This window comes from Streptomyces albidoflavus, from assembly GCF_000719955.1.
Taxonomy (GTDB): domain Bacteria; phylum Actinomycetota; class Actinomycetes; order Streptomycetales; family Streptomycetaceae; genus Streptomyces; species Streptomyces albidoflavus.
The window spans coordinates 1-89,753 of the sequence record NZ_JOII01000024.1; the positions used below are offsets into that span (position 1 = coordinate 1).

63 protein-coding genes, 1 tRNA gene and 1 pseudogene are annotated in these 89,753 nt (G+C 73.3%); 29 read left to right on the forward strand and 36 right to left on the reverse strand.

The window, feature by feature from the left end; genetic code table 11:
- Positions 1-458 precede the first annotated feature (458 nt).
- The 4 genes from IF45_RS0122130 to IF45_RS0122145 all read right to left on the reverse strand — a co-directional run bounded on the left by IF45_RS0122130 (position 459) and on the right by IF45_RS0122145 (position 5,077).
- Entirely contained in the window at positions 459-1,619 is a 1,161-nt protein-coding gene (locus IF45_RS0122130) for an acyl-CoA dehydrogenase family protein (protein ID WP_030309107.1), read from the reverse strand.
- Positions 1,620-1,705: 86 nt separating this feature from the next.
- Entirely contained in the window at positions 1,706-3,226 is a 1,521-nt protein-coding gene (locus IF45_RS0122135; RefSeq protein ID WP_030309109.1) for a 3-hydroxyacyl-CoA dehydrogenase NAD-binding domain-containing protein, read from the reverse strand.
- A 59-nt stretch (positions 3,227-3,285) separates the two neighbouring features.
- Entirely contained in the window at positions 3,286-4,098 is an 813-nt protein-coding gene (locus IF45_RS0122140; protein ID WP_030309110.1) for a CoA-transferase subunit beta, read from the reverse strand.
- Positions 4,099-4,165: 67 nt separating this feature from the next.
- Positions 4,166-5,077 carry a CoA transferase subunit A gene (locus IF45_RS0122145; RefSeq protein WP_174905223.1) on the reverse strand — a complete coding sequence of 304 codons (912 nt, stop codon included), beginning with the start codon at positions 5,075-5,077 and terminating at the stop codon, positions 4,166-4,168.
- Positions 5,078-5,286: 209 nt separating this feature from the next.
- Here IF45_RS0122145 and IF45_RS0122150 point away from each other — a divergent pair, with 209 nt between their 5' ends.
- The 4 genes from IF45_RS0122150 (at position 5,287) to IF45_RS0122165 (ending at position 9,608) form a co-directional block, all read left to right on the forward strand.
- Positions 5,287-6,192 (forward strand): LysR family transcriptional regulator, encoded by a 906-nt coding sequence (locus IF45_RS0122150; RefSeq protein WP_003952131.1) that lies wholly within the window; start codon positions 5,287-5,289, stop codon positions 6,190-6,192.
- A 137-nt stretch (positions 6,193-6,329) separates the two neighbouring features.
- Entirely contained in the window at positions 6,330-7,568 is a 1,239-nt protein-coding gene (locus IF45_RS0122155; RefSeq protein ID WP_030309111.1) for an acetyl-CoA C-acetyltransferase, read from the forward strand.
- Positions 7,569-7,774: 206 nt separating this feature from the next.
- On the forward strand, positions 7,775-9,109 hold the full coding sequence (locus IF45_RS0122160) for an MFS transporter (RefSeq protein WP_008409303.1): 1,335 nt from the start codon (positions 7,775-7,777) through the stop codon (positions 9,107-9,109).
- Positions 9,110-9,149: 40 nt separating this feature from the next.
- Positions 9,150-9,608: a MaoC family dehydratase gene (locus IF45_RS0122165; protein WP_003952134.1), complete on the forward strand. Its 459-nt coding sequence runs from the start codon at positions 9,150-9,152 to the stop codon at positions 9,606-9,608.
- Positions 9,609-9,704: 96 nt separating this feature from the next.
- Here the strand turns inward: IF45_RS0122165 and IF45_RS0122170 are convergent, their stop codons facing one another.
- Positions 9,705-11,789 (reverse strand): MDR family MFS transporter, encoded by a 2,085-nt coding sequence (locus tag IF45_RS0122170; RefSeq protein WP_018893364.1) that lies wholly within the window; start codon positions 11,787-11,789, stop codon positions 9,705-9,707.
- Between the two features lie 70 nt (positions 11,790-11,859).
- Positions 11,860-12,405: a DUF309 domain-containing protein gene (locus IF45_RS0122175; RefSeq protein ID WP_030309112.1), complete on the reverse strand. Its 546-nt coding sequence runs from the start codon at positions 12,403-12,405 to the stop codon at positions 11,860-11,862.
- A gap of 166 nt (positions 12,406-12,571) precedes the next feature.
- On the opposite strand from IF45_RS0122175, the gene IF45_RS0122180 reads away from it, so the two are divergent.
- From IF45_RS0122180 to IF45_RS0122195, 4 genes are all read left to right on the forward strand, one after another.
- Entirely contained in the window at positions 12,572-15,199 is a 2,628-nt protein-coding gene (locus tag IF45_RS0122180) for an AAA family ATPase (RefSeq protein WP_030309113.1), read from the forward strand.
- 85 nt (positions 15,200-15,284) lie between these two features.
- Positions 15,285-15,358 (forward strand) — tRNA-Pro (locus IF45_RS0122185).
- A gap of 333 nt (positions 15,359-15,691) precedes the next feature.
- Complete coding sequence (locus IF45_RS0122190; protein ID WP_030309115.1) at positions 15,692-16,582, forward strand: S1 family peptidase; 891 nt, start codon at positions 15,692-15,694, stop codon at positions 16,580-16,582.
- 173 nt (positions 16,583-16,755) lie between these two features.
- A complete protein-coding gene (locus tag IF45_RS0122195) occupies positions 16,756-19,227 on the forward strand; it encodes an SCO7613 C-terminal domain-containing membrane protein (RefSeq protein ID WP_030309116.1) in 2,472 nt (823 codons plus the stop codon).
- 67 nt (positions 19,228-19,294) lie between these two features.
- Here the strand turns inward: IF45_RS0122195 and IF45_RS0122200 are convergent, their stop codons facing one another.
- From IF45_RS0122200 to IF45_RS0122210, 3 genes are all read right to left on the reverse strand, one after another.
- A complete protein-coding gene (locus IF45_RS0122200) occupies positions 19,295-20,179 on the reverse strand; it encodes a lysozyme (RefSeq protein WP_003952140.1) in 885 nt (294 codons plus the stop codon).
- Positions 20,180-20,480: 301 nt separating this feature from the next.
- Positions 20,481-22,769 (reverse strand): FdhF/YdeP family oxidoreductase, encoded by a 2,289-nt coding sequence (locus tag IF45_RS0122205; RefSeq protein WP_030309119.1) that lies wholly within the window; start codon positions 22,767-22,769, stop codon positions 20,481-20,483.
- 37 nt (positions 22,770-22,806) lie between these two features.
- Positions 22,807-23,325: an SRPBCC family protein gene (locus IF45_RS0122210; protein WP_003952142.1), complete on the reverse strand. Its 519-nt coding sequence runs from the start codon at positions 23,323-23,325 to the stop codon at positions 22,807-22,809.
- Positions 23,326-23,974: 649 nt separating this feature from the next.
- Between IF45_RS0122210 and IF45_RS0122215 the strand changes: the two genes are divergently transcribed.
- From IF45_RS0122215 to IF45_RS0122240, 6 genes are all read left to right on the forward strand, one after another.
- Positions 23,975-24,820: a sterol desaturase family protein gene (locus IF45_RS0122215; protein ID WP_018468865.1), complete on the forward strand. Its 846-nt coding sequence runs from the start codon at positions 23,975-23,977 to the stop codon at positions 24,818-24,820.
- Between the two features lie 71 nt (positions 24,821-24,891).
- Positions 24,892-34,302 carry a non-ribosomal peptide synthetase/type I polyketide synthase gene (locus tag IF45_RS0122220; RefSeq protein WP_030309121.1) on the forward strand — a complete coding sequence of 3,137 codons (9,411 nt, stop codon included), beginning with the start codon at positions 24,892-24,894 and terminating at the stop codon, positions 34,300-34,302.
- On the forward strand, positions 34,292-35,974 hold the full coding sequence (locus IF45_RS0122225) for a phytoene desaturase family protein (RefSeq protein WP_003952145.1): 1,683 nt from the start codon (positions 34,292-34,294) through the stop codon (positions 35,972-35,974). The genes IF45_RS0122220 and IF45_RS0122225 overlap by 11 nt, the downstream gene beginning before the upstream one ends.
- Positions 35,975-36,027: 53 nt before the next feature.
- Positions 36,028-37,701, forward strand: a complete 1,674-nt coding sequence (locus IF45_RS0122230; protein WP_003952146.1) for a phytoene desaturase family protein — start codon at positions 36,028-36,030, stop codon at positions 37,699-37,701.
- The gene (locus IF45_RS0122235) at positions 37,698-38,753 is read left to right on the forward strand and encodes an MDR family NADP-dependent oxidoreductase (protein ID WP_008409969.1); all 1,056 of its coding nucleotides are present in this window, start codon (positions 37,698-37,700) and stop codon (positions 38,751-38,753) included. The genes IF45_RS0122230 and IF45_RS0122235 overlap by 4 nt, the downstream gene beginning before the upstream one ends.
- A gap of 40 nt (positions 38,754-38,793) precedes the next feature.
- Positions 38,794-39,993, forward strand: coding sequence for a cytochrome P450 (locus IF45_RS0122240; RefSeq protein ID WP_030309122.1), 1,200 nt, complete (start codon positions 38,794-38,796; stop codon positions 39,991-39,993).
- 54 nt (positions 39,994-40,047) lie between these two features.
- On the opposite strand, the gene IF45_RS0122245 is transcribed toward IF45_RS0122240, so the two are convergent.
- Both IF45_RS0122245 and xylB read right to left on the reverse strand, forming a co-directional pair.
- Complete coding sequence (locus tag IF45_RS0122245; RefSeq protein WP_003952149.1) at positions 40,048-40,650, reverse strand: N-acetylmuramoyl-L-alanine amidase; 603 nt, start codon at positions 40,648-40,650, stop codon at positions 40,048-40,050.
- A gap of 232 nt (positions 40,651-40,882) precedes the next feature.
- Positions 40,883-42,313, reverse strand: coding sequence for a xylulokinase (xylB, locus tag IF45_RS0122250; protein WP_030309124.1), 1,431 nt, complete (start codon positions 42,311-42,313; stop codon positions 40,883-40,885).
- Positions 42,314-42,499: 186 nt separating this feature from the next.
- Here xylB and xylA point away from each other — a divergent pair, with 186 nt between their 5' ends.
- Complete coding sequence (gene xylA / locus IF45_RS0122255; protein WP_003952153.1) at positions 42,500-43,666, forward strand: xylose isomerase; 1,167 nt, start codon at positions 42,500-42,502, stop codon at positions 43,664-43,666.
- A 132-nt stretch (positions 43,667-43,798) separates the two neighbouring features.
- Positions 43,799-44,329 carry a hypothetical protein gene (locus IF45_RS34290; RefSeq protein WP_030309126.1) on the forward strand — a complete coding sequence of 177 codons (531 nt, stop codon included), beginning with the start codon at positions 43,799-43,801 and terminating at the stop codon, positions 44,327-44,329.
- Between the two features lie 79 nt (positions 44,330-44,408).
- Here IF45_RS34290 and IF45_RS0122265 read toward each other — a convergent pair whose 3' ends face one another.
- The 3 genes from IF45_RS0122265 to IF45_RS0122275 form a co-directional block, all read right to left on the reverse strand.
- Complete coding sequence (locus IF45_RS0122265) at positions 44,409-44,756, reverse strand: hypothetical protein (RefSeq protein WP_008410310.1); 348 nt, start codon at positions 44,754-44,756, stop codon at positions 44,409-44,411.
- Between the two features lie 274 nt (positions 44,757-45,030).
- Positions 45,031-46,314: an SWIM zinc finger family protein gene (locus IF45_RS0122270; protein WP_030309128.1), complete on the reverse strand. Its 1,284-nt coding sequence runs from the start codon at positions 46,312-46,314 to the stop codon at positions 45,031-45,033.
- A gap of 56 nt (positions 46,315-46,370) precedes the next feature.
- Positions 46,371-49,247, reverse strand: coding sequence for an SCO1167/SCO6262 family helicase (locus tag IF45_RS0122275; protein WP_030309130.1), 2,877 nt, complete (start codon positions 49,245-49,247; stop codon positions 46,371-46,373).
- A gap of 356 nt (positions 49,248-49,603) precedes the next feature.
- Between IF45_RS0122275 and IF45_RS0122280 the strand changes: the two genes are divergently transcribed.
- Both IF45_RS0122280 and IF45_RS0122285 read left to right on the forward strand, forming a co-directional pair.
- Positions 49,604-50,659 (forward strand): acyl-CoA desaturase, encoded by a 1,056-nt coding sequence (locus IF45_RS0122280; RefSeq protein WP_030309132.1) that lies wholly within the window; start codon positions 49,604-49,606, stop codon positions 50,657-50,659.
- A gap of 104 nt (positions 50,660-50,763) precedes the next feature.
- Positions 50,764-50,946 carry a tail-anchor membrane protein gene (locus IF45_RS0122285; RefSeq protein WP_030309135.1) on the forward strand — a complete coding sequence of 61 codons (183 nt, stop codon included), beginning with the start codon at positions 50,764-50,766 and terminating at the stop codon, positions 50,944-50,946.
- 13 nt (positions 50,947-50,959) lie between these two features.
- Here the strand turns inward: IF45_RS0122285 and IF45_RS0122290 are convergent, their stop codons facing one another.
- Both IF45_RS0122290 and IF45_RS0122295 read right to left on the reverse strand, forming a co-directional pair.
- Entirely contained in the window at positions 50,960-52,372 is a 1,413-nt protein-coding gene (locus IF45_RS0122290) for a tannase/feruloyl esterase family alpha/beta hydrolase (RefSeq protein WP_030309137.1), read from the reverse strand.
- A 142-nt stretch (positions 52,373-52,514) separates the two neighbouring features.
- On the reverse strand, positions 52,515-53,336 hold the full coding sequence (locus tag IF45_RS0122295; protein ID WP_030309139.1) for a hypothetical protein: 822 nt from the start codon (positions 53,334-53,336) through the stop codon (positions 52,515-52,517).
- A 216-nt stretch (positions 53,337-53,552) separates the two neighbouring features.
- Here IF45_RS0122295 and IF45_RS0122300 point away from each other — a divergent pair, with 216 nt between their 5' ends.
- Positions 53,553-54,476 carry an oxygenase MpaB family protein gene (locus IF45_RS0122300; protein WP_030309141.1) on the forward strand — a complete coding sequence of 308 codons (924 nt, stop codon included), beginning with the start codon at positions 53,553-53,555 and terminating at the stop codon, positions 54,474-54,476.
- A gap of 6 nt (positions 54,477-54,482) precedes the next feature.
- Here IF45_RS0122300 and IF45_RS0122305 read toward each other — a convergent pair whose 3' ends face one another.
- On the reverse strand, positions 54,483-55,082 hold the full coding sequence (locus tag IF45_RS0122305) for a class I SAM-dependent methyltransferase (protein ID WP_030309143.1): 600 nt from the start codon (positions 55,080-55,082) through the stop codon (positions 54,483-54,485).
- Between the two features lie 187 nt (positions 55,083-55,269).
- Here IF45_RS0122305 and IF45_RS0122310 point away from each other — a divergent pair, with 187 nt between their 5' ends.
- On the forward strand, positions 55,270-55,848 hold the full coding sequence (locus IF45_RS0122310) for a GTP-binding protein (RefSeq protein WP_026235090.1): 579 nt from the start codon (positions 55,270-55,272) through the stop codon (positions 55,846-55,848).
- A gap of 27 nt (positions 55,849-55,875) precedes the next feature.
- On the opposite strand, the gene IF45_RS0122315 is transcribed toward IF45_RS0122310, so the two are convergent.
- Positions 55,876-56,304 carry a PPOX class F420-dependent oxidoreductase gene (locus tag IF45_RS0122315; protein ID WP_003952165.1) on the reverse strand — a complete coding sequence of 143 codons (429 nt, stop codon included), beginning with the start codon at positions 56,302-56,304 and terminating at the stop codon, positions 55,876-55,878.
- Between the two features lie 93 nt (positions 56,305-56,397).
- Between IF45_RS0122315 and IF45_RS0122320 the strand changes: the two genes are divergently transcribed.
- The gene (locus tag IF45_RS0122320) at positions 56,398-56,817 is read left to right on the forward strand and encodes a roadblock/LC7 domain-containing protein (RefSeq protein ID WP_003952166.1); all 420 of its coding nucleotides are present in this window, start codon (positions 56,398-56,400) and stop codon (positions 56,815-56,817) included.
- A gap of 247 nt (positions 56,818-57,064) precedes the next feature.
- Entirely contained in the window at positions 57,065-57,931 is an 867-nt protein-coding gene (locus tag IF45_RS0122325; protein ID WP_242536781.1) for a DUF6397 family protein, read from the forward strand.
- Here IF45_RS0122325 and IF45_RS0122330 read toward each other — a convergent pair.
- From IF45_RS0122330 to IF45_RS0122340, 3 genes are read right to left on the reverse strand one after another with little or no spacing between them, the layout of a single operon-like run.
- On the reverse strand, positions 57,901-58,434 hold the full coding sequence (locus IF45_RS0122330) for a tetratricopeptide repeat protein (RefSeq protein WP_008416730.1): 534 nt from the start codon (positions 58,432-58,434) through the stop codon (positions 57,901-57,903). The two genes, IF45_RS0122325 and IF45_RS0122330, sit on opposite strands and share 31 nt — an antisense overlap.
- Positions 58,431-59,303: an acyl-CoA thioesterase gene (locus IF45_RS0122335; protein ID WP_003952169.1), complete on the reverse strand. Its 873-nt coding sequence runs from the start codon at positions 59,301-59,303 to the stop codon at positions 58,431-58,433. Before IF45_RS0122335 ends, IF45_RS0122330 begins: the two co-directional genes overlap by 4 nt.
- A 43-nt stretch (positions 59,304-59,346) precedes the next feature.
- On the reverse strand, positions 59,347-61,920 hold the full coding sequence (locus tag IF45_RS0122340; RefSeq protein ID WP_075985852.1) for a DEAD/DEAH box helicase: 2,574 nt from the start codon (positions 61,918-61,920) through the stop codon (positions 59,347-59,349).
- Between the two features lie 108 nt (positions 61,921-62,028).
- Here IF45_RS0122340 and IF45_RS0122345 point away from each other — a divergent pair, with 108 nt between their 5' ends.
- Entirely contained in the window at positions 62,029-62,820 is a 792-nt protein-coding gene (locus tag IF45_RS0122345; RefSeq protein ID WP_008409054.1) for a metal-dependent hydrolase, read from the forward strand.
- Between the two features lie 59 nt (positions 62,821-62,879).
- On the opposite strand, the gene IF45_RS0122350 is transcribed toward IF45_RS0122345, so the two are convergent.
- Positions 62,880-64,661 carry an ABC transporter ATP-binding protein gene (locus IF45_RS0122350; protein ID WP_008409055.1) on the reverse strand — a complete coding sequence of 594 codons (1,782 nt, stop codon included), beginning with the start codon at positions 64,659-64,661 and terminating at the stop codon, positions 62,880-62,882.
- On the reverse strand, positions 64,658-66,469 hold the full coding sequence (locus IF45_RS0122355; RefSeq protein ID WP_008409057.1) for an ABC transporter transmembrane domain-containing protein: 1,812 nt from the start codon (positions 66,467-66,469) through the stop codon (positions 64,658-64,660). Before IF45_RS0122355 ends, IF45_RS0122350 begins: the two co-directional genes overlap by 4 nt.
- 201 nt (positions 66,470-66,670) lie before the next feature.
- Between IF45_RS0122355 and IF45_RS0122365 the strand changes: the two genes are divergently transcribed.
- Entirely contained in the window at positions 66,671-67,408 is a 738-nt protein-coding gene (locus tag IF45_RS0122365; protein WP_015506718.1) for a L,D-transpeptidase family protein, read from the forward strand.
- 14 nt (positions 67,409-67,422) lie between these two features.
- Here IF45_RS0122365 and IF45_RS0122370 read toward each other — a convergent pair whose 3' ends face one another.
- Both IF45_RS0122370 and IF45_RS0122375 read right to left on the reverse strand, forming a co-directional pair.
- Positions 67,423-70,359 carry an FAD-binding and (Fe-S)-binding domain-containing protein gene (locus IF45_RS0122370; protein ID WP_030309149.1) on the reverse strand — a complete coding sequence of 979 codons (2,937 nt, stop codon included), beginning with the start codon at positions 70,357-70,359 and terminating at the stop codon, positions 67,423-67,425.
- 66 nt (positions 70,360-70,425) lie between these two features.
- Positions 70,426-70,896, reverse strand: coding sequence for a MarR family winged helix-turn-helix transcriptional regulator (locus IF45_RS0122375; protein ID WP_003952176.1), 471 nt, complete (start codon positions 70,894-70,896; stop codon positions 70,426-70,428).
- A gap of 128 nt (positions 70,897-71,024) precedes the next feature.
- Between IF45_RS0122375 and IF45_RS0122380 the strand changes: the two genes are divergently transcribed.
- Both IF45_RS0122380 and mltG read left to right on the forward strand, forming a co-directional pair.
- Positions 71,025-72,878 carry an ABC transporter ATP-binding protein gene (locus IF45_RS0122380; RefSeq protein ID WP_030309151.1) on the forward strand — a complete coding sequence of 618 codons (1,854 nt, stop codon included), beginning with the start codon at positions 71,025-71,027 and terminating at the stop codon, positions 72,876-72,878.
- 10 nt (positions 72,879-72,888) lie between these two features.
- Positions 72,889-73,728 (forward strand): endolytic transglycosylase MltG, encoded by an 840-nt coding sequence (gene mltG, locus IF45_RS0122385; RefSeq protein ID WP_030309153.1) that lies wholly within the window; start codon positions 72,889-72,891, stop codon positions 73,726-73,728.
- A 27-nt stretch (positions 73,729-73,755) separates the two neighbouring features.
- On the opposite strand, the gene IF45_RS0122390 is transcribed toward mltG, so the two are convergent.
- From IF45_RS0122390 to IF45_RS34445, 6 genes are all read right to left on the reverse strand, one after another.
- Positions 73,756-74,865 carry an NAD(P)-binding domain-containing protein gene (locus IF45_RS0122390; protein ID WP_030309155.1) on the reverse strand — a complete coding sequence of 370 codons (1,110 nt, stop codon included), beginning with the start codon at positions 74,863-74,865 and terminating at the stop codon, positions 73,756-73,758.
- A gap of 63 nt (positions 74,866-74,928) precedes the next feature.
- Complete coding sequence (locus IF45_RS0122395; RefSeq protein WP_030309157.1) at positions 74,929-76,095, reverse strand: LLM class flavin-dependent oxidoreductase; 1,167 nt, start codon at positions 76,093-76,095, stop codon at positions 74,929-74,931.
- Positions 76,095-77,141, reverse strand: a complete 1,047-nt coding sequence (locus IF45_RS0122400; RefSeq protein WP_030309159.1) for an ABC transporter substrate-binding protein — start codon at positions 77,139-77,141, stop codon at positions 76,095-76,097. The genes IF45_RS0122395 and IF45_RS0122400 overlap by 1 nt, the downstream gene beginning before the upstream one ends.
- Before the next feature lie 61 nt (positions 77,142-77,202).
- Positions 77,203-78,018 (reverse strand): ABC transporter ATP-binding protein, encoded by an 816-nt coding sequence (locus tag IF45_RS0122405; protein ID WP_010640472.1) that lies wholly within the window; start codon positions 78,016-78,018, stop codon positions 77,203-77,205.
- Positions 77,991-78,872 (reverse strand): ABC transporter permease, encoded by an 882-nt coding sequence (locus IF45_RS0122410; protein ID WP_008409067.1) that lies wholly within the window; start codon positions 78,870-78,872, stop codon positions 77,991-77,993. The genes IF45_RS0122405 and IF45_RS0122410 overlap by 28 nt, the downstream gene beginning before the upstream one ends.
- 212 nt (positions 78,873-79,084) lie before the next feature.
- Positions 79,085-79,168 carry a putative leader peptide gene (locus IF45_RS34445; RefSeq protein WP_350495123.1) on the reverse strand — a complete coding sequence of 28 codons (84 nt, stop codon included), beginning with the start codon at positions 79,166-79,168 and terminating at the stop codon, positions 79,085-79,087.
- A 171-nt stretch (positions 79,169-79,339) separates the two neighbouring features.
- Between IF45_RS34445 and IF45_RS0122415 the strand changes: the two genes are divergently transcribed.
- Complete coding sequence (locus tag IF45_RS0122415; protein ID WP_030309162.1) at positions 79,340-79,750, forward strand: secondary thiamine-phosphate synthase enzyme YjbQ; 411 nt, start codon at positions 79,340-79,342, stop codon at positions 79,748-79,750.
- Between the two features lie 228 nt (positions 79,751-79,978).
- Here IF45_RS0122415 and IF45_RS0122420 read toward each other — a convergent pair whose 3' ends face one another.
- The 4 genes from IF45_RS0122420 to IF45_RS31525 form a co-directional block, all read right to left on the reverse strand.
- Positions 79,979-83,521 (reverse strand): hypothetical protein, encoded by a 3,543-nt coding sequence (locus IF45_RS0122420; protein WP_129805289.1) that lies wholly within the window; start codon positions 83,519-83,521, stop codon positions 79,979-79,981.
- Between the two features lie 810 nt (positions 83,522-84,331).
- Positions 84,332-85,267 carry a hypothetical protein gene (locus tag IF45_RS33150; RefSeq protein WP_129805288.1) on the reverse strand — a complete coding sequence of 312 codons (936 nt, stop codon included), beginning with the start codon at positions 85,265-85,267 and terminating at the stop codon, positions 84,332-84,334.
- Between the two features lie 259 nt (positions 85,268-85,526).
- Complete coding sequence (locus tag IF45_RS0122440) at positions 85,527-85,928, reverse strand: hypothetical protein (protein WP_030309171.1); 402 nt, start codon at positions 85,926-85,928, stop codon at positions 85,527-85,529.
- A 7-nt stretch (positions 85,929-85,935) separates the two neighbouring features.
- The gene (locus IF45_RS31525; protein WP_242534234.1) at positions 85,936-87,099 is read right to left on the reverse strand and encodes a hypothetical protein; all 1,164 of its coding nucleotides are present in this window, start codon (positions 87,097-87,099) and stop codon (positions 85,936-85,938) included.
- Between the two features lie 145 nt (positions 87,100-87,244).
- Between IF45_RS31525 and IF45_RS0122450 the strand changes: the two genes are divergently transcribed.
- Entirely contained in the window at positions 87,245-87,436 is a 192-nt protein-coding gene (locus IF45_RS0122450) for a hypothetical protein (RefSeq protein ID WP_030309172.1), read from the forward strand.
- A 1,167-nt stretch (positions 87,437-88,603) separates the two neighbouring features.
- On the opposite strand, the gene IF45_RS0122455 is transcribed toward IF45_RS0122450, so the two are convergent.
- Positions 88,604-89,287: a hypothetical protein gene (locus IF45_RS0122455; RefSeq protein ID WP_157846486.1), complete on the reverse strand. Its 684-nt coding sequence runs from the start codon at positions 89,285-89,287 to the stop codon at positions 88,604-88,606.
- Between the two features lie 31 nt (positions 89,288-89,318).
- Between IF45_RS0122455 and IF45_RS0122460 the strand changes: the two are divergent.
- Positions 89,319-89,704: pseudogene (locus IF45_RS0122460) on the forward strand (transposase); the annotation flags it as partial.
- Between the last annotated feature and the right edge of the window lie 49 nt (positions 89,705-89,753).

Consider the following 89,753-nt stretch of genomic DNA (forward strand, 5'->3'; position numbering starts at 1 on the left):
GGCGGGCACCGAGGTGGGGGAGGGGGAGATCAGGGCGGCGCGGGGCGGCGCCCCGGCGGGGGGAGCGGTGGTCACAGCGGTACTCCGGGGAGAGGCGGGGAGGCCGGACGGCACGGGCGGTCGGACACCCTGGGGGAGTGGGTGCGCGGGGGCGTCAGCTGCGACAGAGCGCGTCGTCCACGCTCCACGGCGTGGCCGCGAAGAGGGCGAGCGCCAGACGGCGTGCGGGTCCGAACATGTGCGCCACTGTAAGGACGGTGCGGCCGATCAGAGGAATGCGTCTCGCATCGCGAGAAGAAAAGTGAGACGGGGTGGCGGGGGAGGACGCGAAACTCCAGGTGGCGAAGGGTGGCCGCGCCGCGTCAGGAGGCCCCGGGACCGCCCAAGCCCACGACGCGGCCGGGCGCCCGCACCCCCTGTCCAGGATGCGGACGCCCGGCCGGACGGAGCCGTGCGGCTCAGTTCATCGCGTCCACGCCGGTCAGGGCGCGGCCGATGATCAGCTTCTGGACCTGGCTGGTGCCCTCGTAGAGGGTGAGGACGCGGGCGTCGCGGAGGTACTTGCCGACCGGGTACTCGTCGATGTAGCCGTAGCCGCCGAAGACCTGGAGGCAGTTGTTGCTGACGCGGACGGCGGCCTCGCTCGCGTGGTACTTGGCGACCGAGGCGTCCGTCGCGTACTCCTTCGGGCTCGCCCCTGCGTCCGCCATGCGGGCCACCTGGTGGGTGAGCAGCCGGGCCGTGCGCACGTCGACCTCGGAGTCGGCCAGCAACTCCTGGACCAGCTGGAACGAGGCGATCGGCTTGCCGAACTGGGTGCGCTCCTTCGCGTACCGGACGGCGGCGTCGACGGCGCCCTGGGCGAGGCCGACGGCGCCGGCCGCGACCGAGATGCGGCCGCGCGAGAGGGTGCCCAGCGCGATGCCCAGGCCCCGGCCCTCCTCGCCGAGCCGCGCCGTGTCGGGGACGCGGACGCCCTCCAGGGTCAGCTCGGCGGTGGCCTGGCCGCGCAGGCCCAGCTTGCCGTGGATCTCGGTGGCGGTGAAACCGGGGGAGTCGGTGGGGACCAGGAAGGCCGTCAGGCCCTTCTCGCCGGTCCGGGCGAAGACCAGCGCCACATCGGCGACCGTGCCGTTGGTGATGAAGATCTTGGCGCCGTCGATGACCCAGTCACCGCCGTCGCGCCGTGCCCGGGTCGACACCGAGCCGGCGTCCGACCCGGTCCCCGGCTCGGTCAGCGCGAAGCAGCCCAGCGCCTCACCGGCCGCCAGCCGCGGCAGCCACTCCGCCTTCTGCTCGTCGGTGCCGTGCGTGGCGATCGTCTTCGACACCAGCCCGAGCGAGACGGAGACGATCCCGCGCACCGAGGAGTCACCGCGCCCCAGCTCCTCGGTGACCAGCGCGTACGAGAGCATGTCGGCCTCGACGCCGCCGTACTCCTCGGGCAGCATCAGCCCGAGGATGCCCAGCTCGCCCAGGCGCTTGACGATGCCCGGGTCGACGCGCTCGGCCCGGTCCCAGTCGCGCACGTACGGCACGATCTCGTTGTCGACGAACTCCGCGGCCAGGGACCGGAAGTCACGCTGGGTCTCGGTGAGGCCGAAATCCCTTGTCAGCACGGTGTGTTCTCCTTCAGCGCGCCGGCACGCCTGGCGTGCCGGTCGGACGGGTGGATGCGGGTGCGGGGCGGGCGTCGCCCGGCCACTCAGACGTACGCCGCCTCGGGGCCGGTGCCCGGATCGGTGAGGGCCATGCCCAGCCGGGCGCGTTCGGCGAGCCAGCGGGTCGGCCGGTGGCGCGGGTCGCCCGTCGCGGCGAGCAGCGCCGACTGGAGCTCCAGCAGGCGGTCCGCGCCGACCAGGTCGCCCCAGGCGAGCGGCCCGTGCGGGTAGCCGAGCCCGGCGGTGACGGCGGTGTCGATGTCGACGGGCCGGGCCAGTCCGCGTTCGGCGACCGAGGCGGCGACCGAGACGATCGAGGAGAGCAGCCGCTGCGCCACCGAACCCGCCGTGTCGCGCACCGCCGTGACGGTGTGCCCGCCCGCCGCCAGCACCGCCCGGGCGTCCCGGGCCGCCACCGGGTCGGCGGCCGGGGTCACCGACAGCACCCGGCGCGGCCGGCCCACCGAGAGCGGGTCGACGCCGAAGCTCCGCCCGCGCGGCAGGCCCAGCTCGGCCACGGCCCGCGCGACACTGTCGCCCCAGACGGGGACCAGCACCAGCGCGTCCGGCGCGTCCTGCCCCTCGGGCAGCAGCGCGGCCCCGTCCGCGGCGAGCGCCTCGCGCAGCGCCCGGGCGTGCGGCCCGGTTCCGGCGACGCGCACCGCGCGCCGGGCGTCACCGGTGACCGGCGGCTCCGGGGCGGGCTCCGGCGCGTCGGGACCGTACCGGTAGAAGCCCTCGCCGGTCTTGCGGCCGTGCAGTCCGGCGGCGACCCGGTTGGGGGTGAGGAAGGACGGGCGGAGCCGCTCGGAGTACCGGAACCCCTCCCAGATCGTGTCGATCACCTTCGAGGTGACGTCGAGACCGGTGAGGTCCATCAGCTCGAACGGGCCCATCCGCAGGCCCAGCACGTCCCGCGCGATCCGGTCCACCGCCTCCACCGGCGCGGCCCGCTCCTCCAGCAGCGCCAGCGCCTCGGTGACCAGGCCCCGGCCCGCGTGGTTGATGAGGAAGCCCGGCGTGTCGGCGACGGTGACGGCGGCGTGGCCGCTCGCCCGGACCGTCTTCGCCAGCTCCTCGGCGAGCCCCGGCCGGGTGCGGGCACCGGGGATCACCTCGGCCACCTTCATCAGCGGCACCGGGTTGAAGAAGTGCAGCCCGATCAGCCGCTCCGGCTCGCGGAGCCCGGCGGCGATCCGGGTGACCGGCAGCGAGGAGGTGTTGGTGGCGAGGACGGCGGTGGCCGGCAGCACCTCCTCCAGGCGGCGGAACAGCTCCGTCTTGACGGCCAGGTCCTCCAGGACCGCCTCGATCACCAGCTCCACACCGTCCCCGGGCGCGTCCGGCGCGTCCAGGGGGACGAGCCGCCGGGCCGCGTCGTCCGCCTCGGCCCGGCCGAGCCGGCCCTTCCCGGCCGCCCGGTCGAGCATCTGCCGGACGAAGGCGACGGCCTCGTCCACCGACTCCCGGCGGGCGTCGCCCAGCTCCACGGTGTGCCCGGCGGTCACCGCCCACTGGGCGATGCCCCGGCCCATGACTCCGGCGCCGACGACTCTGATGCGCATGACGGGGTGCTCCTCGGTAGGGGGTGACGGTGAGGGGAAGGGTGAGAGGGGGCGCCCGCTCAGCGGAGGTAGACCCGGCCCGGGTCGACGTCCTCGCGCAGCAGCCGCAGTTCGGCGGCGGAGGGCGGCTCGATCACCGCGACCTCGTCGGCGACGGCCAGCTCCCAGCCGGTCGCCTCCCGCACCTGGTCGACGGTGACCCCGGGGTGGACGGCGGTCAGCCGCAGCTCCTCGCCGGCCCCGGCCCGCTCCAGGAGCCCGAGGTCCGTGACGACCCGCGTGACCCCCGAGCCCAGCGGCCGGATGCCGTCGGCCAGCGCCCGGTCCGGCCCCGGCGAGGTGCAGAAGTCCAGCTCGGCGGTGAAGGAGCGCGGCGTGTGACGGCGCATCACCACGAAGATCTCCCGCGCGTTGGCCATCACCTCCATCGCCCCGCCCGCCCCCGGCAGCCGTACCTGGGGGCGCTCCCACTCGCCGATCACCGAGGAGTTGAGGTTGCCCCAGCGGTCGATCTGGGCGGCGCCGAGGAACCCGACGTCGATGTGGCCGCCCTGGAGGACCGCGCCGAAGAGCGTCGCCATCGGCAGCACCGCCTCCGCGCCGGTGATGAGCACCGCGTCGGCGATGGTCTCGGGCAGCTGGGCGGGGTGCGCCCCGCAGACCCCGGACTCGTAGACGATCTCCAGGCCGGGGGCGACCGTCAGGTGGGCCAGGGAGGCGGCCAGGGTCGGCAGGCCGATCCCGGCGAAGACGGTGCGGCGCCCGGCCAGCGCGCGGGAGGCGACGACGGCGAGCAGTTCGGAGGAGGTCGCGCCGGCCGCCGGGGCGTCGGCGGCACCGGGGGCGGCGGCGGGCGGGGGAGCGGTGGTCATCGGCGGGACTCCTTCGGCGGCGCGGGGGAGGGCGGGGCGGGGGCGGCGACGGTCGCGGGCACGGCGCTCACAGCCGCCGCCCGTAGTCGACCTGCCCGCTCAGCGCCTCGCCCACGGCGAGGTGGTCGCGGAAGTGATCGGCGAGCTTGGCGGCGTACTCGGCGTGGTCGCGGGTGCCGTACACCCACTCGTCCAGCCAGGCGCGCAGCCGCTCGGCATCCTTGCTGATGTGGGACCAGGAGCGGTAGAAGGCGTTGTCCCGGTCGTAGTAGCCCTGGGCGAAGGAGGGGTGGGCGCCGCGCGGGCAGTGCACCACCGCGTCCACCGCGTGGGCCGGCACCACGGTGCGGTTGGGGTCGGCGCGGATCACCTCGTCGTCGACGATCTCCTCGACCACCACCACGGCGCGCTTCGCCGCGTACACCGCCTCCGCCTGGACGCCGGTCAGCCCCCAGATCTGGGTGTTGCCGAGCCGGTCGGCGCGCTGGGCGTGGATGAAGGTGACGTCCGGGTTGACCGGCGGGACCACGTAGATCTGCTCGGGCTCGCCGTCCGGGCCCGGGTAGGGGGAGGTGACCTTGCGCAGCGCCGGGTTGACGCCGGGCAGGTCGCTGCCGGCGTAGGAGCGCAGCGGGAGGAAGGGGAGGCGCTGGGCGCCGGCCTGGTAGCGGCAGACCATGCCGTGGTGGCTGTACTCCTCGAACTCCAGCGGCTCGGGGTCGGCCCGCTCGATCCGGCGGCGCAGCTCACCGAGGGAACCGGCGGAGGAGTTGCCGACGAACGAGGAGACGAGGCGCTTGACGCAGCCGCCCGCCAGCATCTGGTCGACCACGATGTCGGCGGTCATCCGCACCACCGTCAGGTCGCGGCGGCGCTGCCGGATGATCTCGTGCCCGGCGGCCGTCGGGATGAGGTGGGTGAAGCCCTCCAGGCAGACCGTGTCCCCGTCGTGCACGAACGCCGCCACGGCGTCCCTCATCGACAGGGTCTTGTCCGGCGGGGCCACGGATCGTTCCACGGCAGGCAGCTCCTCGGCGCGTACGAATCGGAAACGGCGCGCGACCGGGGCGTCCTCGACGTCCCGCACGGCGGCCGGGTCTCACGGTGCCAGCGACTATTGATTGCCGTCCAATACCGAATTAAGGTCACATCAAGACGCCCAGCTGAACAATCCCCCCGAGGAACACCGTGGAACTGCGCTATCTCACCGCCTTCGTGGCCGTCGCCGAGGAGCTGCACTTCGGACGCGCCGCCAAGCGGCTCCAGATGGCACAGCCCCCGCTGAGCCAGCAGATCCGCCAGCTGGAGAAGGAGCTGGGTGCCCAGCTCTTCGAGCGCAACACCCGCTCGGTCCGGCTCACCAGCGCCGGCGAGTCCTTCCTCGGCCCGGTCCGCACCGTCCTGGACGACCTCGACCTCGCCGTCCGCGCCGTCAAGGCCGCCGGGCGCGGCGAGTACGGCCGGGTCACCGTCGGCTTCGCCGGGGCCTCCAGCCACGAGGCGCTGCCGCTGCTCACCGGCGCCGTCCGCGCCGCCCACCCCGGCATCGAGCTGATCCTCACCGGCCAGACCTACGCCGACACCGCGCTCGCCCGCGTCGCCGAGGGCAGCCTCGACCTCGGCTTCGTCCGCCTGCCCGCCTCCCGCCCGGGGGTGCGCACCCGGGTCATCGGCGAGGAGGAGCTGATCTGCGCCCTGCCCGGCGACCACCCGCTGGCCGCCCGCGAGCGCATCGCCCTGACCGACCTCGCCGACCAGCCGTTCGTCAGCTTCCCGGCCAACGCGGGCTCCAGCCTCCGCGACGCCATGGTCCGCGCCTGCGAGAGCGCCGGGTTCACCCCGCGCGTCGTCCAGGAGGCCCCCGACTCCCACACCATCCTCGCCCTGGTCGCCGCCGGGGTCGGGGTCACCCTCACCCTCACCTCGGTCCAGCACGTCCAGTCCACCGGCCTCGTCTACCGCCCCCTGGACGCCGAGCCGGTCCGCCTCCACGCGGCGCTGGCCTGGCGCGCCGACAATCCCTCGGCCGCCCTGCGCAGCGTCCTCGCCGTGGCCGAACAGGCGCTGCCCACGCCGCCCGGCGCCGCCGATTGAGACGTACGCCGTCTCAGTCAGCGAGTAACTGAGTATTGGAAGTCGTGGGCCCGCCAGTGCGAGGGTCGACGCGGGCCGCCCCCGCCCCGAACGGGGGCGGCCCGCCCACCCGTACGCACCCTCAGGAGGCACCGCCCATGTCCGCAGCCCCGACCCCCGCCGCGTCCCCCGACGACATCGTCGTCTGCTCGCCGCTGCGCACCCCCATCGGCCGGTTCGGCGGGGCGCTGGCCGGGCAGCGCCCCGCCGTGCTCGCCGCGCACGTCATCTCCGCCGTCGTCGAGCGGAGCGGGGTCGACCCCGAACGGATAGACGAGGTGATCCTCGGTCACGCCTACCCGACCAGCGACGCCCCGGCCATCGGCCGCGTCGCCGCCCTCGACGCGGGGCTGCCCGACCGGGTGACGGGCGTGCAGATCGACCGGCGCTGCGGCTCCGGGCTCCAGGCCGTCATCGACGCCGCGCTCCAGATCGGCGGCGGCTTCAGCGAGGTCGTGATCGCCGGCGGCGTCGACGTGATGAGCGCCGCCCCCTACTACACCCACGAGGGCCGCTGGGGCATCCGCGGCCCCGGCCTCCAGCTCCACGACTCGCTGGCACGCGGCCGTACCGAGGCGGGCGGCGTTCACCACCCGATACCCGGCGGCATGATCGAGACCGCCGAGAACCTGCGCCGCGCCTACGAGGTGAGCCGCGAGGACCAGGACGCGCTGGCCCTCAGCTCCCAGCGCCGTGCCGCCGACGCCCTGGCCGCCGGCCGGTTCGCCGACGAGACGGTGCCCGTACCGGTCCGCACCCGCAAGGGCGAGACCCTCGTCGACACCGACGAGCACCCCCGCCCCGACACCACCGCCGGACAGCTCGCCGCGCTCAAGCCCATCCTGCGCGCCACCGACCCGGAGGCGACCGTCACCGCCGGCAACGCCAGCGGCCAGAACGACGCCGCCGCGGCCTGCCTGGTCACCAGCCGGGCCACCGCCGAACGGCTCGGCCTGACCCCCCTCGTCCACCTCGTCTCCTTCGCCCGCACCGGGGTGCCCGCCGAGACGATGGGGCTCGGCCCGGTCGCCGCCACCGCCACCGCCCTGGAGAAGGCCGGGCTGACCCTCGCCGACCTCGACCTGATCGAGCTGAACGAGGCGTTCGCCGCCCAGACCCTCGCCTGCACCCGCCTGATGGGGCTCACCGCCGACGACCACGAGCGGATCAACGTCAACGGCTCCGGCATCTCGCTCGGCCACCCCGTCGGCGCCACCGGCGCCCGCATCCTCGCCACCCTCGCCCACGAGCTGCGCCGCCGCGAGGCCCGCTGGGGCCTGGAGACCATGTGCATCGGCGGCGGCCAGGGCCTCGCCGCGGTCTTCGCCCGCGCCTGACCTTCCCCTCCCGGTGATACCGGGACCGTCTCACTGCATCAGCTATTTGGTATTGGACCGCTCTCGGTGCCGCCTGGCACCGTAGCGGCCATCACACCGGAGGCCACCGGGGCGGGACGCCCCCGAAACTCCGCGTACCGAGGCCACCCCCAAGGCCCGCCCCCACCCCACCCTTCCGCTGATCAACGCTGCCCATGGGAGCCGTCATGAGCACCACCGCCGACCAGGCGCGGAGCAAAACCGCCCGCCGAGCGGGAATCGGAGCCTTCATCGGCTCCACCATCGAGTGGTTCGACTTCTACATCTACGGAACCGCCGCCGCCCTCGTCTTCGACAAGGTGTTCTTCCCCGAACTCGAAGGCGCCCTCGGCACCCTCGTCGCCTTCGCCACCTTCTGGGTCGGCTTCCTTGCCCGCCCGCTCGGCGGCATCATCTTCGGCCACTTCGGCGACAAGCTCGGCCGCAAGACCACTCTGGTCATCACCCTGCTCCTGATGGGCATCTCGACCACCGCGATCGGCCTGCTGCCCAGCTACGAGAGCATCGGCATCGCCGCCCCGATCCTGCTGGTCTGCATCCGCATGATCCAGGGCATCGGCCTCGGCGGCGAGTGGGGCGGCTCCGTCCTCATCGCCTCCGAGCACGCCCCCAAGGGCAAGTCGATCCTCTACGGCGCCTTCGCCCAGCAGGGCTCCCCGGTCGGCAACACCCTCTCCACCCTCAGCTTCCTCGCCATCAGCCAGCTCCCCGACGATGCCTTCGTCGCCTGGGGCTGGCGGGTGCCCTTCCTCGCCTCGGCGCTGCTGGTCGTCGTCGGCCTCTTCGTCCGGCTCAAGGTCACCGAGTCGCCCGCGATGGCCCGCGTCATCGAGAAGCGCGAGACCGCCAAGGTGCCGCTCTCCGAGGTGCTGCGCAGCCACCCCATGCTGATCGTCCTCGGCATCGGCGCCTGCACCATCGGCCTCTCCGCCACCTACTTCAAGTCGACCTTCGCGCTCTCCTGGGCCACCACCGAGCTGAGCTTCGACCGCAGCTCCTTCCTGACGATCATCCTGGTCGCCAACATCACCCAGATCATCGCCCAGCCCTTCGGCGCGGTCCTCGCCACCCGGATGCGCAGCTGGTCCCGGGCGGTCACCTTCATGCTCGTGCCCGAACTGGTCCTGATGCCGCTGATGTTCCTCCTCATCGGCACCGAGAACTACGGCCTGGCCATGCTCGGCGTCGCCGTCGCCACCATCCCGCACTGCCTCTACTACGCCGCCCTCGCCGGCATGCTCGCCAGCCGCTTCCCCGCCCACCTGCGGTACACCGGCATCTCGCTCTGCTACCAGCTCTGCGGCACCCTGCTCGGCGGCACCACCCCGATCATCGGCCAGTTCCTCCTCAACCAGACCGGCTCCATCACGGCCGTCATCGCCTACGCCGTCTTCCAGGTCGCCCTGACCCTCGGCTGCATGCTCCTGCTCCTCAAGCGCCGCAACTACGAGGAGGAGGACGAGGCGCCCCGCGCCGCCGCCCCCGCCGTCGCCACGGCCTGACCCGGCCCCGCCCCACCCCGCTCGCAGAAAGGCGGCCCCCGTGCCCCGCACCGCCCACGGCATCGAGGAGATCACCGCCCTCGCCGGCCAGGACCTCGGCCACTCCCGCTGGTGGGAGGTGAGCCAGGAGACCATCGACACCTTCGCCGCGGTCTCCGGCGACCACCAGTGGATCCACACCGACACCGCCCGCGCCGCCGAAGGCCCCTACGGGCGCACCATCGCCCACGGCTACCTGGTGCTGAGCTGGGGCATCCCGATGTTCGCCGAACTGCTCCAGGTCACCGGCGTCGGCATGGCCCTCAACTACGGCGTCAACAAGGTCCGCTTCCCGGCCCCCATCCCCGTCGGCAGCCGCGTCCGCCTCCACGCCCGGGTGGCCTCGGTCGAACCCGTCAAACGCGGCGGCGTCCAGATGACCCGTGCCTTCACCTTCGCACGCGAAGGCACCGACAAGCCGGTCTGCGTGGCGGAGTCGCTGACGCACTTCTACCCGTGACAGATCTCCCCGTGACAGCCTGACCGGCCCCGACGCGACGGCCTCCGCCCCTCACCGGGCGGAGGCCGTCTCCGTACGGAAGACGGACACCCGGCGTCACAGCACCGCCTTGGCCGAAGTCGACCCCACCGGCCCCCGCTGCTCCGTCAGCCCCAGTGCCAGGTCCTCCGCCAGCAGCCGCTTGGCGATGGCGTCCACCGCGCGGCGCAGCTCCCGGTCGGCGGGGACGCCCCGGTCCTCGTCCAGGCGGGAGCGGAGCCAGCGGGCCCAGGCCTCGGTGATGACCCGTGCCTCCCGGGCCCCGGCGGGGGTGTGGTCGAGGAGGGTGCCGTGGCGGGTCAGGTAGCCCTCGTCCACCATCCGGTCGAAGACCGGGACCAGGACCTCCGGGGGCATCTGGCGGCGGGCGGCGATCAGGCCGAGCCCGGCGTGGCCCACGAGCCGGGTGAACAGCTCCACTTGCATCACCGCCCAGGCTCCGGCCGCGTCCAGCCGGGTGTCCGAATCGGCCACGATCCGGCGCGCCGTACGGGAGTCCGCCGACCGCAGGACGCCTGCCACCTCCCACTCCAGCAGCCGTTCCGAGTCGCCCGTGCCCGGGGTCGCGAACCCCTCGCCCATGTCGGTCGAGCCGTGCCGCGCGCTGTCCCGCAGCCGGACCTCCTTCAGGAAGAGCGCCACCACGAACCCGAGCAGCGCCACCGGCACCGTCCACAGGAACACCGTGTGCAGCGTCTCCGCGTACGCCTCCACCACCGGCCCCCGTGCCGTCCCGGGCAGCCCGTGCACCCCCTGCGGACTCCGCGCCGCCTGTGCCAGGGCCGCCGGGTCCACCCCGCCGGCGGCGGCCGCCGACCGGACGCCCTCGTCGAGGTTGGGGCCGAGCGCCGAGGCGTAGATGGTGCCGAAGACCGCCGTGCCGAAGGCGCTGCCCAGGGTGCGGAAGAAGGTGACGCCGGAGGTGGCGGTGCCCAGGTCCGCGTAGTCCACGGTGTTCTGGACGACGATCGTCAGCACCTGCATCGACAGGCCGATCCCGGCGCCGAGCACCACCATGTACAGCGATTCCAGCCAGTCGCTGGTGTCCGCGTCCATCCGGGACAGGAGGAACAGCCCGAGCGCCATCACCAGTGACCCCACGACGGGGAAGATCCGGTACCGCCCGGTCCGCCCCACCACGGTGCCGCTCAGCACCGACGCCGCCAGCAGCGCCACCACCATGGGCAGCGTCCGCACCCCGGAGAAGGTCGCCGAGTCCCCGTCGACGTACTGGAGATAGGTCGGCAGGAAGGTCAGGGCGCCCAGCATCGCGAAACCCACGATGAAGCTGAGCACCGCGCAGACGCTGAAGACCGGGTTGCGGAAGAGCCGCATCGGCAGCATCGGCTCCCGGGCCCTGGTCTCCACCAGGCAGAAGAACGCCAGCGCCACCAGGCCGCCTGCGAACAGTCCGATGATCACCGGCGAGCCCCAGGCGTACTCGTTGCCGCCCCAGGCCGTCGCCAGGATCAGGGCGCTCGCGCCCACCGCGACCAGCGCGATCCCCAGATAGTCGATCTTCGGTTTGTGCGCCGCGCGCACCGCCGGGATGGTCCGGGCGGCGGCGATCACCACGACGATGGCGATCGGGACGTTGACGTAGAACGCCCACCGCCAGGTCAGATGGTCGGTGAAGAGCCCGCCGAGCAGCGGGCCGACCACCGTGGACACACCGAAGACCGCGCCCATCGCACCCTGGTACTTGCCGCGCTCCCGCAGCGGGATGACGTCGGCGATCAGCGCCATCGCCGTCACCATCAGCCCGCCCGCGCCGACGCCCTGCACCGCCCGCCAGGTGATCAGCAGCAGCATGTCGGTGGCGAGGCCGCACAGGAACGAGCCGGTGATGAAGACGACCGCCGAGATCTGGAAGACCACCTTGCGGCCGAACAGGTCGCCGAACTTGCCGACCAGGACCGTCGCCACCGTCTCGGCCAGCAGGTACGAGGTGACCACCCACGACATGTGGGAGGCCCCGCCCAGCTCCGCGACGATCGTCGGCAGCGCCGTCCCCACGATCGTCTGGTCCAGCGCCGCCAGCAGCACCCCCAGCGTGACCGTGACGAAGACGATGTTGCGCCGCCGCCGGTCCAGTACCGGCGGAGCGGCGGCCTGCGGCACGGTCTCATCGGTGAGCGTCACATCCGCCAGCCTCACACCGCCCCACCACCGACGCACCCGGACCCGGTCCGCACCGGTGACGCCGGCCCGCTCAGTGCCGGGCGCGCAACTCGGGCGCCTGTGCCGCCGCGTCCGTCACCTGCCCCTCGGCGTCCACCCGGTCCGCCAGCGCCCGCGCCCACGCCACCACCCCGCCGGTGTCCAGCCCGCCCGGCGCCGGCGGCATGGCCGAGGCCGCCCACCGCTCCACCTCGTCGGCACCGCGCCGCAGCAGCCGGGCCCCGCCGGTGGTGTTCCCCCGTGCCGCGTGGGTGAGCCCCACCGCCGTCTGCGCCAGCCCGCGCCACAGGGCGCGCTGCTCTGCGGGACCCGACTTCCACGCGTCCTCGAACACCTCGTGCGCGTGGAAGGGCCGGCCCGCCCGCAACAGCTCCTGCGCCTCGTCCACCGACGCCCCCGCCGTCCGGACCACCCCCTCCGGCGCCCTCGGCACCCCCGGCGCGCCGTACGGCAGGGGCCGGCCCAGGCCGTCCCGGGGGCGGGCGTTGCGCGCCTTGCCCTCGGCGTCCCGGTCCCGTCCCCGGTCCGGCCGCGCCACCGCGCCGGACTCCGCGCTCCTGTCATCCCTGGGTTCCATGACTCCATCCTGCCCGCCACCCCCGAGCAGGGGCGCGCCACCGCGCACGCTCCTCGCGCCCGAGTGCGCCGGGCGTCCGGAACCGGCCGAAGTGTGTCGTCCGTACCACCGTGGCCACTAGGCTCGTCGGAGTAATCGCCCCCCGTACGAGCCCCCTTGGACAGGCATGACGACCACGCCGCCCCCGTGGCCCGGTGATCCGCTGCCCGAACGCGAGCTGGAACTCGCGGCGGCGGACCGCGCGGTCGACGCCCTGTGCCGCACCCGCCCCGAAGGCGGCCTGCTCGTCTACAGCGGCGCGGCCGGCATCGGCAAGACCTCCGTCCTCGCCCGCGTCCGCGCCCGGGCCGCCGAACGCTGCACCGTCCGCACCACCCGCGCCGACCCCGGCACCACCGCCGTCCCCTTCCACACCGCCCGCGCCCTGTTCGCCCCCGACCTCGCCGACACCGACGGCCTCGCCGCCCTGCTCGGCCCGCACCGCGCCCTGGCCGGCCCCGCCCTCGGCCTCACCACGCCGGGCGACGAACCCGCCGACCCGCAGGGCGTCCAGGACGCGCTGGTCGCACTGACCGCCCGCGCCGCCCGCCGCCACCGCGCCCGCCCGCTCGTCCTCGTCCTGGACGACGCCCACTGGGCCGACGGCGAGTCGCTCGGCTGGCTCGCCGCCCTCGGTCCGCGCCTGGCCCGCCTCCCGCTCCTCCTGGTCGTCGCCCACCGGCCCACCGAGCACGCCGCCGAGGAGAGCCGCCCGCACCTCGACGCGCTGGGCACCGCCGCCCGCCTGCGCGTCACCCTGCGCGCCCTCAGCCCCGAGGCCGCCGCCGGCCTCACCCGCCGCGCCCTGGGCACCGGCGCCGACGCCGCCCTCGGACGCGCGCTGTGGGACGCCACCGGCGGCAGCCCCTACGAACTGGCCGAACTCCTCGCCCGCCTGCGCGAGCACCCCCTCGACCCCGGAGCCGACCAGGCCAGCGCCGTCCGGGAACTCGCCGCCACCGTCCGCGGCCACCGGCTCGCCGACCGCCTCGGCGGCCTCGGCCCCGACGCCGCCCGCCTCGCCTGGGCCGCCGCCGTCCTCGGCGCGGGCATCCCGCTGCGGCTCGCCGCCAGCCTCGCCGGACTCTCCCCCGGCCGGCAGGCCACCGCCACCGGGGAACTGCGCGCCGCCCGCGTGCTGAACCCCGGCGACACCATCGACTTCACCCACCCGCTGGTCGCCGGAGCCGTCTACGACGCGGTGCCCCGCTCCCTGCGCACCACCTTCCACGGCCGCGCCGCCTGGCTGCTGACCGCCGAGGGACACAGCCCGGCCGCCGCCGCCCGCCACCTCCTGGAGGTCCACCCCGACCAGGACCCGGCCCTGGTCGAGCAGTTACGCCGGGCGGCCCGCGAACACCTCGCCGTCGGCGCGCCCGACGCCGCCCGCCGCTGCCTCGAACGCGCCCTGCGCGAACCGCCCGAACACCACCTGCGCGCCCACGTCCACCACGAACTGGGCTGCGCCGCCCTGCTCACCTCACCCGCCGACACCGTCCGCCACCTGCGCACCGCCCTCGAACTCCCCGGCCTCGACGACACCTTGCGCGCCGACGCCACCTTCCGCCTGGCCCAGGCACTCGCCCACAACCAGCAGATGCGCGAAGCCTCCCTCAGCGTCGCCTTCGCCGCCGCCACCACCGAACCGGGCCCCGAACGCCTCCGCCTCCAGGCCGCCCACTTCATGTACGACGCGTTCCGCGCCACCGAGGACGACGGCCCCGGCCGCTCCCGCCGCCTGGCCCAGCTCGCCGACCCGCTGGCCGGCGAGACCAACGCCGAACGCGCCCTGCTCACCCTGCGCGCCTTCGACGGCATGCTGCGGGGCGAGAACCACACCGTCGTCGCCGAGTTCTGCGAACGGGCCCTCACCGACGGCCACCCGGCGCCGGGCCTCGGCTGGACCGACACCGCGTGGGGCTTCGAGTACCCGTGCCTCGCCGGGATCACCTACGCCTGGATCGACGAACTCGACCGCGCCGAGGAGCTCTTCGGCGAGGCGGTGCGCGCGTACGAGATCTCCGGCTGGAGCGGCGGCCACCTCGCCTTCGCCCACATGCTGACCGGTGCCGTCCTGCGCCGGCGCGGGCGTCTGGCCGAGGCCGAGACCCGGCTGCGGGAGTCCCTGCGGCTCGCCGACCGGATAGGCACCGGGCTCCCCGTCCACTGGGACGCCGTCTGCCTCCTCGTCGACACCCTCCTCGCCCGGGGCCGTACCGCCGACGCCCAGCGCCTCGCGGAGGCCCGCGGCTTCGGCCCGCCCTACCCGGACGCGATGATCCTGCCCGACGCCCCCAGCGTCCACGGCCGGCTGCTGCTCGCGCTGGGCCGCACCGACGAGGCCGTCGCCGCACTGGAGGCCGCCTCCGCAGTGGCCGAACGAGGCCGCCACAACCCGGTCTGGGCCCCCTGGCGCCGCGACCTGGCCGGCGCCCTCGCCACGCGCGACCCGGAGCGGGCCCGCGCCCTCACCCGCCGCCTGCGCGTGGACGCCGAACGCTTCGGCACGCCGACCGCGCTCGGCATGGCCCTGGGGTGCGAGGCCGCCCTCGCCCCGGCCGGCGCCGCCCCGGCGCTGCACGCCCGCGCCGTCGCCCACCTCGAGGAGTCCCCGGCCCGGGACGAACTGGCCCACGCCCGCGTCGCCCTGGGCCTGGCCACCGGCGACCGCGACCAGCTCCACCGCGGCCTGCTCCTGGCCCGTACCTGCGGCGCCGACGCCCTCGCGGAACAGGCCCGCTCGGCCCTCGCCTGAGCCCCCGCCCCACGGGTGCGGACCACCCCCGGACGTGGGGTAAAGTTCTTCTCGCGCGGTCGGCGAAACACCGCAGAACGCGCATCGGGACGTGGCGCAGCTTGGTAGCGCACTTGACTGGGGGTCAAGGGGTCGCAGGTTCAAATCCTGTCGTCCCGACTCGTGAGAGTCGTGCATCAGGGCCGGTTCGGAGCAATCCGAACCGGCCCTGATCGTTTTCGTGGCCCGGTCCTCGTCACCTCGCCGCTCGTTTTCCGTCATTCCCCGTTCTCCCGGCCGTTCTCCGATCCACCGGTTTGGTGGTGTCTGGATCTCGCTGGGGAGCTGCTTATCGGCCAGGGCCGTACCGGGGGGCTTGTGTGGGCCCCCCGGGCTGTACAGCATTGAACAAAGTTGTCAGGGACGCGTCGGCTGGATCGCGCCGCTCCTGACGGCACGTCATGGGCGTCCACCCAACGCCCCGAGTTCCCCCCACGATCTGGAGGACTTGCAGTGCGACTCTCTCTCCCCCACAGCCTGTCGAGACGAGCACGACTCATCACCGGGGCCACCGCCCTGGCCGCTTCCGCGGCGCTGGTCGTTCCCGCCGCCACCGCGACCGCCGCCCCGGCCCCGAAGACGTTCAGCGCCACCCAGCTGAGCCAGACCGCCGACTCCGTGCGGACCGCGGACGTCGCCGGCACCGCCTGGTACGTCGACGCCGAGTCGGGCAAGGTCGTCGTCACGGTCGACAGCACGGTCAGCAAGGCCGAGATCGCCGAGATCAAGGACGAGGCCGGCGCCAACGCCGCGGCTCTCGAGGTCAAGCACACCACCGGCAAGTTCTCCAAGCTCATCGCGGGCGGCGAGGCCATCACGACCGGCGGCGCCCGGTGCTCCCTCGGCTTCAACGTGCAGGACAGCGCGGGCACCAAGTTCGCGCTGACCGCCGGCCACTGCACCAACATCGGCAGCTCGTGGTCGATCGGCACCACCACCGGCTCCAGCTTCCCGGGCAACGACTACGGCATCATCCGGCACTCCAACCCGAGCGCCGCCGACGGCCGTGTCTACCTCTACAACGGCAGCTACCAGGAGATCACCGGCGCCGGCAACGCCTCGGTCGGCCAGTCCGTCCAGCGCAGCGGCAGCACCACCGGCCTGCACGGCGGCTCGGTCACCGGCCTCAACGCCACCGTCAACTACGGTGCCGACGGCATCGTCTCCGGTCTGATCCAGACCAACGTCTGCGCCGAGCCCGGCGACAGCGGCGGCGCGCTCTTCGCCGGCAGCACCGCGCTCGGCCTCACCTCGGGCGGCAGCGGCAACTGCTCCTCCGGCGGCACCACGTTCTTCCAGCCCGTCACCGAGGCGCTCAGCGCCTACGGTGTCAGCATCATCTGAGTCCCGCACCGCACAGGGTCCCTCTCCTCCGGGCCTGAACACTGCCCCCGCCGGTCCGCCGGCGGGGGCAGTGCGCGTCGTGCGGCGACGTCGCGCCGGGTGGGTTACTCAGCTCCCGAAGTGAGTACGGGAACGCATGTCCGGGCCGCCCCGCGCTCGGCACACTCCGGTGCATGACACCTCTGCCGTCGTCCCCCGCCGAGGAGCTGGCGCTCCTCGAACGTGAGCTGATCTGGCTGGACACCCGCCGGGTGCAGCTGCTGCGCCGCCGCTCCTGGCTGAAGGCCGCGCTGCGCGCGCAGTCGGCGGGAGGGTGGCAGCCGCCGCACGGCGGGCAGCCGCCGCACGGCGCCCCCGGTGGCTGGGCGCACGCTCCGGCGGCGCACCCCGCCCCGGCGGTCCCGGCGGGCTCCGCCACCGGCGGTCCCGGCGCGCAGCACGTGCTGCTGATCCTCGGCGGACTGCTGCTCGCCGTCGCGGCCATCGCGTTCACCCTGTTCAGCTGGGGTGAGCTGGGGATCGCCGGGCGGTCCGTCGTGCTGGCCGGGGTGACGGCGGGAGCGCTGGGGGCGCCCGTGCTGCTGCTGCGCCGGGGGCTCGGCGCGACGGCGGAGTCGGTGGGCGCGGTGGCGCTGCTGCTGACGGTGCTCGACGCGTACGCGCTCCACGCGGCGGTGCTGCCCGAGGCGGACGGCGCGGGGTACGCGGCCTTCGCCTCCGGGGTGCTCGCGGCGGGGTGGGCGGCGTACGGCGTCGGGGTGGGGCGGCTGCGGCTGCCGTTGCCCGCCGCCGTGGTCGCGGGGCAGTTCCCGCTGGTACTGGGGGCCTGGGCGACCGGGGGCTCCGCGCTGGTGATCGGCTGGGCGCTGCTGGTGACGGCTGCCGGGAGTGTCGTGGTGGCGGCGCGCGTGCCGGTGCTCGCGGTGCGGGCCACCGCCTGGTCGGGGGCCGGGGTCACCTGGGCGGGCGGGCTGCTGATCGGCCTCGGGGAGTCGGTGTCGGCGAGCGGTCCCCTCGACGCGGCGGCGCCGGGGGTGCTGCTGCTCGGTGCCGCGGCGGTGGCCCTGAGGGCCGTGTGGCGGGCTCCGCAGGAGATGGCGGTGACCGGGGGAGTGGTGGCCGGGCTGGCGGCCGTGGCCGGAGTCGGCGGGGTGCTGCGTACCGAGGTGCCGTGGAGCTGGGCGGTCGTGGTGTATCTGGTGTGCGGGGCGGCGCTGGCGCCGGTGGCGCGGATCGCCGTGGTGCCGCGACCGGTGCGCGGCGGGGTGCTGGGCGCGGCGGCGGGGGTGACGGGGGTCGCGGTGCTGGCGGTGCTCCCCTCGGCGGCGGCGACGCTGCTCGGGCCGGCGGCCGTGCTGACCGGGCTGTGGGCCGGGGCGCCGGACGGGACGCGGGAGCTGGCCGCCGGGGCCGGGGCGTGGCCGGACGCCCTGTCCGTACCGGTGGTGCTGTTGGTGGCGGCCGTGCTCCTCGGGGCGGTGTATGCCTCCCTGGTCCACGAGGGCCGGGAGCCGGCGGGGTGGACGGGGGCGGCCGGGGCCGGGGCGGTCGGTCTGGTCTCGGCGGCCGTGCCGGTGCTGCTGGTGTCGGCGGACGTGGCGTACGCGGCGGCCCTGGTGGTGGACCTGCTGCTGGTGGCGGGGCTGCTGGCGGCGGCTGTCGCGGTGCGCCGGGTGCCGGCGGCGGCCGATGGGACCGCGCTGTGGTGCGCGGTGGCCGTGGCGGCCCACGCGGGGCTGCTCGCGCTGGCCGTCGAACCGGCCACGTACGCGGTCTTCGGTCTTCTCCTGGTGCTCTTCGCGGCCTCGGCGGCCCGCTCGGAGGAGGCCGTGGCCCGCTCGCTCGCCCTGGTGCTCTCGGTGGTGTGCGCGCTGGTGGTGGCGTCGGCGGCGGGGGCCTCGCTGGAGCTGGGTGCCCCGCGCACCGCCGTGCTGGTCCTCGCGGTCCCGGCGGCCGTGGTGGTGCTGGGGCTGTGGGTGCGGACGCCCGCCGTGGTGGTGCCGCTGGAGGCCGGGGCCGGGTTCGCCGCGCTGGTCGCGCTCGGGCTGGCGGTGACCGACGGGGCGTACCTCTCCCTGGTGCTGGCGCTCTGCGGGGTGCTGGCGGCCGCCACCGCGGTCCGTCCGGAGCGCAGGCCCGGTGCCGGGTACCTGGCGGCGGGGCTCTTCGCGACGGCGACCTGGGTCCGGCTCGTCTCCGCCGGTGTCACGCACCCGGAGGCGTACACCCTGCCGGTCTCGGTGATCGCCTGCGCCGTCGGACTCCTGCGCCGGCGCACGGACCCGGAGGCGTCCTCGTGGACGGCGTACGGTCCGGGGCTGGGCGTGACCCTGGGGCCGAGTCTGCTGGCGCTCTGGTCCGACCCGCACTGGCAGCGTCCGCTGCTGCTGGGCGCGGCGGCGCTGGCGGTCACGGTGACCGGGGCGGTGCGCCGGCTCCAGGCCCCGCTCCTGCTGGGCGGCGGCACGCTGGCCCTGGTCGCCCTGCACGAACTGGCGCCGCACGTCGCGCAGGTCTTCGACGCCCTGCCGCGCTGGTCGGTCCCGGCCCTCGCCGGGCTGCTGCTCCTGGCGCTCGGTGCCACCTACGAGCAGCGGCTGCGCGACGCGCGCCGGCTGCGCGAGCACCTCGGGCGGATGCGGTAGCCGCGCCGGGCGCGGGGGAGGGCCGGGGGCAGGGCGTGCGTGCCGTGCCCCCGGCCCTCCGGCCGTCTCACGCCGTGTTGTTGGCCAGGGCCAGCAGACGGGCGGCGGAGCCGTTGAACTTGTTGCGGTCGACGTCCCCGCTGACGCCGCCGACCCGGCCGGTCGCCGAGTACTGCCAGAACGTCCAGGTCGGGAAGCCGCTCGGCACCGTCGGGGCGCTCACGCCCCAGTGGGCCACCCAGAACGGGGACTTGGCCGCCATGCCGTTCCAGCTGCCGGTGCAGGTGTTCCACCAGCTCGCCGTGGTGTAGATGACGACGTCGCGGGTGGTGCGCGCCTTGTACCGGGCGTGGAAGTCGTTGATCCAGGTGCGCATCTGCGTGGTGGAGAGCCCGTAGCACATGGCGCCGGAGGGGTTGTGCTCGATGTCCAGGACGCCCGGCAGGGTCCGGTTGTCGCGGGACCAGCCGCCGCCGTTGCTGGCGAAGTAGTCGGCCTGCGCCGTGCCGCTGGAGGCGTTCGGGCGGGCGAAGTGGTAGGCGCCCCGGATGATCCCCGCGTTGTACGCGTTGGTGTAGTTCGCGCTGAACCGGTCGTCCTTGTAGTTGGTGCCCTCGGTCGCCTTGATGTAGGCGAAGGACATCCCGGCCGACTTCACCGAGCTCCAGTTGATGGAGCCCTGCCAGTGCGACACGTCGATCCCCTGGACACCGCTGGTGTCGGCCGGGCCGATGGTGCGCTCGTCGGGGCCGGCGCCGAGCCCCTGCTCGATGCGGGTGCCGACACCCATGTACGCCTCGCCGGGCCCGACGTCCTTGCCGGGCGGGGGCGCGAGGGGCGCGGCGGCGGCGGTGGGCGCCAGGGTGAGCGCCAGGGAGGCGCTGACGAGACCGCCGAGGAGGACGACCGCGGGTCTGCGGCCGCGGCGTGCGAGAGAGCTGTACGCGGGCATGACTGCCTCCAGGCACGAGTGGGGGATGTAGCCGTGGAACGCGCGAATGACCGGTGCTTGCCCCGGCGAAGGGGCCCGGAAAGGCCGGTCGCCATGAGCACGACACAAGTAATGCACGCGCGTAGACCCCCGTAAAGACCCATCTGTCGGCTCCGCCGGTCTAGAGCAATGGCGGCGCGTCTGACCTGCCGGTCCGCACCCCGGGACGGCGAAAGTTTCCGCCGTGGAGGCCCTGGGGCCCCACGGAGCAGGCCCCCGTGACGTGGTGTCACAGGGGCCTGCGGAGGCGGGCGCGGAAGGGTCAGCCGGTGGGCTCCAGCCGGACCAGGATGCCCTTGGAGGTGGGCTGGTTGCTGATGTCCGCCACACTGTCCAGCGGCACCAGGACCTGCGTCTCCGGGTAGTACGCGGCGGCCGAGCCGCGCGAGGCCGGGTAGGGCACCACCTGGAAGCCCTCGGCCCGGCGCTCGACGCCGCCGTCCCAGACGCTCACCAGGTCGACGCGGTCCCCCTCGGCGAGGCCGAGGGCGGTCAGGTCGGCCGGGTTGACCAGCACCACCTGGCGGCTGCCGTGGATGCCCCGGTAACGGTCGTTGAGCGTGTACGGGATGGTGTTCCACTGGTCGTGGGAGCGCAGCGTCTGCAGGAGCAGGTGGCCCTCGGGCACCTGGGGCATCTCCCAGGAGTTGCGGGTGAACATCGCCTTGCCGGTCGCGGTCGGGTAGACGCCCTCGTTGACCGGGTTGGGCAGCCTGATCCCGCCGGGCCGGGTCACCCGCCGGTTGAAGTCGTGCAGTCCGGGCACGACGCGGGAGATCCGGTCGCGGATCGCGCCGTAGTCGGCCTCGAACTCCTCCCAGGGCAGGTCCGGAGTGGTCCCGAGGGTGTGACGGGCGAGCCGGGAGAGGATGGCCACCTCGCTGAGCAGGAGCGGCGAGGCCGGCTTCAGCTTGCCGTGCGAGGTGTGCACCTCACTCATCGAGTTCTCGACGGTGACGAACTGCTCCCCACCCGCCTGGAGGTCCTTCTCGGTCCTGCCGAGGGTCGGCAGGATCAGCGCCGTCCCCCCGCAGACCGTGTGCGACCGGTTGAGTTTGGTCGAGACGTGCGCGGTCAGGTGGCAGCGTCGCATCGCCGCCTCGGTGAAGTCGCTGTCCGGGGCAGCCCGGACGAAGTTGCCCGCCACCCCCAGGAAGACCTTGACGCGGCCTTCGTGCATCGCCTTGACCGTGTTCACCGAGTCCAGGCCGTGCGGACGCGGCGGCTCGAATCCGAACTCGTCCCGCAGCGCGTCCAGGAAGTGGTCCGGCATCTGCTCCCAGATGCCCACGGTGCGGTCGCCCTGCACGTTGCTGTGGCCGCGCACCGGACACGCACCCGCCCCCGCCCGGCCGAGATTGCCGCGCAGCAGGAGGAAGTTGACGATCTCCCGAATGGTGGGCACAGCGTGCTTGTGCTGGGTGACGCCCATCGCCCAGCAGACGATGACCCGTTCGCTGCGCAGCACGTCGTCCCGGACCGCCTCGATCTCCGCGCGGGTCAGTCCGGTCGCGGCGAGCAGGTCGTCCCACCCGACCTGCCGGGCGTGCTCGGCGAACTCCTCGAAGCCACTGGTGTCGCTCTCGATGAACTCGCGGGCGAGCACCTCACCGGGCCGTGCGTCCTCGGCCTCCAGGAGAAGCCGGTTGAGCCCCTGGAAGAGGGCGAGGTCGCCACCAGGGCGGATGTGCAGGAACCGGTCGGCGATCTGGACTCCCTGGCCGACGATCCCGCGCGGCTTCTGCGGGTTCTTGAATCGCCTGAGCCCCGCCTCGGGCAGGGTGTTCACCGCGACGATGCGGGCCCCGTTCAGCTTCGCCTCCTCCAGCGCCGAGAGCTGGCGAGGGTGGTTGGTGCCCGGGTTCTGGCCCACTAGGAAGATCAGATCGGCGTGGTGCAGATCTTCCAGGCTGACCGTGCCCTTGCCGGTGCCCAGCGTCTCGTGGAGCGCGAAGCCGCTCGATTCGTGGCACATGTTGGAGCAGTCCGGCAGGTTGTTGGTCCCGAAGGCCCGCGCGAAGAGCTGGAGGACGAAGGCGGCCTCGTTGCTGACCCGGCCGGAGGTGTAGAACGCGGCCTCGTCCGGGGAGGCGAGCGCCTTCAGCTCTCCGGCGAGCAGTTGCAGGGCGTCGCGCCAGCTGATCGGCTCGTAGTGGTCGGAGCCGGGGCGCTTGACCATCGGCTCGGTGAGCCGGCCCTGCTGGTTGAGCCAGAGGTCGGAGCGGCGCGCCAGCTCGGAGACCGGGTGCTCGCGGAAGAACTCCCGGGTGATCCGGCGGGTGGTCGCCTCGTCGTTGATGTGCTTGGCGCCGTTCTCGCAGTACTCGTTGCGGTGCCGGTGGCCGGGGGCGGGGTCCGCCCACGCGCATCCGGGGCAGTCGATGCCGCCCACCTGGTTCATGGTCAGCAAATCGACCGCGGTCTCCCGGGGCGAGGTCTGCTCCAGGGAGTACTCCAGCGCGTGCACCACCGCCGGGACGCCGGCGGCCCAGGTCTTGGGCGGGGTGACGGTCAGGTCTTCCTTCGGCTCTTCGCGGGGCGGCTTCTTCACCGGTTCGCCTCTCGTCGTGTCTGGTGGCGCGCGGGGGTCAGCCCATGGGCCAGGTGGGCGTGGGGCTCTTGGCCTCCTCGGGCATGCCGGGCTGGACGTGCCCGCCGCGGATGGTGCCGCGCCAGCCCGCGGTGGCCTCGCCGAGCCCCTCGGCGAAATACTTGAAACGGGTCAGATCGCGACCAAGGACGCGTTCGGCGACGCCGGGTACGGCCCCGAGGGCGCCCGCCAGGTTCCGGCCTCCGAGTTCGACGAGCAGGCCGACCTCCGTACTGTCCTCGGCCAGAGCCCGGAACCGGACCTCACCGCGGGGGAGATCGCCGCGGCCGAGGGTCCGCCAGACGACGTGGGAATCGGGTGCCTGCTCCAGGATCTCCACCGTGAACTCCTGGCGCAGCGGCCCGGCGCCGACGACCCAGACGCTCACCGAGCACGTCTGCTGACGCACCCGCTTCACCCCGGACATGAAGCGGGGGAAGGTCTCGAACTGGGTCCACTGGTCGTACGCGGTACGCAGCGGTACCGACACCGCGACGGTGTTCTCGATCGTCTTCATCGCCTTCTCCTCCTGAGCCGCCCCGGTCAGTCTCACCGCAGGGCGGGGGCGCCGCCACGCGGCGGGGCGAAGGGGGGCGCCCGGGACCCGCCTGCCCGCGCTCACTCGGGCCACACGACGGAGCGACCAGGGCGAGGTCGCCGCCCGGCCGCGAGGGTGACCAGACAATCGTATTAAGTAACTCACATCGGCGACGGGGGTCGCATTCTTCCTCGGCCTCCTCTCCCGTCCGGTTCAATGTGCGTGAAGTGAATTAGGTCGGCTCCGGCCCGGGTGAACCACTCTTTGGTGGAGGGTTGAAGCCGCCGGAAAAGGAAAAGAATCACTCGGGCTCGCTCCGGGTGAAGAATCGGATGCGTTCCGGGCGAGGTCGGGTTCCTCGTCCGTCTCCCGAAAGCACAGCGTAGTGCTGGGTTCTTGTCGGTTTCCCCTGGTCTCTTCCTGAGGTGCCGCGACATTACTCGCGGCTTCCCCGATGTGCGCGGGCTCTTTTCGCGTGTCCGTTTACTGGCCCTTCCGTCGACGACTGCATTTCCTGGGGGTGTTCTGCATGTCCCATAGCGATCCGGATTCCGAAGGCATTGTCCCGGACGGATTCCTTTCCGAAGGAATTCCCGTTGTCGGATCACTGGCCGGGCGGGTCCGGGCGGTGCTGCGCGTCGCCGCGTACCCGCTGCTCCTGGCCGCGACCGTCGCGGTGGCCGGCGCCGCGCTGAGCCTGGAGTGGGACCCCGCGCGGGTGAGCCCGCTCTTCCTGGTGGGCGTTCTGCTCTACCTGACCCTGCTGGAACGGCTGATCCCGCACCAGCGCGACTGGCATCCCAGCACCGCCGAATGGCGCTGGTACGGCGTGTACTTCCTGCTGACCATGGTGGGCAGCGCGCTGGCCCAGCTGCTGGTGGCCACCGCCGTCGGCGTGGTGGCCCCGGCCGACCCGGCGCTCCCGCTGGGGGCCGAGATCCCGGCCGCCCTGCTGAGCGGTTCCCTCGCCGGCTACCTCGCGCACCGCCTCGGCCACACCAACCGGTGGCTGTGGCGGCTGCACGGGGTCCACCACGTCCCGCAGAAGGTCAACGTCGCCAACAACGGCGTCAACCACGTGGCGGACATCGTCGTCGCCCAGGGGGCCGTCCAGCTCACCCTGGCCCTCGTCGGCTTCTCGCAGGAGTCGGTCCTCGCGGCCGGCCTGTTCACCGCCGCCCAGGGCTACTTCGTCCACGCCAACATCGACGTCCGCATCGGCCGGCTCAACCACGTCCTGGCCAGCCCGGAACAGCACCGCCTGCACCACAGCACCGACCTGGCCGAGGCGGGCCACTACGGCTCCGACCTCTCCCTGTGGGACCACCTCTTCGGCAGCTTCACCTGGTACCCCGGCCGCGAGCCGGCCGCCGTCGGACTCCACGACCCCACGACGTTCCCCGCGACCGGCGAGATCCTCGCCAGTCTGCTCCATCCCCTCCACCGCGCGAAGCGGCGCCGGCCCCGCGCCTGACCCGCCCCCGCCGCCGTACCGCCGACCGTGCCGCACCCAAGGCGGCGCGACCACCTGAGGAGTGTGCGAACTTGGCTGACGCGATCAACGACGCCTCGACGGGCAAGGTAGCGATCATCGGCATCGGCTGCCGGCTGCCCGGCGGCGCCGGCGACCACCGCGCCTTCTGGCGGAACCTGCTCAGCGGCAAGGACTGCCTCACCCCCACCCCGCCCGACCGCTACGACGCCGCCACCCTGGCCACCCGGCACCGGGACAAACCCGGAAAGCTGGCGGCGGGCCGGGGCGGGTACATCGACGGCTTCGACGAGTTCGAACCGGCCTTCTTCGGCATCAGCCCCCGCGAGGCCGACCACATGGACCCGCAGCAGCGCAAACTGCTGGAGGTGGCCTGGGAGGCGCTGGAGGACGCCGGGCAGCGCCCGGCCGACCTGGCGGGCAGCAACACCGGCGTCTACGTGGGCGCGTTCACCCTCGACTACAAGATCCTCCAGTTCGCCGACCTGAGCTTCGAGACCCTCGCGGCGCACACCGCGACCGGCACGATGATGACGATGGTGTCGAACCGGATCTCGCACTGCCTCGACCTGAGGGGTCCGAGCCTCACCGTCGACACGGCGTGCAGCTCCTCCCTGGTCACCGTCCATCTGGCCTGCCAGAGCCTGCTGCGGGGCGAGAGCGACCTGGCGCTCGCGGGGGGCGTCCTGCTGCACTCGGCACCGCAGTACACGATCGCCGAGACCAAGGGCGGCTTCCTCTCGCCCAGCGGCCGCTCCCGGGCCTTCGACGCCTCGGCCGAGGGGTACGTACGCGCCGAGGGCGTCGGCCTGGTCGCCCTCAAGCGGCTGGAGGAGGCGCTGGCCGACGGGGACCCGGTGCACGCCGTCATCCTCGGCAGCGGCGTCAACCAGGACGGCCGCACCAACGGCATCACCGTGCCCAGCGCCGACGCCCAGATCTCCCTGGTCCGGCGGGTCTGCGCCGAGGCCGGCGTCACCCCGGGCGACCTCCAGTACGTGGAGGCCCACGGCACCTCCACGCCCGTCGGCGACCCCATCGAGGCCAACGCCCTGGCCCAGGTCCTCGCCGAGGGCCGCGCCCCCGGCGCCGCCTGCCACGTCGGGTCGGTCAAGACCAACATCGGGCACACCGAGTCGGCGGCGGGCATCGCCGGGCTCATCAAGACCGCGCTGGCCCTCAAACACCGGGTGATCCCGCCCCACATCAACCTCGACACCGTCAACCCGGCCATCGCGTACGAGAGTTCACCCTTCACCATCCCGACCGAGGCTGTCTCCTGGCCGGCCCACGAGGGGCCCGCGCGGGCCGGGGTCAACTCCTTCGGCTTCGGCGGCACCAACGCCCACATCGTCCTGGAGGAACCACCGGTCCGCCCGGCCGCCCCCGGACGCCGCACCGCGCGGGAGATGGCCGAGGAGACCGCCCGCCCCGAGGGCCCGGGCTGGAGCATCCTGCCGCTCACCGCCCGCCACCCCGACGCCCTCGCCGAGGTGGCCGCGGGCATCCGCCGCGAACTCGACGGCGGGAACGGCGCCCGGCCCGCCCTCGCCGACCTGGGCCACACCCTCGCCCACCGCCGCCAGCACCTCGAAACGCGGCTCTCCGTCGTCCACTCCTCCCGCGCCTCCCTCGCCGAGGCACTCGACGCCCACCTGCGCGGCGAGCCACACCCCCGGGTGGTCCAGGGGCGGCGGCTGGAGCCCGAGGACCGGCGCCTGGTCTGGGTCTTCACCGGCATGGGGCCGCAGTGGTGGGGGATGGGCCGGGGGCTCCTGGAGAGCGAACCGGTCTTCCGCGAGGTCGTCACCGCCTGCGACCGGGAGATCCGGCGCCTGGCCGGCTGGTCGCTCCTCGACGAGATGGCGGCCGGCGCCGAGACCTCCCGGATGGCGGAGACCTGGCTCGCCCAGCCCGCCAACTTCGCCGTCCAGGCCGGACTGGCCGCCCTCTGGCGCTCGTACGGCGTCACCCCCGACGCCGTCGTCGGCCACAGCACCGGGGAGATCGCCGCCTTCCACGAGGCCGGCGTCTACTCCCTGGAGGAGGCGGTGGGCATCGCCGTCCACCGCAGCCGGCTGCAGCACACCCTCGCCGGCACCGGAGGCATGCTCGCCGTCAGCCTCTCCGAGGAGGAGGCCGAGCACCGGGTACGGCCCTACGCCGACCGGGTCTGCGTCGCCGCCGTGAACAGCCCCACCGGAGTCACCCTGGCCGGGGACCGCGACACCCTCGTCCGGCTCTCCGGGGAACTCCGTGACGAGCAGATCTTCGCCAAGCTCCTGACCGTCCAAGTCCCCTACCACAGCCCGCAGATGGACCGGATCAAGGACGAGCTGCTCGCCTCCCTGGCGGGGCTCGCACCGCGCCCCGCCCAGGTGCCCGTCCACCTCACCGGGATCGAGGGGCCGGCCGACGGGGTGGTGCTGGACGCCGCGTACTGGTGGCGGAACGTCCGCGACCGGGTCGCCTTCCGGGCCGCCGTGGACCGGCTCGCCGACGAAGGGCACCGGCTCTTCCTGGAGATCGGGCCCCATCCGGCCCTCGCCCACTCCCTGCGCGAATGCCTGGAGGCCACCGGGCGGACCGCCGTCACCGTGCCCTCGATCCGCCGCGAGGAGGACGAGCCCGAGCGGTTCGCGGCCTCGCTGGCCACCCTGCACAACCTCGGTGTCGACGTCGACTGGGACGTGCTCCAGCCCACCGGCAGGGCCGTGCCGCTGCCGCGCTACCCCTGGCGGCGCGACCGCCACTGGACCGAGCCGCGCAACGTCGCCCAGGTCCGCCTCGGCCACCTCGACCACCCGCTGCTGGGCCGCCGCACCGACCACCCGGGCCCCGCCTGGCAGAGCGCCCTGGACACCGAGCGGCTGCCCTACCTCGCCGACCACCGCATCCAGGACTCCGTGGTCTTCCCCGCCGCCGGTTACCTGGAGATGGCCACCCAGGCCGTCCTGGCGCTCACCGGCGGAGCCTCGGCCGTCCTCGCCGACGTCGACCTGCGCAAGGCCCTCTTCCTCGCCGAGGACCAGACCACGACCGTCCACCTGACGGTCGACCCGGAGAGCGCCGACTTCGCCATCGCCTCCGCACCGCCCGGACCCGGCGGCGAACGCGCCGTCCACGCCACCGGCACCGTCCGCACCGCCCAGCACCCCGCGGCCGGACCCCCGCTGGACCCGGCGGCCGTCCAGGCCCGCAGCGGCCAGTGGCTCACCGGCTCCGCCTGCTACACCGGACTCGCCGCCCTCGGCTACCACTACGGGCCGGCCTTCCAGGCGCTCGACGAGGTCTGGATCGGCGACGGCGAGGTGCTGGCCCGGATCAGCCCGCCCGAGGTCCTCGGCGACGACCCCGCCCGCCACCACCTCCATCCGGTCCTCCTCGACGCCTGCTTCCAGTCGCTGCTGACCCGCCAGATCCCCGCCGACGGCGACCCCGCCCCCGGCACCGGCATCCGCCTGCCCCTGTCGATCGCCGAACTGAGCCTCACCCCGGTCGGCGACCGGACCCTGTGGGCCCACGGCGTGATCACCCGCGACGACGGGGACGAACTCGTCGCCGACCTCGCCCTGTACGCCGAGGACGGCACCCCCCTCGGCCGCCTCACCGGCTTCCGCGCCGCCGACGTCGAGAAGGCCTCCGCCACCGTCTCCCGGGCCACCGTCGACTCCTGGCTGGCCGTCCCCGTCTGGACCGATCTGCCGCTGCCCGAGGACGCCGGGGCGCCGGCCGAACCCGGCGGCGACTGGCTGCTGTTCACCGACGGCGACCCCGGTGGCGTCGGTGCCGCCCTCGCCGCCCTGGTCACCGGCCTCGGCCACCGCTGCCGCACGGTGACACCCGCCGCCGCGTACACCAGGAACGCCGAGGGCACCGCCTTCACCCTCGCCCCCGACTCCGCCGACGACCTGGCCCGCCTCTTCGCCGACCTCGACGCGGACACCGGGCCCTTCCGCGGCACCGTCGTCCACCTCGGCGGCCTCGGACTCCCGCCGTACGAGGGCTGCCCGCGCGAGACGCTGCGGCAGGCGGCCGGGGGCGGCGCCTGGGGGCTCGTCGCCCTCGCCAAGGTCCTCCAGAACCGGCCCGCACCCGGCGCCCTGCACGTCGTCACCCGAGGGGCGCAGCCCGTCACCCCCGGCGAGGCCGTCGAACCGCTCGGCGCGCCCGCCTGGGGCGTCACCCGCGTCCTGCGCCACCAGGAACTCACCGCGCACCGGGGCAAGCTGATCGACCTCGACCCCGCGCACGACCGGAGCCCCGCCGGGGCCCGGGCCGAGGCCGAGGCGCTGCTGCGCGAGTTCCGCACCGGGGACGAGGAGGAGATCGGGCTGCGCGGCACCCGCCGCGCCACCAGCCGGCTGCGCCCCGCCGACGACCTCACCCGCCCCCTGCCGCCGAGGCTGCGCGCCGACGGAAGCTACCTCGTCACCGGCGCCTTCGGCGCGCTGGGCCGCCTGCTCTGCCGCACCCTGGTCAAGCGCGGCGCCCGGCACCTCGTGCTGATGGGCCGCACCCCGCTGCCGCCCCGCCGCGAATGGCGGCGCACCGACCCGGCCACCGCCCAGGGCCGCGCCGTCGCCCTCCTCAAGGAGCTGGAGGCGCTCGGGGCGCACCCGGTGGCCGCCCCGGTCGACGTCACCGACGAGGCCGCGCTGACCGCCTGGCTGGAGGAGTACCGGCAGGGCGACCCGCCGCCCCTGCGGGGCGTCTTCCACCTGGCCGGGCAGGTCCGCGACACCCGGATCGCCGACCTGGACCGGGCCGCCTTCGACGCGGTCCACGACCCGAAGACCGTCGGCGCGTACCTGCTCGACAAGCACCTGAGGGACGAACCGCTCGACCACTTCGTGCTGTTCGCCTCGGTCGCCTCCCTGCTGACCACCGCCGGGCAGACCAACTACGCGGCCGGCAACGCCTTCCTCGACGCGCTCGCCCACCGTCGCCGCGCCGAGGGCCGGCCCGCCCTCAGCCTCGACTGGGGCCCCTGGGCCACCGGCATGATCGAGGAACTCGGCCTCGTCGAGCACTACCTGCACAGCCGGGGCATGAGCAGCCTCACCCCGGGCGCCGGCATGAGCGTGCTGGAACGCGTCCTGGGCCAGGACCGGGCCCAGCTCGTCGTCGCCACCGTCGTCGACTGGCGGACCTTCCTCGCCTGGTACGACACCCCGCCCGCCCTCGTCGCCGACCTCGCCGCGGCGGCCCTCGACTCCGCCGCCGACAGCGGCGGCGGCTTCCTCGACACCTTCCGTGCCGCCGACGGCGCCGGACGCCGCGCCTTGGTCGCCGAACGCTTCACCCACCTCGTCGCCACCGTGCTGCGCACCCCCGTCCAGGACGTCGACCCGGCGGGCGGCCTCGGCGCGCTCGGTCTCGACTCGCTGCTCGCCATGGAGGTACGGGCCAAGGCCCAGGCCGAGTTCGGCGTCGCGCTGCCCGTCGTCGCCCTGCTCAGCGGCACCTCCGTCGGCGAACTCGCCGACCGCCTCCACGACGGGCTCGCCGAGCGGATCGCTGCCGACCAGGACGGCGGCGACCGGGCGGCGGCCGTGGAGCTGTTCAGCGACGAGGGCGACCACCCGCTGACCCAGAACCAGAAGGCCCTCTGGTTCCTCAAGCAGCTCAACCCGGACGGCTACGCCTACAACATCGGCGGCGCCGTCGAGGTGCGGGCCCCCCTCGACCCGGAGCTGATGTTCGAGGCGGTCCGCCGCCTGATCGCCCGCCACCCCGCCCTGCGCACCACCTTCCACCTCAGCGACGGCCGCCCCGTGCAGCGCGTCGCCGCCGAGGCCGTGCCCGACCTCGCCCTCTTCGACGTCGAGGGCCAGGAGTGGGAGGAGATCCGGCGGACCATCATCCGCGAGTACCGCGAGAGCTACGACCTGGAACGGGACGCGCTGGTCCGCTTCCGGCTCTTCCGGCGCGGCGACGACCGCTGGATCATCATGAAGGCCGTCCACCACATCGTCTCGGACGCCATCTCCACCTTCACCTTCATCGAGGAACTCCTCGCCGTCTACGAGGCGTTGAAGCGGGGCCAGGAACCGTCCCTGCCGCCGGTGACCGCCCGCTACGTCGACTTCCTCAACCAGCAGAACCGCTTCCTGGCGAGCCCCGAGGCCGGCGCCATGCTCGACCACTGGCGCGCCCACCTCCCCGCCGAGGTCCCGCTGCTGGACCTGCCGACCGACCGGCCCCGCCCGGCCGTGCAGACCCACAACGGCGCCTCCGAGTTCTTCGTCCTCGACGAGGAGCTGACCGCCCGCGTCCACACCCTCGCCCAGCGCCACGGGGTCACCCCCTTCATGGTGCTGATCTCCGCCTACCACCTGCTCCTGCACCGCTACTCCGGCCAGGACCACGTCATCGTCGGCTCCCCGGTGACCGGTCGCACCCAGCAGGAGTTCGCCTCGGTCTACGGCTACTTCGTCAACCCGCTGCCGCTCCACGCCGACCTCTCCGGCGCCCCCTCCGTCGCCGAACTGCTCGACCAGGTCCGCGCCACCGTCCTGGGCGGCCTGGACAACCAGGAGTACCCCTTCGTCCTGCTCGTCGAGGAGCTGGGTCTGACCCACGACCCCAGCCGCTCGGCCGTCTTCCAGGCGATGTTCATCCTGCTCACCCACAAGGTCGCCACCGAGCAGTACGGGTACCGGCTGGAGTACATCGAACTCCCCGAGGAGGAAGGCCAGTTCGACCTCACCCTCTCGGTCTACGAGGACGAGTCCGAAGGGCGGTTCCACTCCGTCCTGAAGTACAACACCGACCTCTTCGACCCCGAGACCGTCCGCCGGATGGCCGGCCACTACGTCCACCTCCTCGACAGCATGACGCGCGCCCGGCCCGAGACCCCCACCCCCGAACTGGAGATGCTCGGCGCCGAGGAACACGAACGGCTCGTGGAGGAGTGGAGCGGCGCCCGGCAGGCCGCCGCGGCCCGGCCTGCGGGCGGCGCCCACCGGCCCGTCCACCGGCTCTTCGCCGAGGCCGCCGCCGCCCGGCCCGGGGCCACCGCCGTCACCGTCCCCGCCCCGTACGGCGCCTCCACCCACCTCACCTACGGCGAACTCGACCGGCGGGCCGATGCCAGGGCGCGACGGCTGCGCGCGCTCGGCGCCGGGCCCGGCACGGTGGTCGGCGTCCAGCTGGAGAAGTCGCCGGAGCTGATCGTCACCCTGCTCGCCGTCCTCAAGGCCGGCGGCGCCTACCTCCCCCTCGACCCCGCCCTCCCGGCCGACCGCACCGCCCAGGTCCTCGCGGGGGCGGGCGCCGCCCTCCTCGTCACCGGCCCGGGCTCGGGCCCGGCGCCCACCGGGCTCTCCTGCCCGGCCGTCACCCCGGACCAGCTCCGCGCCGCCGAGAGCGACGGGCCCGCCCCCGAGACCCCCGACGACCCGGACGCCCCCGCGTACGTCATCCACACCTCCGGCTCCACCGGCGTCCCCAAGGCCGTCCGGGTCAGCCACCGCAACCTCGCCGCCGCCTACGCCTCCTGGCGCACCGCCTACGGCCTGGAGCGGGACGTGAGGGTCCACCTCCAGACCGCCCAGCCCTCCTTCGACGTCTTCACCGGCGACCTGGTGCGCGCCCTCTGCTCGGGCGGCACCCTGGTCCTCGCCGACCGCGACCTGGTCTTCGACACCGCGCGCCTGTACCGCACCCTGCGCGCCGAACGCGTCGACTGCGCCGAACTGGTCCCCGCCCTGGTGCGCGGCCTGATGGACCACTGCGCCCGCGAGGGCGAGCGGCTCGACTTCCTCCGGCTCCTGATCGTCGGCTCCGACACCTGGAAGACCGCCGAGTACCGGCGGCTGCGCGAACTCTGCGGCCCCGGCACCCGCGTCCTCAACTCCTACGGCGTCACCGAGGCCACCATCGACAGCGCCTGCTTCGAAGGCCCCGCCGAGGAGCTGGACCCGGGCCTGACCGTGCCGATCGGACGCCCGCTGCCGCACGCCACCCTCTACATCCTCGACCCGTACGGCGCCCCCGTGCCCCCCGGCGTCACCGGTGAGCTGTGGATCGGCGGCGAGGGCGTCTCCCTCGGCTACGCGGGCGACCCGGAGCTGACCGGGCAGCGCTTCACCACCCGCACCCTCGGCCGCGGACCCGGCGCCCGGCCGGTACGCCTCTACCGGACCGGCGACCTCGCCCGCTGGGACGCCGAGGGCCGCGTCCACCTCCTCGGCCGCCAGGACGGCCAGGTCAAACTGCGCGGCCACCGGATCGAGACCGGCGAGATCGAGGCCCACCTCACCGCCCGCCCCGGGGTCGCCCGCGCGGTGGCCGCCGTCCGCACCGACGCCGGCGGCGAGGCCGTCCTGTGCGCCTACTGCGTCCCCGAACCCGGCGTCACCCTGGACATCCGCGCGCTCCGCCGCCACCTCGCCGCGGCCCTGCCCTCGCACATGGTCCCCGCCCACCTCGCCGAGGTCTCCGCGCTGCCGCTGACCGCGCACGGCAAGGTCGACCTCCGTGCCCTGCCCCAGCCGCAGGGCGAGCGGCACCGGGCCTACGAGGCGCCCGTGACCCTCTACGAGGTGAGCATGGCCCGGCACTGGGAGGCCCTGCTGGGCCTGGACCGGGCGGGGCTCGGCGACGACTTCTTCGAGTCCGGAGGCAGCTCCATCAAACTCATCGAACTCCTCCACCACCTGCGGACCGAGTTCGGCGTCGCCGTCCCCGTCAGCCGCCTCTACCAGGTGACGACCCTGCACGGCATGGCCGCCGCCGTCGAGGAACGTGTCACCGGCACCACCGCCGACGAACTGCCCCACCTCACCTTCAACGAGGCCGCCCCCGACCCCGTCTTCTGCTTCCCGCCCGCCGGCGGCCACGGCCTCGTCTACCGCGGCCTCGCCGCCCAGCTCCCCGAGTACCGCGTCGTCGCCTTCAACTACCTGCCGGGCGACGACAAGGTGGCCCGCTACGCCGACCTCGTCGAGGCGGCCCGGCCCGAGGGCGCCTGCCGGCTGCTCGGCTACTCCCTCGGCGGCAACCTCGCCTTCGAGGTCGCCCGCGAACTGGAGGCCCGCGGCCGGGACGTCGGCCACGTGGTCATCCTCGACTCCCGGCGCGTCACCGAGGCGTTCGCGCCCGGCGCCGACGGGCTGAAGACCTTCGAGGCGGAACTCGGCGGCCACCTCTACAAGCACACCGGCTCCGAGACCGTCACCAGCACCCTGCTGGAACACGCCGCCGAATACCTCAGCTTCTGCGGCCGGAACCCCAACACCGGCACCGTCGGCGCGCCGGTCACCGTCGTCTCCGACGAGGAGAAGACCGAGCTGTACGCGGCCGGCGTCCCCGGCACCTGGTACGGCAGCTCCGCCACCGGCACCCGGGTCCTGCGCGGCTCCGGCAAGCACGCCGACATGCTCGACGCCGACCACCTCCCGCGCAACGCCGGCCTGGTCCGCGCCCTCCTCACGGGGGAGGCCGGCCGTGCGGCGTGAGGAGGACACCGAGTGGACCCGGCGCGAGCCCGCGCCGGGCAGCCCGCCGCGCGTCATCGTCGTCGGCGCCGGGATGGCCGGCCTCTCCACCGGCTGCTACGCGCAGATGAGCGGGATGCGCACCCGCATCTTCGAGAAGCACGTCCTCCCCGGCGGCTGCTGCACCGCCTGGTCCCGGGACGGCTACCTCTTCGACTACTGCATCGAGTGGCTGATCGGCACCGCCGAGGGCAACGACGCCCACCAGGTCTGGCGGGAGCTGGGCGCGCTCGACGGCAAGACCGTCACCAACTTCGAGCTGTTCAACAAGGTCACCGACGAGAGCGGCCGGTCGGTGGTCTTCTACAACGACCCCGGCCGGCTGGAGGCCCACCTGCTGGAGGTCTCCCCGGCCGACGCCCGGCTGATCCGCTCCTTCTGCCGTGACCTGCGGCGGTTCACCGAGATCGAGCTGTACCCCTTCCTCACCGCCCCCGCCCTGCGCACGGTCCGCGAGAAGGCGGCCACCCTGCGCACCGTCCTGCCGGCCTTCCGCCTCTTCTGGCGCACCGCCGCCACGCCGATGCACCGCTTCGCCGACCGGTTCGAGGACCCGCTGCTGCGCAAGGCGTTCCGCAACATCTTCTTCCAGGACCCCGAAGGGTTCCCCCTCCTGCCCTATCTCTTCAACATGGCCGCCGCCCACCACGGCAACGCGGGCTTCCCGCAAGGCGGTTCACTGGGCCTGGCCCGCTCGGTCGAGGAGCGGTACACCTCGCTCGGCGGCACGGTCAGCTACCGCGCCCGCACCGAGAAGATCCTGGTGGAGAACGACCGGGCGATCGGCGTCGAACTCCGCGGCGGCCGCCGCTACTACGCCGAACACGTCGTCTCCGCCTGCGACGGCCACACCACCATCCGCGGCCTGCTGGACGGCAAGTACACCGGCCCGCGCGTCGACAAGCTCTACGACGAACTGCTGGAGAGCCCGGGCACCCTCTTCCCCGCCGTGGTCTCCGCCTTCGTCGGCGTCGAGGGCCCCCTGCCCGAGGCGGACGCGCACAGCACCACGTACCTGCTCGGCGCCGAGGAGGCCGCCGCCCTGCCGGGCGCCCTCCAGGACAGCCTCGTCGTCCAGCTGCGCTCGCGCTACTCCGACGGTTTCGCCCCGCCGGGCAAGTCGGTGGTCCACTGCACCTACTTCAGCGACTACACCCACTGGGCCGACCTGCGCCGCACCGACCGCCGACGCTACCGCGAGGAGAAACGCCAGGTCGCCGACTTCGTCCGGACCTTCCTCGGCCGCCGCTGGCCCGAGGTGGCCGGGCGGATCGAGCTGGTGGACGTCGCCACCCCGGCGACCACCCGGCGCTACACCGGCAACCACAACGGCTCGATCCTCGCCTGGAAGGCGTTCTCCGACGCCGACGACCTCGCCGCCGGCCTGGTCGGCAAGGACCGGATGCGGCTGCCCGGTCTGGCCGGGTTCTCCATGGCCGGGCAGTGGGTGGGGATGGGCGGCCTGATCCGGGCCGCCTCCACCGGCCGCTTCGCCGTCCAGTACCTCTGCGCGGAACTGGGCCTGCCGTTCCGCGCCCACGAGAGCACCGGCACCGAGCCCTGGCATCCGGGCCGCCTCGGCCGGCTGCCCCAGCTCGACCGCTGGTACGCCAAGGAAAGGCGCGACTCATGACGACAGCGGGGGAGCGGACCACCCGGCCGGGGACGGGCCGCCGCAGGGAGACCATGCTCATCATCGGGGCGGGGCTCGGCGGCCTCTCCACCGGCTGCTACGCCCAGATGAACGGCTACCGCACCAAGGTCCTGGAGATGCACGAGCTGCCCGGCGGCTGCTGCACCTCCTGGGAACGCGGCGACTACACCCTGGACGCCTGCGTCAGCTGGATGCTGGGGAGCGGCCCGGGCAACGAGATGCACCAGATCTGGCTGGAGCTGGGCGCCCTCCAGGGCAAGGAGGTCCGCCACTTCGACGTCTTCAACGTCGTGCGCGGACAGGACGGCCGGGCCGTCTACTTCTACTCCGACCCCGACCGCCTACAGGCCCACCTGACCGCCCTCTCACCCGCCGACGCGCGGCAGATCAAGGAGTTCTGCAGCCACCTGCGCGCCTTCCGCAAGGCCCTCGCGGTCTACCCCTTCCTCAAACCCGTCGGGCTGATGGGCCGCGTCGAGCGGCTGCGCATGCTCGCCTCCTTCGTCCCGTACGCCAATGCCGTCCGGAAGACGATCTCGGTGCTGATGGCCCAGTACTCGGGCCGGTTCAAGGACCCGCTGCTGCGCCACGCGTTCAACTTCGTCCTCTACGAGAAGCACCCCAACTTCCCCGTCCTGCCCACCCACTTCCAGCTCGCCTCGCACGCCAACCTCTCCGCCGGCGTCCCCGAGGGCGGCTCGCTCGGTGTCGCCCGGTCGATCGAGCGCCGCTATCTCGGGCTCGGCGGCGAGGTCGCGTACAACACCAAGGTCGAGGAGGTGATCGTCGAGAACGACCGGGCCGCGGGCGTACGCCTCAGTGACGGGCGCGAACTGCGGGCCGACATCGTGGTGTCGGCGGCCGACGGGCCCACCACCATCAACAAGTTCCTCGGCGGCCGCTACCTCGACGACGCCTACCGGAAGCTCTACACCGAGACCCTGCACCAGCCCGGCATGGTCTTCCCCGGCTACTTCACCCTCTTCCTCGGCCTCAAGCGGAGCTTCCCCGAGGCCGAACCCTGCACCACCTACCTCCTGACCGACGAGCAGGCCGCCGAACTGACCGGCATCCGCCACCCCAGCATCAACGTCCAGTTCCGCAACCGCCACTACCCGGAACTCTCCCCGCCGGGCACCAGCGTCGTCTACGCCACCTACTTCTGCGACATCGCCCCCTGGCGCGCCCTGGACGAGGGGCCCGAGCAGGCCACCCGCCGCCGGGGCGGGCAGGAGCTGCACACGCTCCCCGTCCGTCACGGCCGGGGCTACTACGCGGCCAAACGCCGGGCCAGGACCGCGCTGGTGAGCTTCCTGGAGGAGCGCTTCCCGGGCCTCACGGAGTCGATCGCCGTCCGCGACGTCTCCAGCCCCCTGACGCAGGTCCGCTACACCGGCAACCACGACGGGACGGTGCTCGGCTGGCAGCCGTTCGTGGAGAGCGGCGAGACGCTGGAGGAGCTGGTGAAGAAGCACGGTCCCGGGCTGCCCGGCCTCGCCGACTTCTACCAGTCTGGTGTCTGGGCGACCACCGGCGGCCTGATCCGCGCCGCCGCCGCCGGCCGCCACGTCATGCAGTTCGTCTGCCGCGACGACGGCGTGCCCTTCACCGCCTCCGTCGACACCTCCGCCCCGCCCCCCACCCACCTCGTCATCCCCGTCGGGCCGCAGGACGGCCCCGCCCAGGCCCCTAAGGAGCCGCAGTGAAGATCAGCAAGTGGGTGGTCCGCGAACACGTCGAGGGCGCCCCCGACGTCGGCCGGGTCTACGAGAAGGTGACCGAGGAGGTCCCCGTCGACCTCGCCGAGAACGAGATGCTGCTCAAGACCCTCTACGTCTCGGTCGACCCCTACCTCCAGGGCATCGCCCTCGACACCCCGGTCGGCGACGCCATGGGCGCCGACTCGATCATGGAGGTGCTGGCGGCAGGCCCCCGCGCCGCCCACCGCCCCGGAGACCTCGTCCAGGGCTTCGGCGGCTGGCAGTCCCACGTGATCAGCGACGGCGCCCCCAGGCTCTGGCAGACCGGCACCTTCCCGATGGTCTTCCCCGCCTACCGCCGCCTGCAGCGCCACTGGTACGACGAGGCGCTGCCCCTGCAGACCGCGCTCAGCGCCATGGGCGGCCCGGGCATGACCGCCTGGGGCACCCTCACCACCTTCCTGGACCCCCGACCGGGCGAGACCCTCGTGGTCAGCGGCGCCTCCGGAGCCGTCGGCACCCTGGTCGGCCAGCTCGCCCGGCTGGCCGGCGCCCGCGTCGTCGGCACCACCTCCAGCCCCGCGAAGGCGGCCTACCTGCGGGAACTCGGCTTCGACGAGGTCGTCCGCTACCGGCACGGCGACAGCGCCGAGCAGGTGGGCGAGGCGCTGGACCGGGCCGCGCCCGACGGCGTCGACCACTACTTCGACAACCTCGGCGGCGCCGTCACCGACGCGGTCTTCGCCCGGCTCACCGTCGGCAGCAAGGTCGCCGTCTGCTGGCAGTGGGCCACCCAGGTGGGCCGCGAGGCGGTCGGGCCGCGACTGCTGCCGTACATCATGTTCCCCCGCACCACCGTGCGCGGGATCTTCTCCCTGGAGTGGTTCACCGAGGCCAACTGGCAGGCGCTCCACGCCGATCTCGGCGACCGCCTGCGGCGCGACGAGGTGGTCTGCGACCACACGCTGCACCAGGGGTTCGACGCCATCCCGGACGCCTACGCCAGCCTCTACCACGACCGCACCGCCAACTTCGGCAAAGTCCTGGTCGCCCTCTGACCCGGTGCCCACGCCCGCACGCCCACTGCCCGGAGGTACCTTGTCCGCCGCAACACCCGCCCCCGCCGGAGCCGTTCCGCCGCTCGCCCCGCTCCACCGCCGGGCGCCCGCCGAGCCGGGACCGCCTCGGCCGTGCACCCTGCCCGACGGTTCCCCCGGCTGGCTGGTCGACCGCTACGCCGACGTACGGCAGGTGCTCAGCGACAGCCGGTTCGGCCGCGCCGGGCTCTACCTCCAGGACGGCCCCTCCCGTTCCCAGGCGGCCGGACTGGTGGACGACCCGGAGCTGATGTTCAACCAGGACGGCGTCGAGCACCTGCGGCTGCGCCGCACCCTGCGCCGGGCCTTCACCCCGAGGGCCGTCGCCCGGTGGCGCCCCTGGATCGCCTCGATCGTCGACCAGCTCCTGGACGACCTGTCGGCGCGGCGCGGACCGGTGGACGCCGTCGCCGAGTTCACCCTGCCGCTGCCGGTCGCCGTGATCAGCCGCCTGATGGGCCTCGACGCCTCGGTGCGCGGCCGGATGCGCCACTGGAGCGAACACGCCTTCTCCGACGGCACCCGGCCCAAGGACGAGGTGGACGCGGCGCTCGCGGAGTTCACCGCCTTCGGCGCCCGACTGCTCGCCCAGCGGCGCCGGGCCCCCGGCGACGACCTGGTCAGCAGCCTGGTGCGGGCCGCCGACGCCGAGGGCGGCATCCCCGAGGACCGTCTCGTCAGCCTGGTCTGCGGCCTGGTGGCCGGCGGCCACGACAGCACCATGACGATGCTCGGCAACTCCCTGCTCTACCTGCTCGCGGAACGGCCCGAGGAGTGGCCCCGGCTGGCCGACGAACCCTCGGCGGAGCTGGCCGCCGCCCGCCTGATCCACCTGATCCCGCTCGGCGACGACCCGGGCAGCACCCGCTGCGCCACCGAGGACGCCGAGGTCGGGGGCGTCCTCATCCCGGCCGGCGCGGTGGTCCTCGCCGACTCCACCACCGCCAACCGCGACCCGTCGGTCTTCCCGGCCGCGCAGACCGAGGCCCTCTTCACCCCGCTGCCGGCGCCCACCCTCGCCTTCGGCGCCGGGCCCCACTACTGCCTGGGCGCCTGGCTCGCCCGGCTCGAACTCCACCTGGCCCTGCACCGGCTGGCGGTCCGCTTCCCCGGGCTGCGGCTCGCGGAACCGGAGAAGCCGGTCCGCTGGCGCCCGGCCGGCACCTCACGCAGCCCCGAACGGCTCCCGGTCACCTGGTGATCCGGAGCCCCGTGCGGGGTGCGCGCCGCCGCGCGCACCCCGCACGGCGACCGCTCAGGCGGCCTTGACGAGCTTGATGTACCGGTCCCAGTCCCACAGCGGACCAGGGTCGGTGTGGGTGGCGCCGGGCACCTCGTGGTGGCCGATGATGTGCGCCCGCGTCTTCGGGACGGCGTACGAGTCGCAGATCGCGGCGGTGAGCGCGGCCGAGGCGGAGTACATCGCGTCGGTGAAGTACTCCGGCTTGTCGACCCACCCCTCGTGCTCGATGCCGACGCTGCGGGTGTTGTAGTCCCAGTTGCCCGCGTGCCAGGCGACGTCCGCCTCGCGCACGCACTGGGCGACTCGGCCGTCGGCCGAGCGCACCACGTAATGGGCCGAGACCTTCTTGGCCGGGTTCTGGAAGATGCCGAGGGTGTCGGCGTAGGTCTCCTGCGTCACGTGGATGACGACGAAGTCCACCGGGTACTGGCGCGGCCGGTTGGCGACCGTGTAGTTGCCGGGCGCGGCCGGCACCCAGTCGGCGTCCGGGCGCTGCTGGGCCTCCACCCGGCCGGCGAAGGCGGGCCCGGCCGAGCCGGCGAGCAGCACGGCCGGCAGGGCGGCCGCGCCCTTCAGCAGTCTTCTGCGGGCGACGGAGCTTCGGGGACGTTCCACGGCGGTCCTGCCTCTCGGTGGGGGGTACCGGGCCGCCGCCACGGCAGCCCGCTGAACCGCCCCGCCCCGGGCATGGGGCACCGAGGCGGGGGTGGCGCGCGTACAGAGGGTGCGGGTCGCACCGCGGGCCGGGCGTGCGCACCGGCGCGGTGACGACAGCACGGTACGCGCGTAGATGACCGGGCGGTAGGGGTACGGGGGAGCGGGCCGACGCCGCGTCAGCCCGGCCCGTTCACTCCTCGGCCCAGAGCGTCCCGGCCCCCTCCACCACACCCGCGATCCGCTCCGCCGTCGCCTCGTCGCGGGGCAGCGGGTCCAGCAGCGGGCCGTCGGTGGTGCCCCAGCGGCGGGCCACGGCGGCCGGGTCCTCTCCGGTCAGCAGCCCCGCGGCCTGCGCGGCGGCGCCGAGTGCGACCAGTTCGCCGGCGCGCGGCACCCGCACCGGACGCCCCGTCAGCCGCCGCACCGTCTCCTGCCAGGCGGTGCCCCGCGCGCCGCCGCCGATGAGCAGCACCGGCTCCGCCGGGTCGGCGTCGGCGTCCAGGACCAGGCCGAGGGCGTCGAGCAGCGAGTGCACCGCGCCGTCGTAGGCGGCCTGGAGGATCTGGCCCGGGGTGGTGTCGTGCCGCAGGCCCGTCAGCAGGCCCGAGGCGTGCGGGAGGTTCGGGGTGCGTTCTCCGTCGAGGTACGGCAGGAAGGTGGCGGAGCCGCCGGGCTCGACCGCCTCGCGGTCCAGGCCGAAGAGGGCGGCGACGCGGTCCACGGCCTGGGTGCAGTTGAGGGTGCAGGCCAGCGGCAGCCAGTCGCCCCGGGCGTCGGCGAAGCCCGCGACGGTCCCGGTCGGGTCGGCGGGCCGGCGCGTGGAGACCGCGTAGGCCGTGCCGGAGGTGCCCAGGCTCAGCACCGGGGTGCCGGGGCGCAGCCCGAGGCCGAGCGCGGCCGCCGCGTTGTCCCCGGTCCCGGCGGCGACCAGGGTGCCCCGGGCGAAGGGCAGTTCACCCTCGCGGACGGTGCCCGCGACCTCCCCGGGCGCCACCACCTCGGGGAGCAACCCCCGGTCCAGGCCGATCAGTTCCAGCACCGTGTCGTCGTACGCCTCCGTCGGCCCCGCCCACCAGCCGGTGCCCGAGGCGTCGCCGCGGTCGGTGGTGCCGCGTCCGGTGAGCCGTTCGGTGAGGTAGTCGTGGGGGAGGCGGACGGCGGCGGTGGCACGGGCGGACTCGGGCTCGTGCTCGGCCAGCCAGGCCCACTTGGCGGCGGTGAAGGAGGCGCCGGGGACGCTGCCGATCCGGTCGGCCCAGACCTGCGGACCGCCGAGTTCCGCCACCAGGCGGCGCGCCTGCGGGGCCGAGCGCACGTCGTTCCAGAGCAGCGCCGGGCGGACGGGGGAGCCCTCGGCGTCCAGCGTGACCAGGCCGTGCTGCTGGCCCCCGACCGAGACGGCGGCGGCCTGGTGGGCGGCGGGGCCGCAGGCGCGCACCGCCTCGGTCAGCGCCGACCACCAGTCGCGCGGGTCGCTCTCGCGGCCGGCTCCGGTGGTGACGCGGTGCGGTGCCTGGCCGGTCGCCACGATCCGGCCGGTCCCCACGTCGACCACGAGGGCCTTGGCGGACTGGGTGGAACTGTCGATTCCGACGACGAGCGGGCCCTCGGCGGTTGACATCGGCCTCTCCGTCTCTGCTGGTGGGCCGTCGCGCGCCGGGGGTGCGTGGACGGCGGTGTCCTGGGTGGTGGGCCGAGCCTGCCACGCCCGGCCTCCCCGGGTCGACCGTCCCGGCCCCTTCCCATCCCGCCCTGGCGCCAGTAATTTGTCAACGCCGCGAACGAATACCTTTCAGGGAGCCGCTCCATGACGTACCAGCCCACCCCCGCGGACAAGTTCACCTTCGGCCTGTGGACCGTCGGCTGGCAGGGCCGCGACCCGTTCGGCGACGCGTCCCGGCCCGCCCTGGACCCGGTCACCTCGGTGCACCGGCTGGCCGAACTCGGCGCCCACGGCGTCACCTTCCACGACGACGACCTCATCCCCTTCGGCGCTTCGCACACCGAGCGCGAGGCGGTCGTGAAGCGGTTCCGGCAGGCCCTGGACGCCACCGGGATGAAGGTCCCGATGGCCACCACCAACCTCTTCACCCACCCGGTCTTCAAGGACGGCGGCTTCACCGCCAACGACCGCGACGTCCGCCGCTACGCCCTGCGCAAGACGCTGCGCAACATCGACCTCGCCGCCGAACTCGGCGCCACCACCTATGTGGCCTGGGGCGGTCGCGAGGGTGCCGAGTCGGGCGGCGCCAAGGACGTCCGCCTCGCCCTCGACCGGATGAAGGAAGCCTTCGACCTGCTCGGCGAGTACGTCCTCGACCAGGGCTACGACCTGCGCTTCGCCATCGAGCCGAAGCCCAACGAGCCGCGCGGCGACATCCTCCTCCCCACCATCGGCCACGCCCTCGCCTTCATCGAGCGCCTCGAACGCCCCCACCTGTACGGCGTCAACCCGGAGGTCGGCCACGAGCAGATGGCCGGACTCAACTTCCCGCACGGCATCGCCCAGGCCCTGTGGTCCGGCAAGCTCTTCCACCTGGACCTCAACGGCCAGTCCGGCATCAAGTACGACCAGGACCTCCGGTTCGGCGCGGGCGACCTCAGGTCGGCGTTCTGGCTGGTCGACCTGTTGGAGACCGCCGGGTACGACGGGCCGAGGCACTTCGACTTCAAGCCGCCGCGCACCGAGGACCTGGAGGGCGTCTGGGAGTCGGCCGCCGGCTGCATGCGCAACTACCTGATCCTCAAGGAGCGGGCCGCCGCCTTCCGCGCCGACCCCGAGGTCCAGGAGGCGCTGCGCGCCGCCCGCCTGCCCGAACTGGCCCTGCCCACGGCCGAGGACGGCCTCGCCGGGCTGCTCGCCGACCGCTCCGCCTTCGAGGAGTTCGACGTGGACGAGGCCGCCGCCCGGGGCATGGCCTTCGAGCGTCTCGACCAGCTGGCCATGGACCACCTGCTGGCCGCCCGGGGCTGACCCGGCCCCGGTTCCGTACGGCCGCCGGGCGGAGGACCCCCGCTCCGCCCGGCGGCCCGAAGTTGTCCGGGATCTGTCGCGATTCCCTTCCAGGGGTGGTCATCTGACACGGCATCAGGCGAACCTGGTGTCATGGCCACCCCGCCCGAACCACCCCAGCCCCCGACCCCGCCGCCCGGTGAGGGCGGACCCGGCCGTGAGCCGGTGCCCCCGCCGCCGGGCCCGCCCGTGCCGGGCCCCGACGACCCCGGGACGCTCGCCTTCGGCTCCGGTGGGGGCGGCCACCAGGGCGGACCCTGGCCGCCGCCCCCGCCGGGCGACGGCGGCCGGCGCCGCGGCCTGCTGATGCTGATCGCGGCCGCCGTGGCCGTGGCCGCCATCGCCCTCGTCCTGATCCTGCTCGCCGGGCGCGACGGGGAGGACGACCGGCCGCCCTCCGGCCCGCAGCCGACGGCCACCGCCTCCGAGGAGACCCCGGAGCCGGACGAGACGGCACCGGACGACGCGCCGACCGCCTGGCCCTCGGACTTCCCCTCGGACTTCCCTTCCGACTTCCCGACGGAGTTCCCGAGCGACTTCCCCTCGGGCTTCCCCACGGAACTCCCGAGCGACTTCCCGACCGAGGCGCTGCCCTCGGACTGGCCCTCGGGCTCCGGGGGCTGACCGCACACGCCGACGGCGCCGGCCCGGGAAGCGGGCGGCGCCGTCGGGACCGGCGGGAGGAGGACGCCGGTCGTGGGGGTCAGCAGTGGTTGGGCACGTTGCCCTTGTCGTTGCCCTTCAGGTAGACGGCGCTGACGTAACCGATGCCCCCGCTGTTCAGCTGCAGCCGGACCCAGTTGCGGTTGGAGATGCCCTTGTCGTTGACGAGGTCCCCCTCCAGCCAGCACAGGCCGGTGTAGCTGTAGCCGTTGTTGACGTGGCTGACGACCCGTTCCCCGAGGGCCGGTCCCGCGTGCACCTTGCCGTGGGTCCAGGCGACGACCGCCGTGGCCGCCTGGGCCGGTCCGGCTCCGATCGCCAGGGCCCCCACCAGGGCCGCCCCCGTTCCGGCGATCCTCAGTGTGCGCTTCAGCCTGCTGGTGGACATGTGCTCTCCCGTGGTGGTGTGGACACGGCACGGCGAATCCCACCGCCGTGACCGCGAGCCGGCCGCCGGACGCCCCGGCGGCGCGCCCCCGGGGTTCCGGCCGCGGTCCGTGGCCCCTGAAGCCATGCCCCCAACGGTCGCCGAACCAAGATCACCCTTCAATCGCCCGCCGGGGGGAGAGCGCGGCCGGACGTTCGCGGCGCACGGGCCGGAGCGACACCGCGCGCCGGTACACGCCCCGGACCTGCTGACCACAGCGGTCGGCCCCGCTCGCTCACTCCCCGGCCCGGGCCAGCGCCAGCGCCTGGGCCGGGTCCAGGACCGGCGGCCCCGCCGGGCTCCACCGCCCGCGCTCCTTCCGGTACGGCCACCAGCGGCCGTCCGGCGCGTACCGCACCTGGACACCCTCGTCCGGCAGCGTCCAGCGTCCCCGGGCCGCCCGGAACGCGGGGCGCCCGGACTCCTCCCACGCCGCGTCGAGCGCCGCGCGTGCCCGCGCCGCCGCCTTCGCGTCCAGCGGCTCGTCCTCCTCCAGCACCCGCAGCGCCGGGGCCCCGCCGAACTCCCATGCCCGTACCGCCAGTTCCAGCGCCTCCCGGCTGCGGCCCGACGCCTCGGCGAGCCGTCCGGCCGCCTCGGGACCCGGGCGGGCCGCCGCCAGCCGTACCGCGTCCTCGGTGAGCGCAGGCTCGGCCTCCACCGGCGTTCCGGCGTGGTCCGGCGCCACGGCGCGTGCCAGCCGGCGCCGGGCCTCCTCGGCCGCCTGGCCGGCGAGGAAGGTGAGCAGACCGGGGTCGACCCCGGGGGCGGGGGCCGCCTCCGTGTCCAGGTTCGGGCCCTCGCCGGCGTACTCCGGCGGCTGCGGCGGGGTCGGCAGCGGCGGGAGCAGCGCGCCCAGGGCGTACGCCTCACTCGCGGGCACCCCCTCCGCCGGGGCGGCCCGCGCGGGGCCGGAGTGCCGGGCGCCGCGGATCTGGAGGCTGTCGAGCAGGGCCCGTTCCGGGCGTCCTCGCATCAGCAGCAGGACGAACGGGTCCTGGTCGAGGAGGCGTGCCATCTGGTAGCTGAGGGCCGCCGTGTGCCCGCAGTGGTCCCACGCCTCGCAGGTGCAGGACGGTTCCAGGTCGCCGATGCCGGGTAGCAGGTCCACGCCCGCCTGCGCCGCGTCCTCCACCAGGTGCGGCGGCATCTCCCGGTCCAGCAGGGCCGCGATGTGCGCGGCCCGTTCGACGGCCATGTCCACGAAGCGGTCCCAGTCCTCGGCCGACAGCGGCTCCCAGACCACGTCCGCCCGGTAGGCGCTCGCGCGGTCCTGGACCACCGCCGTGATCCGCCCCGGCCGCACCGACACCGCGCCGACCGCCCCGGCGCGCGCCAGCCGCCGCCCCGCCTTCAGCTGCCCGAGGTCCAGTGCCGTCTCCTCCAGCGCCCGCAGCCACGACTGTCCCCACCAGCTGGTGGCGAACCCGCGCCCGTGCGCCGGGGGCAGCGCGGCGAAGGTCCGCTCCTCGCTCCCGTCGGCGCCCTGCCCGCCCGACTCCCCGGTCTCGTCCCACATCCCGTACTCCTCCGTCGTCCCCGTCTCCGCCGTCCCGCCGCCTGCGCGCGAGCCGGTCACCGGGCGGCCGTCCGCAGGGTGACCAGCTCCGCCAGTTCGGCGTCGCTCAGCTCGGTCAGCGCCGCCTCGCCACCGGTCAGCACCGCGTCGGCCAGTGCCTGCTTGCGGACCAGCAGTTCGGCGATCCGGTCCTCGATGGTGCCCTCCGTGACGATCCGGTGGACCTGCACCGGCCGGGTCTGCCCGATCCGGTACGCGCGGTCGGTGGCCTGCGCCTCGACCGCCGGGTTCCACCAGCGGTCGACGTGGACCACGTGCTCCGCGCGGGTCAGGTTGAGGCCGGTCCCGGCCGCCTTGAGGGAGAGCAGGAAGACCGGCACCTCGCCGTCCTGGAACCGCCGCACCATCTCCTCCCGCGCCGGGATCGGCGTCTGCCCGTGCAGGAACTGGGTGGCCACCCCGCGTGCGGCGAGATGCCGCTCCAGCAGCCGGCCCATCCGCACGTACTGGGTGAAGAGCAGCACCCCGGCGCCCTCGGCCAGGATGGTGTCGAGGAGTTCGTCGAGCAGTTCCACCTTGCCCGAACGGCCGCCGACCCGGGGCCGGTCCTCCTTCAGGTACTGGGCGGGGTGGTTGCAGATCTGCTTGAGCGAGGTGAGCAGCTGCACGATCAGGCCGCGCCGCTCCATGCCGTCGGCGGCGGCCACCGCGGCCAGCGTCTCGCGGACCACCGCCTCGTACAGCCCGGTCTGTTCGGCCGTCAGCCCCACCGCGTGGTCCGTCTCCGTCTTCGGCGGCAGTTCCGGGGCGATCCCCGGGTCGGACTTGCGGCGCCGCAGCAGGAACGGGCCCACCAGCCGGGCCAGGCGCCGCGCGGCGGCCGGGTCGTCGCCGGACTCGACGGCACGGGCGTAGACCCGCCGGAAGGTGCCCAGCCTGCCCAGCAGTCCGGGCGTGGTCCAGTCGAGCACCGCCCACAGCTCGGAGAGGTTGTTCTCGACCGGCGTCCCGGTCAGCGCCACCCGCGCCTTGGCGGGGATGGCCCGCAGCTGACGGGCGGTCGAGGAGTACGGGTTCTTCACGTGCTGCGCCTCGTCGGCGACCACCATCCCCCACCCCGCCCCGGCCAGCGCGGCAGCGTCCAGCCGCATCGTGCCGTACGTGGTGAGGACGAAGCCCTCCGCCGGCAGCCCGGCGGAGGCGCGGGAGGCGCCGTGGTACCGGCGGACCGGGGTGCCGGGGGCGAACCGCTCGATCTCCCGCTGCCAGTTGCCCATCAGCGAGGCGGGGCACACCACCAGCGTGGGCCCCGTCGTGGCCGGATGCGCCTGGCGGTGCAGGTGGAGGGCGATCAGGGTGACGGTCTTGCCGAGCCCCATGTCGTCGGCGAGGCAGGCCCCGAGCCCCAGCGAGGTCATCCCGGCCAGCCAGCTCAGCCCGCGCTGCTGGTAGTCGCGCAGGGTGGCCGCCAGCCCCTCCGGTACGGGGACGGACTCGGCCCGGTGCGGATCGGCGATCCTCGCTCGCAGCTCCTCCAGCGCGCCCGAGGCCCGCACCTCGACGCGCTCGCCGCCGACGTCGGCGGAGCCGGTCAGCGCGGCACCCACCGCCTCCATCGGTGCGAGGGTGTGGTCCCGCCGGTCGCGTGCCCGGCCGGCCTGTGCGGGATCGATCAGCACCCACTGGTCGCGCAGCCGCACCAGGGGCCGTTTCGCCTCCGCCAGCACGTCCAGCTCCTCGCGCGTCAGCCCCCGGCCGCCGAGGCTGAACCGCCAGCTGAAGGTGAGCAGCGAGTCGGCGGAGAGGAACCCCGCTCCCGTGTCGTCACCGCCCGCCTCACCGTCCCGGCCGACCACGCCCCGGGCGGTCAGCTCGCGCGCCAGCTCCCGGGGCCAGTGCACCTCGACACCGGCACCGGCCAGCGCCTTCTGCCCCTCGCCCAGCAGCTCCGCGATCTCCTCGTCGGCCAGCTCCACCGTGTCCGGCACCCCCGCCGCCAGCAGCGGCGACAGCGGAGCCCAGGCCCCGGCGGCCCGGCGCAGCGCCAGCAGCGCGTCGACCCGGGCGCGCGGCCCGAAGGCCCCGTCGTCCGCCCCGGCACCGGCCCAGACCTCGGCCGCGTCGGCGACCCGGCCCGGGTCGCTGAGGCTGTGCAGTTGGAGCACCGCGCGGAAGGCGCCCACCACCTCGGCGCCGGACTCCTCGCCCCCGGCTCCGGCGGGCGTCTCGACCCGCAGTGAGAGGCGTACCCCCGCGTCGTGCCCGGCGGCCACGTCGGCGGCCCAGCCACGCTGCCCGGGCAGGTGCTGCGGCGGCCCGGCCGTGTAGGCGTCGCTCCCGGCGAGGGCCGGTGCGGCGGCCGTGCGGGGCAGGGTGTCGGCGACGGCGTCGAGGAAGTGCCGCAGCAGCCGCTCCGGTTCGGCCAGCGCAAGCTCGGCCGCGTCGCTCCCGGGCGGCGCGGCGACCGGGCCGCAGTGCGCCACCGGGGGCATGGAGGCGGCGAGTTCGCGGACCCGCCCCAGTTCGTCGGGGCCGAGCGGGCCGCACCGCCACGCGTCGTGGTCGGCGGGGGAGAGGCCGGGCAGCAGCAGGCCCCGGGCGAGCAGGTCGAGGGCGAGCAGGGCGGCGGCGCCCCAGAAGGCGGCGGACGGATGGGCGTCGTCCCGGACCCGGGCCCGGGTCAGCACGGGCAGCGCCCACGCCACGGGCAGCAGCGTCGCGCGGACCGGCCGGACGCGCAGGCTCCCGTCCTCGTCGGGGAGGACCAGGGAGAGTTCCCGCGGTGCGGCGCCGGGCACCTCGGGCGGGCCGGAGCCCTCCGCCGGGAAGAACGCGAGGGACCCGGCGCGGGCCGGGTCGCCCGGGACGAAGACCGTGGCACAGGCCGACAGGGCGCGGACGTCGGCGGGGGAGAAGGCAGGGCACATCTGCACGGCGATGGCAATTCCTCAAATTTGACTACCTGCTGCTGAGCGGCCGAGGGTACAGCACCGGAACCCGGGAAGCCCGCTTCCCGCCTGTGATCCGGGCCACTGCCGCGCCGGTGCCGTGGTGGGGCTACCACCACCCCCTTCCTGGGCCGTTCCCCCGGCCGTACGCGGCGTTCTCCCCCGCACCGTTCCGGAGGCTTCCGCCATGGGCCGGGCCCGCCGCGCTCCGTAGCGTGAGGCCGTCGCAGACGGACCGCCGCGCACCGGCGAGCGGAGCCCCGCCACCCTCGTGCCTCACCCCAGCCCGCCCGCCGCCACGGGCACGCGCCGCCGTGCCCCCACGCAGAACCGGAGACCCCATGACCCAGACGGCCGCCCCCGCCCCACGCCCGCCGCTCACCCCGGCCGGCCCGGCGCCGGGCAGCGAGTTCAGCCCCCTGCTGCGCGAGGTACGCGGCCAGGGCCTGCTGGAACACCGCACCGGCTGGTACGCCCGCACCATCACCCTCAACCTGCTGGCCCTCGCCGCCGTCCTCACCGGCCTGGCCCTGCTGGGGGAGAGCTGGTGGGCGCTGCTGCTCGCCCCGCCGCTCGCCGTCCTCTCGGCCCGCACCGCCTTCGTCGGCCACGACGCGGGCCACTCCCAGATCACCGCCGACCGGCGCCTCGCCCGCCTCATCGGCCTCGTCCACGGCAACCTGCTCCTCGGCATGGGCTACGCCTGGTGGAACGAGAAGCACAACCGCCACCACGCCAACCCCAACCACACCGGGAAGGACCCGGACGTCGCCGCCGACGTCCTCGTCTTCACCGGGCACCAGGCCGTCACCCGCACCGGCCTCCGCGCCTGGATCACCCGCCACCAGGCCGGACTCTTCCTCCCCCTCACCCTCCTCGAAGGCATCGCCCTGAAGGTCTACGGCTTCCAGGACCTGCGCAACCACCCCTGGCGTGTCCGCCTCGTCGAGGGCGGCCTGCTCACCGCGCACGTCGCCGGCTACACCGCCCTGCTGCTGACCCTCCTGACCCCCTGGCAGGCGCTCGCCTTCGCCGCCGTCCACCAGGCACTCTTCGGGCTCCATCTCGGCCTGGCCTTCGCCCCCAACCACAAGGGCATGGAGATGCCCGACCCGGAAGGACCCCGCTGGGGACACCTGCGCCGCCAGGTGCTGACCTCCCGCAACATCCGCGGCGGCCCCGTCACCGACTGGCTCCTCGGCGGCCTCAACTACCAGATCGAGCACCACCTGTTCCCCAGCATGCCCCGCCCGCACCTGCGCCTGGCCCAGCCGCTGGTGCGTGCCCACTGCGCCCGGCTGGGCGTGCCGTACACCGAGACCGGAGCCGTGGACTCGTACCGCCAGGTCTTCGCCCACCTCCACGAGGTGGGTGAGGGGCTGCGCCCGGCCGCCTGATCCGCGAAGCCCCGGCGCGCGGAAGCGAGCACACTGGAACCAGCGGCGCGGGCGCCGCGTTGTCACCACAGACGGCGGACCCCGCCACCGAGGAGGTCATCGACATGTCGACGAACACCAAGATCGCCGTGGGAGGGGTGGCGGTCGGCCTGCTCCTGCTGATCTGGCTGCCCTGGTGGGTCGCGCTCCTGATCGTGCTGGGCGTCCCGGCCGCCGCCTACCTCACCCTCGACCCCTCGCAGCGCCGCCGGCTGCGCAACCGCGGGCGCCGCGAGCTCGGGCGCTGAGCGGGGGCGTGGCTCAGCGCAGCGGGCAGGCGTTCACCACGTCCCCGCCGGACGGACGGGCCACGGTCCGGTCGGCCGGCGGCGGCGTGCCGCGCTCCACCCACGCCGTCAGCGCCTCGAAGGCGGAGCGGTGGCAGGGCAGGATCGGCCGCAGCCGGTCCGGATGGGTGTCGTACAGGCCGTCGGTGTGGGTGCCGCCGGCCGCCGTGTAGAAGCGGTGCAGCCGTCCGGCGCCCGCGCGGTCGATCATCCGGCTGTAGACGGCCGAGTCGGCGGCGAGCGGCAGCAGGGTGTCCAGGTCGCCGTGGAGCGTCAGCATCGGCTTGCCGATCCGTCCGGTCAGCGCCACCTTCTCCAGCGCCCGCCGCACCGAGGCCGGACGCCGCTGAAGGTCGTAGCGGGCGTCCGAGGCGCAGGGCGCCAGGATCTCCTCCACCGTCGAACCGGCCGAGGCGCCGGGACAGGCCGGGTCGTACGAGGGGTCGAACTCCGCCCGGTACGTCTTCTGCGTGACGCCCCAGTATGCGGTGCGGTGGTACTCCCACAGGAACTCCGAGCCCCGCGCGAACCCGGCCCGGTACATCGCCGCGTCGTCGGCCGCGCCGGTGCCGTGGGCCACCGCCGTCGGCAGCGAGGTCAGCAGGCTCGGCCCGTCGGCCGTCCACAGCGAGCCCTCCCAGTCGACCCCGCCGTCGTACAGCTCCGGCCGGTTCTCCAGCTGCCAGCGGGCCAGGTAGCCGCCGTTGGAGATCCCGGTGACGTAGGTGCGGTGTGGCGCCTTCCCGTACCGCTGGGCCACCACCTTCTTCGCCGCCAAGGTCAGCTCCGTCGTCCGCCGGTTCCACTCGGCGACCGCGTCACCGGGCCGCTTCCCGTCCCGGTAGAAGTCGACGGTGCTGTTGCCCTTGTCGGTCGCCGCGTAGGCGTAGCCGAGGGAGAGCACGTGGTCGGAGATGGCGGTGTCCGCCGCGTACTGCTTGCGGGTGCCGGGGGCGCCGGTCACCACCAGCCCGCCGTTCCACCGCTCGGGCAGCCGGATCACGAACTGCGCGTCGTGGTTCCAGCCGTGCGTCGTGTTGAACGAGGAGTCGTCCGGGAAGTACCCGTCCACCTGCCGCCCCGGCACCCCGGAGGGATTCCGCGTCCCCGCCGCCGTCAGCCCCGCCTGGTCCGCCATGTCCGTGTACGCGGTCCCGGCCAGCCCCGCCGTCGTCAGGTCCACCAGACACGCCACCCGCTGGTGCTCGGCCCCCGGCACCCGCAGCCGCTCCGGCCCCGCGCACCCCGCGCCCCGCTCGGGGCCGGCTCCGGAGGCCGGTGCCGCGCCGGTCACCGCGACGGCCGCCAGCGCGGTGGCCAGCAGGACCGTGACGGGGCCGCGCCGCGCCCCGGGGCCTCTCTCCGGTCCGGTCCTCGTCCGTCGCACCCTGCGAAAAATCCCCATGGCTTGCCTCCCGGGCAGCACGTTCCGACGCTGTGAGCGCCTCATCGTGCGGCGGGCCCGCGAGGTGGACCATGGTCCGGAACCACACACGGCGGCCGGGAGCGGTGTGGCCCCCGGCCCCGCCTCAGCTCTCCGGGGGCGCCAGCGCCGCCAGCCCCTCCAGCAGCGCCGGGAGCCGTGCGCCCCGGCCGACCGGGAGCACCTGGGCGGGCTCCTCGTCCAGCAGGACGAAGGCGATGTCGTCGGTGCGCGCCACCAGCGACCAGCCGGGCCCGTCGACGCGCAGCGTCCGTGCCTCGCCCGAGGCGAACGCCGAACGCACCCGGCCCGGCGGAGGTGGGGAGTCCAGATAGCCGTGGGCCTCGCCCAACGCCCGGCGCACCCCGGGATGCGCGTGCGTGGCCCCGGCGGGAGCCTCCGCGTCCTCCCCCTCCTGGGGGCCGGGCGAGGTGAACTCCGAGGTGTCCGTCTCCTCGCGCCACTGGGCCCAGCGCAGGGCGATCTCGTCGGCGCCCAGCCGCCGCTGCGGCCCGCTCCACTCGCCGGCGTCCGGCGGCGCGAGCCGCACCACCCCCGCCAGGTCGCCCCCGGGCTCGGGGTCGTGCGGGGCGGGCACCCCGGGCGCGCGCACCGCCAGTTCCACCGGCCACCCCGGCAGGGCGGCCACCACGGTCTCCTCGCGCGGCGACAGGTCGTACTCCATGCCGCAGTCCCAGGCGGCGATCGCCACCGCGACCAGCGGCACATCGTCCACCACGACCGTCCAGCGGGCCCCCGCGCCGTCCTGGCCGAGGACCAGCCCGTAGCCGTCGGCAGCCGGGAGCAGCCCCAGCGCGGCGCAGGCCGCCGGGTAGTCGTCGCCGAAGACCCCCGGGAAGCGCCCCGGGGTCATCACCATCGCGGTCAGCACGTAGAGCGAGTCGTCGCCGTCCTCGACGTCCGCCATGGCAGCTCCCCACGTCATCGGTCCCGGTCGTCGGTCCCGCCCTGTCGTCGGCGCACCTTAACCAGCCGGTAACCCACGCGTCGAGAGCCCCGCGGTCACCGTTCCGGGACGTTCACCGAACCCGACCCCGACCGCCGCCCGCGAGAATGACGTGACGCTGTGACACCAACCGTGGCAGACCGTAGAGTTGAGCCCCACGACCGAAGGGGGCAGCCCGTGCAGCGTTACGACCGGCTCCGGTACATCCGCACGCTCGACCCGGCCGAGGACCACCTCGAGATCTACCGGCTCACCGCGGCCCTGGAGTTCCCCTGGGACTACACCCGCGCCCTCGAACTCGCCCTCTACCGCACCTACGCCGTCCCGAGCATCGGCCGCCTCCTCGCCGAGACCGCCGAACTGACCGAACGCACCCAGAAGCGGTACGACGACACCTCGCTCCTCCTCGACGCCGTGGTCGAGCACGGCTTCGACCACGAACAGGGCCGCACCGCCATCCGGCGCATCAACCGCATGCACCGCAGCTACGACATCAGCAACGACGACATGCGGTACGTGCTGTGCACCTTCGTCGTCGTCCCCAAGCGCTGGATCGACCGGTACGGCTGGCGCCGCCTCTCCCGCCACGAGGCCGAGGCCGCCGCCGCGTACTACCGCACCCTCGGCCGCCACATGGGCATCCAGGACCTCCCCGAGGACTACGCGGCCTTCGAGGAGTGCCTCGACTCCTACGAGCGCGCCCACTTCGGCTGGGACGAGAAGGCCCGCACCGTCTCCGACGCCACCCTGGACCTGATGGCGTCCTGGTACCCCAAGCCCCTCGCCCCACTGCTGCGCACCGCCACCCTCGCCCTCCTGGACGACCCGCTCCTCGACGCCTTCCGCTACGACCACCCCGGCCCTCTCACCCGCCGCCTGGTCCGGGGCGCCGTGCGGCTGCGCGGCCGGGCGGTCCGGCTGATGAGCCCGCGCGTCGTGCCGCACTACGCACGGCAGAACCCGGAGATCAAGGGGTACCCGGACGGCTACCGCGTCGCCGAACTGGGCACCTTCCCGGTCCCCGGCGTGCGCGGCTGCCCCGTCCCGCACCAGGCGGCCCCCGAAGGGCGGACGGCCGACGCGGCGGCCGAGGAGGGCTGAGGCCGCTCAGCCCGTCCGCACGGCCAGCACCAGATACCGCTCCGGCTCGTCGGCGTACGACCGGACCCGCCAGCCGCCCGCCTCCAGCAGGGCCGTGACGGGGCCTTGGGCCCGCAGGTCGTCCGGGGCCACCGTGCGCCCCTGCCGGGCGGCGAGCGCGGCCCGGCCGATCGGGTGGAAGAGCGCCAGGGTGCCACCGGGACGCACCACCCGCGCCCACTCGCGGACCCCGGCCACGGGGTCCGCGAGGTGCGAGACCAATCCGGCCGCGAACACCGCGTCGAGCCCTCCGGTCCGCAACGGCAGCCGCTCCGCGTCCGCCAGCAGCAGCGCCCCCGCCTCCCGCCGGCCCGCCCGGACCGCCTCGGCCAGCATCGCCTCCGTCAGGTCGGCGCCCAGCACCGTCCCCGCCGGGCCCACCGCCGCGCGCAGCGCGGGCAGCGCCCGGCCGGTCCCGCACCCGGCGTCCAGGACCGCGTCCCCCGGGCGCGGCCCGAGCGCCCGCACGGCCGCCTCGTACGCCGGACCGTCGTCCGGAAAGCGGCTGTCCCAGGTGGCGGCACGCGGCGTGAAGAACTCCCGGACGTGTGTGTGATCGTGGCTCATGCGCCCATGATCCCCCGCCGCCGCGCCACCCGCGTGGCCATCGGCTGTCCCCCGGTGATCGCGGTCCGACAGGCCCCGGCAGTTTGCGACCGCTTTCGAAACGCGCCCCCGCGGCCCGCCACCCGCCCGGCTAACGTCCCGGAGCCAGGGGAGCCCCCCGATCCACCGCCCGGAGACGAGAGCGCCGATGAACGCAGTGCAGCCCACCGCCACCCGCGCCGGTGAACCGCCGATGACCCTGAAGGTCGTCGTCGCGGGCGGCTTCGGAGCCGGCAAGACCACCCTCGTCGGCGCGGTCAGCGAGATACGCCCGCTGCGCACCGAGGCCGAGCCGAGCGGTCCCGGCGCCCGCACCGGCGGCACCACCGTGGCCATGGACTACGGCCGGATCACCCTCAAGGACGGACTGGCCCTCTGCCTCTTCGGCACCCCCGGCCAGGACCGGTTCTGGTTCCTCTGGGACGACCTCGCCCACGGCGCCCTCGGCGCGGTCGTCCTCGCCGACACCCGCCGCCTGCCCGACTGCTTTCCGGCCGTCGACTACTTCGAGGACCGCGAGATCCCCTTCGTCGTCGCCGTTAACTGCTTCGGCGGCGTCCGCAGCCACCAGGGCGACGACATCGCCGAAGCCCTCGACCTCGACCCCGGCACCCCGGTGGTCCTCTGCGACGCCCGCGACCGCGAGGCCGTCAGGGACGTCCTGGTCAGCCTGGTGGAGTACGCGGGACGGCAGCACGCCGCCCGCCTGCTGGCCGCCGTGGGGTGAGCGTCCGCAGGCGGGGCGTCGGCCTGCTCAGGCGGTCAGGTCCGCCATGGCCGTGGCCTTCTCCACCGTGACCCGCACCAGGAGTTCGCCGGGCACCGCGTTGCGGGCGCCGAACTCCTCGGCCTTCTCCTCGCCGACGTAGCGGGCGGCGATCCGGGTCGCCCAGCGGAGCAGCTCGGCCGGGTCCTCGCTCAGCTGGACCCGGCCCTGGAGCACCGCGAAGGAGAACGGCGGCCGTTCGTCGTCCACACAGAGCGCCACCCGGCCGTCCCGGGCCAGATTGCGGCCTTTCACCGTGGCCGCTCCCGTGTTGAACACCACGTCCCCGCCGTCCAGAACGAACCAGACCGGGGCGATATGGGGGCTCCCGTCCGCCCGTACCGTGGCCACTTTGGCGGTCCGCGTGCCTTCCGAGACGAATGCGCGCCATGCTGCTTCAGTCATCTTCTGAGCCATGTCCTCATCATGCTTGCCCGGACGGCGGCAGTGGTGAAGGCTTGCGGACCAGATCCTCCGGTCAGGGGGACGGACACGGGGAGAGACCGGATCATGGCACAGAAAAAGGGACTCGGCTGGTTGCTCGACGACCTCACCCAGCGGGTGAGCTTCGTCCGCCACGCCCTCGTCCTCTCCAACGACGGCCTGGTCACCGGGGCCAGCAGCGGCCTCGCCCGGGAGGACGCCGAGCACCTCGCGGCGGTCTCCTCCGGCCTGCACAGCCTCGCCAAGGGCTCCGGCCAGCACTTCCGGGCCGGCGGGGTGCGGCAGACGATGATCGAGTTCGACGACGCTGTCCTCTTCGTGACCGCCGCGGGCGACGGCAGTTGCCTGTGCGTCCTCAGCTCGGCCGACGCCGACCTCGGCCTGGTCGCCTACGAGATGACGCTCCTCGTCAACCGGGTGGGCGAACACCTCGGCGTGGACGTACGCATCCCGGAGAGCCGCCCGGGCGGACTGCTCGGCCGCTGACCTGCGGCGTTGCCGAGGCCGGTGGAGTTATCCACAGGCCCGGCGAGATCCCCGGGACACGGTTACGGTTCTTTTCCAGGGCAAACCACCGCTCACGGGGAGAACCGCCATGCATCCTGACCTTTCCTCAGCCGTACCCGCGCCGCGCGCCGTTCACGGGCCGTCACCACTTCCCTGGACCGGTCCACCGGGCCCGCCCGACGCGGCACCCCCGCTGAGCGCCGAGGCCGCGGCCCACGCGCTCGGAGTGCGGCAGAGCGAGATCGAGACAGCCGTCGGCCTCGGCCTGCTCGCCACCACCGGGAGGACCGGGGAGCCCGGGGAGCGGCCCAAGGTGCCCGCCTCCGAGATCGGCCGGCTCCTCCCGTCCGTCGACCACCCCGACGGCCTGCGCGCCCAGGTGGCCACGACCGGGGCGCGGGACGGCGCCGCGCTGCTCGGCATCACCGAGGAACGCTTCGCCAAGCTCGCCAGACTCGGCCTGCTCACTCCGGTCCGCTGCCACCTCAACCGCTACCACCGCGTCGTCTGGCGCTACCTCGCCGACGAACTCCGCGCCGTCCGCCGCCACCAGGCACCCCACCTGACCGGCCAGCTCCCTCCGCCGCTGCGCCGACTCCTCGCCACCGGCGACGACGCGCGGCCCCGCACCTGGCGTCGCCGGGTCCTGGCCCAGCGCCTCGGCCGCGCCGGCACCACCTGGGAGCGGGCCGCCGCCGTGGCCGCGCTCCTGCCCCCCTCCCACACCACCGCTCTGCTGACCCCCGACGAGCGGCGGTGTCTCGACGCCGCCCGGCCCCGCCCGCTGTTCGCCCGGGCCAGAAGCGGAGCCGCCGAACGCCTCCTCGAACCCCTCACCCGGGCGCTCCCCGGCCCCGAGACGGAGCAGTACGCGGCCGAGTTCGCCGAACTGCTCGACGAGGCCCGGACGACGGCGCGCCCGCCGCACCGCGTCCCGCGCAGGCGTTCCGCCGGGCGGCTGCGCAGGCCCACACCGACGCGCCCGCCCCAGTCCCCGGGCCCCGGCTCCACCGGTCCCGCCCGCAGGCACGGGCAGGACCGGGTCCGGCAGGCCACGGGTGGTCAGGACAGGTCGTCCAGATCCCTCGCGTAGTGCCGGATCGCCCGCTCGTAGGCGGTGACCCCCGGGTCGGCGCTGGTGTCGGCCACCACGGTCAGCGCCAGCTCCAGGGCCTCCTTGGGGCGGCCGGCGCTGTACAGGGCCAGGGCGAGGAAGGTGCGCAGCGCCGCGTCGTCCGGGAACTCCCGTACCCCGTCGCCGAGCGTGGCCACCGCCTCCTCGGCGCGGTCCAGCACCCGGTAGGTCGAACCGAGACCGAGCAGCGCCCCGCGCCGGTCGGCCTCGGAGAGCCCGGGCAGGGCGAGCGCCCGCCGGTAGTGGGGGACGGCCTCCGCCTCCAGGCCGAGCACGTCGTGGGTCCACGCCGTCTGATAGGCGACCTCGGCGTCCCCGGGGTGCTCGGCCCCGAGCCGCACCAGCAGCTCACGGGCCTCCTCGGGGCGTCCGTCCGCACGCAGCCGGACCGCCGCGCCGAGCCGGTCCGCCAGGCCCCCGGGGCGGCCGGGTGCCTGCCCGGCCCGCTCCGCCGCACTCACCGGGAGAGCTCCCGGAACAGCCCCTCCTGGACGACCGAGACGAGGAGGTTCCCCTCGCGGTCGTAGATCCGGCCGCGGGCGAGGCCGCGGCCGCCGGTGGCGACCGGGGACTCCTGGTCGTACAGGAACCACTCGTCGGCCCGGAAGGGGCGGTGGAACCACATGGCGTGGTCCAGCGAGGCCATGTCGAAGCCGCGCGGGCCCCAGAGCGGCTCGACGGGGATGCGGACGGCGTCCAGCAGCGTCATGTCACTGGCGTACGTCAGGGCACAGGTGTGCACCAGCGGGTCGTCACCGAGCGGTCCGACCGCGCGCATCCACACCGCGCTGCGCGGCTCCGCGTCCTGGATCTCCTCCGGCGACCAGCGCAGCCGGTCCACGTACCGGATGTCGAAGGGCTGGCGGCGCGCCATCCGCTCCAGTGCCTCCGGCAGTTCGCCGAGGTGTTCGCGGACCTCCTCCGCGACGGTCGGCAGCGTCTCCGGGTCCGGCACCACCCGGGCCGGGGGCAGCTGGTGGGTGAAGCCGCCCTCCTCCGGCTTGTGGAAGGAGGCCGTCAGGTTGAAGATCGTCCGGCCCTCCTGCACCGCGGTGACCCGGCGCGTGGTGAACGACCGGCCGTCGCGCACCCGTTCCACCTGGTACACGATCGGCACCCCGGGCCTCCCGGGCCGCAGGAAGTAGGCGTGCAACGAGTGGACCGGCCGGTCGCCCTCGGTGGTCCGCCCGGCCGCGACCAGCGCCTGGCCGGCGACCTGGCCGCCGAAGACGCGCTGCAGCGACTCCTGGGGGCTGCGCCCCCGGAAGATGTTGACCTCGATCCGCTCCAGGTCCAGCAGATCCACCAGCCGTTCGGCGGCGTTCGTCATGTTCCGTTCTCTCCCGTGTCCCGTAGGCCCGATCGGCCCCGCACTACAGCCGGCCGACGTCGGTGACCCGGACCACGGCCCGGCCCTCCGCGTCGGAGGCGGCCAGGTCGACCTCGGCGCTGATGCCCCAGTCGCGGTCGCCGTTCGGGTCCTCGAAGGTCTGCCGGACCCGCCACAGCTCGTCCTCGGGCCGCTCCTCGATGAGCAGCAGCTTGGGGCCGCGGGCGTCGGGACCCGTACCGAGGTCGTCGTACTCGTCCCAGTACGCGTCCATCGCCTCGCCCCACCGCTCGGCGGTCCACCCGGCGTCGCCGTCCAGCTCGCCCAGCTCCGCGACGTTGTCCAGGGCGGCCAGCTCCACGCGGCGGAACATGGCGTTGCGCACCAGCACCCGGAAGGCGCGGGCGTTGGCCGTCACCGGCTTCACCTGGTCGGCCTTCTCGCGGGCCTCGTCCGCCGTCATGTCCTCCGGGTTGGCGAGCTGCTCCCACTCGTCGAGCAGACTGGAGTCGACCTGGCGCACCAGCTCGCCCAGCCACGCCGTCAGGTCCTCCAGGTCCTCCGACTTCAGGTCGTCGGGGACGGTGTGCTCCAGCGCCTTGTAGGCACTGGCCAGGTAGCGCAGCACGATGCCCTCGGTCCGCGCCAGCTCGTAGAAGGAGACGTACTCCGTGAAGGAGAGCGCCCGTTCGTACATGTCACGGATGACCGACTTCGGCGACAGCGGGTGGTCGCCGACCCAGGGGTGGCTCTGCCGGTAGGTGTCGTAGGCGTGGAAGAGCAGCTCCTCCAGCGGCTTGGGGTGGGAGATCTCCTGGAGCCGCTCCATCCGCTCCTCGTACTCCACCCCGTCGGCCTTCATCGCCGCGACCGCCTCGCCGCGCGCCTTGTTCTGCTGCGCGTGCAGGATCTGGCGCGGGTCGTCCAGCGTCGACTCGACCACCGAGACCATGTCCAGCGCGTACGAGGGCGACTCCGGGTCGAGGAGGTCGAAGGCGGCCAGCGCGAAGGTGGAGAGCGGCTGGTTGAGGGCGAAGTCCTGCTGGAGGTCGACGGTGAGCCGGACGATGCGGCCCTCGGCGTCGGGCGCGTCCAGCTTCTCCACGATCCCGCCGTCGAGCAGTGAGCGGTAGATGGCGATCGCCCGGCGGATGTGGCGCAGCTGCTGCCTGCGCGGCTCGTGGTTGTCCTCCAGCAGGTGGCGCATCGCCTCGAAGGCGTTGCCCGGCCGGGCGATGACCGACAGCAGCATCGTGTGGGTGACCCGGAAACGCGAGGTCAGCGGCTCCGGCTCGGAGGCGATCAGCTTCTCGAAGGTCTGCTCCGACCAGGCGACGAACCCCTCGGGCGCCTTCTTGCGGACCACCTTGCGCCGCTTCTTCGGGTCGTCACCGGCCTTGGCCAGCGCCTTCTCGTTCTCCACCACGTGCTCCGGCGCCTGCGCCACCACCAGCCCGGCGGTGTCGAAACCGGCCCGGCCGGCGCGGCCCGCGATCTGGTGGAACTCACGGTTGCGCAGCACCCGCACCCGGGTGCCGTCGTACTTGGTGAGCGCGGTGAACAGCACCGTACGGATCGGCACGTTGACGCCGACGCCGAGCGTGTCCGTCCCGCAGATCACCTTGAGCAGCCCGGCCTGGGCCAGCCGCTCCACCAGCCGCCGGTACTTCGGCAGCATCCCCGCGTGGTGCACGCCGATGCCGTGCCGGACGTACCGGGAGAGGTTCCGGCCGAACTTGGTGGTGAAGCGGAAGTTGCCGATCAGCTCGGCGATGCGGTCCTTCTCCTCGCGCGTGCACATGTTGATGCTCATCAGCGCCTGCGCCCGCTCCACCGCCTGGGCCTGCGTGAAGTGCACGATGTAGACCGGCGCCTGGCGGGTGTCGAGCAGCTCGGTCAGGGTCTCGGTCAGCGGCGTCGTCCGGTACTCGTACGACAGCGGCACCGGGCGGGTCGCCGAGCGGACCACCGAGGTGGGGCGGCCGGTGCGGCGCGTCAGGTCCTTCTCGAACATGGCGACGTCGCCGAGGGTCGCCGACATCAGCACGAACTGCGCCTGGGGCAGCTCCAGCAGCGGGATCTGCCAGGCCCAGCCCCGGTCCTGCTCCGCGTAGAAGTGGAACTCGTCCATCACGACCTGGCCGACGTCGGCCGCGCGCCCGTCCCGCAGCGCGATCGAGGCGAGCACCTCGGCGGTGCAGCAGATCACCGGCGCGTCGGCGTTGACCGAGGCGTCGCCGGTGAGCATGCCGACGTTCTCGGTGCCGAACATCTTGCAGAGGTCGAAGAACTTCTCCGAGACCAGCGCCTTGATCGGCGCGGTGTAGAACGTCACCTTGTCCTGGGCCAGTGCCGCGAAGTGCGCGCCCGCTGCGACCAGGCTCTTCCCCGAACCGGTCGGCGTGGACAAGATCACATTGGCCCCGGAGACCACCTCGATCAGCGCCTCCTCCTGAGCCGGATAGAGGGTGATGCCCCGTTCCTCGACCCAGGACGAGAAGGCGTCGAAGAGGGCATCGGGGTCGGCGTCCGGCGGCAGCTGATCGATAAGGGTCACGCCCCCATCTTGCCTTCCTTCTGTACCGATCACGGAATCGGACGACCGTGCGAAGATCATCGGCGCTAAGGTGAACCGCCAACTGGGCAGCGAACAGAAGCGATCCGACGCGACCCCTGCCCACGGGACGACACACGGACAGCGGAAACAAGGGGCGGGGACACAGCCATGATGGGACCGGCGCACTCACTGTCGGGAGCAGCGGCCTGGCTGGGCGTGGGAGCGCTCGCCACCGCGATGGGCCACACCATGCCGTGGCCGGTACTGGTCACCGGCGCGCTCATCTGCGCGGGCGCCGCCCTCGCGCCCGACCTCGACCACAAGTCGGCGACGATCTCCCGCGCCTTCGGCCCCATATCCCGCGGCCTCTGCGAGATCATCGACCGGCTCTCGGCAGCCGTCTACAAGGCCACCCGGGGCAAGGGCGACCCCCGGCGCAACGGCGGCCACCGCACCCTCACCCACACCTGGGTCTGGGCGGTCCTGGTCGGCGCGGGAGCCTCCGCCGCCGCGGTCTTCGGCGGACGGTGGGCGGTGCTCGGCATCCTCTTCGTCCACCTGGTCCTCGCCGTGGAGGGACTGCTCTGGCGGCACGCGCGGGTCTCCAGCGACGTCCTGGTCTGGCTGCTGGGCGCCGCCGGCGCCTGGATCATCGCGGGCATCCTGGACCAGCCCGGCAACGGCGCGGGCTGGCTCTTCACCGAACCGGGCCAGGAGTACCTGTGGCTGGGTCTGCCGATCATCCTCGGTGCTCTGGTGCACGACATCGGTGACGCGCTGACCGTCTCCGGCTGCCCCATCCTGTGGCCCATCCCCGTCGGACGCCGTTTCTGGTATCCGGTGGGCCCGCCGAAGTTCATGCGCTTCAAGGCGGGAAGCTGGGTGGAGGTCAAGGTGCTGATGCCCGCGTTCATGCTGCTCGGAGGGGTGGGCGCGGTCGCCGCGCTCAACCTCGTCTGAGCGGCGGGAACGGCCGTCCGGCGGGTCCTGTGCCCCGGCACAGGACCCGCCGCCGTGTCTCACCCGTGCCAGGAGCGCCAGAGCGCCGCGTACGCGCCACCGGCCGCGACCAGCTGGTCGTGCGGGCCCAGCTCGGTGATCCGGCCGTCCTCCACCACGGCGATCAGGTCCGCGTCGTGCGCCGTGTGCAGCCGGTGCGCGATCGCCACCACCGTCCGGCCCTCCAGCACCCGCGCCAGGGAACGTTCCAGATGGCGCGCGGCCCGGGGGTCGAGCAGCGAGGTCGCCTCGTCCAGCACCAGCGTGTGCGGATCGGCCAGTACCAGCCGGGCCAGCGCCACCTGCTGGGCCTGCGCCGGGGTGAGCGCCAGCGCGCCCGACCCGACCTCGGTGTCCAGCCCCTCCTCCAGCGCCCGGCCCCAGCCGTCCGCGTCGACCGCCGCCAGCGCCTCCCACAGCTCCTCGTCCCCGGCGTCCGTCCGGGCGAGGCGCAGATTGTCCCGCAGCGAGCCGACGAAGACGTGGTGCTCCTGGTTGACCAGCGCCACGTGGGAGCGGACCTCCTCGGCGGGCATCCGGGCCAGCTCGGCGCCGCCGAGGGTGAGCCGCCCCGTGCGCGGTCCGTAGATCCCCGCGAGCAGCCGGCCCAGCGTCGACTTGCCCGCGCCCGAGGGGCCCACCAGGGCCAGCCGGGTCCCCGGCTCCACCGCCAGCGTCACCTGCCGCAGCACGTCCACGCCCGGCCGGTAGCCGAAGTGGACGTCGTCGGCCCGCACCGCCCGCCCCTCGGGCCGCTCGTCGGCGTCGCCCGCCTCGGGCTCCACCTCGCGCACCCCGACCAGGCGGGCCAGCGACACCTGCGCCACCTGGAGCTCGTCGTACCAGCGCAGCACGATGCCGACCGGGTCGACCAGCATCTGCGAGATGAGCGCCGCGGTGGTGAGCTGGCCGACGCCGATCCAGCCCTGGAGCACGTAGAAGCCGCCGATCAGCAGGACCGAGGCGAGCACCAGGACATGGGTGAGGGAGACCACCGGGAAGAGGACCGAGCGCAGCCACAGGGTGTAGCGCTCCCACCCGGTCCACTCGGAGATCCGGCGGTCCGACAGCGCGACCCGCTCCGGGCCCAGCCGCAGCGACTCCACCGTGCGGCCCGCGTCGACCGTCTCGGTCAGCGCCGAGGCCACCGCCGCGTACCCGGCCGCCTCCGACCGGTACGCCGCAGGGGCCCGCCGGAAGTACCACCGGCAGACCAGCAGCAGCGCCGGCAGGGCGATCAGCACCACCGGGGCCAGCGTCGGTGCCGTCACCGTCAGACCGCCCAGCAGGAGCAGGATCCACACCACGCCGATCGCCAGTTGCGGCACCGCCTCGCGCAGCGCGTCGGCGAGCCGGTCGACGTCGGTGGTGATGCGGGAGAGCAGGTCGCCCGTCCCGGCCCGCTCCAGCACGCCCGGCGGCAGCTCCACCGAGCGGACCAGGAAGTCCTCGCGCAGATCGGCCAGGACCTCCTCACCGAGCATCGCGCCGCGCAGCCGGACCCGGTGGATGAAGAACGCCTGCACCACCAGGGCCGCGGTGAACAGCAGCATCGTGCGGACCAGCGGGACGTCCTCGGCGCCCGCCGAGACCTCCTCGACCAGCGAGCCCAGCAGGTACGGACCGGCCATGGAGGCGATCACCGCGACCGCGTTGACCGTCACCAGCAGCAGGAACGCCTTGCGGTGCCGCCGCGCCAGGTCGGCGATGTACGCCCGGACCGTGGCCGTGCCCGCCACCGGGAGCTTCGTCGCCTCGGTGGGCGCCGCCGGGTCGTAGGCGGGGGGTGCCAGCCCGATCATGCCTTCTCCTCGATCTCGTCCCGGTCCTCGCGGGCTTCCTGCTCCGCATCGGTCTCCCGGGTCACCACGGCGCGGTACCGCGGGTCGCCGTGGAGCAGTTCCTGATGGGTGCCGACGGCCACCGCCGCGTCCCCGTCGATCAGCACCACCCGCTCGGCGCCGTCCAGCAGCAGCGGCGAGGAGGTCAGCACCACCGTGGTGCGCCCGGCCCGGGCGGTCCGCAGCCGTCCGGCGATCCGCGACTCGGTGTGCGCGTCCACCGCCGACGTCGGCTCGTCCAGCACCAGTACGGGCGGGTCGGCCACCAGCGACCGGGCCAGCGCCAGCCGTTGCCGCTGGCCGCCCGAGAGCGACCTGCCCCGCTCGGTGATGCGGGTCCGCGTCGGGTCGCCGTCCGGCTCGGCCGAGGCCTGCGCCAGCGCCTCCAGCACGTCCCCGCAGTACGCCGCCGTCAGCGCCTCCTCGCCGGAGACCCGGCCCGAGGAGGGCACGTCGAGCAGTTCGGCGAGGGTCCCCGACAACAGCACCGGGTCCTTGTCCTGCACCAGCACCGCCGCACGGACCGCCGCCAGCGGAAGCTCGTCCAGGGCGGCGCCGCCCAGCAGCGCCGAGGGCACCGGCGCGTCACCCTCGTCGCGGGGCGCGTGCCCGCCCAGCCGCTCCGCCAGGCGGCCCGCCAGGTCCGGGTCCCCGCAGACCACCGCGGTGAACACGCCCTCGGGGGCGAGCAGTCCCGTCGCCGGGTCGTACAGGTCACCGCGCGGCACCACGTCCTGCGTCGCCCCGGGCGTGTCCCCGTCCGCCCCGGCATCCTGGCGCCGCAGCCCCAGCACCCGCGCCGCGCGCTGCGCCGAGGGCCGCGAGAAGGAGTAGGCCATCGCGATCTCCTCGAAGTGGCGCAGCGGGTAGGCCAGCAGCATCACCGCGCTGTAGACGGTGACCAGTTCGCCCACCGTGATCCGGCCCAGCTGCGCCAGATGCACGCCGTACCAGACCACGCCCACCAGGAGCAGCCCCGGCAGCAGCACCTGCACCGCCGAGATCAGCGCCCACATCCGGGCGCTGCGTACCGCCGCGTGCCGGACCTGCTGGGAGGCGTCGCGGTAGCGGCCGAGGAAGAGCTGCTCGCCGCCGATCCCGCGCAGCACCCGCAGCCCCGCGACCGTGTCGGAGGCCAGCTCCGTGGCGCGCCCGGCCTTCTCCCGCTGGTGGTCGGCGCGCCGGGTGGCGGGCGGCAGCAGCGGCAGCACCGCGAGGGCCAGCACCGGTACGCCCACCGCCACGACCACGCCCAGCGCGGGCTGGTAGACGAAGAGGGCGGCGCAGACCGCCAGGACGGTGACGGCGGCCGCCGTGAACCGGGAGAGCGCCTCCACGAACCAGCCGATCTTCTCGACGTCGCCGGTGGAGACGGCCACCACTTCACCGGCGGCGACCCGCCGGGTCAGCGCCGCGCCCAGCACGGCGGTGCGGCGCGCCAGCAACTGCTGGACCCGGGCCGCCGCCGTGATCCAGTTGGTCACCGAGGTGCGATGGAGCATCAGGTCGCCCACGGCGACGCCGATCCCGAAGACCGCCAGCACCCCGCCGGCCACCGCCAGGCCGCCGCTCTCGCCCGCCACCACCGCCTCCACGGCGATCCCGACCCCGTAGGGCAGGGCCGCGATGGAGAGGAAGTGCAGCAACCCCCAGCCGAGCGACTTGAACTGGCCTCCGAGCTGCATACGTCCGAGCCAGAAGAGGAAACGGGGTCCGGAGCGCGTGTCGGGCTCGCCCGGATCGGTGTACGGAAGGTCGCGGATCTGCATGACGTCCCAGGACTCGGTGGAGCAGGAGCAGAAGTCGGTACAGCAGGAGCAAACCGTGACAGCCTCGCCTGCCGCGACCACGGCGGCAACCGATTAAACGGCCGCTCCGGACGGCTTTCGGCCGCACGCCCGGCGCACGCGCCGGAGCCCGCCGACCGGGCCGCCGTCCGCGTCCGCCGGGCCGGTGCGACCATGGAACCCATGCGCCCGACCGCGATTCGCCCGACCGTGTTCCGCAGCGTGCTCGCCACCGCCGCCGCGGCCCTCCTGCTGACCTCGTGCGGCTCCGGCGGCACGGCACCCGAGCCGAAGGGCGAGGCGCGGCAGCCCGACGCCCGGGCCTCCTCGGCCGCTCCGGGAGAACTGCCCGGCATCTCCGAGCGTTTCCGGAAGCAGATCCCCGACGACACCCGGCAGGTGGTCGCCGTCTACGGCGACGGCGCCGACCGCGCCACCGCCACCGTCGTCCTCTACACCAAGGACGGGGACGGCTGGAAGAAGCGGGCCGACTGGCCCGCCCACAACGGCAAGAAGGGGTGGACGCCCGACCACCACGAGGACGACAAGCGCAGCCCCGTGGGCGTCTTCACCCTCACCGACGCCGGCGGCGTCCTCGCCGACCCCGGACCCGGCGGCCTGCCGTACACCCGCAGCGACGCCTTCGCCGCGCCCCGCACCTGGGCCGAGTCGCACTGGCACGACTTCGACCTGGTCATCGCCATCGACTACAACCGCGTCAAGGGCACCCCGCCCAACGACCCGACCCGTCCCGAGGGCCAGTCGAAGGGCGGCAGCATCTGGCTCCACATGGACCACGGCAGCGGGACCTCCGGCTGCGTCAGCCTCTCCGAGCAGGGCATGCGCCACCTCCTGCGCACCCTCGAACCGGACCAGCACCCGGTGGTGGTGATGGGCGACAAGGCGTCCCTGCGCGCCTGAGGAACCGGCCTCACTCACCCGCCCCCGGGCCGCGTCGCCCGCTCCAGCTCCAGCAGCGCGGATCGGTACGTCCGGCCCGTGGCGTGGTCCATGCCGATCTCGCACATGCGGTTGGCGCTGAGGTACGCGTCCCACTCACGGGCGGTCACCTCGGCCGTCTCGCGGGCCGTCGCCGACTCGGTCAGCTCCCGGTGGAGCAGGCCGCGGTCGCCCGCGAAGCCGCAGCAGCGGGCGGAGTCGGGGAGCAGCACCTCGTCCGCGCAGGCCTCGGCGAGGGCCATCAGCTGCGGGACGTCGCGCAGGTGCTCCATCGAACAGGTCGGGTGGACCACGGCCGAGCCGACCGTCCGCAGGATCTCCAGCTCCGGCAGCAGCTCCTCGGCCGCCCACACCAGGGAGTCGACCACCGTCAGTTCCCGGTGCAGCTCCCGGTTGGCGGGGGTGAGATACGGGACCACCTCGTGGGCGATGCCGAGGGTGCACGAGGAGGCGTCGACCACCAGCGGCAGCTGCCCGCCGCCGGTCCAGCCCCAGGCGGCCTCGACGATGCGGTTGGCCATCACGGCGTCGGCCTGCTCGTACCCCTTGGAGTGCCAGATGGTGGCGCAGCAGGTGCCCCGTACGTCGCGCGGGATCCACACCGGCTTTCCCGCGCGGGCGGAGACGGCGACCACGGCCTCGGCCAGGCTCGGCCCGGTGTGCCCTTCGGGTCCGCCGAAGATCCGGTTGACGCAGGCCGGGTAGTACACGGCCCGGGCGTCCAACCGTGAGGTGCCGGGCAGCCGGTGCTTGGCGGGCCCGGGCACGGCGGGCAGCCACTCCGGCATCAGGTCCGGGCGGACCACCTTCCGCAGCCCCCGGGTGAGCGCCGACAGCAGCCGGTCGTCGATCTTCGCCGCGGCCGCCACCACGAGCCGGGCCGCCGCCTCCACCACCCGGAAGTGCTCTGCGGTGAGCGTCGCCACCCGCTCCTCGCGCGCCGAGTGCCGCTGGTGCCGGAACGCCTTCATCATCGCCCCGGTGTCGATCCCCACCGGGCAGGCCAGCTTGCAGGTGGAGTCCCCGGCACAGGTGTCCACCGCGTCGTGGCCGTACGCCTCCAGCAGCCTCGCCTCCACCGGTGAGCCGGAGGGCTGGCGCATCATCTCCCGGCGCAGCACGATCCGCTGACGCGGCGTGGTGGTCAGGTCGTTGCTCGGGCAGGTCGGCTCGCAGAAGCCGCACTCGATGCACGGGTCGGCGACCGGCTCGACCGTCGGGATGGACTTCAGGCCGCGCAGGTGCGCCTCGGGGTCGCGGTCCAGGACGATCCTCGGCGCGAGCACCCCGGCGGGGTCGATCAGCTGCTTGGTCCGCCACATCAGCCCGGTGGCCCGAGGACCCCACTCCAGCTCCAGGAAGGGCGCGATGTTCCGCCCGGTGGCGTGCTCGGCCTTGAGCGAGCCGTCGAACCGCTCGACGGTCATCCGGCAGAACGCGTCCATGAAGGCCGCGTACCGCGCGACGTCCGAGGGAAGCCCGGCGTCGAAGGCGAGCAGGAAGTGGAGGTTGCCGTGGGCGGCGTGACCGGCCACGGCCGCGTCGAAGCCGTGCCGGGTCTGGAGCGCCAGCAGCGCCTCGCACGCCTCCGCCAGCCGGTCCGGCGGCACCGCGAAGTCCTCCGTGATCAGTGTCGTCCCCGAGGGCCGCGAGCCCCCGACCGCCGTCACGAACGCCTTCCGCGCCTTCCAGTACGAAGCGATCGCGCCCGGGTCGCGGGTGAAGGTGTTGGTCACCGAGGCAACCGGGGCGACCAGGGTCAGCCGGGGCAGCACCGCCTCGGCCGCCGCCTCGAAGGCGGCCAGCCGCTCCTCGTCGGGCGCCCGGAACTCCACCAGCAGCGCGGTGGTGGTCCCCGGCAGGTGCGCCCAGTCGGCCGGCACGCCCTCCACCTGGACGGAGGCGCGCAGCGTGTTGCCGTCCATCAGCTCGACGGCGAGGGCGCCCGCCTCGTTGAAGAGCGGGACCGCGGCGGCCGCGGCGGGCAGCGAGGGGAAGAAGAACAGCCCGGTCAGGACCTCGCGGTCCAGCGGAAGGGTGTCGAAAACGATCTCGGAGAGGAAGCCGAAGGTCCCCTCCGAGCCGACCATCAGCCCCCGCAGGATCTCCACCGGCGTCGTCCCGTCGAGGAAGGCGTCCAGCCGGTAGCCGTTGGTGTTCTTCAGCGTGTACTTGGCGCGGATGCGTGCCGTCAGCGCGGCGTCGTCCTCGATCTCGCGCTTCAGCGCCAGCAGCCCGGCGCACAGCTCCGGCTCGGCGGCGGCGAGCCGCTCGTCCGCGTAGGGCGCCGCCGTGTCCACGACCGTCCCGGTGGGCAGCACCACGGTCAGCGAGGCCACCGTGCGGTAGGAGTTGCGGGTGGTGCCGGCCGTCATGCCCGAGGCGTTGTTGGCGACCACGCCGCCCACGGTGCAGGCGACGGCGCTGGCCGGGTCGGGGCCGAGGACCCGGCCGTGCCGGGCGAGGGTGGTGTTGGCCCGCAGGATTGTGGTGCCCGGGGCGATCCTGGCCCGCCGGCCCTCGTCCAGCACCTCGACCCCCACCCAGTGGCGGCGTACGTCGACCAGGATGTCCTCGCCCTGCGCCTGGCCGTTGAGGGAGGTGCCGGCGGCCCGGAAGACCACCTGGCGGCCGTGCTCGCGGGCGTAGGCCAGGACCGCCGCCACCTCGGCGGTGGTCCCGGGGAGCACCACGACGCGCGGCAGGAAGCGGTACGGGCTGGCGTCCGAGGCGTACCGGACCAGGTCGGAGATGTGGGTGAGGACCTTCTCGGGGCCGAGGAGGGCGAGCAGGTCGCTGCGGAGGGGCTCGGGGGTGCCGCCCGCGCCGGCGTCGGTCACCCGGTCGGACGAGGCGTCCTGCGGGCGGACGTCGGGGCGCAGCGCCCCGGGGTTGGGTTCCAGCAGCGGCACGGTGGCTCCTCGGACGTCGTCGCGGCGCGGGACGACGCCCCTGCGCGAGGGCGCCGCCCGCCCGCCTCAGCCGCTTTCCTCCGGCGGGGGAGCGGTCTCGGTGGGGCGGCCCGGGGTGTCGACCAGGGTCGACAGCAGGCCGCCGAGTATCGACCGCTGCTCGGCGGTCAGTGGGGCCAGGATCTCCTCGACCGCGCCCCGGCGCGCGCTGCGCATGGCGCGCAGCGCCTCGCGCCCGCCCTCGGTCAGCTCGATCCGGACCACCCGGCGGCTCTCCGGATCGGGCACCCGGCGCACCCGGTCCGCCTCCTCCAGCCCGTCGACCAGGCTGGTGACGGCGCGGGGGACCACTTCGAGGCGCTGGGCGAGGTCGGCCATCCGCGGCGGCCGCTCGCAGACGGCGACCGTGCGCAGCAGGCGGGCCTGGGCGGGAGTGATGCCGAGCGGCTCCAGCTGGCGGCGCTGGAGCCGGTGCAGCCTGCGGGTGAGGCGCAGCAGCTGCTCGGCGAGGACGCCGTCGGGGTCGGGTGAATCCATGCGGGAACATTAACAGGACCTGGTTCATTGTGTACATAGGTAACAGTGAGCTATGGTCTGCGTTGCCCCGCGAGGTACGCGCCCGCGCGCCCCGCCGGCCTTTCTCCCCCTGCCCCTCGAAGGAGCCCATGCGTCCCGAACCGTCCCCCACCTGGACCCCACCGCCCAAGAACGCCGACGAACCGGAGCAGCCGCGCCAGGTCCGCCGGATCGTCCGCCTCTTCCGCCCGTACCGGGGCCGGCTGGCGCTGGTCGGCCTGCTCGTGGCCGCCGCCTCGCTGGTCTCGGTCACCACGCCGTTCCTGCTGCGCGAGATCCTCGACACCGCCATCCCCGAGCAGCGCACCGGCCTGCTGAGCCTGCTCGCGCTCGGCATGATCGCCGCCGCCGTCATGACCAGCGTCTTCGGCGTGCTCCAGACGCTCATCTCCACCACCGTCGGCCAGCGCGTCATGCACGACCTGCGCACCGCCGTCTACGCCCGGCTCCAGAGCATGTCGCTGGCCTTCTTCACCCGCACCCGCACCGGTGAGATCCAGTCCCGCATCTCCAACGACATCGGCGGGATGCAGGCCACCGTCACCTCGACGGCCACCTCGCTGGTCTCCAACCTCACCAGCGTCATCGCCACCGTCGTCGCCATGCTCGCCCTGGACTGGCGGCTGACCGTCGTCTCGCTGCTGCTCCTCCCGGTCTTCGTCTGGATCAGCCGCCGGGTCGGCCGCGAGCGCAAGCGCATCGCCACCGACCGGCAGAAACAGATGGCCGCCATGGCCGCCACCGTCACCGAGTCCCTCTCCGTCAGCGGCATCCTGCTGGGCCGCACCATGGGCCGCGGCGACTCCCTCACCCGCACCTTCCGCGAGGAGTCCGACCGGCTGGTCGACCTGGAGGTCCGCTCCAGCATGGCCGGCCGCTGGCGGATGTCGGTCATCAGTGTTGTGATGGCCGCGATGCCCGCCCTCATCTACTGGGCGGCGGGTCTCTCCCAGCACGTCCAGGGCCCCGAGATATCGCTGGGCACCCTGGTCGCCTTCGTCTCCCTCCAGCAGGGCCTCTTCCGCCCCACGGTCAGCCTGCTCACCACCGGCGTGCAGGTGCAGACCTCCCTCGCCCTCTTCCAGCGGATCTTCGAGTACCTCGACCTGGAGATCGACATCACCGAGCCCGACCAGCCGGTCCGCCTGGAGAAGATCCGCGGGGAGCTGCGCTTCGAGCACGTCGAGTTCGGATACGCCGGACAGGAGCGCCCCGTGCTCTCCGGCATCGACCTCACCGTTCCGGCCGGCACCTCCCTGGCGGTCGTCGGCGAGACCGGCTCCGGCAAGAGCACCCTCAGCCACCTGGTCCCCCGCCTCTACGACGTCACCGGGGGCCGCGTCACCCTCGACGGAGTCGACGTACGCGACCTGGACTTCGCCACGCTCGCCCGCGCGGTGGGGGTCGTCTCCCAGGAGACCTACCTCTTCCACGCCTCGGTCGCCGACAACCTCCGCTTCGCCAAGCCCGAGGCCACCGACGCCGAACTGGTCGAGGCCGCCCGCGCCGCCCAGATCCACGACCACATCGCCGCCCTGCCCGAGGGGTACGACACGGTGGTCGGCGAGCGCGGGCACCGCTTCTCCGGCGGCGAGAAGCAGCGCCTGGCCATCGCCCGCACCATCCTGCGCGACCCGCCCGTCCTCGTCCTGGACGAGGCGACCAGCGCCCTGGACACCCGCACCGAACAGGCCGTGCAGGAGGCGATCGACGCCCTCTCCGCCGACCGCACCACCCTCACCATCGCCCACCGCCTCTCCACCGTCCGCGACGCCGACCAGATCGTCGTCCTCGACCACGGCCGCATCGCCGAACGCGGCACCCACAGGAGCCTCCTCGCCCAGGACGGCCTGTACACGGCACTCGTCCGCAAGGACGCCCGCCCCACCGCCGCCACCCCCGTCCCCGGCGACATGCCCGAATTGAGCACCTCGGCGGGATAGCGTGCGCCCCATGCCGCACGCCCCCCGCCGACGGAGCCCCCGCCTCACCGGACGGGGCCGGCTCGCCCTGCTCACCGCCGGCCTGCTCGCCGCCGTGGCCGTCGCGGCCGCCGTGGTCCTGCTCCGCCCCGACGACGGGGAGACCCCTCGCGACCTGGGCTCCCTGACGGTCCCCGAGGGCCGCCGCGCCACCCAGGTCTACACCCTGGCCGACGAGGCCCTCGGCCTCGCAGCGGGCACCACCCGGCAGGCGGCGAAGGACACCCGCCTCGCCCTCCCCGCCGCGGCCGACGGCAACCCCGAGGGATACCTCTTCCCCGCCACGTATCCCCTCGACGACTCCACCACCCCCGCCACCCTGCTGGCCTTCATGGCCGACACCGCCGACGAGCGGTTCCGCCAGGCCGGTCTCGACGCCGGCGCGCGGCGGCTCGGCCTCTCCGCCTACCAGGCCGTCACCCTGGCCAGCATCGTCCAGGCCGAGGCCGACACCCCCGCCGACATGGGCAAGGTCGCCCGCGTCATCCACAACCGCCTCGACCAGGACCGCGCCCTGGAGATGGACTCCACCCTCAACTACGCGCTCGGCCGCACCAGCCTCGACACCACGCACGAGGACACCCGCACCGACAGCCCGTACAACACCTACGCGCGCCCGGGCCTGCCGCCCACCCCCATCGGCAACCCGGGCGAACAGGCGCTGCGCGCCGCTCTCGACCCGCCCGCCGGGGACTGGCTGTACTTCGTGACGGTGCGCCCGGGCGACACCCGCTTCAGCGAGGACTACGCCGAACACCGTGCCAACGTCGAGGAGTTCAACCGCGAGCGTGCCGCGGAGGGCGAGGGCTGACCGCCAGGGGCGGGCCGCCGCCCCGGCTCAGACCGCGACCGGCTCCCGCGCCAGCAGCGCGCGGATCTCCCGGACCGCCGCCCGGCCCGCCCGGTTGGCGCCGATGGTGCTGGCCGAGGGGCCGTAGCCGACCAGGTGGACACGGGGATCACGGACCACCCGCGTCCCCTCGACCTGGATGCCGCCGCCTGGCTCGCGCAGTCTCAGCGGCGCCAGATGGTCCACCGCCGCCCGGAAGCCCGTCGCCCACAGCACCACGTCGGCCTCGAAGACCGTCCCGTCCGCCCATACGGCGCCCTCGGGGGTGAGCCGCTCGAACATCGGGCGCCGGGACAGCGTCCCGTCCGCCATGCCCCTGCGGATCGCCTCGTTCATCGGCAGCCCCGTCACCGAGACGACGCTGCGCGGCGGCAGCCCCTGCCGGACCCGCTCGTCGACCCGCGCCACCGCCTGCCGGCCCTGGTCCTCGTCGAAGGGGCCGTCGTGGAATTCCGGCGGCCTGCGGGTCGCCCAGGCGGTGGCCGCGGCGACCGGGGCGATCTCCAGCAGATGCTGCACCGCCGAGGTGCCACCGCCCACCACCAGCACCCGCTGCCCGGCGAACGCGTCCGGCCCCGGATACCCGGCCGTGTGCAGCTGCCGCCCCCGGAACTCCTCCTGCCCGGGGTAGCGCGGCCAGAACGGCCGGTCCCAGGTACCCGTCGCACTGATCAGCGCCCGGGGCGCCCACACCCCGTCCGAGGTCTCCACCAGCAGCCGGCCACCCTCGCCCTCCCGCACGGCCCGCACGTCCACCGGACGGCGGACCCGCAGCCCGAACCTCTCCTCGTACGCGCGGAAGTACGCGCCGATCACCTCGGAGGAGGGGCGCGTCTCGTCCGCGCCCGTCAGCTCCATGCCGGGCAGGGCGTGCATGCCGTGGACCCGCCCGTAGGTCAGGGTCGGCCAGCGGAACTGCCAGGCCCCGCCCGGGCGCGGCGCGTGGTCGAGCACCACGAAGCCTCCCGGCCCGTCGGCAGGCTCCATCCCGGACCTGCGCAGGTGGTACGCGGCCGACAGGCCCGCCTGCCCGGCGCCGGCCACGAGCACGTCGACGGGGCGGGGGGCTTCGGTGCGCGGTGTCCCGTTCTGCTTCACGTCCGTGCCAACGGACGGGGGCGCCGGGTTCTTCCCGACGCCCCCACCCGTACCACCGGCCGGTCAGCGGCCGCCCGCCACCAGCAGCGGAGCCCCGCCCGCTCCGCCCTTCCCGGGCCGCTCGAACAGCCCCCGCGCGGCCAGCTCCGGCATCACGCCCTCCCCGAACCAGTAGGCCTCCTCCAGGTGCGGGTAGCCGGAGAGGACGAAGTGGTCGACGCCGAGCGCGTGGTACTCCTCGATCCGGTCGGCCACCTCGGCATGGCTGCCGACCAGCGCCGTGCCCGCGCCGCCGCGCACCAGACCGACCCCGGCCCACAGGTTCGGGGAGATCTCCAGCTGGTCACGGGAGCCGCCGTGCAGCGCCAGCATCCGCTGCTGACCCACCGACTCACTGCGCCCCAGCGCCTCCTGCGCCGCCGCCACCGTGTCGGCGTCCAGCTCGTCGAGGAGGGCGCGCGCCGTCCGCCACGCCTCGGCGGAGGAGTCGCGCGAGATCGAGTGCAGCCGGATGCCGAACCGCACCGTCCGCCCCTCCCGCTCGGCCAGCCCGCGAATCCAGTCGATCTTCTCCTTCACCTGGGCCGGCGGTTCGCCCCAGGTCAGGTACACGTCCGCGTGCCGCGCCGCGACCGGCCCCGCGGCGGGCGAGGAACCGCCGAAGAAGACCTCGGGCAGCGGGTCCGGCGGCAGCGCGGTGAGACCGCCTTCCACCTGGTAGTGCCGCCCGTCGAAGTCGTACGGCTTGCCCGTCCAGGCGCCCCGGACCACGGAGAGGAACTCGTCCGTCCGCCCGTACCGCTCGTCATGGCCGAGGTGGTCGCCGAACCGCCGCTGCTCGGTGCCGTCGCCGCCGGTCACCACGTTGAGCAGCAGCCTCCCGCGCGTCACCCGCTGGTAGGTCGCGGCCATCTGCGCGGCCAGCACCGGCGAGATCACCCCGGGCCGGAAGGCGACCAGGAACTTCAGCCGCTCGGTGTGCTGGGCGAGCGCCGCCGTGGTCAGCCAGGCGTCCTCGCACCAGGTGCCCGTGGGCGTCAGCACCGCCTCGAAGCCGAGGTGCTCGGCCGCCTTGGCGATCTGCGCCAGATAGTCGATGTCCGGCGGCCGTACCCCGCTCACCGGCGTGACCCGGGAGCGCGTGACCCCGCCGTCGGTGTACGCGTGGCGGTCGACGAGCGTACGGCCGTCGCCGCCGGTCGGCAGGAACCAGTGCAGGCGGACCGTCATCAGGACCCCTCCTCGTAGCTGCGGCCTTCGGTGGTGGAGGGCGGCAGGCCCTTGTTGAACCGGGTGTCGACGTAGTCGGCGAAGTCGAAGCGGCGCGGCACGAGCTTCAGCTCGGCGAAGGTGTCGGCGATCTCCTGCTCGGAGGCGACCGCCTCCTTGTCCACGGCCACACTGATCCGCGTCCCGTACGTCCGCTTCACCGCCGCCAGCGCCACCTCGTACGGCAGCCCGGTGTCCTTCGCCCAGACCTCGGCCCACTCCTCCGGGTGCTCGTACACCCAGTTCTCCGCGCGCCGCAGCCGCTTCAGGTAGTCCCCGATGGCCGCCGACTTGCCCTTGTCGGCGAGCGCGCCCGGCGCCGCCACCTGGAAGTTCAGCCCGTTGACGACCCCGCGCCCGTCCGTCAGCACCCTCCCCTGCTTCGCGGTGAGCACCTGCGAGGTGTACGGGTCCCACACCGCCCACGCGTCGACCTTGCCGCCGGTGAACGCGGCCAGCGCGTCGGCCGGCTGGAGGTACGTCACCTTGACGTCGCTCAGCTCCAGACCGGCCTTCCGCAGCGAGGCCACCAGCTGGTAGTGGGCCGACGAGCCCTGCGCCACCGCCACCGAACGGCCCTTCAGGTCCTCGGTGCGCTTCAGCTTCGAGTCCTCGGGGACGAGGATCGTCTCGCCCGAGGTGTCGCCGTGGGTGGCCGCGACCACCGTCACCTTCGAGTCGGCCCCGGCCGCGAAGACGGGCGGGGTGTTGCCGACCGAACCGATGTCGACGGCCTTGGCGTTGACCGCCTCCAGCAGCGGCGGCCCGGAGGTGAAGGTCGACCACTTGATGCGGTAGTCGAGATCGTCCAGCTCCCCGGCGGCCCGCAGCACCGCCTCCGCGCCGCCCTTCTGGTCACCGACGTTGAGGACGACCGGCCCCTCCCCGTCGGTGCCGCTCCCGGAGCCTTGGGAGGAGGCGGCGGGGGAGGCGCCGGAGCAGCCGGAGGCCAGGAGCGAGAGCGGGATCAGCAGGAGCAGGGCGAGGGGGAGTGGCCGGCGTTTCATGGGGTTCCGTTCGTGGGTTCGTACGGTTCGGGGATAGGGAGGGAGAGAGCGAGCGGGGCGGTCAGGCGGCGGCCGAGGTGTCCACGCCCAGCCGCTCCAGCAGCCCGGCGCGGAGTGCGGCGAAGCGCGGATCGGTCAGGCTGCGCGGGCGCTCCAGCGCGACGTCGACCTCGTGCGCGATGACACCGCCGTCCATCACCAGGACCCGGTCGGCCAGCAGGACCGCCTCCTCGACGTCGTGGGTGACCAGCAGCACCGCGCAGCCGTGGCGCTGCCAGACCTCGCCGACCAGGTGCTGCGCCTTGATCCGGGTGAGCGCGTCCAGCGCCCCGAACGGCTCGTCGAGCAGCAGCAGATCGGGCTCACGGACCAGCGCCCGGGCCAGGGAGGCCCGCTGCGCCTCACCACCGGAGAGCGTCTTCGGCCAGGCACCCGCCCGTTCGCCCAACCCCACCTCCTCCAGCGCGCGTTCGGCCCTGGCGCGGTCGGCGGACGACCCGTCGAGGCCCAGCAGCACGTTCCGCCACACCCGCTTCCACGGCATCAGCCGGGGCGCCTGGAAGGCCACCGCCTTGCGGCGCGGGACGAGGGCGGTACCGCTGATCTCCCGGTCGAGCCCCGCCAGGATGCGCAGCAGCGTCGACTTGCCGCACCCGCTGCGGCCCAGCAGGGCGACGAACTCGCCCGGCGCGATCTCCAGATCGAGGTCGTCCAGGACCCGCCGGCCGTCGAAGACCCGGCTCAGGCCCTGCACGCGTACGGCGGCCGGGCGTTCCTGGTCGGCCTTGGCGGCCGTGTCGACGGGGGTGTCCGTGGTGGGGTCGCCGGCGGGCTCGGGCCCGCTCGGGGTCACCGTCCGGTGAAGGTCGGTCGCCATTGCAGCAGCAGCCTTTCGAGAGTGCGGACGGCGAAGTCGGCGAGCAGGCCGAGGAAGGCGTAGACGATGAGGCAGACCACGATGACGTCGGTCCGCAGGAAGTCCCGGGCCTGCACCATCAGGTAGCCGATGCCCGCGTCCGCGTTGACCTGCTCGGCGAAGACCAGCGCGAGCCAGGCGATACCGAGCGAGTACCGCAGGCCGGTCATCGCCCCGGGGAGCGCCCCGGGCAGGACGACGTGGCGCACCAGACCCCACCGGGAGAGCCCCAGCGACTCGCCCGCCTCGATGAGCTGCGCGTCCACCCCGCGGATTCCGGCGTAGACGTTCAGGTACAGCGGGAACATGACACCCATCGTGATGATGGCGACCTTCGGCGCCTCACCGATGCCGAACCAGATGATGAACAGCGGGATCAGCCCGACGAACGGCACCGTCCGCAACATCTGCACGCTGGCGTCGACCAGGTCCTCGCCGACCCGGAAGAGCCCCGACACCAGGGCCAGCCCGACCCCCACCACCAGCCCGAGCAACAGCCCCACCGCGACCCGCTGGAGGGAGACGGCCATCGCCGAGGGCAGCGACCCGTCCGCGACGAGGTCGACGGCGACCCGGGCGATGGTGCCCGGAGCGGCGAGGATGCCGGCCGGCAGCGCGCCCGTACCGCTGAGCACCTGCCAGAGCGCCAGCAGCAGCAGCGGCCCGGAGGTCCGCCGCACCCAGCGCGGCACCCGGCTACGCCGCCCGGCCACGGCCGCCAGCGGCACCAGCTCCGGGTCCTTGCGCGGCGGGGCCGGTGAGCGCGGCAATGAGGAAACAGGGGATATGTCGGGCGGCGCGTGATCGATGCTCATGAGGGCTCCACGGCGGGGGAGGGCGAGGGGCGGCGAGAGACGGGGGTGTGGCCGGCGGGCCGTAAACCCCGACCGCCGACGCGCAACCGCCGGAGCAGTTCCGTGCGGGTACGGCGGCAGATCAGGGGGGCGCGGATACGCGGAAGGGGCGGCGCTCCGCTCAGCGGATCACGCCACGGACGCGTGCGCGGAAAAGGTGGGGAGGAAGGGCGTCAGCAGCCGCGTCGACACGCGGCGGAAGCCACCCGCAGCAGGTCGATGTGACCGCGCGTGGTGAGCAGAACTGATCGCAACATGCCGCCGAACGTAGCGAGATGCTCCACAGACGGTCAATGGCGTCTCGATGGGTGGACGTGGCGTATCAGATGCGGAGCCACACCGGCGCCGAACCCCACTCCGGGAGGTCACACTCCGGCTCCCGGGCGGGTCACCCCCGGCGTCCCCTCCCCATGCCGGAGGATGGAGGCATGCCTGACGCCTTCGACACCCGAGTCCTGCACCTCACCACCGGCTCCCGCGAGACCGTCCGCGACCTCACCGCCGACTGCGCGAGCTTCCTCGACGAGGTGGCGGCCGGCCGCGACGGCCTCCTCAACCTCTTCGTCCCCCACGCCACCGCCGGCATCGCCGTCCTGGAGACCGGCGCGGGCAGCGACGACGACCTCCTCACCATCCTCCAGACCCTCCTCCCCGCCGACCACCCCTGGCACCACCGCCACGGCACCCCGGGCCACGGCCGCGACCACGTCCTCCCGGCCCTCGTCCCACCACATGCCACGCTCCCGGTCGTCAACGGGAGGCTGGAACTGGGGACTTGGCAGTCGGTGTGCCTGGTGGAGTCGAGGGTCAGCAACATAGACAACTCTGGGGCATGCTGACGAGGGCCTCTTCGGGGCACCTGGTGGACATGGCTGCAATTGCTGGCCATGCGTGCAGTTCTCGTCTGCACTCAGGAACGCCTTCAGCCGCAGCGGAGCCCGCCCCGGCTACCAGCGATGCAAGATGAACCCGAGAGACACCCGTGAACAACGGATGCGTGAGTACCAAACGGTCAGCCATACCTCTCCCCGATATAGCATGCCCACCCGCTATTACGCACCAACTCGTTACCAGCCACGGACGCGTGTGTCGCGTTCTCTCTCCTCTGCCTCGCGCAGCAACGCCTGCTGTTGTGAGCAGCCGGCTGCGGCTACCGTCCGCAGCGCCGGGGCACGATCGGCCAGATCGGTGAAGTAGTCGATGAGCTCCAGGTGTATGCGTGAGCGGTCACCTGACCAGGAACTGTACGAGGCCGCGGCGGCTGCGATCTGCTGTGCGGACACTCCCCGCTCCAGTAGCAGAGGACCGATTTCTTCCAGGGCTGTGTTGCGCTGCTCCTCCAGGCAGGTGACTAGCCGGCCGGGATCGACGGCGTGCTCGTCGAGCAGCTCTTTGGCCAGCTCGGCGTCCGAATTGATCAGAGGGACCAGAGCGCTGGGGCCGATACGGGGCATACCAATGCACTGGAGAGCCAGCCGCAGCCTGTGCGGGCGGGGCAGGAGAGCCAGGAGATCCTCGCTGTCATGGGGGAGAGGCGAGGAATACCAGCCTTGGGCAGACATGTCCTGCAGCCGACGGTCGAACCATCTTTCGAAGGTGTCGGCATCGTGCTCGGCCACGTACGCAAGCACGTAGCCCGCCCTCCACCTGTTGTGCGAGGTAAGACGGTCGATGAGCATGCCCTCAAGAGCACTGCGCCAAGCTGCCCGCCAGGTCTCAGGAAGAGCGGGCCCATGCGCGGTGCCCACGGCGAAACTGACCGCCGCGCTTGCGGCGACGGCCGGATCGTCATGAACAAGCAGCCGGTGCATGACGTCGTCCGCTTCGCGGCAGAACAGCCTATCCAGCCAGGGAACGTCCTCGGCCCGCAGCGAAGCGATCACCGTCTCTCCAGCTCGGTCCACCACGCTTCGCGCAAGGACCGCGCTGATGGCGGCGGGCCGACTGCGCGTGTCCTCAAGGGCGGCCTGCAGCATGGACGGCGGTATCGCGTCCGGAGCCAGCGTGAGCCACTGTGTCAGGGCGACGCCCTGCAGCATGCGGCACTCCAATGCGGATGCTGCCCGGTACCAGGCTTCCGGATCGGTCATCAGCTCGCCCGTGCGGATAGCGGTCAGACGTCCGGTATCCTCGCCCACCAGGCTTGCCTGCTCGGCCAGTTTATGAAAACGGGCCACTCCCGCGTCAGGGCCCAGGGCTACCAGTTTCCCCGCCAGTGCCATCGTTCGGGAGTGGACCTGCTCGGTGGCGGTCTCGACGTCAGAGATGAAGTCGGCGTTTCCCCATTCACAGAAGGACTGCAGATCGGGATCGACATCGAAGACGGGCAGCTCGTACCCGGCTTCACGGGCACGGTCGTGGATGTTGGCGAGCCCGCGATGTGCACGCAACGCTGTACCTGCGCTGCGCTGCAGCAGCGGGTATAGCGTGTCTAGGATGCGACGGCCGCCCTCGACACCGTACTGCGTCTGCTCCGCTGAGACGGCCTCCTGAGAGGAGACGCCCAGCCCAAGACGGACCCACCCCAGCGCCATCTCCAGCAGCGCGATCAGCGCGCGCGGTGGGCAGGGCGCCCTGTTCTCAAAGCCCTCATCACTGGTGAGAAGCGGGACCACCTGTTCCCACAGGCCGATCAGCCCGGCGAGATTATCCGCCGCATCGATTCCGCGAGCGAAGGTGTACGTGTCGTGCGTCCCCGGCTCGGACCAGTTCCCCGACACCTCGACACTGAAGATGCCCGCCAGAGCCTCGCCAGCCACACACCACTGCTCATCGCTGCTGCAGTGGTCGCGAATCCAGGCGAGTACGGTCCGCAAAAGACGTGTGCGGATTTCCAGCGACGTGCCGAAGTCAGGATCGATGACACCGGCCAAGTCGCTGAGCACGCGCAGCGGATGTAGTGGTGTGGAGTGACGGCGGCGGTTGTCACCCACGGCCATGGCCAGCAGCCCCGCGATCGCTTCGGGCAGCAGGAACTGACGCGCGCTCTGCACCAGTTGGTTGACCGCAGCATCGCCGAGGAAGCCTGCCTCCACCCCGACTGCCCTTTCCGGCTCGTGAAGAGCAGCCAGGACGGACAGGGCGGCGTTCGTTGCGAACTCGGCTGCGGATACATCCAGATTCGCATACTTCGCGACTACGGCGAATGTGCCGGTGTCCCAGATGCTGGCTGCCGGCAGCGCTCTAACCCACCGCTCAGCCTCCTCTCGCGCCTGCCGAGAGGAGGGAGCCGCCGCCGCCGCCGCCATCACCGCAGCCGCCAAGTCCAGCCCATGATCAGGGAAAGCGGTCACCAGAGTTGTCCACGGCCGCCGAACCGGGGCAGTGAAGAACCAGCGGGCCACCAATGCCGGGCACAGGGCGGGCTGCAAGTGCCACACACCGGCGCGGCACTCCACCAGCCCGTTGTGTGCAAGATCCTCCGCCATGCCTGACAACTCGGCCGGAGCCACTCCGACCACAGACGCGAGGGCGTACAGCGTGTCAGGCGATGCTCCGCCCAGAGCGGCCACGCATGCCAGCGCGTCCAGCACCGTGCGCGAGGCAGTCGCCTCGCGCAAGTATCTTTCGACTTGCGCCACATGTGCCTTGCCACTGAAAACGTCTTGGCCCTCACCGCCAGCCAGCGACTCGCACAATGCCAGCGCCCAGCCCGGCCGACCGTCTGCCTGATTGAGCACCGCGGTCCGGGACCGGTACCCGGTGACACCTGCGGACTCCACCAGCTCGTTCATCTGATGCCGCTCCAGTAGGCCCACCTCGATGACCATGGCCCCGGGGAGCCACTCCTGCACCCTCTCAAGCCGGTCCGGCCAAGTCGTGGTCACCACGGAGAACGAAAGGCCCGTCTGACGGCGCGCATGCCGGAGGGCACTTACCGAATCAGCATGGGCATGGGCGTCGTCGACGACCACTGCGTGTGGTTTCGTCAGCAGAAGGTCGTCGTAGAGGTGGTCCAGAGCAGAGGGCTGAAGGTAGACCGCACGGGTGCCCAGCTGACCGGTCAACCGTGTTTTGCCCACCCCTGGAACACCGACGAGCACCACGTCCTGGCTGGCGTCGACCGCGCTGGCCAGGGCCTGTGTTTCGTCTGCCCTGCCCACCAGCGACGAGGGAGACGCGACCAGCGGTGGAGTCAGCGGCTCATCGAGCAGTGCTCCGAGCCGGCCCTCAATGTCCAGCAGACTCCTGCGCCAGGCTGCATCCTGCACCAGCTCGGGAACGAACCATTCCTGGCCGTAGATGTGGGGAGGGGGCAGGTCTCGGTCCGAGCACAGCTTGTCGAGAGTCCTGCGGGTACGGCCGTTGACCGGCTTAGAACAGGCCACCACCACAAGATCGACGCGCAGTCCCTCCACCTGCATCCGACGCAGGCCGTTGCGCACGTTGGCAACAGGATCGCCCGTCGTGACCATGAGACGTCCCCGCGCGTCCAGGGTGTCTCCGTCGAAGGGGAAGTAGATATCTGCGTCACGGCCGAAGTCGTGGCCCTCCTCGACCGCCGACAGCCCCGGGTACCGAGACTTCAGCAGGGCACAGGCGCACTGCTCAAACTTTCCCGGATGCACAGCTTCACCAAGCGCCTGCCGGACACGTGCTGGAAGATTCACAAATCCATATTCTAGGCATAGTGGACTCTCCGGGGCGCCCACAGCCAGGCTGACTCCAGAAGTAGCACTCAGACTCGTTTGAGCGTCAGTGCTGACGGGCGTGGCTCCTTCATCTCGCCTACGAGGGACAGAAGTTGGACGCCGCTTTTCCTTTGGGCCAGAAGGGGCCGCAGGGCCTCTCCGTCGAGCCTGAGGAGTACGAGCGCGTCGAGCAGGCTGCCCGCCGACGAGCGGCGAGTGCAGCTAACCACCGCTGGCGCAGGGACCACATCTTCGTTGCTGTCACGGAGTTCGCCGCGAGCGGCTCATCCCCGCTCGAGCAGGGGTGAGCCGCTCGCAGGCGGCGGTGCCTTCGGGGGGAGCGCGTGGTCCCTGCGAGAGCGGAGCGGCCGTGCACGCCGGCGAGGTCGTCACGGACGTGCGAACCTCTGAGGGCGACGGGGCTTGCCTGCGGACCGGCCCCGCGCCGCCAGATTGGGAATGGCGTTTCATGATCCACTCCCTGATGCTGTTCGGGGAACGAGACAAGCCCGGCTTCTTGAGAGGTGAACCGGGTCTGACCGACTGTTTCATTAGTCGGCGCGGCGGCATCTGCGTCCACGTGCTGTTCGTTTCGAACGACGAGGCGCCCTACGAGGCACAGTTCAGGGTCTTAGGCTCACAGTTGTCTTAAGGGAGTTTCGCGGAGTCGAGGGCTAGCAACGTAGACAACTGCGGATCGTGCCTATAGCCGCGGAAAGCGGGTCCTCCTCACAGTCCGACCTCGGCCCATGAGGGGGCCGAAATGCCGCTGTGCTGTTATGTCGTTGGTCAGGGGCAGCCGGGGAACCGGGGTACAGGCAGCGGGTTCGGGAGCGGGTGGCGCGTCCAGCCGGTGTCGTGGTCCCAGTGCAGGACGTGGGTCTGGTCCAGCAGGCAGCCGACCCAGAGGCCGGTGATGCCAGCCGGTACGTTCGGAGACCGCGAGGGCGGCAGGCCCGGAGCGGCGAGGCGGTGCCATGCGGAGGAACGCATCCAGGTGAGCCAGAAGAACACCTCGCGGCGCGGTCGGTCTGAAGCCGCGTTGAGCTTCAGGGCCAGGTCCTCGTGCAGCCCGAACTCGACTTCCAGCAAGTCCACCAGTTCCGTTCCGCCGTCGGCGTCAGCGATGGGCGGCGGGTTCGCCGGGAGCGCGATCCGCCAGCTCAGGGATCGTGCGAGGGTGATCCGTTCGCTCACGTCTCGGCGGGCCAGTTCGGCGAGTTCAGCATCGGTGTGGCGACCGGGGAAAAGGGCTCGCGTCGTCTCGGCCGACTTCCGTTCGTCCTCGGTCCGGCGCTTCTCCAGTGAAGCGAGGAAGTCCGGGTCGAACGACCACAGCACCGGGCCCATCCGGAGTGGTTCCGGGAGGGGAGAGGGCGGTGGGGGCTTTCCCTGGCGGCGGTTCTTCACGGCCTTCCCGGCCCAGTGGTCTGGGTTGAAAGCCGGCATCTGGTCGTACCCCGTGAGCAGGCCTGCGCTGATGTAGCCGGTACTCGTCTCGCTGGGCACTGAACAACCGAAGGCCACCCCAGCACCGCTCAGCACGCCGTACGGGCACGACTCCTCATGGAATGGCCGCTCGATACAGGCTGTGCCGGGGCCGAAGCGGTTCACGCCACGCCGTTCCAGCTCAGCCAGGGCCGGGCTGATGACGGTCAGGGCATCCTTGAAACGAGGGTGCCCCTTGCGGCCCCCGTAGGTTGCCTTCGCCGTGCTCTCGAACACTACGTGCCAGCCTAGATTTAGCTCGGGCACCGCATGCTCCTTGAGGTACGGCTCCCAAGAGCGCCGGTTCTGCTCAGCCGCGCTGCTGGTCACCTGTGTGACCTCAACCGCCCGATCACCGCCGCACATGAAGTCGAAGCGCCCGTTGGGGTCCGCGCACACCTCATGGAAATCACCGCACCGGGGGCAGTGGTCATACGGTTCGACGGTCTCACCCGTGCAGTACCGCAGGACGCCTGCCGCCCTCAGCTCCACCGGATCACTTGCTCGGGGCATGAGCCTCCTCCGTCCCCGCAGGCGCGTCCCAAGGGAGTGCCAGCTCTTCCAGCGGCAGACGAGACAAGGTTTTGAACAAGTCGTCCCGGCGGTACCCGAGCCCCGCGGCAAGCAGAATCCGCACGTGCTGATCCAGTGCCTCGATCATGGTCGAGGGCAGGCCGACGGCCTCCGGGATGACCCACGCATCCCGCAGGAGCAGCGCCAGATCGGTATCGCCAACCGGCAGATGGACATGCAGCTCCCAAGAGGGGACGGTCCGCAGAGGGCCCCGCACCGCCCGGCTCCGCCGCGCGAGCAAGCGCCGACCGGCCACTTGGAGAGCACGCAGCACCGCCATTTCGGCCGTGGCCGCCGCCACGGTCTCACGAGGGCTCTGGATCATGATTCTCCTACTGGATCTCGGAGGCATGCCGCGGCTGGAGGAACGGGATCAGCGGGGCCGGCAGCACGGCGGGGGATCCGAGCAGCTCCCACTGGGAGTCCGGCACCTTGCCGTCGAGGTCGCGCAACGACCGCCGCATCATCAACAGGATCAGAGAGTCCGACGCCCGGTCTGTGGGGGACCAGTGGCGGTCTCCCACCTGGGCCATCAGCACCAGCCCCGACACGAAGGCCCTGCCCATCAGCCAGGCGAGGGCCGCGTCGCCCAGCTCGTCGGCCTCGAGCTCCGCCTCGACCCGTGCGCACAGGCCCAGCGCCCACTCGCGGGTCGTCCCGCTCACCTCCCAGGCGTCTCGCAGGTCCTCCAGGGCAGCCGTCTCCGTCAGACTCAGCAGGGCGCCGCGTACGTCACCGTCGGGAACGGTGCTCATCCCGCCGTCCGGAAGGAACACCTCCTGGGCGGCATCAGGGACGTCATCGACCGTGTACTCGGCCAGTGACGCCCCCGGGTTGCCCCACCCCGCCGGCTGCACGGCCCGCAGCACGTCACCGATCCCCTGCGGCGTGACGGCGGCACCTCCACGCAGCACCGTGGTCGCCGCGGCAGCCGTGACCTCCCCGCCGGACAGGCTCGGAGGTTCCGGGTTCGCGTCCAGGTCGGCCAGCTCGGGAGGGGGCCATACCACCCCCCGGTCACGCATGTACCGGGCGATGCCCTCATCGATCCGACGCACCCGCGCGGGAATGAGCCGCACCCGCTGTCCCGAGGCGACCACCTCGTCGGCGACGCGCTCCGCCCACTCCTCCTCGTTCTCTCCCTCTTCCGGACCTTCCTCGCTGAGCCCGGCGCCCAGGCCCCGAACCGCCTTGCTGAAGGCGTCCCGCACGGTCTCCTCCGGCACTGGGTGCCCTTCGCCGAACAGCGCCAGCGCCAGATGAGAGGGCCGAGCGCCCCTCCGCGCCAGCCGGGCGAGCGCCACGACCAGACCGAATGCCTCATCGCCCGGAACCGACGTGCTCCCGCGCCCGCGGCCCAGCGCCCGCTTCGTGTGTCCCGGCAACAGCCCCGCGCGCCGCCACGACGCAAGCTGCTTCGCTGACACCACGAAACCGTGCTGACGCGCGTGCTTGACGAGCTGCTGATCAGCCGAGCCCGGACCAGGAGAAGACATGCCGCGAACCTACCTACTTCCGTCGGAAGAGGCTGTGCCTTCGGGAATTAGAGACCCCCCACCTTTACCCGGGCCGGGCGCACCGGGCCTGGTGACCTGGGGGAACCGCCGCAGCGCACGGCCCGGCGACACATTAGGAGGAACCATGCTCACTGCACTGACCGCCCTGCTCCCGACCACCGGACCCTTGCTCTGGGGTCTGATCACCGTTCTGCACATCTGGATCACCGTGCACGTCGTCATCGTCGGAGTCGCCCTGCTGCACCCCCGCCGCTCCCGCCGGAGGGAAGCCCGCCAGATCCTCAACTGCCACCTCCTCATCCTCAGGCCTCTGTGACCCTGCTGGAGAAGTGACCGCGGGGTTGTGGCAAGGGCCGGCCCCGGCCCTTGCCATCCGGATAGGCTGATGTTGCCTTAACGGAGTTTGATGGATACCAATATCTCTAATCCCACCCGTCAAGTCCGGTTGAGCTTCCTGTGCTGATCGCACGGCTCCGGATGCGCTGGCGCCAATCCTCCGTACTATGCGCTTCCCAACGGAGAAGCTTTGCGCAGTACGGACCTGAACACGCGCGCATAGCCGTCCTCGGAGCCTGGGAGCGGATGGGATCCCCGCTTACTATCGCCGCATAGACGTTCCTTCGCTCCTGTCCCGTTTGACAGGGGAGAAGGCGATTGGGGGCGGGACCAGGCCCAGATCACGGGTTCTTGCCGAATGGCTGGTCCTGGGAGTGAGATCGCCATGGTAGATACACATGGGCGCCGCGGGGCGGCTCGACTGTGAGTGAAATTGGGTGTGAGGGTTGGAGCTACGAGACACATAGTCCGATGACCGCTACGGCGACCGTCACAACTGATTGGCGGACTGCTGGAAGCCCGTCGCTACCGCTTACTGGCGGGCCGTTGCGGTCCACGCCGAGGCGCGCAACCGTTCTCGGCGATGATGTGCGAGTTCGTCCGGCAGACTGTGGCTGCCCTCGATTCGGAGGGGGCCTCGACGTGCCCCTGGACCACCTGGCACAGGCCGACGCGCTGATCGCCGTGGTGCCGGCCAACGACGCGTTCTTCGCACCCTGGTACTCGCGCGGCTCCGTGCACCATCGGCGGGTCCGGCTCCTGGCGGAAGCCGGGCGGGCCGCGGAGGTCCTGGCCGAGGCGGGGGCGTCCATCGCCTCGTGCGAGGAGGGCGGTCGGAACGGCGAGATCCGCGGGCCGAGGCGCTGCGGGTCGCGGCCATGGCCGAGGGCAACAGCCTCGGCCGCCGCGGCGACGCGGTGGCCCGCCTCACCGCGGGTGTGTCGAACGCTGCCGCGAGGCAGGCCCGGATGCGGCCGCCCACGTCCTCGAAGTTGTCCTCCAGGAGTACCGCTCACACACCTCCTGAATCGGCCCTCGGAAGCGACCCCGCTCGAACCCCGGTCCCCGCACAACCCAGCGCGGGGACCGGGGTGTTCCCGTCCCTTCACGGGCGAGGCATCATTCGATCTCGGACTTGAAGATCGAGCTAGAGGCGCAGACCCGGCACGCGTTCCTGTAGCGCGACAAGCCGCCCGGCGAACCGCGTAGCCGCTGCCTCGACGTCGTTCCGCCCCCGGTAGACCTCCCGGTGGGACACGTCGTCGCGGATGAGGTCCAGGAAGTCGGTGTACCGCTGGTAGCCCAGGGTCCTGTTGCACTTCAGGAGCCACCGCGCCCCGTCGCCGGCCAGGGCCACGAAGGCATGGGGAGTGTCCTTGGCCTGCGGGCCTCGCACTAGGCCGTGCAGCACGTCCACGGCTTTGCAGGCTTCCTCCAGCAGGGGCTTGTCGGTGGGGTTGGCGGCGGACCACTTAAGCCGGAGTCGCGCGCTGCACGTGAGGAGATAGCGGTCGTTCTGGCCACCTTCGCACCCCCGTCCCGCCTGGACGTAGCTGAGGGCGGTCGGGAAGTCGCTGTGATCTATCTCGAACTCGGCCCGCTGTAGCCAGTAGTGGCGATCGTCATGGAGCAGGTCGTGGGCAGCCTGATAGGTCCTGCGTGCGGCGGCAGGATCCCTGAAGAGGCCGCCCAGTACGTTGTGGTTCAGCAGGCGGATCATGGTGCGGCGATCAGGGTGCTCGTCGTCCTTGACGAAGCGTGCCTTTTCCGCGTAGGCGGACAGCAGCTTGAGCATCACGATTTCCAGGTCGGCGGGCCGGTTAGAAGCCATCTCATTTGGGTGACTCGGTATTCTGTGAGTCATGGTGGGGATCGTTGAGCGGTTGGTGCCGGACGAGTTGTGGGAGTTGTTCCAGCGGGTGGTGCCGGAGGCGCCGTCGCGGCCGCAGGGTGGTGGTCGGCGTCGGCACGGCGACCGGGAAGTGCTGGCGGCGATCGTCTTCGTGGCGACGTCGGGTTGTACCTGGCAGCAGCTGCCTTCGGCGTCGTTCGGCCCGTCCGGCGCGACAGCCCACCGGCGGTTCTCGGAGTGGTCGAAGGCCAGGGTGTGGGCCAAGCTCCACCGCCTGGTCCTCGACGAACTCGGGTCCCGCGGCGAGCTGGACTGGTCGCGGTGCGCGATCGACTCGGTGAACATGCGGGCCCTGAAAAGGGGGACCTGACAGGTCCGAATCCTGTCGACCGGGGCGCCTGCACCCTCATCTGCTACCGCAGACTCACCAAATGAGATGACTTCT

Coding starts and splice junctions, on each gene's coding strand:
- IF45_RS0122135 (WP_030309109.1), bottom strand. CDS start 3,226: ATGCGCATCAGAGTCGTCGGCGCCGGAGTCATGGGCCGGGGCATCGCC.
- IF45_RS0122140 (WP_030309110.1), bottom strand. CDS start 4,098: ATGACCACCGCTCCCCCGCCCGCCGCCGCCCCCGGTGCCGCCGACGCC.
- IF45_RS0122145 (WP_174905223.1), bottom strand. CDS start 5,077: ATGAGGGACGCCGTGGCGGCGTTCGTGCACGACGGGGACACGGTCTGC.
- IF45_RS0122155 (WP_030309111.1), top strand. CDS start 6,330: ATGTCCGCAGCCCCGACCCCCGCCGCGTCCCCCGACGACATCGTCGTC.
- IF45_RS0122160 (WP_008409303.1), top strand. CDS start 7,775: ATGAGCACCACCGCCGACCAGGCGCGGAGCAAAACCGCCCGCCGAGCG.
- IF45_RS0122175 (WP_030309112.1), bottom strand. CDS start 12,405: ATGGAACCCAGGGATGACAGGAGCGCGGAGTCCGGCGCGGTGGCGCGG.
- IF45_RS0122180 (WP_030309113.1), top strand. CDS start 12,572: ATGACGACCACGCCGCCCCCGTGGCCCGGTGATCCGCTGCCCGAACGC.
- IF45_RS0122195 (WP_030309116.1), top strand. CDS start 16,756: ATGACACCTCTGCCGTCGTCCCCCGCCGAGGAGCTGGCGCTCCTCGAA.
- IF45_RS0122200 (WP_003952140.1), bottom strand. CDS start 20,179: ATGCCCGCGTACAGCTCTCTCGCACGCCGCGGCCGCAGACCCGCGGTC.
- IF45_RS0122210 (WP_003952142.1), bottom strand. CDS start 23,325: ATGAAGACGATCGAGAACACCGTCGCGGTGTCGGTACCGCTGCGTACC.
- IF45_RS0122230 (WP_003952146.1), top strand. CDS start 36,028: ATGCTCATCATCGGGGCGGGGCTCGGCGGCCTCTCCACCGGCTGCTAC.
- xylB (WP_030309124.1), bottom strand. CDS start 42,313: ATGTCAACCGCCGAGGGCCCGCTCGTCGTCGGAATCGACAGTTCCACC.
- xylA (WP_003952153.1), top strand. CDS start 42,500: ATGACGTACCAGCCCACCCCCGCGGACAAGTTCACCTTCGGCCTGTGG.
- IF45_RS34290 (WP_030309126.1), top strand. CDS start 43,799: ATGGCCACCCCGCCCGAACCACCCCAGCCCCCGACCCCGCCGCCCGGT.
- IF45_RS0122265 (WP_008410310.1), bottom strand. CDS start 44,756: ATGTCCACCAGCAGGCTGAAGCGCACACTGAGGATCGCCGGAACGGGG.
- IF45_RS0122270 (WP_030309128.1), bottom strand. CDS start 46,314: ATGTGGGACGAGACCGGGGAGTCGGGCGGGCAGGGCGCCGACGGGAGC.
- IF45_RS0122280 (WP_030309132.1), top strand. CDS start 49,604: ATGACCCAGACGGCCGCCCCCGCCCCACGCCCGCCGCTCACCCCGGCC.
- IF45_RS0122285 (WP_030309135.1), top strand. CDS start 50,764: ATGTCGACGAACACCAAGATCGCCGTGGGAGGGGTGGCGGTCGGCCTG.
- IF45_RS0122295 (WP_030309139.1), bottom strand. CDS start 53,336: ATGGCGGACGTCGAGGACGGCGACGACTCGCTCTACGTGCTGACCGCG.
- IF45_RS0122305 (WP_030309143.1), bottom strand. CDS start 55,082: ATGAGCCACGATCACACACACGTCCGGGAGTTCTTCACGCCGCGTGCC.
- IF45_RS0122310 (WP_026235090.1), top strand. CDS start 55,270: ATGAACGCAGTGCAGCCCACCGCCACCCGCGCCGGTGAACCGCCGATG.
- IF45_RS0122315 (WP_003952165.1), bottom strand. CDS start 56,304: ATGGCTCAGAAGATGACTGAAGCAGCATGGCGCGCATTCGTCTCGGAA.
- IF45_RS0122320 (WP_003952166.1), top strand. CDS start 56,398: ATGGCACAGAAAAAGGGACTCGGCTGGTTGCTCGACGACCTCACCCAG.
- IF45_RS0122335 (WP_003952169.1), bottom strand. CDS start 59,303: ATGACGAACGCCGCCGAACGGCTGGTGGATCTGCTGGACCTGGAGCGG.
- IF45_RS0122340 (WP_075985852.1), bottom strand. CDS start 61,920: ATGATCTTCGCACGGTCGTCCGATTCCGTGATCGGTACAGAAGGAAGG.
- IF45_RS0122345 (WP_008409054.1), top strand. CDS start 62,029: ATGATGGGACCGGCGCACTCACTGTCGGGAGCAGCGGCCTGGCTGGGC.
- IF45_RS0122350 (WP_008409055.1), bottom strand. CDS start 64,661: ATGATCGGGCTGGCACCCCCCGCCTACGACCCGGCGGCGCCCACCGAG.
- IF45_RS0122355 (WP_008409057.1), bottom strand. CDS start 66,469: ATGCAGATCCGCGACCTTCCGTACACCGATCCGGGCGAGCCCGACACG.
- IF45_RS0122365 (WP_015506718.1), top strand. CDS start 66,671: ATGCGCCCGACCGCGATTCGCCCGACCGTGTTCCGCAGCGTGCTCGCC.
- IF45_RS0122375 (WP_003952176.1), bottom strand. CDS start 70,896: ATGGATTCACCCGACCCCGACGGCGTCCTCGCCGAGCAGCTGCTGCGC.
- IF45_RS0122380 (WP_030309151.1), top strand. CDS start 71,025: ATGCGTCCCGAACCGTCCCCCACCTGGACCCCACCGCCCAAGAACGCC.
- mltG (WP_030309153.1), top strand. CDS start 72,889: ATGCCGCACGCCCCCCGCCGACGGAGCCCCCGCCTCACCGGACGGGGC.
- IF45_RS0122395 (WP_030309157.1), bottom strand. CDS start 76,095: ATGACGGTCCGCCTGCACTGGTTCCTGCCGACCGGCGGCGACGGCCGT.
- IF45_RS0122400 (WP_030309159.1), bottom strand. CDS start 77,141: ATGAAACGCCGGCCACTCCCCCTCGCCCTGCTCCTGCTGATCCCGCTC.
- IF45_RS0122405 (WP_010640472.1), bottom strand. CDS start 78,018: ATGGCGACCGACCTTCACCGGACGGTGACCCCGAGCGGGCCCGAGCCC.
- IF45_RS0122410 (WP_008409067.1), bottom strand. CDS start 78,872: ATGAGCATCGATCACGCGCCGCCCGACATATCCCCTGTTTCCTCATTG.
- IF45_RS34445 (WP_350495123.1), bottom strand. CDS start 79,168: ATGTTGCGATCAGTTCTGCTCACCACGCGCGGTCACATCGACCTGCTG.
- IF45_RS0122415 (WP_030309162.1), top strand. CDS start 79,340: ATGCCTGACGCCTTCGACACCCGAGTCCTGCACCTCACCACCGGCTCC.
- IF45_RS0122440 (WP_030309171.1), bottom strand. CDS start 85,928: ATGATCCAGAGCCCTCGTGAGACCGTGGCGGCGGCCACGGCCGAAATG.
- IF45_RS31525 (WP_242534234.1), bottom strand. CDS start 87,099: ATGTCTTCTCCTGGTCCGGGCTCGGCTGATCAGCAGCTCGTCAAGCAC.
- IF45_RS0122450 (WP_030309172.1), top strand. CDS start 87,245: ATGCTCACTGCACTGACCGCCCTGCTCCCGACCACCGGACCCTTGCTC.
- IF45_RS0122455 (WP_157846486.1), bottom strand. CDS start 89,287: ATGGCTTCTAACCGGCCCGCCGACCTGGAAATCGTGATGCTCAAGCTG.